The 114,150-nt window shown below is 42.4% G+C and carries 116 protein-coding genes, 2 pseudogenes and 3 riboswitches (2 of these 121 cut by a window edge); of the genes and pseudogenes, 87 read left to right on the forward strand and 31 right to left on the reverse strand.

Features of this window, described 5'->3' with window-relative positions; genetic code table 11:
- Positions 1-1,247: the 3' portion of a DUF6044 family protein gene (locus tag NYE43_RS07280; protein ID WP_024121141.1), read on the forward strand. The gene continues 445 nt to the left of window position 1, outside the view; the window shows 1,247 of its 1,692 coding nt (coding positions 446-1,692); its start codon lies beyond the left edge, outside the window; it ends in the stop codon at positions 1,245-1,247.
- 12 nt (positions 1,248-1,259) lie between these two features.
- Positions 1,260-2,273 carry a glycosyltransferase family 2 protein gene (locus NYE43_RS07285; protein ID WP_024121142.1) on the forward strand — a complete coding sequence of 338 codons (1,014 nt, stop codon included), beginning with the start codon at positions 1,260-1,262 and terminating at the stop codon, positions 2,271-2,273.
- 27 nt (positions 2,274-2,300) lie between these two features.
- On the opposite strand, the gene NYE43_RS07290 is transcribed toward NYE43_RS07285, so the two are convergent.
- The 3 genes from NYE43_RS07290 to NYE43_RS07300 form a co-directional block, all read right to left on the reverse strand.
- A complete protein-coding gene (locus NYE43_RS07290; protein ID WP_340927318.1) occupies positions 2,301-4,136 on the reverse strand; it encodes a DNA ligase D in 1,836 nt (611 codons plus the stop codon).
- 3 nt (positions 4,137-4,139) lie between these two features.
- Complete coding sequence (gene ku, locus NYE43_RS07295; protein ID WP_024121144.1) at positions 4,140-5,024, reverse strand: non-homologous end joining protein Ku; 885 nt, start codon at positions 5,022-5,024, stop codon at positions 4,140-4,142.
- A 90-nt stretch (positions 5,025-5,114) separates the two neighbouring features.
- Complete coding sequence (locus NYE43_RS07300) at positions 5,115-7,517, reverse strand: bifunctional diguanylate cyclase/phosphodiesterase (RefSeq protein ID WP_142367101.1); 2,403 nt, start codon at positions 7,515-7,517, stop codon at positions 5,115-5,117.
- A gap of 189 nt (positions 7,518-7,706) precedes the next feature.
- On the opposite strand from NYE43_RS07300, the gene NYE43_RS07305 reads away from it, so the two are divergent.
- The 4 genes from NYE43_RS07305 to NYE43_RS07320 all read left to right on the forward strand — a co-directional run bounded on the left by NYE43_RS07305 (position 7,707) and on the right by NYE43_RS07320 (position 11,578).
- Entirely contained in the window at positions 7,707-8,375 is a 669-nt protein-coding gene (locus NYE43_RS07305) for a DedA family protein (protein WP_095713448.1), read from the forward strand.
- Positions 8,376-8,631: 256 nt separating this feature from the next.
- Complete coding sequence (locus NYE43_RS07310) at positions 8,632-9,426, forward strand: TerC family protein (protein ID WP_095713447.1); 795 nt, start codon at positions 8,632-8,634, stop codon at positions 9,424-9,426.
- Positions 9,427-9,689: 263 nt separating this feature from the next.
- Complete coding sequence (gene sigI, locus NYE43_RS07315; RefSeq protein WP_044156149.1) at positions 9,690-10,445, forward strand: RNA polymerase sigma factor SigI; 756 nt, start codon at positions 9,690-9,692, stop codon at positions 10,443-10,445.
- Positions 10,442-11,578, forward strand: a complete 1,137-nt coding sequence (locus NYE43_RS07320) for an anti-sigma-I factor RsgI family protein (protein ID WP_185848017.1) — start codon at positions 10,442-10,444, stop codon at positions 11,576-11,578. Before sigI ends, NYE43_RS07320 begins: the two co-directional genes overlap by 4 nt.
- 10 nt (positions 11,579-11,588) lie before the next feature.
- Here NYE43_RS07320 and sspD read toward each other — a convergent pair whose 3' ends face one another.
- The gene (sspD, locus tag NYE43_RS07325; protein WP_010333988.1) at positions 11,589-11,783 is read right to left on the reverse strand and encodes an acid-soluble spore protein SspD; all 195 of its coding nucleotides are present in this window, start codon (positions 11,781-11,783) and stop codon (positions 11,589-11,591) included.
- A 133-nt stretch (positions 11,784-11,916) separates the two neighbouring features.
- Positions 11,917-12,618: a DUF1836 domain-containing protein gene (locus NYE43_RS07330; protein ID WP_024121150.1), complete on the reverse strand. Its 702-nt coding sequence runs from the start codon at positions 12,616-12,618 to the stop codon at positions 11,917-11,919.
- 171 nt (positions 12,619-12,789) lie between these two features.
- Here NYE43_RS07330 and htpX point away from each other — a divergent pair, with 171 nt between their 5' ends.
- The 4 genes from htpX (at position 12,790) to NYE43_RS07350 (ending at position 15,693) form a co-directional block, all read left to right on the forward strand.
- On the forward strand, positions 12,790-13,686 hold the full coding sequence (gene htpX, locus NYE43_RS07335; RefSeq protein WP_095713445.1) for a protease HtpX: 897 nt from the start codon (positions 12,790-12,792) through the stop codon (positions 13,684-13,686).
- A 173-nt stretch (positions 13,687-13,859) separates the two neighbouring features.
- A complete protein-coding gene (gene ktrD / locus NYE43_RS07340; RefSeq protein ID WP_024121152.1) occupies positions 13,860-15,209 on the forward strand; it encodes a Ktr system potassium transporter KtrD in 1,350 nt (449 codons plus the stop codon).
- 155 nt (positions 15,210-15,364) lie between these two features.
- Positions 15,365-15,520: a hypothetical protein gene (locus NYE43_RS07345; protein WP_024121153.1), complete on the forward strand. Its 156-nt coding sequence runs from the start codon at positions 15,365-15,367 to the stop codon at positions 15,518-15,520.
- Positions 15,521-15,522: 2 nt separating this feature from the next.
- Positions 15,523-15,693: a hypothetical protein gene (locus NYE43_RS07350; protein WP_024121154.1), complete on the forward strand. Its 171-nt coding sequence runs from the start codon at positions 15,523-15,525 to the stop codon at positions 15,691-15,693.
- 41 nt (positions 15,694-15,734) lie between these two features.
- Here NYE43_RS07350 and NYE43_RS07355 read toward each other — a convergent pair whose 3' ends face one another.
- Positions 15,735-16,757 carry an acyltransferase family protein gene (locus tag NYE43_RS07355; protein ID WP_341061428.1) on the reverse strand — a complete coding sequence of 341 codons (1,023 nt, stop codon included), beginning with the start codon at positions 16,755-16,757 and terminating at the stop codon, positions 15,735-15,737.
- Between the two features lie 253 nt (positions 16,758-17,010).
- On the opposite strand from NYE43_RS07355, the gene NYE43_RS07360 reads away from it, so the two are divergent.
- From NYE43_RS07360 to NYE43_RS07370, 3 genes are all read left to right on the forward strand, one after another.
- Entirely contained in the window at positions 17,011-19,227 is a 2,217-nt protein-coding gene (locus NYE43_RS07360) for a PAS domain-containing sensor histidine kinase (RefSeq protein ID WP_024121156.1), read from the forward strand.
- On the forward strand, positions 19,224-19,721 hold the full coding sequence (locus NYE43_RS07365) for a methylated-DNA--[protein]-cysteine S-methyltransferase (RefSeq protein ID WP_268543638.1): 498 nt from the start codon (positions 19,224-19,226) through the stop codon (positions 19,719-19,721). Before NYE43_RS07360 ends, NYE43_RS07365 begins: the two co-directional genes overlap by 4 nt.
- Positions 19,722-19,810: 89 nt before the next feature.
- Positions 19,811-19,936 (forward strand): hypothetical protein, encoded by a 126-nt coding sequence (locus NYE43_RS07370; RefSeq protein WP_024121158.1) that lies wholly within the window; start codon positions 19,811-19,813, stop codon positions 19,934-19,936.
- A 35-nt stretch (positions 19,937-19,971) separates the two neighbouring features.
- Here NYE43_RS07370 and mtnA read toward each other — a convergent pair whose 3' ends face one another.
- The 3 genes from mtnA to NYE43_RS07385 all read right to left on the reverse strand — a co-directional run bounded on the left by mtnA (position 19,972) and on the right by NYE43_RS07385 (position 23,356).
- Positions 19,972-21,033, reverse strand: coding sequence for an S-methyl-5-thioribose-1-phosphate isomerase (gene mtnA / locus NYE43_RS07375; RefSeq protein ID WP_103671600.1), 1,062 nt, complete (start codon positions 21,031-21,033; stop codon positions 19,972-19,974).
- Positions 21,034-21,040: 7 nt separating this feature from the next.
- A complete protein-coding gene (gene mtnK, locus NYE43_RS07380) occupies positions 21,041-22,234 on the reverse strand; it encodes an S-methyl-5-thioribose kinase (RefSeq protein WP_341061432.1) in 1,194 nt (397 codons plus the stop codon).
- 104 nt (positions 22,235-22,338) lie between these two features.
- Positions 22,339-22,493, reverse strand: a riboswitch (SAM riboswitch).
- 83 nt (positions 22,494-22,576) lie between these two features.
- Positions 22,577-23,356: a carbon-nitrogen family hydrolase gene (locus tag NYE43_RS07385; RefSeq protein WP_341061434.1), complete on the reverse strand. Its 780-nt coding sequence runs from the start codon at positions 23,354-23,356 to the stop codon at positions 22,577-22,579.
- Positions 23,357-23,449: 93 nt separating this feature from the next.
- Here NYE43_RS07385 and NYE43_RS07390 point away from each other — a divergent pair, with 93 nt between their 5' ends.
- The 5 genes from NYE43_RS07390 (at position 23,450) to NYE43_RS07410 (ending at position 27,930) form a co-directional block, all read left to right on the forward strand.
- Positions 23,450-24,646, forward strand: a complete 1,197-nt coding sequence (locus NYE43_RS07390; RefSeq protein WP_339236827.1) for a pyridoxal phosphate-dependent aminotransferase — start codon at positions 23,450-23,452, stop codon at positions 24,644-24,646.
- Positions 24,647-24,684: 38 nt separating this feature from the next.
- Positions 24,685-24,785: riboswitch (SAM riboswitch) on the forward strand.
- Between the two features lie 84 nt (positions 24,786-24,869).
- Positions 24,870-26,087: a 2,3-diketo-5-methylthiopentyl-1-phosphate enolase gene (gene mtnW / locus NYE43_RS07395; RefSeq protein WP_339236830.1), complete on the forward strand. Its 1,218-nt coding sequence runs from the start codon at positions 24,870-24,872 to the stop codon at positions 26,085-26,087.
- Positions 26,084-26,791, forward strand: a complete 708-nt coding sequence (gene mtnX / locus NYE43_RS07400; RefSeq protein ID WP_341061437.1) for a 2-hydroxy-3-keto-5-methylthiopentenyl-1-phosphate phosphatase — start codon at positions 26,084-26,086, stop codon at positions 26,789-26,791. Before mtnW ends, mtnX begins: the two co-directional genes overlap by 4 nt.
- Entirely contained in the window at positions 26,749-27,378 is a 630-nt protein-coding gene (locus tag NYE43_RS07405; protein WP_105990711.1) for a methylthioribulose 1-phosphate dehydratase, read from the forward strand. Before mtnX ends, NYE43_RS07405 begins: the two co-directional genes overlap by 43 nt.
- Positions 27,379-27,393: 15 nt before the next feature.
- Positions 27,394-27,930 (forward strand): 1,2-dihydroxy-3-keto-5-methylthiopentene dioxygenase, encoded by a 537-nt coding sequence (locus NYE43_RS07410; protein WP_341061439.1) that lies wholly within the window; start codon positions 27,394-27,396, stop codon positions 27,928-27,930.
- 40 nt (positions 27,931-27,970) lie between these two features.
- Here the strand turns inward: NYE43_RS07410 and NYE43_RS07415 are convergent, their stop codons facing one another.
- A complete protein-coding gene (locus tag NYE43_RS07415) occupies positions 27,971-28,291 on the reverse strand; it encodes a YkvA family protein (RefSeq protein WP_217827077.1) in 321 nt (106 codons plus the stop codon).
- A 202-nt stretch (positions 28,292-28,493) separates the two neighbouring features.
- Between NYE43_RS07415 and NYE43_RS07420 the strand changes: the two genes are divergently transcribed.
- Together NYE43_RS07420 and NYE43_RS07425 are read left to right on the forward strand one after the other, a co-directional pair.
- Complete coding sequence (locus tag NYE43_RS07420; protein WP_024121169.1) at positions 28,494-28,751, forward strand: aspartyl-phosphate phosphatase Spo0E family protein; 258 nt, start codon at positions 28,494-28,496, stop codon at positions 28,749-28,751.
- Between the two features lie 86 nt (positions 28,752-28,837).
- Positions 28,838-29,269, forward strand: coding sequence for a hypothetical protein (locus NYE43_RS07425; RefSeq protein WP_341061443.1), 432 nt, complete (start codon positions 28,838-28,840; stop codon positions 29,267-29,269).
- A 27-nt stretch (positions 29,270-29,296) separates the two neighbouring features.
- On the opposite strand, the gene NYE43_RS07430 is transcribed toward NYE43_RS07425, so the two are convergent.
- Positions 29,297-30,817 carry a PAS domain-containing sensor histidine kinase gene (locus tag NYE43_RS07430; RefSeq protein ID WP_185848011.1) on the reverse strand — a complete coding sequence of 507 codons (1,521 nt, stop codon included), beginning with the start codon at positions 30,815-30,817 and terminating at the stop codon, positions 29,297-29,299.
- 192 nt (positions 30,818-31,009) lie between these two features.
- On the opposite strand from NYE43_RS07430, the gene mhqR reads away from it, so the two are divergent.
- Entirely contained in the window at positions 31,010-31,447 is a 438-nt protein-coding gene (gene mhqR / locus NYE43_RS07435; protein ID WP_024121172.1) for a MarR family transcriptional regulator MhqR, read from the forward strand.
- 39 nt (positions 31,448-31,486) lie between these two features.
- Here mhqR and motB read toward each other — a convergent pair whose 3' ends face one another.
- The 3 genes from motB to clpE all read right to left on the reverse strand — a co-directional run bounded on the left by motB (position 31,487) and on the right by clpE (position 35,535).
- Positions 31,487-32,272 (reverse strand): flagellar motor protein MotB, encoded by a 786-nt coding sequence (motB, locus tag NYE43_RS07440; RefSeq protein WP_024121173.1) that lies wholly within the window; start codon positions 32,270-32,272, stop codon positions 31,487-31,489.
- Positions 32,244-33,059, reverse strand: a complete 816-nt coding sequence (gene motA, locus NYE43_RS07445) for a flagellar motor stator protein MotA (RefSeq protein WP_024121174.1) — start codon at positions 33,057-33,059, stop codon at positions 32,244-32,246. The genes motB and motA overlap by 29 nt, the downstream gene beginning before the upstream one ends.
- A 376-nt stretch (positions 33,060-33,435) precedes the next feature.
- A complete protein-coding gene (clpE, locus tag NYE43_RS07450) occupies positions 33,436-35,535 on the reverse strand; it encodes an ATP-dependent protease ATP-binding subunit ClpE (protein ID WP_341061446.1) in 2,100 nt (699 codons plus the stop codon).
- A gap of 365 nt (positions 35,536-35,900) precedes the next feature.
- Between clpE and NYE43_RS07455 the strand changes: the two genes are divergently transcribed.
- From NYE43_RS07455 to NYE43_RS07495, 9 genes are all read left to right on the forward strand, one after another.
- Positions 35,901-36,941 carry a YkvI family membrane protein gene (locus NYE43_RS07455; RefSeq protein WP_101865223.1) on the forward strand — a complete coding sequence of 347 codons (1,041 nt, stop codon included), beginning with the start codon at positions 35,901-35,903 and terminating at the stop codon, positions 36,939-36,941.
- Positions 36,942-37,153: 212 nt separating this feature from the next.
- Positions 37,154-37,198: riboswitch (PreQ1 riboswitch) on the forward strand.
- 128 nt (positions 37,199-37,326) lie between these two features.
- Complete coding sequence (gene queC, locus NYE43_RS07460; RefSeq protein ID WP_341061448.1) at positions 37,327-37,986, forward strand: 7-cyano-7-deazaguanine synthase QueC; 660 nt, start codon at positions 37,327-37,329, stop codon at positions 37,984-37,986.
- A gap of 1 nt (position 37,987) precedes the next feature.
- Entirely contained in the window at positions 37,988-38,428 is a 441-nt protein-coding gene (gene queD, locus NYE43_RS07465) for a 6-carboxytetrahydropterin synthase QueD (RefSeq protein WP_024121181.1), read from the forward strand.
- Positions 38,421-39,152 carry a 7-carboxy-7-deazaguanine synthase QueE gene (gene queE / locus NYE43_RS07470; RefSeq protein WP_024121182.1) on the forward strand — a complete coding sequence of 244 codons (732 nt, stop codon included), beginning with the start codon at positions 38,421-38,423 and terminating at the stop codon, positions 39,150-39,152. The genes queD and queE overlap by 8 nt, the downstream gene beginning before the upstream one ends.
- Before the next feature lie 17 nt (positions 39,153-39,169).
- The gene (gene queF, locus NYE43_RS07475) at positions 39,170-39,667 is read left to right on the forward strand and encodes a preQ(1) synthase (RefSeq protein ID WP_024121183.1); all 498 of its coding nucleotides are present in this window, start codon (positions 39,170-39,172) and stop codon (positions 39,665-39,667) included.
- 488 nt (positions 39,668-40,155) lie between these two features.
- The gene (locus NYE43_RS07480; protein WP_198097635.1) at positions 40,156-41,355 is read left to right on the forward strand and encodes a glycosyltransferase family protein; all 1,200 of its coding nucleotides are present in this window, start codon (positions 40,156-40,158) and stop codon (positions 41,353-41,355) included.
- Between the two features lie 11 nt (positions 41,356-41,366).
- Positions 41,367-41,582 (forward strand): LysM peptidoglycan-binding domain-containing protein, encoded by a 216-nt coding sequence (locus tag NYE43_RS07485; RefSeq protein WP_198097634.1) that lies wholly within the window; start codon positions 41,367-41,369, stop codon positions 41,580-41,582.
- Between the two features lie 95 nt (positions 41,583-41,677).
- On the forward strand, positions 41,678-42,613 hold the full coding sequence (locus tag NYE43_RS07490) for a glycosyl hydrolase family 18 protein (RefSeq protein ID WP_268543665.1): 936 nt from the start codon (positions 41,678-41,680) through the stop codon (positions 42,611-42,613).
- Positions 42,614-42,895: 282 nt separating this feature from the next.
- Positions 42,896-43,186, forward strand: a complete 291-nt coding sequence (locus NYE43_RS07495; protein WP_024121186.1) for a DUF3219 family protein — start codon at positions 42,896-42,898, stop codon at positions 43,184-43,186.
- 120 nt (positions 43,187-43,306) lie between these two features.
- On the opposite strand, the gene NYE43_RS07500 is transcribed toward NYE43_RS07495, so the two are convergent.
- Positions 43,307-43,492, reverse strand: coding sequence for a YkvS family protein (locus NYE43_RS07500; protein ID WP_003232446.1), 186 nt, complete (start codon positions 43,490-43,492; stop codon positions 43,307-43,309).
- A gap of 164 nt (positions 43,493-43,656) precedes the next feature.
- Here NYE43_RS07500 and NYE43_RS07505 point away from each other — a divergent pair, with 164 nt between their 5' ends.
- From NYE43_RS07505 to NYE43_RS07525, 5 genes are all read left to right on the forward strand, one after another.
- Positions 43,657-43,851, forward strand: a complete 195-nt coding sequence (locus NYE43_RS07505) for a hypothetical protein (protein WP_010334023.1) — start codon at positions 43,657-43,659, stop codon at positions 43,849-43,851.
- A 297-nt stretch (positions 43,852-44,148) separates the two neighbouring features.
- Positions 44,149-44,778 (forward strand): cell wall hydrolase, encoded by a 630-nt coding sequence (locus NYE43_RS07510; RefSeq protein ID WP_024121187.1) that lies wholly within the window; start codon positions 44,149-44,151, stop codon positions 44,776-44,778.
- 117 nt (positions 44,779-44,895) lie between these two features.
- The gene (gene ykvU / locus NYE43_RS07515) at positions 44,896-46,233 is read left to right on the forward strand and encodes a sporulation protein YkvU (protein ID WP_024121188.1); all 1,338 of its coding nucleotides are present in this window, start codon (positions 44,896-44,898) and stop codon (positions 46,231-46,233) included.
- 49 nt (positions 46,234-46,282) lie between these two features.
- Positions 46,283-46,783 (forward strand): endospore biogenesis thiol-disulfide oxidoreductase StoA, encoded by a 501-nt coding sequence (gene stoA / locus NYE43_RS07520; RefSeq protein ID WP_105990719.1) that lies wholly within the window; start codon positions 46,283-46,285, stop codon positions 46,781-46,783.
- A gap of 238 nt (positions 46,784-47,021) precedes the next feature.
- Positions 47,022-48,935, forward strand: coding sequence for a heavy metal translocating P-type ATPase (locus NYE43_RS07525; RefSeq protein WP_326324089.1), 1,914 nt, complete (start codon positions 47,022-47,024; stop codon positions 48,933-48,935).
- Positions 48,936-48,966: 31 nt separating this feature from the next.
- On the opposite strand, the gene NYE43_RS07530 is transcribed toward NYE43_RS07525, so the two are convergent.
- Positions 48,967-49,182 carry a hypothetical protein gene (locus tag NYE43_RS07530; RefSeq protein ID WP_024121191.1) on the reverse strand — a complete coding sequence of 72 codons (216 nt, stop codon included), beginning with the start codon at positions 49,180-49,182 and terminating at the stop codon, positions 48,967-48,969.
- Between the two features lie 163 nt (positions 49,183-49,345).
- On the opposite strand from NYE43_RS07530, the gene NYE43_RS07535 reads away from it, so the two are divergent.
- Positions 49,346-50,440: a M24 family metallopeptidase gene (locus tag NYE43_RS07535; RefSeq protein WP_101865215.1), complete on the forward strand. Its 1,095-nt coding sequence runs from the start codon at positions 49,346-49,348 to the stop codon at positions 50,438-50,440.
- Between the two features lie 53 nt (positions 50,441-50,493).
- Here the strand turns inward: NYE43_RS07535 and NYE43_RS07540 are convergent, their stop codons facing one another.
- Positions 50,494-50,619 (reverse strand): hypothetical protein, encoded by a 126-nt coding sequence (locus NYE43_RS07540; protein ID WP_010334030.1) that lies wholly within the window; start codon positions 50,617-50,619, stop codon positions 50,494-50,496.
- A gap of 106 nt (positions 50,620-50,725) precedes the next feature.
- Here NYE43_RS07540 and NYE43_RS07545 point away from each other — a divergent pair, with 106 nt between their 5' ends.
- The 7 genes from NYE43_RS07545 (at position 50,726) to splB (ending at position 58,463) form a co-directional block, all read left to right on the forward strand.
- Positions 50,726-51,691: a LacI family DNA-binding transcriptional regulator gene (locus tag NYE43_RS07545; protein ID WP_341061459.1), complete on the forward strand. Its 966-nt coding sequence runs from the start codon at positions 50,726-50,728 to the stop codon at positions 51,689-51,691.
- Between the two features lie 61 nt (positions 51,692-51,752).
- The gene (gene glcT / locus NYE43_RS07550) at positions 51,753-52,619 is read left to right on the forward strand and encodes a glucose PTS transporter transcription antiterminator GlcT (RefSeq protein ID WP_038954190.1); all 867 of its coding nucleotides are present in this window, start codon (positions 51,753-51,755) and stop codon (positions 52,617-52,619) included.
- A gap of 231 nt (positions 52,620-52,850) precedes the next feature.
- Positions 52,851-54,950 (forward strand): PTS glucose transporter subunit IIABC, encoded by a 2,100-nt coding sequence (gene ptsG / locus NYE43_RS07555; RefSeq protein ID WP_024121195.1) that lies wholly within the window; start codon positions 52,851-52,853, stop codon positions 54,948-54,950.
- Between the two features lie 98 nt (positions 54,951-55,048).
- The gene (locus tag NYE43_RS07560) at positions 55,049-55,315 is read left to right on the forward strand and encodes a phosphocarrier protein HPr (RefSeq protein WP_010334034.1); all 267 of its coding nucleotides are present in this window, start codon (positions 55,049-55,051) and stop codon (positions 55,313-55,315) included.
- A complete protein-coding gene (ptsP, locus tag NYE43_RS07565; protein ID WP_024121196.1) occupies positions 55,315-57,027 on the forward strand; it encodes a phosphoenolpyruvate--protein phosphotransferase in 1,713 nt (570 codons plus the stop codon). The genes NYE43_RS07560 and ptsP overlap by 1 nt, the downstream gene beginning before the upstream one ends.
- A gap of 90 nt (positions 57,028-57,117) precedes the next feature.
- Positions 57,118-57,357, forward strand: a complete 240-nt coding sequence (splA, locus tag NYE43_RS07570) for a splAB operon transcriptional regulator SplA (protein WP_024121197.1) — start codon at positions 57,118-57,120, stop codon at positions 57,355-57,357.
- 77 nt (positions 57,358-57,434) lie between these two features.
- Positions 57,435-58,463 carry a spore photoproduct lyase gene (gene splB, locus NYE43_RS07575; RefSeq protein WP_024121198.1) on the forward strand — a complete coding sequence of 343 codons (1,029 nt, stop codon included), beginning with the start codon at positions 57,435-57,437 and terminating at the stop codon, positions 58,461-58,463.
- Here splB and NYE43_RS07580 read toward each other — a convergent pair.
- A pseudogene (locus NYE43_RS07580) lies at positions 58,456-59,158 on the reverse strand (GNAT family N-acetyltransferase). The gene splB and the pseudogene NYE43_RS07580 sit on opposite strands and share 8 nt — an antisense overlap.
- Positions 59,159-59,315: 157 nt before the next feature.
- On the opposite strand from NYE43_RS07580, the gene NYE43_RS07585 reads away from it, so the two are divergent.
- On the forward strand, positions 59,316-61,283 hold the full coding sequence (locus NYE43_RS07585) for a methyl-accepting chemotaxis protein (RefSeq protein ID WP_341061463.1): 1,968 nt from the start codon (positions 59,316-59,318) through the stop codon (positions 61,281-61,283).
- Between the two features lie 137 nt (positions 61,284-61,420).
- Complete coding sequence (locus NYE43_RS07590; RefSeq protein ID WP_341061465.1) at positions 61,421-62,287, forward strand: NAD(P)-dependent oxidoreductase; 867 nt, start codon at positions 61,421-61,423, stop codon at positions 62,285-62,287.
- A 38-nt stretch (positions 62,288-62,325) separates the two neighbouring features.
- Here NYE43_RS07590 and NYE43_RS07595 read toward each other — a convergent pair whose 3' ends face one another.
- Positions 62,326-63,102 (reverse strand): CAP domain-containing protein, encoded by a 777-nt coding sequence (locus NYE43_RS07595; protein WP_341061467.1) that lies wholly within the window; start codon positions 63,100-63,102, stop codon positions 62,326-62,328.
- Positions 63,103-63,440: 338 nt separating this feature from the next.
- On the opposite strand from NYE43_RS07595, the gene NYE43_RS07600 reads away from it, so the two are divergent.
- On the forward strand, positions 63,441-65,561 hold the full coding sequence (locus NYE43_RS07600; RefSeq protein WP_341061469.1) for a peptidoglycan D,D-transpeptidase FtsI family protein: 2,121 nt from the start codon (positions 63,441-63,443) through the stop codon (positions 65,559-65,561).
- A 162-nt stretch (positions 65,562-65,723) separates the two neighbouring features.
- Positions 65,724-67,544 (forward strand): sporulation histidine kinase KinA, encoded by a 1,821-nt coding sequence (gene kinA, locus NYE43_RS07605; RefSeq protein ID WP_024121207.1) that lies wholly within the window; start codon positions 65,724-65,726, stop codon positions 67,542-67,544.
- 9 nt (positions 67,545-67,553) lie between these two features.
- Here the strand turns inward: kinA and NYE43_RS07610 are convergent.
- Positions 67,554-68,737 (reverse strand): annotated as a pseudogene (locus tag NYE43_RS07610) (aminotransferase A).
- A 201-nt stretch (positions 68,738-68,938) separates the two neighbouring features.
- Positions 68,939-69,100, reverse strand: a complete 162-nt coding sequence (locus NYE43_RS07615; RefSeq protein ID WP_003238943.1) for a hypothetical protein — start codon at positions 69,098-69,100, stop codon at positions 68,939-68,941.
- A 207-nt stretch (positions 69,101-69,307) separates the two neighbouring features.
- Between NYE43_RS07615 and cheV the strand changes: the two genes are divergently transcribed.
- Complete coding sequence (cheV, locus tag NYE43_RS07620; RefSeq protein WP_024121210.1) at positions 69,308-70,219, forward strand: chemotaxis protein CheV; 912 nt, start codon at positions 69,308-69,310, stop codon at positions 70,217-70,219.
- A gap of 42 nt (positions 70,220-70,261) precedes the next feature.
- Here the strand turns inward: cheV and NYE43_RS07625 are convergent, their stop codons facing one another.
- The 4 genes from NYE43_RS07625 to NYE43_RS07640 form a co-directional block, all read right to left on the reverse strand.
- Positions 70,262-70,726 carry a YkyB family protein gene (locus tag NYE43_RS07625; RefSeq protein ID WP_024121211.1) on the reverse strand — a complete coding sequence of 155 codons (465 nt, stop codon included), beginning with the start codon at positions 70,724-70,726 and terminating at the stop codon, positions 70,262-70,264.
- 125 nt (positions 70,727-70,851) lie between these two features.
- On the reverse strand, positions 70,852-72,144 hold the full coding sequence (locus tag NYE43_RS07630) for an MFS transporter (RefSeq protein ID WP_024121212.1): 1,293 nt from the start codon (positions 72,142-72,144) through the stop codon (positions 70,852-70,854).
- Between the two features lie 75 nt (positions 72,145-72,219).
- A complete protein-coding gene (locus NYE43_RS07635) occupies positions 72,220-72,714 on the reverse strand; it encodes a L,D-transpeptidase family protein (protein ID WP_081638296.1) in 495 nt (164 codons plus the stop codon).
- Between the two features lie 57 nt (positions 72,715-72,771).
- A complete protein-coding gene (locus NYE43_RS07640; protein ID WP_024121214.1) occupies positions 72,772-73,632 on the reverse strand; it encodes a metallophosphoesterase in 861 nt (286 codons plus the stop codon).
- 144 nt (positions 73,633-73,776) lie between these two features.
- On the opposite strand from NYE43_RS07640, the gene fadH reads away from it, so the two are divergent.
- The 14 genes from fadH to NYE43_RS07710 all read left to right on the forward strand — a co-directional run bounded on the left by fadH (position 73,777) and on the right by NYE43_RS07710 (position 84,248).
- On the forward strand, positions 73,777-74,541 hold the full coding sequence (gene fadH, locus NYE43_RS07645; RefSeq protein ID WP_024121215.1) for a 2,4-dienoyl-CoA reductase: 765 nt from the start codon (positions 73,777-73,779) through the stop codon (positions 74,539-74,541).
- A gap of 63 nt (positions 74,542-74,604) precedes the next feature.
- The gene (locus tag NYE43_RS07650) at positions 74,605-75,828 is read left to right on the forward strand and encodes an EAL domain-containing protein (RefSeq protein ID WP_024121218.1); all 1,224 of its coding nucleotides are present in this window, start codon (positions 74,605-74,607) and stop codon (positions 75,826-75,828) included.
- A gap of 247 nt (positions 75,829-76,075) precedes the next feature.
- On the forward strand, positions 76,076-76,984 hold the full coding sequence (locus tag NYE43_RS07655; protein WP_103671621.1) for a manganese catalase family protein: 909 nt from the start codon (positions 76,076-76,078) through the stop codon (positions 76,982-76,984).
- Positions 76,985-77,174: 190 nt separating this feature from the next.
- Entirely contained in the window at positions 77,175-77,414 is a 240-nt protein-coding gene (locus tag NYE43_RS07660) for a YkuJ family protein (protein ID WP_003218671.1), read from the forward strand.
- Positions 77,415-77,523: 109 nt separating this feature from the next.
- Complete coding sequence (locus NYE43_RS07665) at positions 77,524-78,042, forward strand: ribonuclease H-like YkuK family protein (RefSeq protein ID WP_024121220.1); 519 nt, start codon at positions 77,524-77,526, stop codon at positions 78,040-78,042.
- Positions 78,043-78,181: 139 nt separating this feature from the next.
- On the forward strand, positions 78,182-78,373 hold the full coding sequence (gene abbA, locus NYE43_RS07670; RefSeq protein WP_003218673.1) for an AbrB antirepressor AbbA: 192 nt from the start codon (positions 78,182-78,184) through the stop codon (positions 78,371-78,373).
- Between the two features lie 138 nt (positions 78,374-78,511).
- Positions 78,512-78,955: a cyclic-di-AMP-binding protein CbpB gene (gene cbpB, locus NYE43_RS07675; protein ID WP_024121221.1), complete on the forward strand. Its 444-nt coding sequence runs from the start codon at positions 78,512-78,514 to the stop codon at positions 78,953-78,955.
- A gap of 146 nt (positions 78,956-79,101) precedes the next feature.
- Positions 79,102-79,983, forward strand: coding sequence for a transcriptional regulator CcpC (ccpC, locus tag NYE43_RS07680; RefSeq protein WP_044156069.1), 882 nt, complete (start codon positions 79,102-79,104; stop codon positions 79,981-79,983).
- Between the two features lie 117 nt (positions 79,984-80,100).
- On the forward strand, positions 80,101-80,577 hold the full coding sequence (locus tag NYE43_RS07685) for a flavodoxin (protein ID WP_024121223.1): 477 nt from the start codon (positions 80,101-80,103) through the stop codon (positions 80,575-80,577).
- Positions 80,567-81,460, forward strand: coding sequence for a WD40/YVTN/BNR-like repeat-containing protein (locus NYE43_RS07690; RefSeq protein ID WP_341061481.1), 894 nt, complete (start codon positions 80,567-80,569; stop codon positions 81,458-81,460). The genes NYE43_RS07685 and NYE43_RS07690 overlap by 11 nt, the downstream gene beginning before the upstream one ends.
- A gap of 15 nt (positions 81,461-81,475) precedes the next feature.
- Positions 81,476-81,931, forward strand: coding sequence for a flavodoxin (locus tag NYE43_RS07695; RefSeq protein WP_024121225.1), 456 nt, complete (start codon positions 81,476-81,478; stop codon positions 81,929-81,931).
- Positions 81,932-82,036: 105 nt separating this feature from the next.
- Positions 82,037-82,747 carry a 2,3,4,5-tetrahydropyridine-2,6-dicarboxylate N-acetyltransferase gene (gene dapD, locus NYE43_RS07700; protein WP_024121226.1) on the forward strand — a complete coding sequence of 237 codons (711 nt, stop codon included), beginning with the start codon at positions 82,037-82,039 and terminating at the stop codon, positions 82,745-82,747.
- A gap of 70 nt (positions 82,748-82,817) precedes the next feature.
- Positions 82,818-83,942, forward strand: coding sequence for an N-acetyldiaminopimelate deacetylase (locus NYE43_RS07705; protein ID WP_341061484.1), 1,125 nt, complete (start codon positions 82,818-82,820; stop codon positions 83,940-83,942).
- Between the two features lie 60 nt (positions 83,943-84,002).
- Positions 84,003-84,248 carry a YkuS family protein gene (locus tag NYE43_RS07710; protein ID WP_010334064.1) on the forward strand — a complete coding sequence of 82 codons (246 nt, stop codon included), beginning with the start codon at positions 84,003-84,005 and terminating at the stop codon, positions 84,246-84,248.
- Positions 84,249-84,282: 34 nt separating this feature from the next.
- Here NYE43_RS07710 and NYE43_RS07715 read toward each other — a convergent pair whose 3' ends face one another.
- Positions 84,283-85,086, reverse strand: coding sequence for a mechanosensitive ion channel family protein (locus NYE43_RS07715; protein WP_024121228.1), 804 nt, complete (start codon positions 85,084-85,086; stop codon positions 84,283-84,285).
- 244 nt (positions 85,087-85,330) lie between these two features.
- On the opposite strand from NYE43_RS07715, the gene ahpA reads away from it, so the two are divergent.
- The 3 genes from ahpA (at position 85,331) to rok (ending at position 87,440) form a co-directional block, all read left to right on the forward strand.
- On the forward strand, positions 85,331-85,873 hold the full coding sequence (gene ahpA / locus NYE43_RS07720; protein ID WP_010334066.1) for a biofilm-specific peroxidase AhpA: 543 nt from the start codon (positions 85,331-85,333) through the stop codon (positions 85,871-85,873).
- 81 nt (positions 85,874-85,954) lie between these two features.
- Entirely contained in the window at positions 85,955-86,413 is a 459-nt protein-coding gene (gene ykuV, locus NYE43_RS07725; RefSeq protein WP_024121229.1) for a thiol-disulfide oxidoreductase YkuV, read from the forward strand.
- A gap of 451 nt (positions 86,414-86,864) precedes the next feature.
- On the forward strand, positions 86,865-87,440 hold the full coding sequence (rok, locus tag NYE43_RS07730; protein ID WP_024121230.1) for a transcriptional regulator Rok: 576 nt from the start codon (positions 86,865-86,867) through the stop codon (positions 87,438-87,440).
- 41 nt (positions 87,441-87,481) lie between these two features.
- On the opposite strand, the gene NYE43_RS07735 is transcribed toward rok, so the two are convergent.
- The gene (locus NYE43_RS07735; RefSeq protein ID WP_024121231.1) at positions 87,482-88,447 is read right to left on the reverse strand and encodes a hypothetical protein; all 966 of its coding nucleotides are present in this window, start codon (positions 88,445-88,447) and stop codon (positions 87,482-87,484) included.
- Positions 88,448-88,579: 132 nt separating this feature from the next.
- Between NYE43_RS07735 and NYE43_RS07740 the strand changes: the two genes are divergently transcribed.
- The 16 genes from NYE43_RS07740 to sipT all read left to right on the forward strand — a co-directional run bounded on the left by NYE43_RS07740 (position 88,580) and on the right by sipT (position 104,986).
- Complete coding sequence (locus tag NYE43_RS07740) at positions 88,580-89,179, forward strand: molybdenum cofactor guanylyltransferase (RefSeq protein ID WP_213418585.1); 600 nt, start codon at positions 88,580-88,582, stop codon at positions 89,177-89,179.
- 51 nt (positions 89,180-89,230) lie between these two features.
- A complete protein-coding gene (locus NYE43_RS07745; RefSeq protein WP_024121233.1) occupies positions 89,231-90,250 on the forward strand; it encodes a MoeB/ThiF family adenylyltransferase in 1,020 nt (339 codons plus the stop codon).
- Positions 90,251-90,267: 17 nt separating this feature from the next.
- Complete coding sequence (locus NYE43_RS07750; RefSeq protein ID WP_024121234.1) at positions 90,268-91,560, forward strand: molybdopterin molybdotransferase MoeA; 1,293 nt, start codon at positions 90,268-90,270, stop codon at positions 91,558-91,560.
- Entirely contained in the window at positions 91,521-92,042 is a 522-nt protein-coding gene (gene mobB, locus NYE43_RS07755; protein WP_106020377.1) for a molybdopterin-guanine dinucleotide biosynthesis protein B, read from the forward strand. The genes NYE43_RS07750 and mobB overlap by 40 nt, the downstream gene beginning before the upstream one ends.
- Positions 92,042-92,515 (forward strand): molybdenum cofactor biosynthesis protein MoaE, encoded by a 474-nt coding sequence (locus NYE43_RS07760; protein ID WP_024121236.1) that lies wholly within the window; start codon positions 92,042-92,044, stop codon positions 92,513-92,515. Before mobB ends, NYE43_RS07760 begins: the two co-directional genes overlap by 1 nt.
- Complete coding sequence (moaD, locus tag NYE43_RS07765; RefSeq protein ID WP_044156050.1) at positions 92,508-92,741, forward strand: molybdopterin converting factor subunit 1; 234 nt, start codon at positions 92,508-92,510, stop codon at positions 92,739-92,741. The genes NYE43_RS07760 and moaD overlap by 8 nt, the downstream gene beginning before the upstream one ends.
- A gap of 236 nt (positions 92,742-92,977) precedes the next feature.
- Entirely contained in the window at positions 92,978-94,735 is a 1,758-nt protein-coding gene (locus NYE43_RS07770; RefSeq protein WP_341061492.1) for an ABC transporter ATP-binding protein, read from the forward strand.
- 10 nt (positions 94,736-94,745) lie between these two features.
- A complete protein-coding gene (locus tag NYE43_RS07775; protein ID WP_341061494.1) occupies positions 94,746-96,560 on the forward strand; it encodes an ABC transporter ATP-binding protein in 1,815 nt (604 codons plus the stop codon).
- A gap of 121 nt (positions 96,561-96,681) precedes the next feature.
- Positions 96,682-97,377 (forward strand): toxin SDP protection protein YknW, encoded by a 696-nt coding sequence (yknW, locus tag NYE43_RS07780; RefSeq protein WP_024121240.1) that lies wholly within the window; start codon positions 96,682-96,684, stop codon positions 97,375-97,377.
- A 4-nt stretch (positions 97,378-97,381) separates the two neighbouring features.
- Positions 97,382-98,518, forward strand: a complete 1,137-nt coding sequence (locus NYE43_RS07785; protein ID WP_213418588.1) for an efflux RND transporter periplasmic adaptor subunit — start codon at positions 97,382-97,384, stop codon at positions 98,516-98,518.
- On the forward strand, positions 98,519-99,211 hold the full coding sequence (locus NYE43_RS07790; protein ID WP_024121242.1) for an ABC transporter ATP-binding protein: 693 nt from the start codon (positions 98,519-98,521) through the stop codon (positions 99,209-99,211).
- Positions 99,208-100,401, forward strand: a complete 1,194-nt coding sequence (locus tag NYE43_RS07795) for an ABC transporter permease (protein WP_268498077.1) — start codon at positions 99,208-99,210, stop codon at positions 100,399-100,401. Before NYE43_RS07790 ends, NYE43_RS07795 begins: the two co-directional genes overlap by 4 nt.
- 278 nt (positions 100,402-100,679) lie before the next feature.
- Positions 100,680-101,435, forward strand: coding sequence for a DeoR/GlpR family DNA-binding transcription regulator (locus tag NYE43_RS07800; protein WP_024121244.1), 756 nt, complete (start codon positions 100,680-100,682; stop codon positions 101,433-101,435).
- Positions 101,432-102,343, forward strand: a complete 912-nt coding sequence (gene pfkB, locus NYE43_RS07805) for a 1-phosphofructokinase (RefSeq protein ID WP_101860676.1) — start codon at positions 101,432-101,434, stop codon at positions 102,341-102,343. The genes NYE43_RS07800 and pfkB overlap by 4 nt, the downstream gene beginning before the upstream one ends.
- A gap of 14 nt (positions 102,344-102,357) precedes the next feature.
- On the forward strand, positions 102,358-104,262 hold the full coding sequence (locus NYE43_RS07810) for a PTS fructose transporter subunit IIABC (RefSeq protein ID WP_024121246.1): 1,905 nt from the start codon (positions 102,358-102,360) through the stop codon (positions 104,260-104,262).
- A gap of 142 nt (positions 104,263-104,404) precedes the next feature.
- The gene (gene sipT, locus NYE43_RS07815) at positions 104,405-104,986 is read left to right on the forward strand and encodes a signal peptidase I sipT (RefSeq protein ID WP_213418590.1); all 582 of its coding nucleotides are present in this window, start codon (positions 104,405-104,407) and stop codon (positions 104,984-104,986) included.
- A gap of 34 nt (positions 104,987-105,020) precedes the next feature.
- On the opposite strand, the gene NYE43_RS07820 is transcribed toward sipT, so the two are convergent.
- Positions 105,021-105,290, reverse strand: coding sequence for a hypothetical protein (locus NYE43_RS07820; protein WP_017696821.1), 270 nt, complete (start codon positions 105,288-105,290; stop codon positions 105,021-105,023).
- A 184-nt stretch (positions 105,291-105,474) separates the two neighbouring features.
- Here NYE43_RS07820 and NYE43_RS07825 point away from each other — a divergent pair, with 184 nt between their 5' ends.
- Both NYE43_RS07825 and NYE43_RS07830 read left to right on the forward strand, forming a co-directional pair.
- Positions 105,475-107,094, forward strand: a complete 1,620-nt coding sequence (locus tag NYE43_RS07825) for an ABC-F family ATP-binding cassette domain-containing protein (RefSeq protein ID WP_103671631.1) — start codon at positions 105,475-105,477, stop codon at positions 107,092-107,094.
- 58 nt (positions 107,095-107,152) lie between these two features.
- Positions 107,153-108,064 carry a ketopantoate reductase family protein gene (locus NYE43_RS07830; protein WP_341061501.1) on the forward strand — a complete coding sequence of 304 codons (912 nt, stop codon included), beginning with the start codon at positions 107,153-107,155 and terminating at the stop codon, positions 108,062-108,064.
- A gap of 27 nt (positions 108,065-108,091) precedes the next feature.
- Here NYE43_RS07830 and NYE43_RS07835 read toward each other — a convergent pair whose 3' ends face one another.
- From NYE43_RS07835 to mreBH, 3 genes are all read right to left on the reverse strand, one after another.
- Positions 108,092-109,324: an aminopeptidase gene (locus NYE43_RS07835; RefSeq protein ID WP_103671654.1), complete on the reverse strand. Its 1,233-nt coding sequence runs from the start codon at positions 109,322-109,324 to the stop codon at positions 108,092-108,094.
- A 113-nt stretch (positions 109,325-109,437) separates the two neighbouring features.
- Complete coding sequence (locus NYE43_RS07840; protein WP_024121251.1) at positions 109,438-109,569, reverse strand: protein YkpC; 132 nt, start codon at positions 109,567-109,569, stop codon at positions 109,438-109,440.
- A gap of 102 nt (positions 109,570-109,671) precedes the next feature.
- Positions 109,672-110,679: a cell shape-determining protein MreBH gene (gene mreBH / locus NYE43_RS07845; protein ID WP_024121252.1), complete on the reverse strand. Its 1,008-nt coding sequence runs from the start codon at positions 110,677-110,679 to the stop codon at positions 109,672-109,674.
- A gap of 281 nt (positions 110,680-110,960) precedes the next feature.
- On the opposite strand from mreBH, the gene abhA reads away from it, so the two are divergent.
- From abhA to ktrC, 4 genes are all read left to right on the forward strand, one after another.
- Positions 110,961-111,239 (forward strand): transcriptional regulator AbhA, encoded by a 279-nt coding sequence (gene abhA, locus NYE43_RS07850; protein ID WP_095714714.1) that lies wholly within the window; start codon positions 110,961-110,963, stop codon positions 111,237-111,239.
- 190 nt (positions 111,240-111,429) lie between these two features.
- Complete coding sequence (kinC, locus tag NYE43_RS07855; RefSeq protein ID WP_095714715.1) at positions 111,430-112,716, forward strand: two-component sensor histidine kinase KinC; 1,287 nt, start codon at positions 111,430-111,432, stop codon at positions 112,714-112,716.
- A 15-nt stretch (positions 112,717-112,731) separates the two neighbouring features.
- Positions 112,732-113,562, forward strand: coding sequence for a gamma-glutamylcyclotransferase (locus NYE43_RS07860; protein ID WP_198097614.1), 831 nt, complete (start codon positions 112,732-112,734; stop codon positions 113,560-113,562).
- Between the two features lie 71 nt (positions 113,563-113,633).
- Positions 113,634-114,150: the 5' portion of a Ktr system potassium transporter KtrC gene (gene ktrC, locus NYE43_RS07865; protein WP_010334094.1), read on the forward strand. Its footprint extends 149 nt past the window's final position; 517 of the gene's 666 nt are visible here — the first part of the coding sequence; the start codon lies at positions 113,634-113,636; its stop codon lies off the right edge, out of view.

The raw sequence follows: 114,150 nt of genomic DNA on the forward strand, positions 1-114,150 counted from the left end.
TGCTGAGCACGCTTGGATACCCTTTGGCGCTGTGGGCTTTTTTGAATATCCGAAAAGGGGATATCTCATGGAGAGAATGGCTGACGCTCGGTTTGCTGCCGTTGTATTCAAGCTTTGTATTAGGCTTCTTCTTTTTCTTGGCTGGGATGGCATGCTTCTGGCTGTATGATGTCATCACAAAAAGAAAATGGAATTTCATTTTCTTAGGCAGCATCGCTTTTATGACAAGTATTTATCTATTTGTCGAGTACCGGCTTGTCTATTCGATGTTGATTTCACACGCGCCGATGCACCGGATTGAATTTATTTCTTCAAGGCATGATGTTTGGCATTCTCTGCGTTTGTCCGTCAAAAACTTTGTCTACGGACATAACCATGTCATGACAGTTCATACCGTTGTGATTCTTCCAATCTTATTACTCGTCTTTTTTGCTGTGCTGTTCAAACGAAATCGGACAAGGGAAGAAAACGTTTATCTTTTTCTCTGCGTGCTGAATTATGCGCTGTCACTGTGGTATGCGTTTTGGTTCAACAAAATATGGGCTGTTCCAAAGCAGAAATTTGCATTTTTAGCTGAATTTAATTTTGCCCGTTTTCATTTTTTGCGCCCGCTGGTGATCTACATGAGTTTTGCGCTCGCTTTGTACCTCATCTGGCGGATGGGGAAAAAGTGGCGATGGCTTGTGTATGCGGCAGTTACTGCGCAGCTGATGGTCCTGGCGCCTTTTAATGAGGAGTATACGTATGGCGTTCACTACAACGCGCCGACGTTTCGTGAATTTTACGCGTCTGACCAATTTAAAGAGATTAAGGAGTATATCGGGCGCCCGCAAGATTCGTACAGGGTGGCGAGTATCGGTCTGCATCCGTCTATTGCCCAATACAACGGTTTTTACACCTTAGATACATATAACAACCTGTACCCGCTCTCATATAAATATGAATTTAGAAAAATCATTGAAAAAGAGCTAGAAAAAAACGCCCAATTGAAACGATACTTTGATGAATGGGGTAGCCGCTGCTATCTGTTCGTCGATGAGCTTGGCAAACGATATGACTTTAAAAAGAATTCGAAGAAAACAATTAATCATCTTGAATTAAATACAGATGTGTTTCAACAAATGGGCGGACAATATATTTTTTCTTCGGTTCCCATCATGAACGCTGACCAAAACCACCTGGCGCTCGTGAAAACATTTGACCATAAAGATTCCGCCTGGCGCATTTATTTATACGAAACAAAATAAGGAGGATATCGATTGAAACAGCCACAGCCAGTGTTAACCATCGTCGTTCCGTGTTTCAATGAAGAGGAAGTATTTAAAGAGACAAGCCGTCAGCTGACGGAGGTTGTAAACAGCTTAATGGAAGAAAAAATGATATCCGAAGACAGTAAAATTTTATTTGTTGATGACGGCAGCAAAGACCGCACCTGGTCTTTGATTGCCATGGAAAGTGTGAAAAACAAGAAGGTAACCGGATTAAAATTAGCCTGCAATGTAGGACATCAAAAAGCGCTTTTAGCAGGTCTGCATAAAGCAAAGCAAAAATCAGACTGCGTGATTTCGATTGATGCCGATCTGCAGGATGATATCTCTGTTATCAGAGAATTTATGCTGAGATATCACGATGGTTTTGAAATCGTGTACGGCGTGCGCCGCAGCCGGAAAACCGATACCTTTTTTAAGCGGACGACCGCTATAGGGTTTTACCGGCTCATGAATAAGCTTGGGATTAAGTTAATTTATAATCATGCCGATTTTCGCTTAATGAATAAAAGGGCGCTTGAAGAACTCGCGCGCTATCCGGAAGCCAATTTGTTTTTAAGGGGCATCGTTCCTATGATCGGCTTCAGGTCAGCCGAAGTTTTGTATGACCGCAAAGAACGTTTTGCCGGAAAAACGAAATATCCGCTGAAAAAAATGCTTTCATTCGCATTTAACGGAATCACATCCTTCAGTGTGGCCCCGATTCGCTTTTTTACGCTTTTGGGTTTTCTATTATTTTTGGTAAGCGCCATGGCGGGGATTGGCGCAGTCATTCAAAAAATGCTTGGCCACACAAATGCGGGCTGGGCGTCTCTCATCATCTCTATTTGGTTTCTGGGCGGATTGCAGCTCATGGGAATCGGGATTATCGGCGAATATATCGGAACGATTTTCTCTGAAGTGAAAAGACGGCCGAAATATGCGGTGGATATCGATTTGTATAATGAACCCTTGAGCCCGCTGCAGCGCCAGGAAAGTGAGCGTTTGGAGAAAAAATACAGTTGAAACAACAAAAAGAGCTGACCGGATAAGTCAGCTCTTTTTCTTCAGCTGATTCAAAATAGCGGCAAGAGGTTCATCCTGCGGATTGCGGTAAAATTCATAAAACGGGCATCCGTGTTTCTTGACCCGGTCAACGACGGTATCGATTGTATACATCGCCGGTGTCAAAGATGGCTGCACCTCGTGCCAATACAGCGGCGCCGCTACGGTGCCAAGCTCGTTTCCCCTGGTGGAATAGGGGCAGATAATCGTTTTTCCTTCAGCATGCTGCAAATAATCGAGATACAATTTTCCATGCCTGTTTTTGATCAGGCGTTCGGTTGTAAATAGGTCTGGAAATGCATTGGTACAATATTCGGCAATCAGCTGTGTAAATTGGCGTGTGTCCTCGTACGTAAATGCTTCTGGTGACAAGGGAATGTAAAGCTGAATCCCTTTGTTGCCGGAAAGCTTCGGATACGATGTGATGCCGAAGGATTCAAAGAGCCGTTTGAGTTCATTTGCTGCCTGAACAGCCATCAGAAAGTCATCTCGGGAGGGGGGATCTAAATCAATGACAATCTCTGCCGGCCTTCTGCTTGCAATCGTTTGAAAAGGAACATGAAACTCTAAAGCGAGCTGATTGGCAAGCCACAATAAGGTGGACAGGTCCTTACAGACAACATGTTCATGGCTACCGTCAAAAAAGGATTGGACAAAGTCCGGTGTATAATCCGGCTTATTTTTTTGGAAAAAGGATTCGCCCCTTGATCCGTGCGGATAGCGAATAACCGTGACAGCACGGTCTTTGAGAAACGGGAACAGGTAGTCGCTGATTTCAATCATATACTGGATGAATTCTTCTTTTGTTTTTTTATGCTTTTCAAATATGATTTTATCCAGGCTTGTAAACTGCAGTTTTGGATGAACCGGCTTTGAGCGGCGCACAAGCTGTGCAAAGGTGCAGTCGGTCCAGTCCATTTGAAATTGAAATTTGACAAACGAAACCTCTCGAAGCGTGCCTTGTAAAATCGTTAAGTACTGGACAGTAGCGCAGATCGATGGTTCGAGCGTATATTCACCTGATGCTGTTTTATGTCCGTGCTGTTCCATAATCGCGCGTATTGCATTTTTTTCTTCCTCGCTCATCCCATGTGATACAGAGGCGACAGGCGTCATTACACCGTTTTTTAACACAGAAACCGTCAGAAATCCATTGTGAGGATTAAATCCTGTGATACAAACATCGGCATGTTTAAAGTTTTTATATTTCAGCCAATCAGATGACCGTTTTTTTTCGAGCCATTTGCTGTTGATTTTTTTTGCTACAATTCCCTCTCCGTCATACTGTATTACCTTCTCCCAAATCGGATCGAAGTGCTGGTAGGGGGGGATATACTGAATGGTTTCCTTTGCATAAGGATTTGGCTCAGCCGGGAGCTTTGCAGCAGACATCAGCTCATGCAGCGATGTTTTTCGGTCAATATAGGAATAAGTCGATACATCTTGTCCGCTTCGTTCCAAAAGGTCAAATGCGAGAAAACAGCAAGGCCGAGAGTTTGCGGATTCCTGTATCTTCTCCGGCCTTTTCAAACGTCCCCGCACTTGAATATGTTCAAAATCTGAACGGAATGGATTCGCCAAAAACACGATTTCTCCGTCAAGAGTTAACGGAAGTTCCTTTTCTATATGCTGAAAAGCAGTTTCGGCAAAGTTAGCAATTTCAGGGAAGGTGCTGTTAAGCTCTAAGCCATTTCTGCTCGTTAATGTCACGCCTGACGTATTAATACGGAGAATACAGCGAAACCCGTCATATTTTACTTCGTAACGCCATTCCGCTCCTTTTGGAGGTGACGCAGTAAGGACGGGCTGCATGGTAAACGCCATTGGTTATGATGTGCCGGAGACTTTTTTTCTAGTGGTTTTCTGCTTTTTTTCTCCGGCTCCTTTCGGTTCTCCGCCTTCGGCTGGTGCTGCCGCTGGTTTTTCCCGATTCGGCCTTTTGGTTCGATCGATGCTGGCTTGAAGTGCGCTGACCAGGTCGATCACATCCTCACGAGGAGGCGCTTTGTCAGGAGTGACGGCTGTTTCTTTATTTTCCAGCTTATCATTGACTCTTTGCAGCAAGGCTTTTCGATACGTGTCCTCATATTGTTCCGGCTGAAATTCAGTTGTCAGCTCATCTATCAGTGTAATGGCGGTTTGCAATTCTTTATCATTTACATTTGATTGATCAGGCACTCCGGGTACGTGGGCAGCACTACGGACCTCATCGGGATAATGAATGGATTCCATTACGATGCAATTTTCATATACGCGGAGAATGGCAAGCTGCTGTTTAGACCTGATCGTCATATTGGCGATCCCGATCTTTCCGGTGGAGCGAAGCGCCTCGCGAAGAAGAGTATAGGCTTTCGTGCCGTTATCTCCGGGTCCGACAAAGTAGGAGCGGTTAAAATATATCGGGTCAATTTCCTGCAGCTGAACAAAATCGACAATTTCAACTGCTTTCTCTTCATGCTCCTGCTTTAGGCTTTTTAAATCTTCATCAGTCAGCACGACATATTTTCCTTTTACGTATTCATATCCCTTCACAATTTCGTCAGGGCTGAGCGTTTTTTCGCAGTTGGTGCACATTTTTTCATATTTAATTGGCGCATGATCTTCTTTATGAAGGCTTCGCAGTTTGATGTCTTTGTCTTCTGTGGCGGCATAAAGCTTGATGGGGATATTCACCAAACCGAAGCTGATGGATCCCTTCCACATTGTATGCATATCGATGAACCCCTTTTTTTCATTATTGTGGAGATGAGAAGGGGGATTCATGTGTAGTAACTTATGGGTATAAAAAAACAGCCGGCGCTGTTAACGCGGCGGCTGGTTCAATATCAAGTGTTCAAGCTGTTCGGGCGGTATCGGCCTGCTGAAAAAGAAGCCCTGTAAATGGTCACAGCCTTTTTCGTCAAGCAGCTGTTTTTGGCCGGAGTTTTCCACGCCTTCGGCAATGACTTGTAAAGACAGCTGATGGCCCATGGCAATAATGGCACCTGTAATTTGTTCTGATTTTGGGTGTGTCTGAATATCATCGATGAATGATTTATCGATTTTCAGCCTGTGGATCGGAAAGTCCTTTAAATAACTTAGAGAACTATGCCCCGTGCCAAAATCGTCAATGCTGATCCTGATGCCTAATTTGGTTAAAGAAGATAGAACCTTTTTGGAGTGGTCAAGATTATCCATAGTCATGCTTTCTGTTACTTCAACTTCAAGAAGGCGAGGGGGAAGCATGTATTTAGAAAGTGTATTCTTGATGAGCGGAATCAGTTCCTCCGATTGAAACTGTCTGGCGGAAATATTAATGGCGACAGAAAGATCAAATCCTTTGTCGTGCCACACTTTTGCCTGCCTGCACGCCTCATCAATAATCCACTTTCCAATATCAATAATAAGGCCGGTTTCTTCGGCAACACCGATGAATTCTCCAGGAGGACGCAGATTGCCGTCGGGAGTGACAAGGCGTATGAGCGCTTCAGCACCTGTCATTTTTTGATCTCTTGTACTGAATTGCGGCTGATAGTGCAAGACAAATCTTTTGTTATCAATCGCTTCCCTCAGCTCCATTTCTTGATTAAGCTTGACGGTTTCTTTATTGCCGATTGAGAAAGAGTAGTATCTGTATTTGCTTTTGTTTCGCTCTTTGGCCGCATACATTGCCATATCTGCTTTTTTCATCAATTCAGGGCCGTCTGTTCCGTCTTTAGGAGAAATCGCAATTCCGATGCTGACGGATGTAATAAGGGTGTGTTCCTGAATTTTAAATGGCTTTTTGAATTGCTGAATGATTTTTTTAGCCAACACATCGGCTTCGCCTGTTCCAGTATTGGCGTCAGTCATAATAATAATGAATTCGTCACCCCCAAGCCGTGCGATAAATCCATTATCCGGTATAACGGATGAAAGCCGTTTAGCCGCGAGCTGGAGCAGCTGATCGCCGACATTATGGCCTAATGCGTCATTTATCACTTTAAACCGGTTCAAATCTAAGAAAAATACCACGGTGTTATAATCCAAGGCATGCTCGCGATTCAAGACTTTTGTTAAATGGGAGATCGCATGTCTTCTGTTGGGTAAATCTGTAAGTGAGTCGTAATGAGCCATTCTATGGATTTTTTTTTCGGCCCTGTACTGTTTTGTCACATCTTTACAGATGACATATATGCTGTCCAGTTCTTGGTTCACCTCAACAGGAATAAACGTAATATTCAAATGAAACTGGCCTTTGTCCGTCATAAGATTGGTATCGCTGTTAATGGCTTGTTTTTCGCTTTTGACCTGCTTAAAAAGCGCATTGATTTTTGGCGACATATAATGATTCCAATTTTGATGGTTTAGGCCGAAGTTATTCATCATATCCTCACCAGCATGATTAGAAGAAATAATATCTCCTTTTAATGACAGGATAAAGATCGCATCAATATTATGAATGATTAAAGATTGAAACCGCTGTTCGTTATCCTTCATGCGTTCATTTTGTTTCATGAATTTTCGATCAGCATGAGAACTGAATAATAATAACGTTTGAATACAGAAGACGATTAAGGCAATCAGAATAGACCAATCGAATGTATGGACTTCCATATGATGGTCGGGAGGTGCAACATCCTCATAAAATGTAGCGGCCATCATTCCTGTATAATGCATTCCCGATATGCCAATTCCCATTATTAAGGCACTGATTATTTTATAAATCAGCAAATGGTCTGCAGGTTTTTTTATGGACAAGTCAAAGAAAATCTTTAGCGAGACGAAAGAAGCTCCAATGGCAATGACAATGGATAATGTAAAAAGCAGCGGTTCATACATCATCATTACCCGGGAAATGGAAGACATTCCGATATAATGCATAGACGAAATCGATGCACCCAGCACCACCGATCCTGTAAGCAGCCTGTAAAAGGTTAGGATATAACGGCTGACGATATATAAAGAAACAAATGATCCAGAAACAGCAGCTGCAATCGAGGCAACTAAAGGCGCCAGTTCATAATGCATCGGCATCTCCGTATGAACAGCCATCATGCCGATAAAATGCATGGACCAAATCCCAAAGCCCATAATGATAGAGCCTGCAATCAGCCATACCTTGCTTTTTAATCCTGTATGAATGGTGACTTTTCTTGAAAGTTCAAGGGAGGTGAACGATGCTGCGCAAGCAATAAGAATAGATAAACATATGAGTGTTGTATTATACGTTGCGTGTAATTCCATATGGAGATTCCCCCGTGTGTTCCAGTCTTGTTGACTCTCCTTAATATCGGCTGTCAGCTAAAGAATTTCAGTCTATATGCCTGGAGAAATTGTCAGAAAAACGCTTGAAATGAAGATTCTCTGTTTTTAGTTCTGCTGACCGTCAAAAATATGTTAAAATCATTTTGATGTTTTGAGTGAAAAACAAAAATGTGTATACATAGATCAGGGAAAAGGGAAGTGAAGATGATCGAAGAATTGGTTATGTCCTGGATAGAAGCATTTAAAAGCTTATCTTATTTCGGAATTTTTCTGGCGCTCTGTATTGAATTTATTCCGGCCGAAATTGTCCTTCCGCTTGCAGGTTATTGGGTATCGAAAGGTGACATGACGCTTGCCGGCGCTGTTCTGGCAGGATCATTAGGAGGAGTCGCCGGTCCGCTCACCCTGTATTGGATCGGGCGTTATGGAGGCAGGCCGTTTCTTGAACGTTTCGGAAAGTACTTCTTTATAAAGCCTGAGGCTCTTGACAAATCGGATGAATTTTTTAAAAAACATGGCGGTTTTGTCGCTTTCAGCGGCCGCTTCCTGCCGGGGATCCGCACACTGATTTCCATACCATGCGGCATCGCAAAAATGAATGTCTGGGTGTTTTCTCTCTACACGTTTATCGCCATGCTGCCGATCACATTTGTTTATGTATATCTCGGTGTGAAGCTCGGAGAAAATTGGAAAGACGTTGGCTCTATTCTAGACCAATATATGCTTCCGATCGGGATCGCCATTTTGATCTTGTTTGTTCTCTATTTAGTGATAAAAAAGAGGAAAAAACGAATGCAGTCTGAACATTTTTCAGTTTTTTTAAAAAATAAGCGTTGACAAATAAACTCACTCCGCATATCATTGACATATAATATGATATTTCTTGAAATCCCAAAGGGGAGTAGCGTCCGGAATGTTCCGGAAACAAAGTCGTCATTTCATGGATAGTGATATCCATCGGCTTTGTTGGCATGCCTGAATTCATGTCTAGCAAGACCTTTGCCTTATGTCGGCAAAGGTCTTTTTTGCATGTCCGGCCGGCATAAGATCGGATGAAGAGAAAGAAAACAACTTTTTTGGGAGGGTATCATTTATGGATGCAGCATTATTATTGGAGTATGGTTGGGTTCTTCTCGTCTTGATCGGGCTGGAAGGTATTTTAGCCGCCGATAACGCTTTAGTGATGGCGGTTATGGTAAAACATTTGCCGGAGGAGCAAAGAAAGAAGGCATTGTTTTATGGGCTGGCAGGCGCCTTTGTTCTGCGATTTGGCTCTTTATTCGCTATTTCTTTTTTGGTGAACGTATGGCAGGTTCAAGCCATTGGCGCGATCTACTTGCTGTATATTGCAGCAAGCCACTTGCTCAAAAGATATGTATTTAAGAAAGAAGACAATCATAAGGTGACGAAGCAAAGCGGATTTTGGCCGACTGTATTAAAGGTTGAACTGGCAGATATCGCTTTTGCTGTTGACTCCATCTTAGCGGCAGTCGCTCTGGCCGTTACGCTGCCGGGAACTTCACTTCCAAAGATCGGCGGACTTGATGGAGGACAATTCTTCGTTATTTTGGCCGGAGGCATTATCGGACTGGTGATTATGCGGTTTGCGGCATCGATGTTTGTTAAGCTTTTAAAGGAACGTCCAAGCCTAGAAACAGCAGCATTTGTTATTGTCGGATGGGTCGGGGTAAAGCTTGCTTTATATACACTCGCACATGATGACATCGCCATAGTGTCCTCGCACTTTATCCACTCAGGGACATGGAAGCTGATTTTCTGGGGTGTCTTAGCGGCGATCGCAGTTTGCGGCTGGTTTATGTCAGGCTCAAAAAAACAGGCGGAAGACGCACAAAACGAACAAAATAACAGAAGCCAAGAAAGGGCTTAATCATAAAGACTCTGCTGAAAAGCAGAGTCTTTTCATGTTTGAAGCGTTTTCACAGACGAAATAAAATAACATTTTTATAACAGCTTTGTTACAAAAACCTCTTTTAAAACCCCCAAAATTCTCTTTAAAGGCACGAAATCCTGTATAGTACGTGAGAATGGATTGTCATAATTGAGACATTGGAAATCAATATTTCTTTTTCTCCTTTGCGATTCCCTATCAAATTAGCTATCATTAATGAGTAGTTATAGGGAGGAACTGAGGTGAAACCAGTGCTTAGCCTTTTGTTTAAATTGGGAAAAAAGAAGCAAACGCTTGAAAAATCTGTTGAAAGCATACAAAAAGGCAATAAAGATCTGCAAAACGAGTTGATACAGCAATATAAGCCATTTATCGCAAAGACGGTTTCATCCGTTTGTAAACGATATATAGATGAAAAAGACGATGAGTTCAGCATCGGACTGATTGCATTTAACGAAGCTATTGAAAAGTACTCACCTGAAAAGGGAAATTCGCTGCTCGCATTCGCAGAGCTTATTATAAAAAGAAAAGTCATTGATTACATTAGAAAAGAAGCAAGAACCGCTCAAAATATTAATATGGATTTACAGGAGGGTGACGATCAGGAATCCTCACAAAGCCTGATTGAAGCCGAGCTTTCTATTGATGAATACCGCCGCCAGATAGAACAGGAACAGAGGCGGGAGGAAATTCTGTATTTTCAAAAGCAACTCAAAGACTACGGACTTTCATTTCAAGAGCTGCTTGAACATTCTCCAAAGCATGCGGACGCAAGGCAAAACGCCATAAAGGTAGCGCTCACCCTTGTCGAGCATGAAGAATTAGCTGCGATTCTTTATACGAAGAAACAGCTTCCTGTTAAACAGCTCGAACAGCTCGTTTCAGTAAGCAGAAAAACGATTGAGCGAAACAGAAAATATATCATTGCAATGTGCATTATCATTACCGGTGATTATATTTATTTAAAAGATTATCTTAAAGGGGTGCTGCACTCATGAGAAGAGGGATCATAGTAGAGAAAAATAAAAAATTCGTCACGTTGCTGACCCCTGACGGACAATTTTTAAAAGCAAAAAATGATCGCCAAACATATGAAATCGGAGAAGAAATCATGCTTCCGAGTGAGACACGCATGGGCAGAAGGGCCAGCTTTTTTGATGTTTTAAGACTGCGCCCTTTCAAAATGGGGATTTTTTCGATGACTGCTATTATGCTTTTTATTTTTATTATTCTCCCCGTTTTCTCTAATGACAAGGCCTATGCGTATATGACAATAGATATCAATCCAAGCTTCGAAATGGCGTTAAACAGCGATTACGAAGTGATCGAACTGACGCCCTTAAATGATGACGGCAAGAAGGTTATCAGTGACATCGATGATTGGGAGGAGACTGATTTTAAAAAGGTGATAGACGATATTATTACGGATTGCAGCGAGCATGGATATGTAAAGGAATCGAAAGAAATATTGATTTCCACTGTTTATGAAAATACGGATGACGATACATATAAATCAGGAGTAAAAAAACAGCTGAATGATGTAACGGAAAAATATAAAACGACATACCGCATGGAATCTCTCGAAACAGATATGAAAACGAGAGAAAAAGCAAAAAAGGAAGGCGTATCAACAGGCAGCTACATAAAATCGAATGAAAAGAATAACATGAAAGATCCAAATGAAGATTCTCAAAAATCCGGGGAAGAGGATCAAAAAAATACCGGCAACGAGGAAGAAAACACGAATCAGACAGACGATCAGGACAGCAAACAAGGAGAAAATGAACAGCTGGATGATACGGATTCACAGAAAGAAGATACAACTGACACGCAGAATGATGATAGTGAACAGAATAAAGATGTAAAGGAATCAGATGAAAACACGAAAGTTGAAAAAGATGGGGATACTGAGCAAACCCCTACACAAGTTCCTCAAGATAACGGAAATGAAGAAGAAGACAATGGTGAACAGAATAGCAAAAATCGCAAAAATTGGAATAACGGTGAAAAAGGAAAGGATCATTCCTCATCTAATCGGGATAATGCTTCTTACCACCGTAACCCAAATGGCTACAGCAGCAATAATGAATCAGCTCAAACAGAAGATTCGCCGAGTGCCCCCGGCGAATAGAGTCCTGAGTTTATTTATTTGTGCCATTTAGCTGTGATTGTGCCTGCTGAACCAGACGCTTTGTCATTTCCCCGCCTACAGAGCCGTTAGCGCGTGAAACTGTATCAGAACCAAGGTTCACACCGAATTCTTGAGCCACTTCAAGTTTAAATTGGTCTAGTGCCTGCTCCACCCCTGGAACAACGAGTTTATTTCTGCTCGCCATCTTTTTTCATCTCCTTTTTCTATTAAGAAATTCTTAATGCGTATTTAGTTTGAAATGTACGGGGTTTATTTATGCTGGCAATTGTTGTGGGGGAATAAGAAACCCCCGGCAATTTGCCGGGGGTACCTCCTGATTACAGTATGTCAGCGGTCATTTTGTTCGCGGTCGCCTGAATATGGAACGTCAAAATGGAGAGAACTGTAATGGCAATAATCTGCCTGATTTTGACCCATTGGGCGTCACTCAGCTCTTCAAAATGGTGACGAAGAAGGTCTGTTTCCTGTTCGACAATCTGCTGGAGGTTTGATTCCTTCATGGAAGGAGTATCTTGGTGATAAATGGCATGCAGCACATGCGCGCAGCTTTCATAGTACGCTAACGGGCTGATGACATCATCAGATCTGTCTGAGATGGTGTTAAAAGCAACTTTTAAGATAGCTCGTATGTGTTCAAAGTCATAAATGGATTTTAGGTCACGTACAATTAAAAGAATCACTGCCTGTTCAACTGAATACTTTTTACCCAGCTCAGGATGGCCAATAAGGTCTTTGATATCGCGTTTCACCCAATTTTGAATCGCGGTTGACTTTAACGAAGTCAGCTCGCATAAATTGCCAAGCTCAACGATTTCGTTGGTTGACAGGCCGTATTCTTTTTTCTGTTTTTTTCGTTCATATCTTGTAAGAAATTCTGGAATTTGAAGATGGCTTGCCGCTTCTTCCGCTGACATATTTGCCGATTTAACGAGGATGTCGAGCGGGCTAATGTCTCCCAGGCCTTTAAGGGAATAGAGCAGCCGTACCATCTCAATTCGAGTGAGTTTAAAAATATTCATTGTTCACCTCTTCAAGACAATTTGACGCGGATATAATCTCTATGTATAAATGCACTATTAAAGCGTCAGTAATACATTAACATCATACGTCTAAATCCTTGCATTTTCAAACAGATGTTTTATAATTTAAATATACAGGTTCATTTGATCTTAAAAATAACGGAGGTTATTATGGCGAAAAGAATTTTTCTGTTTATTTTAACGAATATTTTGGTGCTTACAACGATCGGAATTGTTTTATCTGTCATAAGCTCTGTCACTGGAGTTGGGACGTACTTTACAGCTGATGGCGGTATAGATCCTATTGCGCTTCTTGTATTCAGTTTAGTCGTCGGTTTTGTCGGTTCCTTTACGTCTCTTGCGATGTCCAGATGGATGGCAAAGACAATGATGGGCGTCAGAGTGCTGAATCCGGAGAAACATACACTTAGCCATGAAGAGCAGCAATTGGTTGACCGTGTTTATAGATTAAGCCGCTCTGCCGGCTTAACGAAGATGCCGGAGGTCGGAATTTACCGCTCATCCGAAGTGAACGCGTTTGCGACTGGCCCTTCAAAACGCCGCTCTCTTGTCGCTGTGTCGTCAGGCCTGCTTGATCAAATGGATGATGCTGCGGTTGAAGGCGTGCTTGCCCATGAGGTCGCTCATATTGCAAATGGTGATATGGTGACAATGACACTTTTACAAGGTATTGTGAATACCTTCGTCGTCTTTTTATCACGGATCGCTGCATGGATCGCGAGCCGCTTTGTTAAGGAAGATCTTGCTCCGATTGTTCATTTTATCGCAATGATTGTGTTTCAGATTGTCTTTTCAATTCTCGGAAGCCTCGTTGTTTTTGCGTATTCACGCCACCGTGAATTCCATGCTGACCGGGGAGGAGCGGATCTTGCCGGCAAGGATAAGATGATTCATGCTCTTCGAACGCTTAAGAGCTATTCTTCCCGCATCATGGAAGAAGATCAGACAGCTGTCCAAACACTAAAGATTAATGGCAAGAAGCGGTCATCGCTTTTCTCTACTCACCCTGATTTAGATGAAAGAATCAGACGATTAGAAGCTAAATAAAATAAAAACATCCTTCCTCTGAGAACCCTCAGAGGTTTTTTTTCTGTTTCACTTTGACTAAAATAATAAAAAAATATGCAAGTTAAGAAAATGTTTCGCAAAAGCCTTTAAAAATGGATCTAATATCTTTAGAATAATTACCGTACTTTAAAAGAGAGGCAGAAGGATTTCACATGAGATTAAAGCTTGGAAAATTGATACAGGCATTATCTCCGGCCCAGCTTATTGCATTATATTACTTTCTCGCAGTAACTGTGGCCCTGATATTGCTGAGCCTGCCGGCTGCCCATAAGCAGGGAGCGGATTGGACTTTTATTGACGCGCTTTTTACGGCTGTCAGTTCAGTCAGCGTCACGGGGCTGACGGTTGTGGATACAGCTGATACATTCAGCACTACAGGCATTTTTATTTTGGCATTTGTTCTGCAATTTGGCGGAATCGGGATTATGACGCTCGGAACGTTTATTTGGCTGATCATGGGAAAAAGAATCGGTCTTAAAGAACGGAAATTGATTATGGTAGACCAAAACCAATCCCAGTTTTCAGGTATTGTCAATTTAATGAAGCAGGTTCTTTTTCTTATATTGTGGATTGAATTTTTTGGAGGAATCATACTTGGCACTTATTTTTTAACCTACTATGATTCCTTTCAGGAAGCTTATTTACACGGGTTTTTTGCTAGTGTCAGCGCAACCACAAATGGCGGGTTTGATATAACAGGAAATTCCATGGTTCCATTCCGCCATGATTATTTTGTGCAGTTTATTACAATGCTTTTGATCATATTCGGAGCGATCGGCTTTCCGGTGCTTGTCGAAGTAAAGGACTTCTTGTTTTCTAAGCATCGGAGATATCCGTTTACGCTTTTTACAAAAATCACGACCATTATGTTTGGCTCACTCGTAGTGTTTGGCGCCATCGGCATCTATGCGCTGGAAGCAAGCCACTCTTTTGCAGGAAAGGCATGGCATGATATTTTGTTTCTATCCTTGTTTCAATCAACAGCTACCCGAAGCGGCGGGCTTGCAACAATTGATATCAGCCAGCTGTCGGATCCCACGTTGTTTTTTATGTGCGCGCTGATGTTTATCGGTGCGTCGCCAAGCTCAGTCGGGGGAGGCATAAGGACAACAACTTTTGCCTTGAATCTGCTTGCGCTGTTTCATTTTGCACGCGGCAATAAAGCGGTAAAAGTATTCAAACGGGAGCTGCACCCAGCAGATCTGATGAAGTCTCTTGTGGTCACAATGATGGCGATTTTGCTCGTTTTTGGAGCGACACTGATCCTTACAGTGACAGAAAAGCATTCTCTGCTGGAGCTTTTGTTTGAGGTATGTTCGGCCTTTGGAACGACTGGTCTGTCCCTTGGCATTACCGCTGATTTGAGCAACGTAGGAAAATGTGTCATTATGATCGTAATGTTTATCGGGCGGATCGGAATATTGACTTTCCTTTATCTGATCGGAAGAAAAGAAATTGAAGCAAATTACCATTATCCGAAGGAAAGAGTGATTATCGGATAATTAAACACCGCATCTGCGGTGTTTTTTTATTGCCAAAAAAAAGATGTGTGACCCGGGACCAGTTGGAGAACCTAACATAAACAGCTGCAGTTAATCAGCTGGCCTGCATTTTCAAGCGAAATAAAAATTAGAAAATACTGGCGAGGAGGATTTCTATGAAACGTAAGGCTGAGGTCGATGAAGCCATAAAAAATAACAATACACCGACTGAGAGTATGGACAGAAATGCATATAAGACTCAATATCACGACGACCCGAATTTCCGAGGGGCCAATCGCAATTCCAAACAAGGTCAGCAAGGAGGCGCGTGATCATGAAAAAGAACCAGCACAGCAAAGACATGCAGAATCATAAAAAGCCGATGAATAAGAAGGTGCTTGAGGAAGAATTCTCAAGTGAGCTTGGGGATTACAACGCCGGGAAAATCATTGAAACCCTTGAAGTAACAAAGCCGAAAAAGAAAAAAGAGAAAAAACAAAAATAAAAAACACCTCTTAGGCGGCATGCCGCCTAAGAGGTGTTATGCTATTTTAAATAGGCATTTTTGCTGCTTCCTCTGACTAGCTGCAGCAAGCCTGTCATTCTCAGTTCAATGAACGGCTGAGCAACCGTTTTGACGAAATTGCTTGAGAGAATGGAGGTAAGGGCTGCAGTTAAGAGCAGCAGGATGACTAAGTTTTGATAGTCAGTGAGTCCATCCTCAAGCCCGACCTGCCTGAGTGTTTTAATGATAAATCCGTGGAGCAGGTATACGTAAAATGTCCTTGTTCCCCACTTAGTAAAGAAATAGCGTTTTTGCGGAACAAGCGCTAAAAAGCTAAAGGTTGCCGCAAAGGCAAGTACATACCAGCCGATTCGGGAGAGGCCGCTTGCCAAGGTGACATCGCCAAATGATGAGTACGGCTTAGAGCCGAACAGCCATGAATAGTCAAAATCGATGCCCCAGCAGATGACAAATACGGCGGCGAGCACACCGAGCGCAATCTGTTTGCCTCGTTTTGATCTCAGTAAATCAAAGTGATGTTTATTCGAGTAAAATCCGACAAGGAACATCGGCAAGAATACAAATGTCCGGGACAGGCTCAGTGTGCTGCTGACAAAGTCGAGATAGCCGATCAGCACGGCGATGCCGCAGCTGACAAACAGCGCCCAATGCTTAGAAAGCTTTGAAAAAGGATAGAGCAGGATATTCCAGAAAAATAAGCTTACCAGAAACCATAACGACCATTGCGGATCAATCGGATTCACATTTGTCATGCTTTCGTCTTGAATGATGTAATAAAAGACGGAATAGATGCTTTGGAAAATCAAATATGGAATAATCAGCTTGATCGCCAGCTTTTTCACATATCCGGCGCGTTTAAAACCTTTGGCGAAATAACCGGATACAAGAATAAAGGCAGGCATGTGGAACGTGTAAATGAACTTGTAGAGGTAGAGCATAAAATTGTTATCATGAATAAAAGATCGAAGAATATGACCGAATACAACAAGGAATATCAATAAGAATTTTGCATTGTCAAAATAACTGTCTCGCGATTTACTCATAGCATCACCTTCTCTTTAAATCAGTCACTAAAAGATTATTCCCTGTTGGTATTTATTTTAAAATAAAAGATCAAAAAGGATTTGAAAAAACGTCTGATTGTTAGGACGATGTAAAGTGACGGTAAGGATCGTTGAAAATGTCTTCTTTATGTAATCACGCTGAAATTTTCTGAAATGTATAGGGCGAATGAAGGAAGTTCATGCAATATGTAGAAATATTGAGGGATAGGTTTTGAAGAAGGAGTGTTTACGCATGGAAACTCTCGATGTCGAGACAAATTCAGATCTGAAAGAGGAACTGAAGCGCCTCAAACAAGAAAATGATCGGCTGAAAAAGGAATTACATCAGCATCAAGTGATTGTAAACAATACGCTCGATGCTATTTTTATATGTGATAATGAAATGAAAATCGTGCAGGCAAATGAAGCAACAGCGAGGATGCTTCAAGTAGATGCGGAAGGTTTGAAAAAGCGTTCCGTTTTTGATTTTTTGTTTTCTATTCCAAAGGATGAGCTGGACCTTTCCGTAAAGAAGTTTTTTAAGAAAGGTTTTCTGTGGAAGGAGGTTCCGATCAGGCTGGACAGCGGAGCGACAAAATATATTGAGTTTCTTGCCAAAAGAGGGATTGGCGAGGATTTCTTTTTTGTCGTTATGAGAGACATTTCTTCAAAGAAAATTTTGGAGCGGGAATTTTCCATGAATGAACAGCTTTTTAAGGACTTGTTTGACAGAGCTGTCGACGGAATCGTCTTATTTGATAAAGACGGCGGCTTTATTGATGCCAATCTGTCCTTTTGCAAAAGCTTTGAAATCGACCAGAATGAGCTGTCACATTTGTCGCTGTATCAATTCATAGACAGCGGATCGCGAAAAGATTTCGATAATATTTGGCACACGCTTTATCGAAAGGGAAAAGCAAAAGGCGAGCTGCCTGTCAGGCTTCGTTCAGGAGATCAGAAGCTGTTTGAATTTACGATTACGTCTAATATCATCAGCGGTTTTTATATGTCGATTATGCGGGATATCACAGAGAAGAGGTCCATGGAGCTCCAGCTATTTAAAAGTGAGGAGCGCTTCAGAGAAATTTTTGAAAACGCCATGGACGCCATTATCATCTGGTCGAATGACGGAAGAATCGTTAAGGCCAATCAGTCAGCCTGTAAAATTTTTGAGCTGCCGATGAATTTGCTGTTAAAAAGAAAGCTGTGTGATTTTCTCGTAGACTCTCAGCAGAAATACAGCTTGACGAAGAGAAAATATGCAAAATACGGTGAGATCAGAGAAGAGATGCTGTTTCAAATGGGCAACGGGCAGTTCAAAGAGCTTGAATTCACTTCAAAGCGGACAATACTTGAAAACCAGCACTTAACAATTTTAAGAAATGTCAGTGACCGAAAGCGGATGGAAAAGGAGCTTCGGGAAAGCGAGCTCAAATTCAGAAAAGTGTTCAACGGCTCAATGGACGGCAACGTATTATTCGACAATCAGTACCGAATCATCGACGCCAACCCGTTAGCGAGCAATATTTTGGGCCTGCCGCATGAAGAACTGAAAAAACACAGCCTGCTTGATATTATTTCTTCCTATGAAATAGAAAATCTGGCATCGCCCGCAAGGCAGATTAATTTCGATGAAATGGACAATGAGATTCCATTTTTGCTGAGCAGCAATGATAATCGAAAACTAGAATTTTCGTTTAAACGAAATATTATTCAAAATATGAACCTGGCTATCTTTAAAGATGTCACAGAGCGAAAAGAACTGGAAGAGCGTCTTCGCAAATCTGATACTCTCCATGTCGTTGGAGAACTCGCTGCCGGTATCGCTCACGAAATCAGAAATCCAATGACAGCTCTTAAAGGCTTCATTCAGCTCCTGAAAGGGAGTGTGGAGGGAGACTATTCTCTTTACTTCAACGTCATCACCTCAGAATTAAAGCGCATCGAATCCATCATCACAGAGTTTTTAATTTTAGCCAAGCCCCAGGCTATCATGTATGAGGAAAAACATGTGACACAAATTATGAAAGACACATTAGACCTTCTTAACGCGCAAGCCAATCTCAGCAACGTACAAATGCATCTGGATTTAGTCGGAGACATTCCGCCGATATACTGTGAACCGAATCAGCTGAAACAGGTTTTTATCAATATATTAAAGAACGCCATCGAAGTCATGCCTGACGGCGGCAATATTTATGTGACGATCAAAAAAGCTGATCAAGATCATATTCTTATATCTTTGAAAGACGAAGGAGTAGGAATCACAGAGGATAAATTAAAGCGTCTAGGAGAACCATTTTATACAACAAAGGAACGGGGAACTGGACTCGGGCTTATGGTAAGCTATAAAATTATTGAAGAACATCAAGGCAAAATAATGGTGGAAAGTGAAGAAGGAAAGGGGACTGTTTTCCATCTTACACTTCCCGTCAGGCAGAATTTTGAAGAAAGAAGGTTAGACGAATGAATTACTATACGACAGCGGAAACGCCGCTCGGGGAGCTCGCGATTGTCGAGGAAGAAGGCAGCATCACCCGTCTCTTCCTCAGTAAGGAAGATTTGATGCAGTGGAAAGAATCTGTTGAGAATACGGAGCAGTTGGAGACGGCTTTTTTGGCAGAAGCGAAAAAGCAGCTTCTCGAATATTTTGCGGGAGAAAGAAAGATATTCTCACTGCCATTGAGCCAAAAGGGCACGCCTTTTCAGCAAAAAGTATGGGAGGCGCTTGCCATGATTCCGTATGGCGAATCACGAAGCTATGCTGACATTGCCGTAGCGGTCGGAAGTCCGAAAGCAGTACGCGCTGTCGGACAGGCAAATAAACGAAATGACCTGCCGATATTTGTCCCGTGCCACAGAGTGATCGGCAAAAACAGCACGTTAACAGGGTATGCCGGAAGCAAAACTGACATCAAAGCTTATTTGCTTAGCATCGAGCAAATCTCCTATAAAGAAAAATAAAACATATGGCACGTTCCCTTTTTTCGCCGCCGACATATGATTTTACTAAGTTAAAAAAGTTGGTCTGATGAAAGAGGAGGACAAAGCAATTGAAGCCGAGCCGCTCTGAGAAAATTGCCGTTTTTGCCGAGCTGCTTGTAAAACTGCATATCTTATCCAGCGCTCAAAAAGATGAAATAATCGATATGAATATGAGCAAACAAAAAAACCGCTGACTCGGCCCAATATGAGCAAAGTCTTCAGCGGTTTTTTAATGAACCTTTTCGCCTGTAAACAGCTGTTCAATTTCTTCTTCATAGGAACCGGTCATAATCCCTTTTTCAGTGATGATCCCAGAAATAAGATGGTGTGGTGTAATATCAAAAGCAGGATTAAAGACAGGCACTTCAGCCGGAGCGGTTCGGACGCCGGAAATGTTCCTGACTTCTTCGGGGTCCCGTTCCTCAATCGGGATATCAGCCCCGCTTTTTACTTTTGTGTCAAAAGTAGATAAAGGTGCTGCTACAAAAAACGGAATATCGAAGGCGTTTGCTAAAATAGCAAGTCCGTAAGTGCCAATTTTATTCGCGGTATCTCCGTTCTTTGCAATTCGGTCCGCGCCGACGATGACGGCAGAAATTTGTTTTTCTTTCATCGTATGGGCTGCCATGCTGTCCGTAATCAGAGTGACGTCAATACCGCCCTGCATCAGTTCCCAAGCAGTAAGCCGTGACCCTTGAAGAACCGGTCTGGTTTCACAAGCATAAATATGAAGCCCCAAATCCTTTTGTTTCGCCAAATAAAACGGGGCAAGCGCGGTTCCATAGCGGCTTGTCGCGATAGAACCGGCATTGCAGATTGTCATAATCTTGTCGCCTTTTTTGAAAAGCTGAAGCGCGTTTTGGCCGATCATACGGCACGTTTCTTCATCCTCGACTTGAATCTGAATCGCTTCATGGACAAGATTGGTTTTTGCTTCATTTACAGAAATGGCGTTTTGAATTGAATGGCTTAGTCTCTCGAGCGCCCATGATAAATTGATTGCTGTCGGCCTTGAACTGTTCAAATAATTTTTGATGTTATCCAATTCGCAGCGGAATTCCGCCACATTATCAGTTTCGATGTTTTTTGCCGCCAGCGCGAGCCCAAATGCTGCCGTAATGCCGATCGCCGGGGCTCCTCTAACTTTAAGTGAGACAATCGCGTCAAATACTTCTTCTTTCGTTGTCAGCTCCAAATATTCCGTAACATCAGGAAGCTTTTGCTGATTTAAAATCTTAATGGCTGTTTCTTTCCATTCAACAGAACGCGGAACAGCAAATGAATTGGTCATGGGTGAATCATTCCTTTACAAGTAACTTAAAACATTCAATAACATCCGTTATGGTTTTTAATTGTGAACGTTTTTCGATGAAGGCAGTACCGGTTTCCAGCGCCAGCCGTTTTCTTTCGATTCGCTTATTAAACGGTACGATTGTATCCAGATCTGCCACATGGGCAAGACCAACGGTGCGGCGTATCAGTTCGCAGCCGGCAAACCCAATTGTCTCTTCAAAAATATGGCTGAGTGTATCAGCGAGATAACCGTCGATTTTGGCATACACATCGAGACTGTATTTCTCCCAGGCTTCACTGAATGTTGTTTGAAACGTGTCCCACACTTGTTTTACATGTTCATATAATGGCTCTCGATCAGCACCGTCACGGCTGAGTGCATTTAACAATAAGTTGGCGATAAATTGGCCAACATCAAAACCGATTGGTCCGTAAAAAGCGAATTCAGGATCAATCACCTTTGTCTCAAGCTCGCTGGCAAAAATGCTTCCTGTATGCAGATCGCCATGAATCAGCGTTTCGGCAGATGTTAAAAATGACTTTTTCAGCTTAGCCGCTTCAACTTTGACCTTGTCATTTTTCCAAAGCTTTTCAACATATGGACGAAGCTCTTCCTCAAATTCATTTGTATCATGATCAAAGAAAGGATCTGTAAATACGAGTCTTTCGGTAATATCGCAGAGCTCAGGATTTGTAAATTGTTTAACAAGCTGTTTTTTTACCTTAGGCTCAAGTGCGTAATCAGAAGAGTAAAAAAGCGTTTTTCCTAAAAATTCGCCAATGTCTCGTGACAGATTTGGATAAACTTCACCTTCAAGAAGTCCTTTTCTGGCGATCTTTAGATGTGAAAGATCCTCCATGACCGTAACCGCCAATTCAGTATCTGAATAGTAAACTCTCGGTACGAGGTGAGGGACGTGTTCACCCTGACGGATCAGTGCGCTGCTTTCGATTCTTGCCCGATCGATTGTCAGCGGCCAGCTTTCCCCGACAACTTTTGCATAAGGAACCGCCTGTTTAATGATCAAAGCCCTGTCATTTTCTTGGTCATAAATTTGAAAGACGTAGTTTAAATTTCCGTCGCCGATCTCCTGGCATGTCAGCGTGCTTTTGCTTTGAAATAAGCCGAGTTTCACCGCCAGTGCGACAGCGGAGCTTTCATTTAACGTTTCGTATAAAGGTGTTTTTGTGACTGCCATCGTCATTACCTCCAGTTATGTAATATCTTGTTATGTGTGCCGCGAATGGCCGTAAAAAAGCCTCCTTCTCAGAGAGAAGGAGGCTTAACAATCATGTCCCGCCTCTCTTATCTCTCAGATCAAATCTGATGGAATTAGCACCGTGCCTTACGAGACCTCAGTCTCGGCGCCAAGAAGATGCGCCCCATTTCACAATGGAATTACGGTCGGTTGCTGTTGGGGTCAAAAGGCCAATCCCTCGCCCAACTCTCGATAAGAGAATATATTCACTTGTTAAACAATTCTAATTTATCAGTTGATGAACATAGTAACAGGTGTGTGATTGAATTGTCAATATATTTTTTAATATAAATCTTTTCTGATATCATCGAAAACAGGAATTTTTCCCCGCACCTCAACGCTTTCTTGAAGGTCAATTTCCGCTCTGACAATGCCTTCTTCACGGCCGCCCTCGGCCAATATGCGTCCCCAAGGGTCAATAATCATGCTGTGCCCGGCGAATTCATTATCGGGATTAGATCCTGTGCAATTGCAGGCAGCGACAAAGCATTGATTCTCAATAGCCCTCGCAATAAGCAGGCTTTTCCAATGATCAAGACGGGGCAGAGGCCATTCCGCAGAAATGAACAGCACGTTAGCGCCTTTAGTCGTATGTTTTCTGATCCATTCCGGAAAACGGATATCATAACAGATCAGTCCTGAGCTTTTGACGCCTTCAAGCTCGAAGTATCCGTCCGCGGAACCGGCTGATAAATACTCATGCTCATCCATCAGCTGAAAAAGATGGGCTTTGCTGTACTCTTTAATGATTCGTCCTTCCTTATCTGCGATGAACATTGTATTATAAACATCAGAACCCTTTCTGACAGCAACAGATCCTGCGACAATATGAACCCCGTGTTTTTTTGCGGTTTTTTGCAGCCAGCTTTGAGCAGTGAGCCCGTCTTCATCAGCAAGCTGATCAAGTTTGGCAAGGTCGTAACCAGTCGTCCATAATTCAGGGAGAACAAGAACGTCAGCATTTTTACTCTCTTTTTCAATTAAAGATTCAGCCTTTTTTATATTTTCTGAAGGTTTTCCGTATGAAATATCAAATTGAAGACAAGATATGGTCCATTTCATTTTTTAACACCCCATATTTTTCTTTACTTTTTTCATTTAACCATATATGATACTGGACTATCATTTCAAGATTTTTTTAGAAGGTGAAAACAGATGAAATTTGAACATTCTCAAGTGCTGCAGGAACTGCCTAAACAATTCTTTGCTTCTCTTGTGCAGAAAGTGAACCTAAAGCTGAAGGAAGGACATGATGTCATCAATTTGGGGCAGGGGAATCCGGATCAGCCGACGCCCGAGCATATTGTTGAGGAAATGAAGCGAGCCGTTGCTCAGCCTGAAAATCATAAATACTCCTCATTTCGAGGTTCGCACAGTCTTAAATCAGCAGCGGCTGCATTTTATAAAAGAGAATACGGCGTTCAGCTTGATCCGGAAACTGAAGTAGCCGTATTATTCGGCGGGAAAGCCGGTCTTGTCGAGCTGCCGCAATGCCTGCTAAATCCGGGGGATACGATTTTGGTTCCTGACCCTGGCTATCCAGATTATTGGTCCGGTGTCACGCTTGCGAAAGCGAATATGGAAATGATGCCGCTCACTAAGGAAAATGCGTTTCTTCCTGAATACGCAAGCATTTCCCCTGACGTAAGAGAAAAAGCGAAACTGATGTACTTGAATTATCCGAATAATCCGACTGGAGCCGTCGCTACCGCAGAATTTTTTAGAGAAACGGTGAGTTTTGCGAAAGAAAACGAAATCTGTGTGGTCCATGATTTTGCTTACGGTGCAGTGGGCTTTGACGGACACAAGCCTTTAAGCTTTTTGCAGACTGAAGGCGCTAAGGATATCGGAATAGAAATTTACACGCTGTCCAAAACATATAATATGGCGGGCTGGCGGGTCGGTTTTGCAGTTGGTAACGCCTCGGTCATAGAAGCGATCAATCTTTATCAAGACCATATGTTTGTCAGTCTTTTCAAAGCAACCCAGCAGGCTGCCGAGGCGGCACTTTTATCTGAGCAGACATGCGTAGCGGAGCAAAATGCCCGGTATGAAAGCAGGCGCAACGCTTGGATAGCGGCATGCAGGGAAATTGGCTGGGATGTAACAGCGCCTGCGGGTTCATTTTTTGCGTGGCTGCCGGTGCCTGAAGGCTATAGCTCTGAGCAATTCTCAGATTTCTTGCTTGAAAAAGCGAATGTGGCGGTTGCAGCAGGAAACGGCTTTGGTAAATATGGCGAGGGGTATGTCAGAGTGGGGCTCTTAACGAGTGAAGCTAGGCTTAAAGAAGCAGCTCATCGAATTGGCAAACTAAACCTGTTTACCCAAAAAAGCATTGACAAGATTCTTTAACGGTGGGATAATTCAAAATAATTTATAAAATCTATATTTTCTTATCAAGAGCAGGCAGAGGGACGAGCCCGATGAAGCCCGGCAACCGACTTGTAAAGCACGGTGCTAATTCTTGCAGCTGGCGGCTGAGAGATAAGATTCGGACGAGAAACGAAACCTCTTTAGACGCATTGCTGTTTGAAGAGGTTTTTTATATGGGTTAAAAAATGAAAGGAGCTCTGGCATGAGTGAATTATTAGCAACATATCTCCTGACCGAGCCGGGAGCCGACACGGAGAAAAAAGCAGAACAAATCGCAACTGGATTGACGGTGGGCTCTTGGACTGATCTGCCTCTGGTGAAGCAGGAGCAGATGCAAAAGCATAAGGGACGGGTTGTAAAGGTCGAGGAGAGAGAGGGACATCTTGCATCAGGGAAACAAGCGGTTATCACAATTGCTTATCCCGAGGTAAATTTCTCACAGGATATTCCGGCATTGCTGACAACTGTGTTTGGCAAGCTGTCGCTGGACGGAAAAATCAAGTTAATAGATCTCGAATTTTCTGAAGCGTTTAAGCGAACACTTCCGGGCCCGAAGTTTGGCGTATACGGCATCCGGAAGATGCTTGGAGAGTTTGAAAGACCGCTGTTAATGAGCATTTTTAAAGGGGTCATCGGAAGGGACCTGAGTGATATTAAAGAACAGCTCAGGCAGCAGGCGCTAGGCGGGGTTGACTTAATCAAAGACGATGAAATTTTCTTTGAGACGGGTTTAGCACCTTTTGAAACAAGAATTACAGAGGGAAAACAAATTTTGAAAGAAACATACGAGCAGACCGGCCATAAAACGCTGTATGCAGTGAATTTGACTGGTAGAACGGCTGAGCTTAAAGATAAAGCAAGACGCGCTGCTGAATTGGGAGCGGATGCGCTTTTATTGAATGTCTTCGCTTACAGTTTGGACGTCATGCAAAGCCTTGCGGAAGATCCGGACGTATCAATCCCCATTATGGCGCACCCAGCAGTCAGCGGGGCATTTACATCCTCACCGTTGTACGGGTTTTCCCATGCTCTTTTGCTTGGAAAATTAAACCGATATTGCGGCGCTGACTTCAGTCTGTTTCCTTCTCCATATGGTTCAGTTGCGCTTCCTAGAGAAGACGCGCTGGCGATTCATGAAGAATGCGTAAGAGAAGATGCCTTTAAACAGACATTTGCCGTTCCGTCCGCCGGTATTCACCCTGGTATGGTTCCGCTTCTCATGCGTGATTTTGGCATCGATCATATTATTAACGCCGGAGGAGGCATACACGGACATCCAAACGGCGCCCAAGGCGGGGGCAAAGCGTTCAGAGCTATTATTGATGCGGTTTTGGAGGCGGAGCCGATTGAAGAAAAAGCCGGTCAATGCGAAGATTTGAAGCTTGCGCTTGATAAATGGGGAAAGGCTGAAGCCGTATGACGACTCAAAAACCGTTAATTATATGTGATTTTGATGGAACCATCACGATGAACGACAACATTATAAACATTATGAAAACATTCGCTCCGCCGGAGTGGACGGCGTTAAAAGACGGCGTGCTCTCCAAAACGATGTCGATCCAAGAAGGCGTCGGACGAATGTTCGGCCTTCTGCCGAGCAGCTTAAAAGAGGAGATTACGAGATTCGTATTAGAAGACGCAAAAATCCGGGACGGCTTTCGGGAATTTGTCGCATTTGTTAACAAGCATGAACTCCCGTTTTATGTCGTAAGCGGGGGGATGGACTTTTTTGTCTATCCGCTGCTTGAAGGAATTGTTGAGAAAGATCATATTTATTGCAACCGTGCGTCATTTGAGAACGAATTCATTCATATTGATTGGCCTCATTCTTGCAAAGGCACATGCACAAATCAATGCGGGTGCTGCAAGCCGACTGTTATGAACGAGCTTTCTGAGCCTGATCAATATATCATCATGATCGGTGACTCCGTTACCGATGTAGAGGCGGCAAAGCTGTCTGATCTTTGCTTTGCAAGGGATTATTTATTAAATGAATGCAAGGAGCATCATCTGAATCATATCCCATACCATGATTTTCACGAAATAAAGAAAGCGATTGAAGACGTAACGGAGGTAAAGAAATGGCTGCAAAACAAGAGCGCTGGCTCGAGCTTGCTGAAGTAAAACGGGAATTGGCAGAAAGAGATTGGTTTCCGGCGACAAGCGGCAACCTGTCCATCAAGGTTTCTGATGAGCCATTGCAATTTCTCGTAACGGCGAGCGGAAAAGATAAACGAAAAGAAACGGATGAAGACTTCCTGTTGGTGGATCAGAACGGAGAGCCTGCCGAAAGCGGACATCATCTGAAACCGTCAGCAGAAACGCTTTTGCATACGCATCTGTACAATAAAACAAATGCCGGATGCTGTCTTCATGTTCATACGGTCAACAATAACGTCATCTCAGAGCTGTATGGAGATCAAAATCAAATCACTTTTAAAGGTCAAGAAATTATAAAAGCGCTTGGCCTGTGGGAAGAGAATGCAGAAGTGTCCATTCCAATTATAGAAAATCCGGCTCATATTCCGACTCTCGCAGCGCTTTTCGCGGATCAGGTTACTGGAGATTCAGGAGCTGTCCTTATCCGGAACCATGGCATTACTGCTTGGGGAAGAACAGCATTTGAAGCGAAAAGAGTGCTTGAAGCATATGAATTTTTATTCAGCTATCATTTGAAGCTGAAAACACTCCAGCATCAGCTGGTTAAATAAAAGGGGGAACCGCAAATGGCAACAATTCGAATTCATGATGATGCAAATACAACGATTGAAAATCAAGAGGAAGTGGCAAGCTTTCTGGACAGCCAAGAGGTGATCTATGAGCAATGGGATATCGCCAAGCTCCCTGAACAGCTTTCAGAAAAATATGTCCTGTCTGAAGAAGAAAAACAGCAAATTCTTGACACCTTCGACGCTGAAATTAAAGATATCTCAGCCCGCCGCGGCTACAAAGCCCAAGATGTTATTTCTTTGTCTGACGCAAATCCGAAACTGGATGAACTGCTTGAAAACTTTAAAAGAGAACATCACCATACAGACGATGAAGTCCGTTTTATTGTATGCGGACACGGAATTTTCGTCATTCAAGGCAAGGACGGCACATTTTTTGATGTCCGTTTAAACCCTGGAGATTTAATCTCGGTGCCTGAAAATATCCGCCATTATTTCACACTTCAAGAGGATCGAAAAGTTGTGGCGGTGCGGATCTTTGTTACATCTGAAGGCTGGGTTCCGATTTATGAAAAAGACAGCGTGAACCAATAAGAAGAAAAAGCCCCGTCCATAAAGGCGGGGCTTTTTTTGCTTATCGTAAACGCCATTCTTCGTATTGGGACATTTCTTTTTTGACCAGCGTCCAAATCAAACCGAGAACGGCAGCATCGTCAAGAATTCCTAAACCGAGCACGAAGTCCGGAATCATATCAATCGGCATGATGATATAAAAGACAGCAGCTGTCAGAAGCAACAGTGTTTTAATCTGTGAGCGGGGATAGTCACCGTTTCGCCAATCGCGAAGCATTTGACAAAAGATCGTGATATGATTGATTAATTTTTTGCGGGTTTTCCTTTTCAGAATAGCTTTTCCGCCTGCCGCACCGAGCATTATCGCTTTTTTTTTCTTCATTTAGCATTCCTCCTGCCTGCCGGTGTGTTTAAGATGATCTTCGTCTGGGTATTGTTCTTCTAATCCTATCAATATATCTATTATAAATGAAAAATTAAGTTATTTAATAAAAATATGTTTACAAATAAAGTATAATCTGTAATAATGCACAATAACCCAATCAAACTTGTTTCCTATTTCTTAGCGGCGAGGGGTGAATTGAATGGGCTGTTCTTCTGAACAAGAAAGATTGCTGGTGTCTATTGATGAAAAAAGAAAGTTAATGATAGACGCCGCTAGTAAGCAGGGATTTACAGGGCATGACACAATCAGGCACAGTCAGGAGCTGGATTCTTTAATGAACGAATACCACCAGCTCATGCAAGAAAACGAACATTCCAAAGGAATTCAAGGCCTTGTGAAGAAATTAGGCTTGTGGCCCCGAAGAGACGTCATGCCTGCATATGATGCACATAAATAGCGGCGCTATCTGATGCATATATAAAGAGAGAGCTTTTCAGAAGCGCTCTTTTTTTCTGGGAAAATTTCATACGAAAGAGGGAACTGATGAAAGAACTGGCGGTAGTCATTACTGAAATGATAAACCAATTTCATGATGCTTTTATTTCGATATGCGGGATGCTTGGCATTCAATTAACCGACAAAGAAATGCATTTTTGGGTAATTGGAATATTTGGCATCTTCTTTTTCGCTGTCACTCACGCTGTATTTACATGGCTTTCTAAATGGAGCTTGACGGCTTTGTCCTTTATCTATACCGTAACGATCATCATTGTTATCGTATTTGCAATTGAGATTCAGCAAAAAGTGACCGGACGGGGAAATATGGAGTTTTTAGATGCAACGGAAGGGTTAAAAGGCTTTTTGGTGTTCTTTTTCATCTTTTTGTTTTTGAAAATGCTTTTGCGTTTGATCCGATTCTTCTTTTCAGGAGGAGCTGTAAGCAAGGAGAATGAAAATACCCGTTCACGAAAATAAATAAGCCCTCCTGAGACTGTCAGGGGGCTAGGAAGAGGAGACGGGGAGGGTAATGGTAACCTCGGTTCCTCTTCGTACTTCACTTTCTATATGAATGGAACCTCCGTACATCAGCACGATCCGTTTACATACGACAAGCCCGAGGCCGGTTCCTTTTTCTTTAGAAGTGACAAATGGAAGAAAGATATGATCCAGCATTTCCTGTGATATCCCTTCACCGTTATCCATCACTTTTATAATGGCCTTTTTATCAACTGCTCCTAAGGAAATTGTGAGTTTGCCACCTTCCGGCATAGACTCAAGGCCATTTTTCGCAACATTCAAAATGACTTGTTTAATATGATCTTTTGTACATTTTACTTTTAGCGGTTTATCAGTTAAAAATTTTAACTCTACCTCCACATTATATAAATTTCCTTCAGAATAGATGATCGGCATAATTTCTCCGATAATATCCTGAAGCGAGTTAAGCTCCCATTTCTCAGCTGTCGGTTTTCCGAGAACTAAAAACTCACTCACAATTTGATTGATACGTTTAATCTCCTGGTCGATAATTGAAAAATACAGCTGGTCTTCTTCACCTTTATATTTCTTTTGCAGCAGCTGAATAAAACCGCTTATGCCGGTGAGCGGATTGCGGATTTCGTGAGCCGTGCTGGCAGCAAGCGTTCCGATCAGCTCTAATTTTTGCTGCTCATTTTCCGTGCGTTCCAGCTGGGTCCGCCGCTTCAGCAAATAATAAAGTACAAGAATAAAAAGAATATTCAGCAAGACTATAATACAGGAAAGAGGGAGCACAAGGCTTTTACTCAGCTCCTCTATTGTGACAGGATTCGGATATACTTTCATATTCCAGCTGATATCATCAAGATAACCGCTGACAGGTTTTTGATCTCTTGCGTGAGAAGCCTGTCCGCTTGAGAAAATCATTTTGTTATTTTCGTTCACAACCTCAATATAGACATCAGGGCTCAGCAAGTTAATCAGGTTTTGCAGATAGTCAATTTGTATAGCTGCCACAAGATAATCTGTGACATTTTTCTTTTCATCCAGCACGGGAACACAAATTGTAAAAATCGGCTGGCCTGTGATCCTGCTTGAATAGCTGTCTGTAATGACAGTCTTTTTTGTTTTTTTCGCTTTTGTAAAAAAGGATCTGTCGGCCAGATTGACTTTAGTTTTTAATTCTGTTGCGCTGGCAGTGACATCTCCTTTAGCATTGAGAAAATAAAGACCGGAAAACCTTGGTTCGGAATCAAACGTTTTTTCCAAAACAGTTTTCATTTTATTCATATCTATCGGTCTGTCGATAGCGATAGACAAGGACGTCATTCTCGCTTTTGTTTCCCCGATTAAATAATTTATTTTGTTGCGGTGAAGGTTCAGCATAACACTGGCTTCTTGCTTATGTTCTGCAGCTATTGTTTCTTTTTCTTTTTCATAGACGAAAAAGCTTATGACGAGTGCCGGAATCACTACTAGTGCAATGTAAAGCTTAATTCTCCCGCAGGCGCCTTTTAGTATTTTCAATTTGCATCGCTCCAACATACACCTGATTAGAGGTATTATATCATTGTTTCTTCTTGTTTAATAAGAAAAAATAACCAAAATAATTAAGAAAAATATGTTGTTCACATGAATAATAAAAAAGAAGAGAAATATTGGAAAGATTTTTATTGACATTTCGGTATTTGTTTATTAATGTTTCTCTGTAACGGTTTCTAAAAGGATGATTGAGACATGACAGAAAAATCACTGAAGTTATTTATCGTGCTGTCACGCGCGTATCGGTCTATTAATGATCATATGAATAAGCATATTCATAAGCATGGACTGAATCCTACTGAATTTGCTGTGCTGGAGCTGTTATATCATAAAGGTGATCAGCCGCTGCAGCAGATAGGGGATAAAATACTCTTGGCCAGCGGGAGCATCACCTACGTCGTAGATAAGCTTGAGCAAAAAGAGCTCCTTATTCGGAAAGCGTCGCCTACAGACAGACGAGTAACATTTGCACAAATTACCGAAAAAGGCATCAGTCTTTTGGATGATATTTTCCCTGATCATGCAGCTGAAATTGATGAAATGATCAGCGTATTAAGCGAAGAAGAAGTTGAAATGTGCACTGAAATGTTAAAAAGAGTAGGATTAAACGCAAAACAGTTTCATAATAAGTAAAAAAAGGAAGCCTTGTGATAGATCAGGCTTCCTTTTTTACTATTTTTCATTTGTTTCCGCTGCGCCTCTTGGCAAGATGAGAACCTCAACCCGCCTGTTTTTGCTTCGGCCTTCCGCAGTTTTGTTGGAGGCCACCGGTTTATACTCACCATAGCCTTTGGCACTAAACACTTTGGCATCGAGCTTAGGGTTCTCAATCAGAAGCCCCATGAAGTTTACGGCTCTCATCACACTTAAATGCCAGTTGGACTGAAATTCTGAATTTCTAATCGGCATATTGTCTGTATGTCCGCTGATAATGATGTTTCTCGGCGGATTAATCACAAGAAGGTTTGAAATCTCTTTTGCAAGCGGAATGTCTTCCTGGCGGATGGTCGCTTTTCCTGAATCAAAGAAGATGCTGTCTTTAATCGTGATCAGCAGGCCTTCCTTAGTCATCTTTGTTTCCAGCTGATGCTCCAGCTTTTTATTTTTAATGAACTTTTCCACCTGGCTCTGCACGTTTTTAAGTTCTTCTTGATCAGCTGCTTTTTCCTTTTCTTTCTTGTTTTCCTTTTTCTCTTCTTTTTCCTTTTCCACTTCGTCGATTCCGTCTGACTCATTTTTAGGAGGGGTGACGCTGGAATAATCCAATACGCCGGTCCCGCCTGTAAAGACTTCATTAAATGATTTTGAAAGCATTTGAAATTTAGCTGCGTCAATCGAGCTGCTCGCGTACAGCACAATAAACAATGCTAGGAGAAGGGTAAGGATATCGGCGTAAGGAACCAGCCATGATTCATCAACGTGCTCGTCCTCATGCTTCTTCTTCTTTTTTCTCGCCATTTTGCGCCTCTCCTTCTCGTTCTGCAAATTTCAAACGGTCCTTCGCAGGAAGGTACATTAAAAGTTTCTGCTCGATCACTTTCGGTGCCTGTCCTTCTAAAACGGACAGGACGCCTTCAATCATAATTTCACGGAGCTTGACTTCCTGTTTTGACTTGCGTTTTAATTTGTTTGCAAAAGGATGCCATAATACATATCCCGTAAAGATACCGAGAAGGGTGGCTACAAAGGCTGCACTGATGGCGTGACCAAGCTCATCTGTATTGTCCATATGAGAAAGTGCGGCGATCAGTCCGATAACAGCACCGAGCACCCCAAGTGTCGGCGCGTAAGTTCCCGCCTGTGTAAAAATAGCGGCTCCGGCCTGGTGTCTTTCCTCCATCGCTTCAACTTCTTCAGTCATGATATCTCTGATAAATTCTGCGCTTTGCCCGTCAACAGCCATGCTGAGACCGTTTTTCAGAAACGCGTCATCTACATTTTCAATACTTGCTTCCAAAGCCAGCAGGCCTTCACGGCGTGCAAGCTGAGCCCATTCAGAGAACATAGGAATGAGTTCTTCTATTGTCAGCTGTTTGTTTTCTTTAAATAGCACACGGAACAGCACAGGCACTTTTTTGATTTCTTTCGTTGGGAACGCAATGACTACCGCTGATATCGTTCCGGCGATGATTATTAAAATGGCAGCGGGATTTGCAAGAGCAGCGAAACTGACGCCTTTCAGAACCATTCCCACACTCAATGCAACAAAAGCAAGAATAATACCGATAATCGAAGTTTTATCCATAATTTTCACCAAATCCTTTTTTACTAGCTTGTCTATGGTTAATATCGGTATCAGTGTCTGGAACTTTAGGGACATTGTGAAATTGTTCATGAAATATTCAAGGAAGATACATAGAAGGGAGAAATAAACAAACGCAGGCTTTTCAGCATGAAAAAGGCCGCGGGTTTTAAGGTGCCGGGATTGATTGGTGCGTATCTGATTCTCTAAACGGTTTTCGTATAACAATAGAAATAAATATTCATTATAGATAAACATGCTCCATCCCTCCTTAAAGAAAGAAGGAGATGAGCGCTTCAGGGGATGGAATGACATGTTCTCGGACGAGAGAAGGTTTTCACATAAAAAGCGGCTTCCCTGAAAAGGAAGCCGCTGATTTTTATTTTGCCTGAACTTTGATGTTATCATTTTCTACTGTGACGTGAAAACTTGCAATCTCGTTATTGTCAAGCAGCAGATCAGTCATTTCGTCCTCAACCCATTCCTGGATCGTTCTTCTGAGCGGGCGCGCACCGAATGAAGGATGGTAACCCAGCTCAGCGATTTTTTCTTTCGCTTCATCTGAAACACTCAAGCTGATGCCTCGTTCTGCCAATGTTTCTTCCAATTCTCCAAGAAGAAGGCTGACGATTTTGATCAGATGCTTTTTTTCAAGGGAACGGAATTCGATGATGCTGTCAAATCGGTTGAGAAACTCAGGTTTAAAGAACATGCTGAGTGAATCAATTAATGTTTGTTCTTCAATCACGCTGTCTTCTGATTGGAAACCGACTTTCGTTTGTTTTTCACCAGTGCCTGCATTGCTTGTCATAATAATGACGGTGTCTTTAAAGCTTACGGTTCTGCCTTGGCTGTCCGTTAAGCGGCCGTCCTCCATAATTTGCAGGAACATATGCTGAACATCTGGGTGCGCTTTTTCAATCTCATCAAGCAGCACGATGCTGTATGGATTGCGGCGCACTTTTTCCGTTAATTGTCCGGCTTCCTCATGACCGACGTATCCAGGCGGTGAACCAATAATTTTCGATACGGCATGTTTCTCCATGTATTCACTCATATCGAGACGGATAATGGCATCTTTCGTACCGAATAATTCATCCGCCAGGGTTTTAGAAAGCTCTGTTTTCCCTACGCCGGTTGGTCCGACAAAGAGGAAGGAGCCGACTGGTCTGTTTTTTGATTTTAAGCCGGCGCGGCTGCGTCTGACCGCTTTTGCCACTTTTTGAACAGCCGCTTCTTGTCCGATGACGCGTTCGTGAAGCTTTGCTTCAAGCTCTTTCATTTTTGTTTGCTCATCTGCCTGCAGTTTTCCCACAGGAATGCCTGTTTTTTGTTCTACGATATCCTGAATGTGCTCAGCTTCCACTGTGACGGCGGAATGTGAAGAAGAGCTGTTCAGTTTTTTCTCCAGTGCGATTTCTTCATCACGGAGTTTTGCTGCCAATTCGTAATTCTCTTCTTCCAGCGCTTTTGTTTTTTCTGCTTCAATTGCAGTCAGCCGTTCAGCTGCATCTTCATCATTCAAATCATCAATTAACAGGTTGGCTTTAGATCCAGCTTCGTCTAATAAATCAATCGCTTTGTCCGGCAGATGTCTGTCCTGAATGTAGCGTGATGATAAAGTGACACAGGCTTTCAGTGCTTCATCGCTGAATGTCACGCCATGGTATGCTTCGTATTTGTCTTTAATTCCTTGCAGAATGCTGATCGCTTGTTCAATTGTAGGCTCCTGCACCATGACAGGCTGAAAACGTCTTTCCAGCGCAGCATCTTTTTCAATTTGGCGGTATTCTTTCAGTGTTGTCGCTCCGATAACCTGCAGCTCGCCTCTGGCAAGAGCGGGTTTGAGAATGTTACCTGCATCCATTGAGCCTTCGGCAGAGCCTGCCCCAACGAGAAGGTGAATTTCATCAATGAAAAGAATGACATTTTTGCGCTCTTTCAGCTCAGTGATCAGCTGTTTCATTCTTTCTTCAAATTGACCTCTGATGCCAGTGTTTGCAACAAGGGATGCGACATCAAGCAAGTAAAGCTCTTTGTTTTTCAATTTATTTGGAACAGCGCCTTCAGTGATTTTTAAAGCGAGCCCTTCTGCAATTGCTGTTTTCCCTACACCAGGCTCTCCAATCAGAACCGGATTGTTTTTGTTGCGGCGGTTAAGAATCTCGATCACACGCGCAACTTCTTCATCACGGCCGATGACGGGATCAATCAGACCGGCTTTTGCGCCGTTTGTAATATTTTGCGCCAGTTCATCAAGCAATCCTTTTTTCTCGCTTTGCTTAGCTGCGCTTTGTTCTTTCAGCTGGAATGCTTGTTCAAACGGAAAACCGAAAGATTGAGGACCCATGCTCATTGAAGGTTTACGGGTCAGTTCGTGATAGCAAGTTTCACATAAAACCATTTGTTTATGAACGGAATTTATTTGCATGTTAAGGCGAATCGTCGCCTCGTTTTGATGACAGTGTTGACAACGCATTTGCCAAAACCTCCTTATAAAATTTGATCATCTTTGACCAATCGGTTTAGAAAAAAAGGCCGACTTATTTGACCTTCTTTGACTATTAGTATACGCCAGATTCACTGGCTTTCAAAACCATTTGCTCAAAGCGGTCTTGTTTTTGACTAACTTTGACCAATGAAACAATATAAAAAGACGGCTGGTTTGACCTTCTTTGATGAATAGTATACTCTGACCTTTTTTGACTTTCAAGGCTTTTGCTCAAAAATATTTTTGAATTGTTTACACAGTAAAACATGTTTTGTTCGTCTTTTCAAGGAACTTGTCTCATAGGCTATAAAAAGGCTAAAAGGACAATACTGCGGTTGGTTCGGAGGGGAGAAATGGAACAATCAAAAGGGTCTGCACATCAGCTCGCTTTTGTGTATGTAGGCACAGTCGTCGGAGCGGGATTTGCAACTGGCAGGGAAATTGTTGAGTTTTTTCTGAAGTTCGGCTGGTTCGGATTGCTTGGTATTATTATAAGCGGCGGGATGTTCACGTTTTTAGGCGCAAAGCTGATGATCATTTCAAAGCGAATCAATGCCAAGTCCTATCAGGAAATGAATATATACTTGTTCGGGGCGGCTGCCGGACGGATTATCAATGTCTTTATGCTGTTCGTTCTTCTCGGTGTCACATCTGTCATGCTGTCGGGGGCAGGAGCGCTTTTTGAGGAACAGCTTGGGATGTCCGCTCAGATTGGAATGCTGATCACAATTGGATTAAGTTTGATTGTGATGACAAGAGGAGTAAAAGGCATTTTCGGTGTGAATGTGTTTGTTGTACCGCTTTTGATTATCTTTTCTATGATTGTGGTGGCCGATTCATTTATTTTCAGTGAGACGCGGAATACAGCTCAGTGGGTGTGGCCGCATCGATGGGACTGGCTATTATCAGCAGTGTCGTACGGAGCCTTGAATTTATCGCTTGCCCAGGCTGTTTTGGTGCCGCTGGCGAATGAAATGTCTTCGGAACAGGTGATAAAAAAAGGCGCTTTCATCGGCGGTACAATGCTGACAATTGTGCTTTCCGCAAGTTTTTTATCTTTGTCGATGCTCCCGGATGTATTTTTGTACGATATTCCGATGGCTCAAGTGGTTTACCTCTTCGCGCGATCTGTACATTTGATTTATTTGTTGATTATATTCGGCGAAGTGTTCACATCGGTGATCGGAAACCTTTATGGGCTGGAAAAACAAGTGAAGAGCTTTCTTCCTATAAAAAGTAAATATATTTTTGCGGCAATAATGATTACGGCTTATATCACGAGTCAAATCGGCTACGGCAAGCTCATTTCAACCATTTACCCACTGTTTGGCTATGTGAGCTTGGCTTTCATAGGCGCTTTGGTCTGTAAAAAACTCCCCCGGCGCAGTTTGTAATCACAATATTGAAACATATATAATAATGAAGCAAATGTTTATGTTAGACCCTGCGCCAGCCGAAACGGATCTTAATTAGGTATTTTCGCTGTGTAAAAGGATCAAGGCGGAAAAAATGAGACAGGCTTTTCGGCTATCTTTTTTATTGTCAATAAAAACAACATTATGGTAAGATAGCAGAAGTGAAAAATTGAAGAAAATCCGTTCGATATGCGGGAGAGGTTCTAGCTACACCCTCTATAAAAAACTAAGGACGTGCTGTATCCTTGGATACGGCCTTTTTTATGTTTTTCTAGAGCACCTTTCCAAAAAGGTGTTTTTTTATATTTAACAGTTGTAGCGATGTCTCTCGCCGAGATTTTTATAGCGGAGAAGGAGAGGAATCATGAAAAAGGAAAAAGCAATTGTCGTATTCAGCGGCGGCCAAGACAGTACCACATGTTTACTGTGGGCGTTAAAGGAATTTGAGGAAGTGGAAACTGTAACTTTTCATTATAATCAGCGTCATTCGCAGGAAGTTGAAGTGGCGAAGGAGATTGCGGATAAGCTTGGTGTGAAAAATCATTTGCTTGATATGTCACTTTTAAACCAGCTTGCGCCTAATGCCCTGACGAGAAATGATATAGAAATTGAAGCAAAAGACGGCGAGCTGCCATCAACATTTGTTCCAGGCCGTAACTTAGTATTCTTATCTTTTGCGTCTATCCTGGCGTACCAAATTGGCGCCCGCCATATTATCACGGGCGTTTGCGAAACGGATTTCAGCGGCTATCCTGACTGCCGTGATGAATTCGTTAAATCTTGCAATGTGACGGTTAACCTGGCCATGGAGAAGCCATTTGTGATTCATACACCGCTCATGTGGCTGAATAAGGCGGAAACGTGGAAGCTTGCAGATGAGCTTGGCGCGCTTGATTTTGTGAAAAACAACACGCTTACATGCTATAACGGCATCATCGCAGACGGCTGCGGCGAATGTCCGGCATGTCATCTTCGCTCCAGAGGCTATGAAGAGTATATGGCGATGAAAGGAGAGCGGGCATAAATTGTTATCTCAAATATATCCACAGGTCCAGCATCCTTATTCATTTGAATTGAATAAGGACATGCAAATTTCTGCTGCTCATTTTATTCCGCGTGAAAGTGCGGGAGCGTGCAGCAGGGTTCACGGGCATACGTATACCGTAAATATTACCGTTGCCGGTGATGAGCTTGACAATTCCGGCTTTCTCGTGAATTTCAGTGTGCTCAAAAAGCTGGTTCACGGCTCATATGACCATACGCTTTTAAATGATCATGAAGAATTTTCTAAGGACGACCGGTATTCACTGCCGACAACTGAAGTCGTGGCGAAAACGATCTATGACAAAGTGCAGGCTTATTTAAACACACTCGAGAATAAACCAAGCTGTGTGCAGGTGTTTGTCCGTGAAACACCGACCAGTTATTGTGTATACCGTCCGAAAAAGGGTGGTTTGAATGGCTAAAGGAATTCCTGTATTAGAAATTTTCGGCCCGACGATTCAAGGAGAAGGCATGGTGATCGGACAGAAGACAATGTTTGTCCGCACGGCCGGCTGTGATTACTCCTGCAGCTGGTGTGACTCCGCCTTCACGTGGGACGGATCTGCTAAAAAAGATATTCGCTGGATGACAGCCGAGGAGATTTTTTCAGAGCTTAAGGAGATTGGGGGAGACGCGTTTTCCCACGTAACAATCTCCGGCGGAAACCCGGCGCTGTTAAAACAGCTGGATGCTTTGATAGAACTGCTGAAGGAAAACAATATCCGTGCAGCTCTCGAGACACAGGGGACAGTCTATCAGGATTGGTTTACACTGATCGATGATCTGACGATTTCACCAAAACCGCCAAGCTCGAAAATGGTGACGAACTTTGATAAGCTGGATCACATTTTGACATCACTGAAAGAGAATAACAGACAGCATGCTGTCAGCTTGAAGGTTGTCATTTTTAATGATGAAGATCTCGAGTTTGCCAAAACTGTACACAAACGCTACCCGGGGATACCATTTTATCTGCAAGTCGGTAATGATGATGTGCATACGGCAGACGACAAATCACTCATTGCACATTTGCTTGGAAAATATGAAGCGCTCGTTGATCAGGTAGCTGCCGATGCGGAGCTGAATCTTGTCAGAGTGCTTCCGCAGCTGCATACCCTGTTATGGGGCAACAAACGAGGAGTTTAATAGAAAGGAAGATAAATATGACGACAAGAAAAGAATCAGAATTAGAAGGTGTAACACTGCTTGGCAACCAAGGAACAAACTATTTATTCGAATATGCGCCGGACGTGCTCGAATCCTTCCCGAATAAACATGTAAACCGTGATTACTTTGTAAAATTCAACTGCCCTGAATTTACATCTTTATGTCCGAAAACAGGGCAGCCTGACTTTGCAACAATTTACATCAGCTATATTCCTGATGAAAAAATGGTGGAGAGCAAATCACTAAAACTGTACTTGTTCAGCTTCAGAAACCATGGAGACTTCCACGAAGACTGCATGAACATCATCATGAATGACTTGATTGAATTAATGGACCCGCGCTACATTGAAGTATGGGGCAAATTCACGCCAAGAGGCGGAATTTCCATTGATCCGTACACAAACTACGGAAAACCTGGCACGAAGTATGAGGAAATGGCCGAGTACCGTATGATGAATCATGACTTGTATCCGGAGACGATTGATAATCGCTAATGAGAACCCACACTAAGTCCAATAAAAGTGTGACCTAGTGTGACTTTTATGCAGTGAAAAGTTGATATTGCAGAGGTAATTTAAGACGTACAAATGTGTACGTCTTTTTCTTTTATGCAAAAATCAATATATTAACGTAAGTTTTTTTGGCAGAAAGTCTAGCGAAATCAAAGGAAAGTATTTTGTAGATCGCTTTCTTTTCTGTGGGGCATCCGCACAAGCTATTAAATGATGATTATAATTTTTATTTCTCATTATATATGGATGGCGTATCCGGCAATACCGAAAGTATTTTTCAGCTTCTGTTATATTTTTTCGTGTCGACGAGAGAAACGATTATTTTTCGTTCTCTTAGAATGTAATTTTTCAGGAAGCTATTACGTCATCTCATATCTGAACGTTTTGTATAGACTAGTACCGTCACAAGTTATATTACAAATACATACCAATAAGTAGACATAAAAAAGTGAAAGAGAGGACGAACATGTGTGAAAATTCTTTTTCTAGAGAGTCATCCTATGTGGCTCTATGGTTTACCGAATGGGTTTAGTGAAGCAGGCCATACCGTAATGATTTCGGGCCCTGTAAGTCGGGAAAATGTTACTGAAATGATAGAAGAATTCAAACCAGATCTAATCGTATCTATGGGTTGGACACCAGAGCATTCAAGGGAAAAGCAAGCCTGGATCCGCAATGCTACTAAAAAGGTGAAGATCCCCCTCGTTTATTGGGCAACTGAAGACCCGCTGCACACTCAAAACTTTACTATCCCGTTAATTAAAAAGATGAAACCGGATTTTGTTTTCACCGTTACACCTTCTCTGTGTAAAACTTATGAAAGGATGGGGATAAAAGCGGCTCATTTAGACTTTGCATATCACGAAAGTATACATCATCAGATTAAACCATTGGACAAATATAGCTGTGATATAGCGGTGGTGGCTAATGCTTACCCTAATTTTCTTGAAGAACATCCGGAAGTGTTCCGCTCATCCTCTTTAAAAACGCTTATTCGTCCTCTCATACAAAATGGTATTCGCATTGATTTTTGGGGGAAAAATTGGGAGAAAATGAGCAAACATATAGGAAGAGAAATTCCCCGGAATTGGATTCATGGATACCTTGATTATACTGAAGCATATAAAGTTTACAGTTCAGCAAAAATCATTCTCGGTTTGCAAAACTGTGAAAGCCAGCTTACGCAGCGCACCTATGAGATTCTTGGTTCCGGAGGGGTTTTATTGACATCGGATACACCAGCAGTTCGAGGTAAATTCAAACCTGGCCGCGATCTCATCGTTTCATCTTCCCCACAAGAAACATTTGAAAAGGTTAAATACTATTTGAATCATGATAGCGAGAGAAAGAAGATTCGGATAAACGGTAAAAAGGCTGTAAAGAATGATTCCTATCGGCATAGAGCTGAGAGAATGCTTGAGGTGCTAAAAAGCAGAGGAATCTTAAGAAACCTAGAGGAAACCATTCATTATGTTGATGTTCTCAAAGAAAATTACGTGATCCATCATGTTGCTCCCGGTGAAACATTAACGAAAATCGCCATAAATTACAATATTCCCCTTAAACAAATCATGGAGCTAAATCATTTCAAATCAGATCAGATATATGCGGGACAAATCATTAAGATTAGAAAGAAACGGTCTAGAGATGTTAAAAATAAATTTTTCTAAAGGAGAGTAATATGAATGAAGGGGAAAAAACCAAAACAGAAGTGAAAAGAACGCCTCTTTATATGGAATTTCCCGTGACATATGAAGTATATTGTGTGGAATCCGGCGATACATTATGGACGATTTCAAAATCCTTTAATATTCCGGTACAACAACTTATGAATCTTAATAAGCTTTCTTCAGATAGAATTTATCCCGGACAAATGATAAAGATAAGAGAAAGGTAATTTATGAGGTTTCGGAAACGAAACAAATTGGAATGATCAATCTTCATATTTTATTTGTTAAAACTTGATATCTTTGAGAATGAAGGGGTTATGAGATGTTTCAAATGAGCTATTTCTATTCTGGATTAGGTTATGATATTATTCATCATGTTGATCAAACGAACGGAGTATTAAAAGTCGTGTCTCCTGACTTTTTCTATATCAGAAAAAATGGATCACTACTTCTCCGTTCAGCTAATCCTGATGTGATTAAAGCTCTTCATAGAAGAAAATTAAAAGTAGTTCCTTTTTTAAGCAATCATTGGAATCAGGATTTGGGTCGAGTTGCGTTAAAGAAACGAGTGGTTTTGGCTAAACAAATTTCTAATGCAATAGAAGAACTGGATCTAGACGGGGTCAATATCGATATAGAAAACCTTACAGAGAAAGATCGGCAGGCATTTACGGATTTCGTTAGATTAGTAAGAAAAGGTATTCCTAGGCACAAAGAGGTATCAGTTGCAGTGGCAGCAAATCCTTTTGGCTGGACGAAGGGCTGGCACGGATTATATGATTATGAGAATTTAGCTAAACATGCGGACTATCTAATGGTTATGGCCTATGATGAAAGCCGCCTTGCTGGGCCTACTGCAAGTGTAGGATGGGTGGAAAAGTCCATTCAATATGCTCTAGCCCAAAAAATCTCTCCCAAAAAACTGGTTTTAGGATTGCCTTTCTATGGCCGTTGCTGGATGCAAGACCAATCTAACTCACAAGCCATTTCACTTTACCTTGTTAACTCATTAGTAAAAAGGCATAACGGTACAATTATTTTTGACATAAAGAGTCAGTCTCCAAAAGCTGTTTTTACGATCAAACACGATAAGAAGGATCTATTACCTCCAGGAACATATACATTATGGTTCGAAAATGAACAGTCACTCAGAGCAAAAATAAAACTCGTTCAAAAATATAACCTTAAAGGTGTTGGCAGCTGGAGTCTTGGACAAGAAGATTCGTCAGTCTGGAATAGAGTGTTTAAAAATATATAAGCGGAGGCGGTTAATAATCGTTAATATAGTTTCTCCTGCGGAATGCAGGGGATTTTATACATAAAAAAGACGAGTGAATCCGGGGGGAATGCCACTCGTCACCTTCTAATGAAAAGACGGGATGCTGGATGGCAGCTCGTCTGTTTTATTATAAAATATCGAACGTATGTTTGTAAAGGCGTCTTTTTTAAAGAAATGGTTAAAATAATGCTCAGAACAGATTCATTGTAAACGTTAACGGCTTTATGTTAAGATGCATGAACTGATAAGGAGTGATACCGAGTGAAAACATTGCGTTTAAACGATGTCACGTTAGAAATGTCAACATATCAAGAAGAGAGCGAGCCGAAGCGGAAAATTGCCTTTACCTTACATGTTACCAGTGAGACTTATCATGATATCGCTGTGCTGTTATATGAAAAGACATTTAACGTCGCAGTTCCGGAACAAAATCTTGCCTTCCGCGGTGAAATCACAAATTATTCAACGTCATTGACCAACCTGTACGAAGCGGGAGCCGTGAGTGAATTTTATATCGAAATAACGGAAACAGACACGAACGCCGATTCATAATCGGTGTTTTTTATGTAAAAAAGCTGCCGGCCGGCAGCTTTTGAGAAAGCTAATTTGATATGTAAGGTGTTTAATTGTTCGTCTTGCAGTTTTTGCGAATGCGTGTGGATGAAGGAGGATTTAATAGGAGTCTCTGATGATCTTGTAATTTTTATGATTAACAACAGTCAGTGAATCTAGCTCAAGATCCCGATAGTTATCCATAATGGTAACATCTACGATAACAGAATTCTCATTAACTTTTTCAACAACACCGGTTAATCCGTTTTTAAATTCAATGACGTTTCCGACCTTAGCGATTTTCACAAGCTTCCTCTCCTTTAAACATAATAATTCCTTTTGAAAGTATTAAACAGTATTTTTATTGAGAAGTAAAGCGATAAGGAGTTTTATCGTCCTAAGGAATTGTCCTGGCGCAGGAAAAATGATATATTGATTTTCGTTCAAAGATTGAAAAGGGGGAGTTTTGATTGCGTCCCGAAGACATAACAGAACAGATTGAACAGCTTCGTACTGGTGAAATAAAAGAATTGAGAGTCCAAAAAGAACACTTTCTTGATTTCAGGGCCGTTTTATCGAAACAGGACGATTTTAAGCATTTCCGAGGCATTGCCCAGCAAGGCGGAGATGTGGTGTTTCAATATTTAGAACAGCCAAGAAGCTAAAAGGTTTCTCATAAGTGAGAAGCCTTTTTATCATATATGACAGAACGCCAGCCTTTTATTACAAATGATGTAACAGACGTAAATAAAATGTAAAATTACAAAAATGGATAAATATGCCTTGAAATGACAAGATTTATAGGAAATCACGCTGTTTTTTTGCCATTAATCAGTGCGTCACCCGGTATATTCCATCCTGATACCTGTTTGGGAGAGTTGGAAAATCTTTTTCCGTGAAATTCATTTGATCTCTTGTTAAGGTTATGAAGTGTTTTTTGAGCACTTTAAGGAGGAAACTGTATGACGACAAAATTTACTGCGCTAGCTGTTTTTCTTCTTTGTTTCATGCCTGCTTCGAAAATTGAACATACACAAGCTTCACTACTGAACACAAAGAAGACAAAACATGAAGAAGCTAAGCTGCTTACCCATATAAATCATGACACAGACACATCTTTCTCTTCACTGTCTGCTGATGAGGACAAGAAAAAAATAAAGCCGATCAAGCTATCAGCGAACACTGAAAAGAAAGAAAAAGAACAATCAGAGAAAGCGAATGAGAAGAAAGAAACTTATTCTGAGTCTGAAAAAGAATTGCTTTCCCGACTCGTTCACGCAGAGGCGAAGGGCGAATCCTATGAAGGCAAGGTCGCTGTTGCAAGCGTTGTGCTGAACAGGACGGATAAGAAGGGCTTTCCCGATACAATCAGAGGGGTTATTTATCAGAAAAATGCCTTTGAACCTGTCGCAAACGGAAGCATTAATCAAGAGCCAGACAAAGAATCAATTGAGGCTGTTGAAGAAGCGATGTCATCTAAGGACAGAGAAACAGAAGCCCTTTTCTTTTATAACCCGAAAACGGCGTCAGATGACTGGATTCGCTCAAGGAAAATCATTGAAAAAATCGGCAGGCATGTCTTTGCCATATAAGCATAGAAGAGACCATTCGTCTCAGCTGTGCTTTTTTTTATAGAAAGAGTAAAAATAAAATAATTTTTGAACTTGTCTCATATGATGTTGGTAGTACAAGAGACAAGGAGAGACATCATGAATCGATTTGTAAAAGGGATTATTCTTTTATCCATTGCCGCCTTTTTCGCCGAATGCCTTGAATTTGTCGTGAATATGATTTTGGCGCGCGAGCTTGGCGAGCACGGGATGGGGCTTTACATGAGTATTTTGCCTACCATCTTTTTAATTATTGTCATCGCAAGCTTGGAGCTGCCAATATCAATTTCTAAATTTATCGCTGAATCAAATCCAAAGCTCCATGAAAGCATGCTGAGGCATGCCTTCAGAATGACAGCTGTTTTCACGGCCTTTTCCACCGCCGCCGCCAGTATTGCGCTTCCTTTTATTCCGGTGTTTGATACATATCACCCGTTTATCAAAGGAATTGTCATCGGCTTGATTCCTATTGTCGCCTTTACGTCAATTGCCAGAGGCTACTTTATGGGTGTGCAAAAAATGGGGAAGATCGCAATCGCTAATGTACTGAAAAAAATCATTCAGCTGTTGTGCTTGTTCATCTTCTTTCAATGGTACTCGTTTGAGCTGGACATGGCTGTGCTGATTTCGCTGTTTGTCCTTGTCGTGAGCGATGTGATCGTGCTTGTTTACTTGTATTCACAGTTTATCCTGGCAAGACGTGCGGTATCGGTTCAGCAGCATATCCATTTACGCGGGAAAGATGTTAGAAAAAGACTGCTTGCCGTATCGATTCCGACAACCGGACTGCGCATTTTCCACGCTGTAGTCAACGCCATTGAGCCCTTTTTAGTAAAAGGAGCGCTTTTGGCAGCGGGCGTTGCAGGGACAACTGCAATCGATCAATACGGCATGCTTGCCGGAGTGGCTGTGACGATAGGGTCGTTTCCTGCTTTTATCGCCCATTCGTTAATGGTCGTCATGATTCCAAGTATTTCTGAAGCTTATTCTCTCTCACAATATGACATCGTATTAAAAAGGCTGAAGCAGTCGATCTTTATCACGTTGGGATATGGTATACCGGCTGTCTGGATCATGTTCCAGTTTGCGGAGCCCCTGACCCATCTGTTTTTTCACTCTCCTGAAGCACAGTATTATTTGCAGCTTTTGTGGCCGTACTTTCTCTTTCATTTATTTGTGATGCCCCTTCAGGCATGTTTAATCGGGATGGGCTTTGTCAAAGAAGCTTTTTATCACAACGTGTGGAGCCATCTCGTTGCGCTGAGTATGATGTATGTGCTGGGTTCAATGGAAAACCTGCAAATGCTCGGGATTATCCTTGGGATGAATACAGGCATGATTTTGCTGACGAGCCTACATTATACAACGATTTGCAAAGCGCTGCGTGTATCTGTTTTTCTGACGGGAGGAAACCGAACGCCGCGGATTGAAGGATGATAAATCTCTAGCGGGGCAAGCTATTTGAAAAGCATGAAAGGAAGATTCCATGTTGACAAAACGCTTGCCCCTCGCTATTTGCCTGATCTTATTTGCTATGATTTCATGGCTGCCTCTTTCGGCACAGGCTGCCACTAAACAGCCTGCTGTTCCTGCGGTTTTCCTCATGAAAACGATAGAAGGAGAGGATATCTCCATCCCAAATAAAGGACAGAAAACGATCCTGCATTTTTGGACTTCATGGTGTCCGCCCTGCAAAAAGGAACTTCCTCAGTTCCAATCATTTTACGAGGCTCATCGATCTGACAGTGTGAAGCTGGTAACGGTCAATTTAGTGAATTCAGAACAAAATCAGCAAGTCGTTGAAGACTTTATCAAAGCAAACCATCTGACCTTTCCGATTGTTCTCGACACAAAAGGGGATTTAATGAAGGAATATCATATTATAACGATTCCCACCTCGTTTTTGCTGAATGAAAAGGGTGAAATTGAAGAAACAAAAGTGGGGCCGATGACGGCTGAACAATTGAAAGAATGGACGAAAGAATAAGCTGAGAGCGTAGCCTTTCAGCTTTTTTGTCATATAATGAAAGGTGAACAGACATTAATGATAATTATTATCAAAAAGAAATTAAAATAATTATAATTGAAATTCTTTTTCTGCATGCTATAATTAAGAAAGACATCATGGAATAACCAACGATGAAGCTGCCTTCTGGGCGGCGATTTTGTTTTTTATAAGAGAAATGAAGATGATTTGCGTTCTCAATTAGGGAGGAGAATTCGATATGAATGAACAAGTGATGCTTAAACAAGATCAGCATCAGCCATTAAAGACAGAACAGCCAGAAAAAAGCTGGTCCCAGCATGCGGAGCTTATCGCAGCCCTTGTGTCAGGTGCTCTTATTTTAGCAGGCTGGCTCCTTTCCTCACATCAGTTGTTATCGGTAACGCTATATTTGCTGGCCTTTGTCATCGGCGGATTTGCTAAAGCGAAAGAAGGAATCGAAGAAACGCTCGAATCCAAAACGCTGAATGTTGAGCTTTTAATGATTTTCGCTGCCGTGGGTTCCGCATTGATTGGGTACTGGGCAGAGGGTGCCGTTTTAATCTTTATTTTTTCCTTAAGCGGAGCTTTAGAAACATACACGATGAATAAAAGCAGCAGGGATTTAACTTCTTTAATGAAGCTTGAGCCTGAAGAAGCAACGCTGATTGTAAACGGTGAAACCAAAAGAGTATCGGTTGCAGATATTAAGGCCGGTGATACGATTGTTATCAAACCTGGAGAACGGGTGGCAGCTGACGGGATCATTGAATCTGGTTCTACAAGTCTTGACGAGTCAGCGTTAACGGGCGAATCGATGCCCGTAGAAAAAAACACCGGCGACGCTGTGTATACGGGAACTGTTAATCGAAACGGCTCCTTGACCGTCCGTGTCACAAAAGCAAGCGAAGATTCTTTATTCCGAAAGATTATCAAATTGGTGGAATCTGCGCAAAACAGTGTGTCACCTGCGCAAGCTTTTATCGAACGATTTGAAAATGCATATGTAAAAGGCGTTCTGATCGTGGTGGGGCTGCTGTTGTTTGTGCCGCACTTTGCACTTGGCTGGAGCTGGAGTGAAACCTTTTATCGCGCGATGGTATTTATGGTGGTGGCGTCACCTTGCGCACTTGTCGCGTCCATCATGCCGGCAGCGCTGTCCTTGATTTCAAATGGCGCCCGCAACGGCATGCTAGTGAAAGGAAGTGTATTTCTTGAACAGCTGGGATCTGTGCAAATGATCGCTTTTGACAAAACGGGGACTGTAACAAAAGGCCAGCCCGCGGTTGAGACGGTCAGACTGGCGGAAGGGTATGAAGAAACGGAAGTGCTTGAAGCTGTCTATGCGATTGAGAAGCAGTCCAGCCATCCGCTCGCGCAAGCCATTGCCGGCTACGCTGAAAGCCGCGGCATCAACAAGTCCGGCTACATATCAATCGAAGAAACGTCAGGCTTTGGTGTAATGGCTGAAGTGGCGGGTGCCAAATGGAAAGTCGGAAAGGCAGGATTTATTGGGGAAGAATTGTCAGCACAATTTTTGAAACAATCTGCATCAGATATCATTCAAAACGGCCAAACCATAGTGTTTGTGAAAAAGGACGATCAAATTGCCGGCTGTATCGCTTTGAAAGATCAAATCAGACCTGAAGCAAAAGAAGTCATGGATGAACTGAGCCGTCTGGGGATTAAAACGGCCATGCTGACGGGAGATCACGAGGACACGGCTCAAGCGATAGCGAAGGAAGCGGGAATGACAACAGTTGCAGCAGAATGTCTGCCTGACCAAAAAGTAAATGAAGTGAAACGATTAAAAGAAGAATTCGGGACGATTGCAATGGTCGGAGACGGAATCAACGATGCGCCGGCACTAAAAGCGGCGGATGTCGGCATTGCAATGGGCGGCGGAACAGACGTGGCCCTTGAAACTGCTGATATGGTGCTCATGCAAAACGATTTGAAAAAACTCGTAAAAATGTGCCGTTTATCACGGAAAATGAACAGGATTGTAAAGCAGAATATCGTATTTTCTCTCGCGGTCATTTGCCTGTTAATTTGCGCAAATTTTTTACAGGTGATGGAATTGCCGTTTGGCGTTATAGGCCACGAAGGAAGTACGATCTTGGTGATTCTAAACGGTTTAAGGCTTTTAAAATAAAAAACAGCGGTCCAAATGGGCTGCTGTTTTTTTATGGATCAAGTTTTACCTTCCTTTGCTTTTTCTCTTGATCCGGCCTTTTCATCACAATGATGAGAGCCAGGATGCAGCAAAGGAAGCCGGCTGCACAGCCTATGATAGAGCTGTAATAATAAAAATCCACCAGCTTCATACCGACAAAAGGAGCGGAAATTCCCCCAACTGTTAATAGAACAACTGCCTTACGTCTGAAAAAATTCATCAGCAAACGGAACAACTCCCTGCGATTTAACTCTCCTCTCAGTATACAAGATGACCGGCAGGAAATAAAATGATGGAAAACGGAAAGTCGCCGTGAAAGGCAAACACCCGTAAAACCTGTTACAATATATAAAGAACAATGCATGGCAAAAGGCAGGGAGGAACAAGAAATGAATAGAATACAACGCGTCTCTTCATGGCTGAAGGAAGCGGGGCATACTGCCGCATTTATTCATACGAAAGAAAATGTATTTTACTTAACCGGTTTTTATACAGAGCCGCATGAACGTGTAATGGGTTTGTTTATCTTTCAAGAGGAGGAGCCATTTTTCGTTTGTCCGGGAATGGAGGCAGACCAGGCCCGAAATGCCGGATGGAATCACGAAATTATTGGCTATGCCGATCACGAAAATCCATGGGAGCTCATTGAAAAAGCACTCAAAAAACGAAATGTCAGCATACATACGCTTGCCGTAGAAAAGGATTCAATCTCGCTTTCGCGTGCCGAACAACTGAAGCATTCAGCTGGAGGGGCTCAATTTGTATCAGCAGAAGAAACACTTAACCAGTTTCGTCTGATGAAAGACGAGCATGAAATTAAATTGCTGAAAGAGGCGGCGAAGCTTGCCGATTTTGGTGTTGAAGTCGGAACAGCTGCTTTGCGTGAAGGCATCAGTGAGGTGGAAGTTCTCGCTCAGATTGAGTATGAGTTGAAGAAAAAAGGAATTCAGGGCATGTCTTTCTCGACAATGGTGCTATTCGGGAAAAAATCAGGTCAGCCTCACGGAAATCCGGGAACAGCCACATTAAAGAAAGGCGATCTTGTCTTGTTTGACCTGGGTGTTATTATGGACGGCTATTGCTCTGATATCACGCGAACCTTTGCTTACAAAACAATCAATCCGAAGCAGGAAGAAATGTACGAGACGGTGCTTCAAGCGGAAAAAGCCGCGATAGAAGCAAGCAAACCAGGCGTGAGAATCGGAGATCTGGACTTAACTGCCCGCGGAATCATTGAAAAAGCCGGATACGGAGAATATTTCCCTCACCGGCTGGGCCATGGTCTCGGCATTTCAGTGCATGAGTACCCGTCAATGAGCAAAGCCAATGACACGCTGCTACAGGAAGGAATGGTTTACACAATCGAACCGGGCATTTATGTGCCGGATGTTGGCGGCGTACGCATTGAAGATGACGTTCACGTAACAAAAGACGGGGCGGTTGCGCTTACTCAATATCCGAAGGAATTAACGATATTGCCGTAACAGGCAGAGATAAAAAAGGACTTTGTTCTCGACATCGTCCTTTTTTATCTGTTTTAAATAAAAAAATCATCAAACGTCCGAAATGGTTTCACTTCATGTTTTTGATTGAGCGGTCTTACAGCCAGGCAGCTTCCGCCCAGAACGGCCAGACATAATCCAATTAAAATGAAGAAACCCATTTATATCTTCTCCTTTCAGCAAAAAAACATCTAATCTGTCGGTACGTTCTTATCGTATTGTATGAAACGCATTCCAGATCAAGGGAAATCAGAAAGAAGGGAATTTATGGCTAATATTAAAGACATTGCAGACAAAGCCGGTGTCTCCGTTACGACGGTTTCCAGAGTCATAAACAATCATCCTTATGTAAGTGAAGAGAAAAGAAAAAGAGTGCTTGAAGCAATGGAAGTGTTGGAGTACACAAGAAATGTCCACGCTGTGCATTTATCGAAGGGGTTTTCAAACATGATCGGTGTTGTGATGCCGACGATCGGCCTTCCTTATTTTGCGGAACTGATGGCGGGAATCTCAGACGCTGCCGCAGAATCAGGTATTCACCTCTCTTTATTCCAGACAAATTATGACGTGAAGAAAGAAATCTTTGCGCTGTCCCAATTAAAACAGCTTCAGGTTGACGGTTTGATTTTTTGCTCGAAGGCGCTGTCTGATGACAAGCTCAAGGAGTGGGAAGGGCCGATATTGCTTTGTCAGAATTCAAACAAGGGTGGGTTTTCCACAATCAGCATTCCTCATCAAGCCGCATTCCGGGACGGACTCGACTATTTAATCGCCAAAGGGCACAAAAAAATAGCGATTTGCTTAGCGAGAAAAAAAGGCATGAACAGTCATTTTCGCATCAAAGCATATAAAGAAGCATTGGAAGAGATCGGAGAAACATTCAATGAAGAATGGGTGATTGAGAAAGCGATTACAATGAACGATGGAAAAGCGCTTTTTCATAAATGGAACAACTGGAGAGAAAGGCCGACGGCTATTTTTGTCGCGAATGACCAGGTATCGGCAGGGCTTTTACTCGAAGCGAAAGCTCAGAAAGTGTCTGTTCCGGATGAACTTGCGATCTTAAGCTTTGATAACCATGAAATCAGCCAATTGCTTGGGATATCAACTATCGATATTCAAGCGAAGGAAATGGGCAAGCAGGCGTTTGCCATGCTGGAAAAAAGGATTCAAGGTCAGCCGATTGAAAGCAGGGTTCTTGATTACCGTCTCATTGAAAGATCGACTGTTTAGTGAAAGGATGAAAAAAGGTTTGACGCGCATTCCGTTCGTTATGTACGATATGAGGTATTGAATGACAAAGGAGCTGAGGATCGTGAATGGGTCCTTTACAGTGAAAAAGGTACTGAATAATAACGTATTAATTGCTTCTCATCATAAATACAGTGAAGTAGTTTTGATCGGAAAAGGAATTGGTTTCGGAAAAAAACAAGATGATGTGATTGAAGATAAAGGGTACGATAAAATGTTCATTTTAAAGGACGAAAAGGAACAGAAGCAGTTTAAAAAGCTCCTCGACTATGTTGATGAAAAGCTCGTTGATATTTCAAACGATGTCATATATCATATCAGCAATCGGACAAACCGCTCACTAAATGAACATATTCATATTGCACTGACTGACCATATTGCATTTGCAATCAAAAGGCAGCAGCAGGGCTTTGATATGAAAAATCCTTTTTTAATGGAGACGCAGTCACTTTATCCGGATGAATATCAGATTGCCAAAGAAGTCATTGATATGATCAATGAAAAAGCGGGTATCTGCCTTCCGGAAGGGGAGATCGGTTTTATCGCCCTGCATATTCATTCAGCCCTGACGAATCGCCCGCTGTCCGAAGTCAATAAGCACTCTCAGCTGATGGCGCAGCTTGTAGAGGTGATTGAAGACTCGTTTCAAATGAAAGTAAATAAGGAAAGCGTCAACTATTTACGGCTTATCCGGCACATCAGATTTACGATAGAAAGAATTAAAAAAGAGGAACCGACTAAAGAACCAGAAAAATTAATGTTGTTATTGAAAAATGAATATCCGCTATGCTACAATACAGCTTGGAAATTGATTAAAATCTTGCAGCAAACATTGAAGAAACCAGTTCATGAGGCGGAAGCGGTTTATCTCACGCTTCATCTGTACCGATTAACCAATAAAATTTCATAAATTCAGTTTATCCTTTAAAAACGTGTTACTGATCCGATCAGGCATGAGTGATTGAGGGGAAAAAACGGGAAGGTCATTCTCGTTCTTTTGCGCACCCTATTTTGCTCATGCCTTTTTTGTTGTGTAAAAGGGCAAATGTAAACGGTTAAACTGGAAGACTTACGCCTGTGAATTCGTTGTCATGATTTTTAGCTGTAAGGTCAGACTAGTAAAAAGAGGAGGTCAATTCTTATGTTTAAAGCATTATTCGGCGTTCTCCAAAAAATCGGGCGTGCGCTTATGCTTCCAGTTGCGATTCTTCCTGCGGCGGGTATTTTGCTTGCGATCGGGAATGCAATGCAAAACAAGGACATGATTCAAGTCCTGCATTTCCTAAGCAATGACAATGTTCAGCTCGTAGCGGGTGTGATGGAAAGCGCTGGGCAGATTGTTTTCGATAACCTTCCGCTTCTTTTCGCAGTAGGTGTAGCCATCGGGCTTGCCAACGGAGATGGAGTTGCCGGGATAGCAGCAATTATCGGTTATCTGGTGATGAACGTATCCATGAGTGCGGTTCTTCTTGCAAACGGAACCATTCCTTCCGATTCAATCGAAAGAGCCAAGTTCTTCACGGAAAACCACCCGGCATATGTAAACATGCTCGGCATACCTACCTTGGCGACAGGGGTATTCGGCGGTATTATCGTCGGTGTGCTGGCAGCATTGTTGTTTAACAAATTTTATACAATTGAATTGCCGCAATATCTTGGTTTCTTTGCGGGTAAACGTTTCGTACCGATTATTACGTCAATTTCCGCACTGATTCTGGGTCTTATTATGTTAGTGATCTGGCCTCCGATCCAGCATGGATTGAATGCCTTTTCAACTGGATTAGTGGAAGCGAATCCAACCCTAGCTGCATTTATCTTCGGGGTCATTGAACGGTCGCTTATTCCATTTGGTCTACATCATATTTTCTACTCGCCGTTCTGGTATGAATTCTTCAGCTACAAAAGTGCAGCCGGAGAGATCATCCGCGGGGATCAGCGCATCTTTATGGCGCAGATTAAAGACGGTGTACAATTAACAGCAGGTACGTTCATGACAGGTAAATATCCATTTATGATGTTTGGTCTTCCTGCTGCGGCACTTGCGATTTATCATGAAGCAAAACCGCAAAACAAAAAGCTTGTTGCAGGTATTATGGGTTCAGCAGCACTGACATCCTTCCTGACAGGGATCACAGAGCCATTGGAATTCTCATTCCTATTCGTTGCCCCTGTCCTATTTGCGATTCACTGTTTGTTTGCAGGGCTTTCATTCATGGTCATGCAGCTGTTGAATGTTAAGATTGGTATGACATTCTCCGGCGGTTTAATTGACTACTTCCTTTTCGGCATTTTACCGAACCGGACGGCATGGTGGCTTGTCATCCCTGTTGGTTTAGGGATTGCGGTTATTTACTACTTCGGATTCCGATTTGCGATCCGCAAATTTAATCTGAAAACACCAGGCCGTGAGGATGCTTCAGCTGAAACAGCAGCATCCGGGAAAACAGGAGAAGCAGGCGACCTTCCTTACGAGATCCTGCAGGCAATGGGTGACCAGGAAAACATCAAACACCTTGATGCTTGTATCACTCGTCTGCGTGTGACAGTAAACGATCAGAAAAAGGTTGATAAAGACCGTCTGAAGCAGCTTGGCGCCTCCGGGGTTCTGGAAGTGGGCAACAACATTCAGGCGATTTTCGGACCACGTTCTGACGGATTAAAAACACAAATGCAGGACATCATCGCGGGACGCAAACCAAGACCTGAACCGAAAACATCCGCTGAGGAAGAAGTAGGGCAGCAGGTTGAGGAAGTCATTGCAGAACCGCTGCAAAATGAAATTGGCGAGGAAGTCTTTGTTTCTCCGATTGCTGGAGAAATTCACCCAATTACTGATGTTCCTGACCAAGTCTTCTCAGGAAAAATGATGGGTGACGGCTTTGCGATCCTTCCTTCTGAAGGCATCGTCGTTTCTCCGGTACGAGGAAAAATATTAAATGTTTTCCCGACAAAACATGCAATCGGCCTGCAATCTGACGGTGGAAAAGAAATTTTGATCCACTTCGGCATTGATACGGTCAGCCTCAAGGGCGAAGGGTTTACGTCTTTCGTATCAGAAGGGGACCGCGTTGAGCCTGGACAAAAGCTTCTTGAAGTTGATTTGGACGCAGTAAAACCGAATGTACCGTCTCTGATGACACCGATCGTATTTACGAACCTTGCTGAAGGAGAAACGGTCAGCATTAAGGCAAGCGGATCAGTTAACAGAGAGCAAGAAGACATTGTGAAGATTGAAAAATAAGGGTATATAGTACGCTGTGCTTGTCAGATGACAAGTACGGCTGTATGATATAATATTGTGAAGTAATATAGCTTTAAGTTAAAAGGAGAATGATAAAAATGGCACAAAAAACATTCAAAGTAACTGCAGATTCTGGAATTCACGCTCGTCCTGCAACAGTTCTTGTACAAACTGCAAGCAAATACGACGCTGACGTTAATTTGGAATATAACGGCAAAACTGTAAACCTTAAATCAATCATGGGTGTTATGTCTCTTGGAATCGCTAAAGGCGCTGAAATCACAATTTCTGCTGCTGGCGCTGACGAAAACGATGCTCTTAACGCTTTAGAAGAAACAATGAAAAGCGAAGGACTCGGCGAGTAATGCAAGAATTAAAAGGGATTGGTGCTTCAGCCGGCATCGCGATTGCAAAAGCGTACCGGCTTGAAGAGCCAGATTTAACGGTTGAAAAGAAAAACATCTCTGATTCTGAAGCGGAAGTAAGCCGTTTTGATGAAGCGATTGCACGTTCTAAAGAAGAGCTCGAAAAAATCAAAGAGCATGCTTTGAAAGAACTGGGTCAGGATAAAGCTGATATTTTTTCTGCTCACCTTTTAGTTCTCAGTGACCCTGAGCTTCTGAATCCTGTGAAAGAAAAAATCAGCTCTGATTCTGTAAACGCTGAATTCGCTTTAAAAGAAACGTCTTCTATGTTCGTTACCATGTTTGAATCTATGGATAATGAATACATGAAAGAGCGTGCGGCAGATATCCGCGACGTAACAAAACGCGTAACGGGCCACCTGCTTGGCGTTGAAATTCCAAACCCAAGCATGATTTCAGAAGAAGTTATTATTGTAGCTGAAGACTTAACACCGTCTGACACAGCTCAATTAAATCGTGAGTTCGTAAAAGGATTCACAACTGATATCGGCGGACGCACATCTCACTCTGCCATCATGGCGCGTTCTCTTGAGATTCCTGCAGTTGTCGGAACGAAAGCGGCTACAGGCACGATCCAAAACGGCGTGACTGTTATCGTTGACGGTATTAATGGCGATGTCATTATCGATCCTTCTGCGGAAACTGTAAAAGAGTATGAAGAAAAACATAACGCTTATTTAGCTCAAAAAGCTGAGTGGGCGAAGCTGGTCAATGAACCGACTGTATCAAAAGACGGTCATCATGTAGAGCTTGCAGCGAATATCGGTACTCCAGATGATGTGAAGGGTGTTCTTGAAAACGGCGGAGAAGCAGTTGGTCTTTACCGTACAGAATTCCTTTACATGGGAAGAGATCAGCTGCCTACAGAAGATGAGCAGTTTGACGCTTACAAAACGGTTCTTGAGCGTATGGAAGGAAAATCAGTTGTCGTTCGGACACTTGATATCGGCGGAGACAAAGAGCTTCCTTACCTGCAGCTTCCTAAAGAAATGAACCCGTTCTTGGGCTACAGAGCGATTCGTCTTTGCCTTGAAGAGCAAGAAATCTTCAGAACACAGCTTCGCGCGCTGCTTCGTGCAAGTACATACGGAAACTTGAAAATCATGTTCCCTATGATTGCGACAGTTAACGAATTCAAAGAAGCGAAAGCGATCCTTCTTGAAGAGAAAGAAAAGCTTGTCAAAGCGGGACAAACTGTATCTGACGACATCGAAGTCGGTATGATGGTTGAGATTCCGTCGACTGCAGTTATCGCTGATCAGTTTGCTAAAGAAGTTGACTTCTTCAGTATCGGAACAAATGATTTGATCCAATACACAATGGCAGCTGACCGTATGAATGAACGTGTAGCTTACCTGTATCAGCCATACAACCCTGCAATCCTTCGCTTAATTACACTTGTAATTGAAGCGGCACATAAAGAAGGAAAATGGGTCGGCATGTGCGGAGAAATGGCAGGAGATGAAATTGCGATTCCGATTCTTCTTGGCTTAGGCTTAGATGAGTTCTCAATGAGCGCAACTTCTATCCTTCCGGCAAGAACACAAATCAGCAAATTGTCTAAACAAGAAGCTGAGTCATTCAAAGAGAAAATCTTATCTATGAGCACGACAGAAGAAGTTGTCGCGTTCGTAAAAGAAACATTCAAGTAATTCACAAAAACCAGACGGCCTCCGGCCTGTCTGGTTTTTTTCATAATCAGGGATGCAGCGGGGCACAATAACATGGCTAGGAGGGATAGAATGTCAAACGAATTTAATGCAGGAGATACAGTCTACGTCATCTACAGAAATCCGCACGCCGCCAATGTTGCTCATATAAAGGAAGCTGAAATTGTGCAACACCCATACCATGAGGGTGAGCTTTCCCTGTTTATATTTGAAACCTATCATCCGTTTGCTGAGGATGATGCTGTTTTTGCAAGCTATGAAGAAGCAAAAACACTTTACAAAGAATTATTTGATATCGATCCGTATGAGTAACAAGGAAAACATTACAACTCATATCCTTTCCGCCTTATGAGAAAAGTAACGGTAGAAAAGGAAAAGGATGTGGCACCATGCAGAACCCATTTGTTCCGCAGCTCGTTTATATTGAACCGAGAGCAATGGAATATCCATTGGCACAGGAATTACATGATAAATTTGAAAAAATGGGCATCGAAATCAGAGAAACGACGTCCCATAACCAAGTGCGCAATATTCCTGGTAAAAACCATCTTCAGCAATACCGTAATGCAAAATCAACTTTAGTAATCGGTGTCCGAAAAACATTAAAGTTTGATTCTTCAAAACCGTCAGCTGAATATGCGATCCCGTTTGCGACAGGCTGTATGGGGCATTGCCATTACTGCTATTTACAAACCACAATGGGAACAAAACCCTATATCAGAACCTATGTAAATGTCGAAGAAATCTTGGACCAGGCGGATCAGTATATGAAAGAACGTGCACCGGAGTTTACAAGGTTTGAAGCTTCATGTACCTCGGATATTGTGGGCATCGACCATTTGACACATACGCTCAAGCACGCCATTGAACATTTTGGACAGAGTGAGCTTGGCAAGCTCAGATTTGTCACAAAGTTTCACCATGTTGATCACCTTTTGGATGCGAAACATAACGGGAAAACAAGATTCAGATTCAGCATAAATGCTGACTATGTGATTAAGAATTTTGAGCCGGGAACTTCTCCTCTCGATAAACGGATTGAAGCGGCTGTAAAAGTAGCGAAAGCAGGCTACCCGTTAGGCTTTATTGTTGCGCCGATTTACATCCATGAAGGCTGGGAGGAAGGATACAGACATCTGTTTGAAAAACTTGATGCCGCTTTGCCGCAGGATGTCAGACATGATATTACCTTTGAATTGATTCAGCATCGATTTACGAAGCCGGCGAAACGAGTCATTGAGAAGAATTATCCAAAAACAAAGCTTGAGTTAGATGAAGAAAAGCGGCGCTATAAATGGGGACGCTACGGGATCGGAAAATATATTTATCAGAAAGATGAAGAGCATGTGCTTCGGGAAACGCTTGAATCTTATATCGATACGTATTTTCCTAATGCAAAAATTGAATATTTCACGTAAACGGGCTGTCAGCTTTACAGCTCGTTTTTTCATAAAAAGGGATTTTTCCACTCCATCAAAACCCCGTGATTCAAGGATTCTTCATCGTCCAAATAATTGCTGACGATGCAGAGCGGTGAACGGCCGCAATGGAGGAGAAATGACAGTACAGGATCTTTCTTTTTTCCTTCTATAACATCCTCTACATATTGTGAAGCACTGATCTCATGTGCGTACTTATGATAAAAAGGAATACGTCCGCCGCCGAGTAACCGTTCCATTCGCTTTTCAACGGCTAATTCATACATCGTATTCATCAGCCATTTCCCTATTCCAAGCTTCCGGTAATGCGGTGAAACCGAAATATCAACTACATATAACGTATTTGCCTGCGGATCATGACATGTAATATAGCCGTTATCTGTTGTCTCCGCCCATGTATGCTCGGGAGCATCAGGATCAAATTGCACGATAAGGGAAGTCATCGAACCGACGATTTCACCATTAACCAGCGCGCATAAGGCGCCTTCCGGAAAGGTGTTGATATGGCTGTCAAGCTGTTCTTCTGACCACAGCAATTCCTGCGGAAATGGAGGGGGGAAACACTCTTTCTGCAGAGAAAGCAATCCCTCAATGTCTGTTCTTGAATAATTTCTGATCGTCAGCCGCTCAAATTTAATGCCATTATGGACATACATCTGTTTAAAAATGACAATCACTCTCCTTGTGCTGTTTATTATATCGTAATCCAAACTGCTGAAACACAATCAGTTTGAATTTTCAGTAAATATCTTGTAATTTCATTATAATTTATTTTATGTTTATTCATTTTTTGGGTGAAAAGGCCGATATAGAAAATAGGAGGGGATTGGTTTGTTTAAAAAACTTCACATGAAGATTGCTGTTTTCGTTTCTATCATGTTAATCGTCACAGTTGTTCTTTTGATGCTTTCTTCTTACCTGACGTTAAAACCGATGATTACAGAGGATGGGAAAAACACGACACAAAACGTAACAAACTCGCTTGAACAAAATATCGAACTGCAATTAAAGAGTTATGACATTTCGCTGTTAAGATTGGCAAATGGAGAGTTAACACGTGCGTTTGTGACAAATTCAAGTAAAGAAGCTGCCAGGCTGTTTAATGATGACATTAAACAAATTAAAGAAAACGATGATTATGTGGCGATGGCCTATATAGGCACCGCAAAAAAAGAAATGTTTACATATCCGAAAGCAGAATTTGCAGAAGATTATGATCCGGTTTCTAGACCATGGTATAAGCGCGCGGCTGAAACACCGGATAAAGTCGTCTGGACGGAACCCTATAAAGATGTCGTGACGGGAGAAATGATCGTCACAGCCTCAAAAGCAGTTCTTGACGGGCAGAAGGTGATAGGCGTTGCCAGTTATGATCTGAAACTTTCTTCCATCCAGACCATGGTAAATAAGCAAAAGGTGCCATACAATGGCTTTGCTTTTTTAGCTGATGCAAGCGGCAATCTTTTAGCACATCCGTCAAACCAAGGAACAAATATCTCCAAGGACCAAACATTAAAAACCATTGCATCTGACAAAAACGGGATACAAGATGCAAAGGGAAAAATGATTGTGTATCAAACGGTTGGAGAAACGGGATGGAAAGTCGGAACACAATTTGACACAAATCAATTAATGTGGATTTCAGATAAAATGAATCGGGCGAACCTTTTCATCTCACTCATCGCGCTGGCGGTGACGATTATTCTCAGCTACTTCCTCGCCAAAACAATAACCGGGCCGATCCAGCAGCTGATTGCAAAAACAAAGGCCGTCTCTGCAGGCGATTTGACAGTGCATGCAGAGTCAAAGACCAAGGATGAAGTCGGCATGTTAACAAGAGACTTTAATCAGATGGTTGAAAACATGAAGGAAATGGTGGAACAAGTCAGACATTCTTCAGGAAAAGTGTCTGACACCTCTGAACAATTAACAGCTGTCTCCGCTGAAACCAATGAAACGAGCGGACAAATTGCAAAAGCGATCGAAGAAGTGGCAGCAGGGGCAACGGAACAGGCTTCAGAAGTTGAGACCATTAACGAAAAATCGGAAAACCTGTCTGCTAAAATCAGACGAATTGCGGATCAGGCAGGCGGCATAAAAGCACGTTCAAAATCCTCAGAGGATGCAAGCTATAAAGGGCTTGACGCGCTCGGCCAGTTGCTGATGAAATCAAACGAAGCCAATACGGAAACAAAGAAAGTCGAAACGATGCTGTTGGATTTGGAAAGTCAAACGAAGAATATTGAAGAAGTGGTTACTGCGATTTCAAATATTTCGGATCAAACCAATTTACTTGCCTTAAATGCCAGTATTGAAGCAGCCAGAGCCGGTGAAAGCGGACGCGGATTTGCTGTCGTGGCTGAAGAGGTGCGGAAGCTTGCCGAGCAGTCAGCGCTTTCCACCAAACATATCAGTGAGACAGTGAAATTGATTCAGCTTGAAACAAAAGAGGCTTCCCATGCAATGGTCGAAGCAAGTAAAATGAATGATGAACAAAACAGTGCAATTCATGAGACTGGCGAAGTATTAAACACCATCACCGCGGAAATGCAGTCACTTGTGCAAGGTATTGATCAAATTTACGAAGAAATACAAAGAATGAGTGAAGAACAGCTTGCCATTTCTGAAGCGATTCAAAGCATCTCAGCTATATCACAGGAATCGGCTGCTGCAGCGGAGGAAGTCAACGCCTCAACCGATGAACAGCTGATCACGCTTGAGAAAGTCAAACACTCAACTGATACATTAAAACATGCAAGCCAAGAGCTTATGAACGCTATTGCTAAATTTACATTATAATCATCATTGGATACCCAAGACTTTTTCAAGTTTTGGGTTTTTTTATTTTTTAGACTCTACTATATGATTACTAGATATGGTAGTCTAGAAAATGATAAATTTTAACTAAATGAAATCTAACGTCTGGGGGAATTTACTTGAAAAAAACAGTCGGTTTTATCGGTCTTGGAGTAATGGGAAACAGTATGGCTTCACATATCCTTAAAGATGGACATCACGTATTGGTGTATACCCGGACAAAAGCAAAAGCGGACAGCATACTGGAAAAAGGCGCGGTGTGGAAAGACACTGTAAAAGAACTATCGAAAGAAGCGGATATCATTATTACAATGGTAGGCTATCCCAGTGATGTAGAAGAAGTGTATTTCGGCACCAGTGGAATTATTGAAAATGCTAAAAAAGGCGCGTATCTCATTGATATGACGACTTCCAAACCGTCGTTAGCCAAAAAAATTGCGGAGGCAGCCAAAGAAAAATCATTATTTGCCTTAGACGCACCTGTTTCAGGAGGTGACATCGGCGCGCAAAACGGAACACTGGCGATTATGGTCGGAGGGGAAAAAGAAGCGTTTGAAGCTTGCCTGCCCATCTTCGCTTTAATGGGAGAGAATATTCAATATCAAGGGCCGGCAGGAAGCGGACAGCACACAAAGATGTGTAATCAAATCGCGATTGCAGCAGGTATGATCGGTGTAGCCGAAGCGATGGCTTATGCCCAAAAATCAGGCCTTCAGCCGGAAAATGTCTTGAAGAGCATTACAACTGGAGCGGCAGGAAGCTGGTCATTATCAAATCTCGCCCCCCGTATGCTGAAAGGTGATTTCGAGCCAGGATTTTATGTAAAGCATTTTATCAAAGATATGGGAATTGCTTTAGAGGAAGCTGAATTAATGGGTGAAGAAATGCCAGGCTTGTCGCTTGCGAAATCATTATATGACCAACTTGCCGCACAAGGAGAAGAAAACAGCGGGACCCAAAGTATATATAAGCTTTGGGTGAAATAAAAAGAGATTGCCTGTCCAAAACAGGCAATCTCTTTTTATTATTTTCCGATGAATTGCTGTGTCCAGTAGCTGCCGGATTCAACATAACCGACACCGATGTGTGTGAAGTTAGGGTTAAGAATGTTTTTTCTGTGGCCCTCACTGTTCATCCAAGCTTTTACTACTTCTTCAGGTGTTTTTTGTCCTTTAGCAATGTTTTCACCAGCTGTTTTGTAGCTGATTCCGAAAGATTTCATCATATCAAACGGTGAGCCGTAAGTTGGGCTTTGGTGATCAAAATAGTTCTTGTCTTTCATATCCTGTGATTTTGCATGTGCAGATTTGCTTAATGTTTCATCAATTTGTAGCGGTTTTAAACCTTGTTTTTGTCTTTCTGCATTTGTCAGCTCAACAACTTTTTTCTCATATGCACTTACAGATGAAGGTGCAGCTGTTGTTGTATTATTGCTTGTTTTTTCAGGAGTAGCCGGTGCTTTAGCAGCAGTGCTTTGATCAGCGGCTTTTTCAGGAGCCTTTTGAGCTGGCTTTACTGCTTCCGGTTTTTGAACATCCTGAATCTTCATGTTGGATTGTTTCGCATGCTTTTGAAGGAGCTGCTCAAGCTCTTTTTCATTCGCCGCGTTTAGTGTTTTTATATTTGTTTTAATATGTAGCTTTTTCACTACATCCTTAAGCGTAAGGTTTTGCACTGTGTTCCCCGTTTTGACCGTTACCACAGGCTGGCAGGAGAGTTCTTTCGCTGATGCTTGCTGTACGCCTCCGAATGTGAATAATCCAACCGCAGCGGCAGCAGATAAAATAAATGCTTTTTTCATTAGTTCGTAACCTCCTAGAGTTGTTTGTTTTCTACAAAAAAATCATAACATAGCTTTTTTGTCATAAAGAATCCATCACTTTCCTTTGACAAATGATGATTGTCATTTTTGTAATCAAAACGCACTGAACCGCTGATGACAAGCGAGTCATGCGTATGTAGTGACTTTATCTCACAGTTACATAGCTTCCTATTTTTTGAATCGTTAGTTATATTTTAATGTATTTCATTATTGACAACTTTTTTTATCCCTTTTCGCTGTAACAACTATTACAAAGGTGTTACAATTAAAAACAGTATATGTAAATATATTGAATGATTTGAGAGGGGTAACCAGAAGTGACTGAAATAGGACGTGAACCAAAGAAAAAGCGAAAAGGAAGCAGAGCAATCAGAATGAATCTGTATTTCCTGGCGGTCTTTGTTCTATTTACTGCATTAATCTTTAAGCTTGGCGTTGTTCAAATTGTCGAAGGCGAACAGCATGAAGAAAACGCTGAGAAAGCTAATGCGAAAACAGCGTATTATCCAGCGCCTCGGGGAAAGATGTATGACAGAAACGAGAAAGTGGCTGTTGATAACCAGAGCGTTCCGGAAATTGTGTATGTCTCAACATCAAGCACAAAAACAAAGGACAAAATCAAAACAGCTAAACGGCTTGCCGCTTTGATCGATATTGATACCGAATTTTTAAAGGATAGAGATTTACGTGATTACTGGCTCGCTTCTCATCCAAAAAAAGCTCTCAACCTGTTAAAGGAATCTGAAAGCAATCTGAAGGGGACACAGGCTTACAAGCTTCAAGTTGAACGCGTCCCGGCTGAAGAATTGAAGGCCATCCAGCGGGATGACGAAGAAATGCAAACCGCGGCCATATACACAAGATTTTCAAGCGGGAATGCGTATGAACCTCAGATTGTAAAAGCGATGGACCCAAATGACAGCAATGGCAACGGCAAAAATGGATCATTGCTTGATGAAAAGAAAAACTCCTCGCAAAGACCGAAAAATGATTTAACATATGATGAAATTTCTATTGTGTCTGAGCATTTAGAAGAGCTGCCGGGGATAGATGTCGTAAACGATTGGACACGAAAATACCCTTATGACAAAACACTTTATTCCGTTTTTGGAGGTGTCACAACACCTGATCAAGGGCTGCTCAGCGACCGGAAAGACTTTTATGTTACGAGAGGCTATGCGAGTAATGACAGAGTCGGCAAAAGTTATTTGGAGTATCAATATGAGGACTATTTAAATTCTCATAAAGAAAAAGTGGAATACGTGGAAGACAATAAAGGAAATGTCGTCAGCCAGAAAACAATCGACAAAGGCAGCAGGGGCTATGATCTTCGGCTTTCATTTGACATGGAGCTGCAGGCAAAGATAGAAAAGATTGTGGAAGAAGAAGTGAGAAATAGCCGCGCGCGCGGAAACTATATGCTTGACCGGGCATTTGTTGTGATGATGGATCCGAATAACGGCGATATTTTGTCGATGGCAGGAAAAAAGATAGATTTAGAAACAAATAAGATTCAAGATTATGCGATCGGTGCTTTTACAACCCAATATGAAATGGGATCAGCTGTTAAGGGTGCAACCGTTCTCGCGGGCTATCAGGATGGGATTCCGCATTATAAATATTTCGTTGATACACCTCTGTATTTTGCAGGAAATAATAAGCCTAAGAAATCCTATATGAACATGGGAACCATCAATGAATTAACGGCTTTGCAAAAAAGTTCAAACGTATATATGTTTAATGTTGCTATGCATATAGCTGGAGTAACGTATAAGCCGCATGGACCGCTTCCTGCTGATCAGAAGGATCTGCTCAAAATGAGAAATTACTACAGCCAGTTTGGCTTGGGCGTAAAGACAGGCATTGATCTGCCGCAGGAATCTGCCGGTATGCAGACGACACCTGATGCCGTAGGGGGACTAATTTTAGACTTGGCCATCGGTCAATATGATACATATACACCGCTTCAGATGGCACAGTACATTTCGGCAATCGCAAATGGCGGATACCGCATACAGCCTAGAATCGTCACAAGTATCCATAAACCCAGCAGTAAAGAGGAGCTTGGAAAAACAATTGAGCAAAGAAAGCCCAACATCCTGAATAAAATCAATAATACGGATAGTGATATTCAGCAAGTAAAAACTGGAATGAAATTAGTTACAACTTCGGGGACCGCTAAAAATACTTTTACAGAAGACGTGTCTGGAAAAACGGGAACAGCGGAAACATTTTACTACGGCACAAATCAAAATTGGTGGGGAAAAAGGACATACAATCTAACATTTGTCGGCTATTACCCATCGAAAAATCCAAAAGTTGCATTTAGTGTGGTTGTACCTTCAGTAGCAAACGATCACGATCCGATCAATAAGTTAATCGCCAAAAGAGCCATACACGCTTACGCAGAGCTCGAAAAGAAAAATAGCGAAAAATAAAAAACAGGGTGCACATCTGACAGATTGTGTGCCCTTTCTTTTCCTCAAAAATTAGAGATCACTATAAGAATAGAAGGAGAATACTCATTTTCTAGCGAATCATACTAGGTAAAAGTCAATCTGTAAATGTCGAACATGATAATCATGCAAAGGAGGGATTCTGTGGAACAGGATACGCAGTATGTTAAGCCATTTCAAACGAAAACCGATATTCATGCAGTCTTGGCTTCTAATGGACGCATCATTTATATATCAGCCAACTCCAAACTGTATCTGGGTTATCTTCAGGGAGAAATGATCGGATCATTCCTCAAGACATTTCTGCATGAGGAAGACCAATTTTTAGTTGAAAGCTATTTTTATAATGAACATCATCTGATGCCGTGCACCTTTCGTTTCATTAAAAAAGATCATACGATTGTATGGGTGGAGGCTGCAGTAGAAATTGTGACGACGAGAGCTGAGCGGACGGAACGGGAAATCATTTTGAAAATGAAGATTCTCGAAGAAGAGTCCGGGCATCAGCCTCTTACCTGCGAAAAACATGAAATTGAGCCTGCGAACCCGGAATCAACTACATATATAACGGATGATTATGAGCGGCTAGTTGAAAATCTTCCAAGCCCGCTATGCATCAGTGTCAGCGGCAAAATCGTCTATGTAAACAGCGCGATGCTTTCCATGCTGGGAGCAAAAAGCAAGGATGCTGTTATTGGCAAATGGTCCTATGAATTTATTGAGGAAGAGTATCATGATATCGTGAAAAACAGAATTATACGAATGCAAAAAGGAATGGAAGTCGGAATGATTGAACAGACGTGGAAAAGGCTTGATGGCACACCTGTTCATTTAGAAGTGAAAGCGTCCCCGACCGTCTACAAAAACCAGCAGGCTGAACTGCTTCTGCTAATCGATATCTCTTCAAGGAAAAAATTCCAAACCATCCTGCAAAAAAGCCGTGAACGATATCAGCTGCTGATTCAAAATTCAATCGATACTATTGCTGTGATTCATAATGGGAAATGGGTGTTTATGAATGAGTCGGGAATTTCGCTGTTTGAAGCGGCGACCTATGAGGATTTAATCGGCAAAAATATATACGATCAGCTCCACCCTTGCGATCATGAGGACGTGAAAGAGAGAATCCAAAACATTGCCGAGCAAAAAACAGAATCGGAAATCGTTAAGCAATCATGGTTTACCTTTCAGAACAGGGTCATCTACACGGAAATGGTCTGCATTCCGACGACCTTTTTCGGTGAAGCGGCTGTCCAAGTCATTCTGCGTGATATTTCTGAGAGAAAACAAACAGAGGAACTCATGCTTAAATCAGAAAAATTATCTATCGCAGGACAGCTCGCAGCGGGAATCGCGCATGAGATCCGCAATCCGCTGACCGCGATTAAAGGGTTTTTACAGCTGATGAAACCGACGATGGAAGGAAATGAACATTATTTTGACATTGTATTCTCTGAGCTCAGCCGAATTGAATTAATACTCAGTGAACTGCTGATGCTGGCAAAGCCCCAGCAGAATGCCGTGAAAGAGCATTTGAACTTGAAAAAACTAATCGGTGAAGTCTCTGCGCTGCTGGAAACCCAGGCGAATTTAAACGGGATTTTCATCAGAACCCGTTATGAGAAAGACAGCATTTATATAAACGGGGACCAAAATCAGCTGAAGCAGGTATTCATTAATTTAATAAAAAATGCAGTAGAATCTATGCCTGACGGAGGCACTGTAGACATTATCGTAACAGAGGATAAGCATTCTGTTCATGTTACCGTCAAGGACGAAGGGGAGGGCATACCTGAAAAGGTGCTCAACCGTATTGGAGAACCATTTTTAACGACAAAAGAAAAGGGAACAGGGCTCGGGCTGATGGTAACATTTAATATCATTGAGAATCATCAAGGCGTTATCCATGTAGACAGCCAGCCGGATAAAGGCACAGCGTTTAAAATCTCATTTCCAAAAAAATAAAACAACGGCTTAAACGCCGTTGTTTATATCGTCTGCATCGATTCCCTTTTCTTTAGTACAAATAATTCTAAACGATCTAATCCTTCTCTTAATGTGTCCAGCGAGTATGCAAAAGACAGCCTTACATATCCTTCACCAAACGCTGAGAACGAGCTGCCAGGCACAAGCGCTACACCAGCGTCCTCCAAAAGAGCCATACTAAAGTCAAACGAAGACATCCCAAAGGATTTAATAGAAGGAAAAATATAAAATGCGCCAGACGGTTTTACGACATCAAGACCCATCGACACGAGGCGGTCATACACATAATCGAGCCGTTTTTTGTACTGCTCTCTCATGATCAGGGCGTCGTCAAATCCGTTAGTCACAGCTTCAAGCGCTGCCTTTTGAGAAATAGAGGACGCACATGACACATTGTATTGATGAACCTTTAAAATGTGTTTTGCTATGTCTTTCGGAGCGAATAAAAATCCGATTCTCCATCCCGTCATGCTGTGGGACTTTGACAAGCCGTTAATGACAATGGTTTGATCCCGCAAATGTGTTGCAATCGAATGGTGCGGTCTGTCATATGTTAATTCGCTGTATATTTCGTCTGACAATACGAAGACATTTCTGCCTTTTAATAGAGCCGCGATGCTTTTCAGCTCTTCTTCAGATAATGTCACACCGGTAGGGTTTGACGGATAAGGAAGCACGACACACTTGGTATTGGGAGTCAGAGCTTCTTCAATCAGCCGGGCTGTGAGTTTAAACCCGTGAGACGTCGTGTCAACAATGACAGGCTTGGCACCGCATAAATTGATAATAGGTTCATAACCCGGGTATATCGGACCTGGCATAATGACTTCATCGCCGGGAGACAGAATGGTGCGGAATGCTGCATCAATGGCTTGGCTCGCTCCTGTTGTGATCATTATTTCGCTTTCAGCTTCATAGTTGAAGTCTGCTTTTTTCTTCATATAAAGCTGAACAGCTTGTCTCAATTCCAGGTAGCCGGCATTTGGAGTGTATGACGTAACGTTGTCATCAATGGCTTTTTTTGCGGCAGCTTTCACATGATGCGGCGTGAAAAAATCAGGCTGGCCGATCGTAAGTGAAATGACATTTTCGTGTTGAGATACAAGATTTGAGAATTTGCGTATTCCTGAAATTTCAATCTCTCTGGCTTTCGGATTCAGCAAATGTTCCATAATTCATCACCTTAATATATATAATGAGTTTCTCCTATTTTACCACTAGCTGGCCATTTGTCACCTTTTTAACCGATATATTTCGATTGTATGCGCCTATTTACTAAACATACCTTCCTTCTCAGAAAAAAAGAAGACAACCAGCGATTTGATTGTCTTTATTGTATCATGTTCTATTATTGTTTATATGTGCCAATTTCATCAATAACCATAGTCAAAATGAAGGTCTTCGTGCCAAATCATGTACGGGGGATGCTCTTCTTGAAGATCAGCAGATTCTTTCTTCATATGAAGATAAGTCTCTTCACTGATATCCTCTAAAACAGTCATTTCATTTTCTTTAAATATTACTAAAGTACCCATTATTTACACCCTTCTTTGGAAAAATCCTTGACTATTTTATCACTGTCATTTGGAAAGTCAATGGTCATTAGGAAAAAAGTTTCTTTTTTTTTGGTTATCAGCATAACTGTCGCCAGAATAGGATTTTGAAGAGCCTCACCATTCATTTTTTATAATTTTCGCCGATATATACAGTACAATACTGAATGCGAATAGCGAGGGATTGAATTGTCGTTACAACAATACGAAATTTTATTGGATTCTGGTACAAATGAATTAGAAATTGTGAAGTTTGGCGTTGGTGGCAATGCTTTCGGCATTAACGTCATGAAAGTGAGAGAGATTATTCAGCCTGTCGAGGTCACATCAGTGCCTCACTCCCACCAGCATGTAGAAGGAATGATTAAACTAAGAGGAGAAATTCTCCCAGTCATCAGCCTGTTTTCCTTTTTCGGGGTGGAGCCTGAGGGATCAAAAGACGAGAAGTATATCGTAACTGAATTTAATAAGCGAAAAATTGTTTTCCATGTCGGGTCTGTTTCTCAAATTCACAGGGTTTCATGGGAAGCAATTGAAAAACCGACTTCTCTAAATCAAGGAATGGAGCGGCACCTCACAGGGATTATCAAACTGGAAGAAACGATGATCTTTTTGCCTGATTATGAAAAAATCATCTATGATATCGAATCAGACTCAGGTGTTGATACGTACAATATGCATACCGAGGGCTTTGATGAAAGAAGAACTGATAAAAAGCTTATCATTGTAGAAGACTCACCGCTTCTGATGCGCCTTTTAAAAGATGAATTAACCGAAGCTGGATACAACAATATTACAGCGTTTGAGAATGGAAAAGATGCATATGACTATATCATGAACCTTACCGAAAGCGGCAATGATTTAACAGAACAAATCGATATGATCATCAGTGATATTGAAATGCCGAAAATGGACGGACACAGGCTGACAAAGCTGCTTAAAGACAATCCGAAGAGTTCTGATGTGCCGATAATGATTTTCTCATCATTAATTACAGATGATTTGCGTCACCGGGGAGAAGTGGTCGGCGCCGATGAGCAAATCAGCAAGCCGGAAATCAGCGATCTGATTAAAAAAGTGGATACGTATGTGATCGATTAATAAAAAAAAGCCGGATGCCATAAGTGGCATCGGCTTTTTTTATTAAAAATAACTCTCGCCGAGTTTCTTAAAGACAGGCTTATGATAAGCGGGCTGCTGGCGATTCGTCACAAGCGGCTTTTCTTTCATGCCGACGTATTTTTGCAATAGGTGTTTTGCTTTTGTTAAAGACATTTGAGCTTTTGGATTTCGGTACGACTGATTAAGTGTACCTAAATGCGGAAGATGTTCGAAGTCTTCTTTAGTTGGAGGCATGTGAAAATAGTAGTCTCCGATTGAGATAAGCACGTCCGATTGCTGTTGGCTGAACCTTGGATTTTTTGAAAAATGAAGCCCTATTTTCTTTCCTTTACCTTCTTTGACAAGCTTTTGCAAAGCCCGTTTTTTCAGCAGATATAGGTATTTAGGGTTGGGGGCGGTTTTTGCATGGCGGTTCACAGTGTAAACTGCTTTTGAAAGATTTTCTACGGTTGGCTGCAGATCTTTCGAGTATGCATGGTCGTCCATTATTTCTCTCCTTTGCTCTTATCAAATTTCTTATGATTAGATTATACTTTTTTAAGGTTGAAATGCAAATATTGAATGCAAAAATGCGCTTTTTCTATGGAAAAAAAGCGCATTTTCAACTTATATTATACAGATTTTGCTTTCTTTTTCGGCTGAGCCTGAAATGTTTCCTGTACATTCACTTCCACAGCCTGCGCACTGTATTTTGGCAGTGCGACAAAATAGAAAATGAAAACAGCTAAGATGAAAACGCCCATGCCGTAATACAGATAATCGATGTTTGATACAAACTTAGGGAATAACAGCGCCACTAAGCCAAGTGTCAAAGACTGCGCAAACATCATAAAAGGATCTTGCCAGCCGCTTACACGTCCCATCAGCTTCGGATGGACAATCTTAGGCATCCATCCCCCAATGGCGATGTTTACCGGACCGATGCACATCCCCAGTATAAAAGTAGTCGCGTAGTACACCCATAAAACTTTGGTGTAGCCAAGGACAAAAATCAGCAAGCCCGCAATTAAAATCGGCACCGACATTAAAAAATGAGGCTTCACTTTTTTAGAGATTAACGTGCCGATCACACTTCCTGCCAAAAGCCCAAACCCGATTGCGATCGTAAAAACGGATGTATGCCATTCATAACGGTCGGGGGCCAGTCCATACTTCATTGTAAACATTGGCAATACTGCAAATCCTCCGTTCACAAAACCAAAAACAAAGAAACCGAAAATAAGAGAGGCCAGCAGCTTGTTTTTTAAAATGTAGACAATGCCTTCCTTAAAATCGTTTATCGAATCCTTGACGGAAGCTTGTCTCCAGTTAAATGTGCCGTTCGGCTGTCTGGCTTCTTTCGGAATCCGGCAGGTGCGGATAAGCAGGCCGGAAATAATAAAGCTGACAAAATCAAGAATAATCGCTCCATGAATTCCGATTGTGTTATACATAAAAGCACCGATTCCAACGCCAAATACCATAAAGATACTAAAAAGCATCTGATTAAGCCCAGCCGCTTTCGCATAATGCTCCTTCGGCAGGATGGCTTGTACTAAACTGTTTTCTGCAGGAAAGAAAAACTTGGTTACAGCGCTTCTGACAAACAAAATACAGAAAACAAGAGGAATATTGCCGGTAAATAAAGTGAAAAAAAGTACGACAGTCAGGGCGGCTCTGATCCAATCACAGTTTTCCGCGACTTTTTTTCTGTCAAACCGGTCCGCAACGACTCCCACAAGCAAAAACACAAATACTGTAGGAAGGGAATACATCAGTTCAGCCAAGGTTGTATAAGAAGGCTGGCTGCTGAAGCGGTCCAGCAAGAAAAAAGCAAATGCCATGTTGCCTACTGTCGTGCCCATTTGAGAAGCGAGTGCTGCGAAAAATAGACGAACAAAATTACGATTTTTAAATATATCCATAAAAACGCTCCTTACCCTAAAGGTCCCACTTTATCATATTATAAACCGCCTGTTTTTGAAACAAATAAGAAAACATTACCGGTTAATCATGACTCTTGTTCCGTTTGGCACAATTGAAGCGAGTTCTAGAACATCTTTGTTATGCATGCGGATACAGCCTTTAGACACAGCCTTGCCAATCGAAGCGGGATTATTCGTTCCGTGTATTCCATAGTGCTGCCTTGAAAGGCTCAGCCAATAAGCGCCAAATGGGCCGCCGGGATTGCGTTGGCGGTTAATAATATAGAACTCGCCAGTTGGTGTTTGTGTCAATATTTTACCGACGGCGATCGGATAAGTTTTTATTACCTGATTATTTTGGTACAAAGTAAGGGTTTTAGCCCCAATAGAGACTGCAATATGATATGGGATCGTATTTGGGTCCGGCAGACCGGGGATGACAATGCGCTGTCCGGCGATAACTCCTGATTGCAGCGAAGGGTTGGCTTGAATCAAAGCAGCGGTGCTGATTCTGAAATCGGCCGCGATGCTGGTGAGTGTATCGCCTTGTTTAATCTGGTACGTAAGCAGTTTCCTCATCCTCCCTTTTTTATTTATAAGTATTGATGAGGAACCCATTCTGCTACATTAAGTTGTGCTTTTTAATGTAAAGACTGTGATTTCAGGTTTAGCCAGAAATCGCAAAGGCAGTCTCGTCATCCCGAGGCCGCGGTTCACATAAATATGAGTGTCGCCTGTTTGGTACATTCCTTCGGTATAGACTTTTCCGTACGGAGGCGTAATAAGCGGTCCGTAGAAGGGCAGCTGGATCTGCCCGCCGTGTGTGTGTCCGGATAGCTGCAGATTGACAGGATATGTTTTTGTATTCAAGGCAGCATCAGGCTCATGGACGAGCAAAATGGAAAACAGCCTCTCGCTTAGTTTCGATAGGGTGCCTTCATAATCGGGCTTGCCGAGCATTAAATCATCGAGCGCAGCGATCTCAATTTCGCTGCCGTCTGTGAGCGCCAATTTTTGATAGGCGTTGCGGAATACCGTAAAACCTCCTGATGACATCAGGCTTTTATAAGCATCGGTTCCATAGCCGCCGTGATCATGATTGCCGTAAACACAAAACTTGCCGAAGGGTGCTTGCAGCTTTCTCAAAAAAGGAATCACTGCCTGATAATGTTGATACGTATCAGGGTTATCGATAATATCCCCGGTAAAAACAATTAAATCAGGCTTAGTTTCATTGATCGTCAGGATGACAGTTCTAAAGTCTTCAAGCGTAAAATAATCGCTTAAATGTGTATCACTGAACTGCACGATTTTAAAACCGTCAAATCCATGGGGAATGAGAGAGCTTTTAATCGTGTGTTTAGTAGTCTCAATCATATGCGGTTCCAGATAGCGGGCATAGCCATATCCCCCGCTGGCCGTTAAAACCCCGGCCGCAAAAACGCCGAGCGTTCCTTTTAAAAATTGTCTTCTGGACATCTTTTTCATTTCAAACCAACCTTTAGTAGAGTTTTTCTATTATATCACCTGTAACTTGAAAAAATCTCATCTCAGCATGTGCTGACAGCAGCTGGCATATAATGATAGAATAATATTGAATGAATACTCATTCATAACAGGAGGGATCATACAATGGAAAAAAAGGTTGTTATTATTACCGGCGGGTCAAGCGGCATGGGAAAAGCAATGGCAAAAAAACAGGCCGAATTAGGCTGGAATGTCATGATAACAGGGCGGAACCATGAAGCACTTGAAGAAACAAAAAAAGAAATTGAAACCTTTGAGGGCCAAGTTGCCTGTTTTCAAATGGATGTCCGTTCTGATTCTGGGGCAGCACAAATGGCTGCAGAAGTGTTACGTGTGTTTGGGCGTCTTGATGCACTTATTAATAATGCGGCCGGCAATTTTATTTGTCCGGCAGAAAAGCTCACGCCCAATGGATGGAAAGCGGTAATTGAGATTGTATTAAATGGTACGTTTTTTTGCAGCCAAGCCGCAGCCAAGCACTGGATTGAGCATCAGCAGAGGGGTGTTATTTTAAATATGGCCGCCACATATGCGTGGGGAGCGGGAGCGGGGGTTGTTCATTCCGCTGCGGCAAAAGCTGGCGTATTGTCGCTCACTAGAACTCTTGCCGTAGAGTGGGGCAGTCAATACGGAATCCGCACAAACGCGATTGCACCCGGTCCAATTGAACGAACAGGCGGTGCAGAGAAGCTATTTGAATCGGAAAAAGCGAAGGCCCGCACGCTGAACAGTGTGCCGCTCGGCCGTCTTGGCACACCCGAGGAAATCGCCGCTTTGGCCGCGTTTATGCTTTCTGATGAAGCGTCCTATATGAATGGGGAATGTGTCACTCTGGATGGGGGGCAATGGCTGAATCCTTATCCGTTTTAAAGCATATTAAACTTTGGATTCAATGTGGTATAATCAGACAAAGATAGAGAAGCAGGTGATAACATGTTGGATCCACTTGATATTTTAACGAACATTGATGATGTCCTCCCATATTACCAGGCGATCTTCAGTGCCGAGGAGCAGAAAATCGTCGGATATGAGGTGCTGGGACGTATATTGGCAGATTCAGAAATTCAAAGTCTCGGACCCTTTTTTTTAGATGCGGGGATACCCGAAGAATATAAATTAGAGGTTGATAACAGAATCATCCGTCAGGCTCTTGACCGCTTTTTAGAAGCGGATTCTGATCTGCTGATTTTTATGAATCAGGATGCCAATCTTTTAATGCTTGATCACGGCGAAAGCTTTCTTGAGCTTCTGAAAGAATATGAAGCGAGAGGGATCGAACTTCATCGTTTCGTGCTTGAAATTACGGAGCACAATTTTGAAGGGGACATTGAGCAGCTTTACCATATGCTTGCCTACTATCGTACATACGGAATCAAAATTGCAGTTGATAATATCGGAAAAGAAAGCAGCAATCTGGACAGAATTGCGCTGCTATCGCCAGATTTGTTAAAAATCGATTTACAGGCGCTGAAAATCTCACAGCCATCTCCGTCTTATGAGCATGTGCTGTACAGCATTTCATTATTAGCAAGAAAAATCGGTGCGGCGCTGCTTTACGAAGATATTGAGGCGAATTTTCAGCTTCAATACGCATGGAGAAACGGCGGCCGCTATTTTCAGGGCTATTATTTGGTGTCCCCGTCAGAAACGTTTTTAGAGAGAGATGTATTGAAGCGAAGACTTAAGACTGAATTTCACCAATTTATCACTCATGAGAAAAAGAAACTAGAAACCGTCTATGAGCACTCTGAACAGTTTTACAAACGGGTGCACCAAGCTGTTACATCATTGCGGAAAAACAGCCAGTCCCCGGATGATGATTTTATTAAAAAGCTGGCGGAAGAGCTGACGGATTGCAGCTTTAGAATTTATATCTGTGATGGAGAAGGCGATCAGCTGACTGGAAATGTTTTTAAACAAGACGGAGAATGGATTTATCAGCCGGAGTATACGGAGAAGAACTGGAGCTGGCGTCCTTATTTTCTGGAGAACATTATGAGAATGAGAAACCTCAGAAAAGGGTTTTTCAGTGATTTGTACAGCGATTTGGAAACAGGCGAAATGATCAGAACGTTTTCATATCCGATGGATGATCAAATATATTTATTTATAGACCTGCCGTATTCTTATTTATATGAGCAGGATGGATTGATTTAAACGGCTGAAGAGCCGTTTTTTTTATGAATTGAAAAAAATATCAAAAAACGATTGACATTGATACTGAGAATCATTATCATTTAATTATAGAGAGAAGCTACTCTCTGTTCCCCAACCCCTCTATCAGATCAAGATCCGAAAAGCTTGGCGCTACCCCCGCCAAGTTTTTTATTTGTCAACGAATAAGACAATCCATAGAAACAATAAACCTTATTAGTGGTAAACAACGGCACTAGGAGGTAAAAACATGTTCAAAAGGAGCAACAGACTGCTTATTGACCTTCCAACCCCAGAACATCCTGACCCAAATGCGGCAGCGGCGGTTCAAGAGCTGTTAGGCGGCAAATTTGGTGAAATGTCCACTCTCAATAATTATATGTTCCAGTCCTTTAACTTTCGCAGCAAGAAAAAATTAAAACCGTTTTACGATCTCGTATCAAGCATTACCGCTGAAGAATTCGGCCATGTTGAGCTTGTGTCTAATACGATATCCTTAATGCTGACAGGTTCGACATTTAAAGGTGATCCCGACGTTACACCGATGAGAGATGCAAAAAATAAACGAAATTCCCAGCATTTTATTGAAACGGCTCAAACGTCTTATCCGTTTGATTCGATGGGGAAAGCCTGGACCGGTGAAAATGTGTTTAACAGCGGAAATCTGGTGCTGGATTTGCTCCATAACTTTTTCCTGGAATGCGGCGCCCGAACTCACAAAATGAGAGTGTATGAAATGACTGATCATCCGGTGGCCAGAGAAATGATCGGTTATTTGCTCGTGCGCGGCGGCGTTCATATCGTGGCGTATGCCAAAGCGCTTGAGATTGCGACTGGCGTAAATATCGGCAAAATGCTTCCGATCCCGAACCTTGATAATAAACATTTTGATACAGCCAGAAAATTCGAAGAGCAGGGAATTCATACGAAGCTGTATACATTCAGTGATACGGATTACAAGGATATCAATAAAATCTGGAAAGGTGAGCATCCGATAGACGGCAGTGAGCTTCATGTCATTGAGGGGAGCCCTAAGGGAGCGCCCGTTCCTGATTTCAGAGAAGTGCCGGAGGAATTTGCTCCCGGGATTTCAAAAGAGGATTTTGACGAAATTGCAAAAAGGCTGTTGGATTCTGCCGGAATATCAAAAAAATCTTAATTGTGTGTATGACATTCCAAAAAAAGCCTCAAACTACGTAAAAATAGTTTTTTCACTTTTTTTCTTTTCTTAAATTCAGCTGGGAAAATGCCATCCTGTCCGACTTTATGGTATGATGCTCAATAGAACTTGTATTATAATAAATACTTGTTGATTTGAAGTTGTTTTTTGAAAGGAGTCTTTTTTTAGAATGTCACAATTAATGGGTATCATCACACGGCTGCAAAGTCTGCAAGAAACGGCGGAAGCGGCTAACGAGCCAATGCAGCGCTACTTCGAAGTAAATGGTGAGAAAATATGCAGTGTTAAATATTTCGAAAAAAATCAAACGTTTGAACTGACGGTTTTCCAAAAAGGTGAAAAGCCGAACACATATCCGTTTGATAATATCGACATGGTTTCAATCGAAATCTTTGAACTTCTGCAGTAAGACTCTTGATATAGGGGAAACAAGCTTTCGCTTTGCAGCATGTAATCGAAATAAACGGTAAGGAACATACTTGTTTCATGGTTGTAAATCCTTGAAAAGGAGTGTCGTCATGGCCGATTCTTTTCTGTTTTATAATCTTTCAGAAGCACAGATGACCTTTCAAGATGTGATGGAGCGGCTTAAAGCCTTTATTCGAAGGGATCCCCGTTCTTCATATGTGTTATCGATCGGAACCGATTCACAGGTTTATCGTGATTACACAAAGTTTATTACTGCATTACATTTGCATCGTACAGGCAAGGGAGCTTGGGGCTGCTTGAAAAACCACGCAGTCGACAGACCCATACATAGCCTTCGTGAAAAGATTTCGTTAGAAACGGCGTACAGTCAAGAAACAGCCGCCTATATTCTGGATGGACACTTGATGGATATTACCGATCTGCTCCTGCCTTTTACAGGCGAAGGGGCGGATCTTACATTTGAGGTTCACTTGGATATTGGGAAAAAAGGGCTTACAAAAGAACTGATTCAAGAAATGACAGGGCGCATAACTTCAATGGGGATTGAGGCTAAAATCAAACCGGATTCATACACAGCCTTCAGCTATGCAAATCGTTTTACAAAATAATTCCGGCTCGCAAGCCGAGGGAAATGTCGAATTATGCGGTTGACGATTGTTTTCTGATTACTTATTCTAGCGGTAGAGCTGAAAGTAAGTTTTCTTGCTTTCAGAGGTATTCAGTATAAAACAGGGGGCCTGATTACGAATGAGTCTTATCGGTGAACGATTTACAGAAGAAGAACAAAAACTTCTGCTGAATATCCTGATCAATCATGAGTATGCTATCGAGCTTTTAAGCAGTGAGATCAACGATATAGAGACAGGAACCAAAAACGTTGACGGAACCACCTACAAAAAACTTGTAACGCTATACGACCGATTTCGATTTGAAAATTAATGGCACACCTTATAATTGATACTCCTCCAAAGAGTATCTTTTTTATTGAAGGAAACTTTTCGACAAATACTGATAAAGTTTATATTATTGTAGTATAGGGAATGTATGTGTTGATGAAAATGAAAAGGGGTCGAAAACATGATAAGCTTGCAATCAGATCAGCTTCTTGAGGCAACAGTCGGACAATTTATGATTGAGGCGGACAAAGTAGCGCACGTTCAAGTTGGGAACAACCTGGAGCACGCTTTATTAGTGCTGACAAAAACAGGGTACACAGCCATCCCGGTGCTGGATGCGTCATATCGTTTACACGGCTTAATAGGTACCAATATGATCATGAACAGCATTTTTGGTCTTGAAAGAATTGAATTTGAAAAGCTTGACCAAATTACCGTTGAGGAAGTTATGCTGACTGATATTCCGCGTCTTCATATAAATGATCCGATTATCAAAGGGTTCAGCATGGTCATTGATAACGGGTTTGTTTGCGTTGAAAATGATGATCAGGTCTTTGAGGGGATTTTCACAAGAAGAGTGGTTTTGAAGGAATTGAATAAGCATATTCGCTCATTAAACAAGTAGGCTGCTCAGCCTATTTTTTATTCTATTTGCAGAGCAATAAAGAAAGCGCATACATAAATTGGGGTGAAAAGGACTTGAATCATAAACTAAGATTTTATTAGAATAGAAGATAAGAAAAACTTATTGATAATAAAAAGGAGGACGACATGCAGCTTCAAGAGCTTCATATGCTCGTAGTTTTAGCTGAGGAGTTAAATATGAGAAAGGCGGCGGAACGGCTTTTTGTATCCCAGCCGGCTTTATCTCAGCGTTTACAAACCATTGAAAAGGCGTGGGGGACAAAGATATTTTTAAGATCCCAAAAAGGATTGACAGTAACGCCGGCCGGAGAGAAAATCATTCAGTTTGCGAATGACGTTACGTTAGAGCAGGACAGAATTAGAGAAAATATCGATGAGCTCGAAGGGGAAATTCACGGCACACTGAAGCTTGCCGTCGCCTCCATCATCGGCCAGCATTGGCTTCCAAAAGTTCTAAAAACGTATGTGGAAAAGTATCCGAATGCAAAGGTCTCGCTCATTACCGGCTGGAGCAGCGAAATGCTGAAAAGCCTTTATGAGGATCAGGTTCATATTGGCATTATTAGAGGAAACCCCGAGTGGAAAGGCCGCAAAGACTATTTAATGACAGACCATCTGTATTTAGTCGACACTGAAATCTCTTGTATAGAAGATATTGCTCATACAGAACGGCCGTTTATCCAATTTAAAAGCGACAGCACTTATTTTCAGGAGATTCAGCATTGGTGGCATCAAAAATTTAAAACGTCGCCAAAACAGACTATATTGGTTGATCAGATTGAAACGTGCAAACAGATGGCGCTGCACGGGATCGGATATGCGATTTTACCGTCTGTTACCCTTCAGAACGAAGACAAAGTCAATAAAATGCCTCTGTTAGACGTTAAAGGCAACCCTATAGGGCGGGATACCTGGTTATTAGGCTATGAACCTGCTTTTGAACTGAAGCAAGTTCAAGCTTTTGTTTCAGTTGTAAAGGAGATGCTTGATCAAGAGCACCCATTTTAAGAGAAAAGACAGCACAAGGCTGTCTTTTTTTATTAATATATATTGACAATGAAAATCATTATCATTTAAAGTGATACATATGATATTGAAAATCATTATCAATTAAGAGGTGATAACATGGCAAAAGCCTTGATTACATATGCCAGCATGTCAGGAAATACCGAAGACATTGCCGGAATTATAAAAGATACGCTGCAGGAATATGGTCTAGACATTGATTGCATCGATATGGATGACGCGGAGGCATCGGCTCTGACTTCTTATGATTATGTGCTCATTGGCACCTACACATGGGGAGATGGCGATTTGCCTTACGAAGCAGAGGACTTTTTCGAAGAGGTTCAGCAGCTCCAGCTGAACGGTTTGAAAACAGCTTGCTTCGGCTCGGGGGATTACTCTTATCCAAAGTTTTGCGAAGCTGTCAATTTGTTCAGTGACATGCTGCAAGAGGCGGGAGCTGCTGTCTATCAAGAAACACTTAAAATTGAGCTTGCCCCTGAAACGGATGATGACGTGGAAAGCTGCAGAGAATTTGCAAGAGGTTTTCTTGCATGGGCAGACTTTATGAACAAGGGAAAAAGCCATGTTTCATAAAGGGGCGACAGCTGTTGCGGCATCGGCGTTTTCTGGCTATTTTGTGGCAGTAAAAAGAGAAGGCATTTTTCATTATTCTTTGGAACAAGGCTGGAAAAAGCTTTTTCGTTTAAAAGCGAAAATACACTGCATCAGTTACATCGGTCCTTACTTATTCGGTGTCGGTGAAAAGGGAACGATCATTCGTTCATCTGACGAAGGGAAAAGCTGGACGATGTCGAGCTTCCCGACAAATGCGACAGTGTGGTCGATTACCGGCAGGAATGATGGATTTGTTTGCGCCCATGGCAAGCACTGCATTTATGTATCAGAAGACTTCGGTATTTCGTGGCGGGTTGCCAAACCCTTTGCGGAATTTGAACATCCGCCTGTTATCCGTTCACTGTGTCTGCATGGCGGGAATCTTTATATTGGTACACAAATACACGAATGTTTTGGAGGGATTTGGGCTTACGATTTCAAACAAGGCGCTCTCCGAATGGTAAAAAAAGAAGACAGCCGTATGACGGCATCCATGCTTGTGTTCGATGAAAAATGGCTGATTGCTGCAATGGGCTCTGCAAAAGGAAAGCGCGGAGCCGTCACTGCACAACATATTTTAACGGCTGAAGAAGTCACGATACATTCCAGCATGATCAAAAAAGAAGAATCGTTTCTTGATATTTCAGAGGATGATGGCATTATTTATGTCACAACGGCTCAAGACGAAAATGGCTATTCGAGGATTTATCAGGCTGATCTTGAGGCCCGAGAGCTAAAATGGTTCGATACCATTAAAGGTCATGGATGGAGAGTCGCCAATCAAAAAGAAAATTTCTTTTGTGCAGGCTTGTATGAATGTAAATTTGTCCAGCCGTACGAAGTTTCAGCAATGATTCATTAGAGGAGGAATACGGAATTGGGGAAGATTTTGCTGGTTTACGCAACGATGTCAGGCAACACAGAAGCCATGGCTGATTTGATTGAAAAGGGTCTTCAGGAGGCGGAAGCGGAAGTAGATCGATTTGAAGCGATGGACATTGATGATGCCGAGCTGTTTAATGATTATGAACATATCATCTTAGGAACCTATACATGGGGAGACGGTGATCTGCCTGACGAATTTCTTGACCTTGCCGAAGAAATGGAAGCCCTTGACTTTACCGGAAAAACATGCGCCGTTTTCGGTTCCGGTGATACAGCATATGAATATTTCTGCGGTGCTGTAGATACGCTTGAAGAGAAAATAAAAGAACGAGGCGGCGAAATTGTGCTTCCTTCCGTAAAGGTTGAAATGAATCCTGAAGGGGAAGAAGAAGAAGTATTAAAGGAATTCGGCAGACAATTTGCCAGAAAAAGCGGCTGTGCTGTCTGATAGATGCAAAGGGAACTGCCGAGCGGCTGTTTCCTTTTTTTCTTGTCTTTGTATCTTTCCTTTGATACAGTAATGAGGTAGAAAATCAGGAGGAGGACTATACATATGAAAATGATGGACGCAAATGAAATTATTTCATTTATTCAAAATAGCACAAAATCTACACCTGTAAAGGTTTATGTAAAAGGTGAGCTGGAAGGAATCAATTTCGGTGAATCTGCGAAAGCTTTTCTAAACGGAAACACTGGTGTTGTTTTCGGTGAATGGAGCGAAATCAAAACAGCAATTGAAGAAAACCAAAGCAAAATCGAAGATTACGTGGTAGAAAATGACCGCCGCAACTCTGCGATTCCTATGCTTGATCTTAAAGATGTCAAAGCGCGCATCGAGCCGGGTGCGATCATCCGCGACCAAGTTGAAATCGGCGATAACGCAGTCATCATGATGGGGGCTTCTATCAATATCGGATCAGTTATCGGAGAAGGTACAATGATCGATATGAACGTTGTTCTTGGCGGACGAGCTACTGTCGGTAAAAACTGTCACATCGGTGCGGGTTCTGTGCTTGCGGGCGTTATTGAGCCGCCATCCGCTAAACCGGTTGTCATTGAAGACGACGTTGTGATTGGTGCAAATGCTGTCGTACTCGAAGGTGTAACAGTCGGTAAAGGAGCTGTTGTCGCTGCTGGAGCGATCGTAGTGAACGATGTTGAGCCATACACAGTTGTTGCGGGAACACCTGCTAAGAAAATCAAAGATATCGATGAGAAAACAAAAGGCAAAACCGAAATCAAGCAGGAATTACGCCAGCTGTAAGGAATGATTTGATCAAAAAGGCGTGGATGATATATCCACGCCTTATTCGTATAGGCAGGAGGAAATGAAAATGAAGAAAGAGGAGCTCATTGCAATTCGCAGAGATCTGCACCGTATTCCCGAGCTTGGATTTCAGGAATTCAAAACACAGCAATATTTATTAAACGTCTTGGAGCAATATCCGAAAGACAGAATTGAAATTGAAAAATGGAGAACCGGACTTTTTGTGAAAGTGAACGGAACAGCGCCGGACAAAATGCTCGGATACCGAGCGGACATTGACGCGCTTTCAATCAAAGAGCAGACAGGCCTGCCGTTCGCATCAGAGCATCACGGCAACATGCACGCCTGCGGACATGATTTGCATATGACGGTTGCGCTGGGCATCATCGACCACTTTGTTCATCACCCTGTTAAGCATGATCTGCTCTTTTTATTTCAGCCGGCAGAGGAAGGGCCAGGCGGAGCGGAACCGATGCTTGAGAGCGACGTCTTAAAAAAGTGGCAGCCTGATCTCATCACTGCGCTTCATATTGCTCCGGAGCTTCCGGTCGGCACCATCGCGACAAAAAGCGGTTTGCTTTTTGCGAATACATCAGAGCTTGTCATTGACCTAGAAGGCAAAGGGGGGCATGCCGCTTATCCGCACTTAGCTGAGGATATGGTTGTAGCGGCAAGCACACTCGTTACTCAATTGCAAACGATCATCTCCAGAAACACAGACCCGCTGGACAGCGCTGTGATTACTATCGGTACGATTACGGGCGGCTCCGCGCAAAATATTATTGCGCAAACAGCTCACCTGGAAGGCACAATCCGCACGCTTTCTGAAGAATCCATGAAGCAGGTAAAGGAACGGATCGAAGATTTAGTAAAGGGAATCGAAATCGGCTTCCGCTGTAAAGGAAAAGTGACGTATCCGTCTGTGTATCACCAAGTTTACAATACAAGCGGGCTCACAGAGGAGTTTATGTCTTTTGTTGCTGAGCAAAAATTGGCACAAGTAATCGAAGCAAAAGAAGCGATGACAGGAGAGGATTTTGGCTACATGCTGAAAAAATACCCGGGTTTCATGTTCTGGCTCGGCGCTGATTCCGCGCACGGTCTCCATCACGCGAAGCTGAATCCTGATGAAAATGCGATCGAAACAGCGGTTAACGTGATGACAGGTTATTTTTCTGTTTATGCCAATTAAGTACAATGGAAAGAATAAAATGCCATATGATGAGCACCCTATTTAACGGAGGTGTTCTTTATGACAAAAAAAATAGGAATTGAACAGTCGTTATCAGATGTAGAAGCTGCATTAAGAGAAAAAGGATATGACGTTGTCATGATGAAAAGTCCTGCAGATGCAAAAGGCTGTGACTGCTGTGTCGTAACAGGGCTAGACAACAATGTGCAAGGTATTGCCGATACAGTAACACAAGCACCGGTCATTACAGCTTCCGGGATGACTGCTGAAGAAATTTGCAGCGAAGTTGAAAGCAGAATTCAGTAAAGTGAAAACCGAAGCAAAAGCTTCGGTTCTTTTGTTATTCTGTTTCTTTAGGAAAAGCGCGGTCGAGTGCGGTTTTTATTTCTTTTCTCAGCACTCGTTCGACCCGCCACTGTTCCATATTTTCTGTTTTGGCAATGACTCTGATCACAATTTCAGAGGTTCCCAGCTCTTGAATGCCAATGACATTAGGACCCTCTTTTATTTGCGGAAGAGCAGCTGCCGTTTCGTCACATACATGTTGTAAGATGTGAATGGTTTCATCGAGGTTTCTTTCAGCCGGGACTTTAATATCAACCAGCGCCTGCATCGTGCCGCGGGAATGGTTGCTTACATTTGTGATGTTCCGGTTCGGAATGTAATGCAGTGTGCCGTCAAAGCTGCGGATTTGGGTCGTTCTTAAACCGACCTGCTCCACAATTCCGTCAAAGGTCGCAACGGTTATATAATCTCCGACATCCAATTGTTTTTCAAGCAGAATAAAAAAACCTGTCACGATGTCGCTGACAAGGCCTTGGGCGCCAAAACCGACCGCCAGACCTACGATTCCCGCACCTGCTAAAAGAGCGCTCGGGTCGTAATGAAACAAATCCAGAACCATAACGAAAAAAATAAAAATCAATATGTAAGCAAATACGTTAAGTGTCAGGCTTCGGAGCGTGTGAGCGCGTCCGATAGACAGGCTGTTTTGGGCTTCAAATTTTGCAAATAGATGTTTAATAATTCTCATGCCTACAGATCGAACGATAAAATAGAGGCAAATCATAATGACGAGCTTAATGAGTAAAACACCCGCACTGGTGACAAGACCTGTCCAATCATACTGTGTAATAAAATCCATGTTGGAGCTTCCTTTCTGAATGTGTTGCAGCATGTTAAAGTTTGTTTCCCTATACATGAACATGTTAAACTTTTTACCGTAAAATGTCGAAGGCAAAGACATGTATTCTTTGTTAAAAATTGACTGGGAAAATGCGGTTCGATATAATAGTCATTGTGAGGTTATTGACGAAATAAGGAATATTTTCCTTTATTTTCTTGTTCTTCTGGCTTTTAAAGCCAAACTATCAATTGGAGGGATACATATGGCAGAACGTATGGTAGGTAAACAAGCTCCTCGTTTTGAAATGGAAGCAGTCCTTGCAAATAAGGAATTTGGCAAAGTAAGTCTTGAAGAAAACATGAAAAACGATAAATGGACGGTTCTTTTCTTCTATCCAATGGACTTTACTTTTGTCTGTCCGACAGAAATTACAGCGATGTCTGACCGTTATGACGAATTCGAAGATCTTGATGCTGAAGTGATCGGCGTTTCAACTGATACAATCCATACTCACTTGGCGTGGATCAACACAGACCGTAAAGAAAATGGTCTTGGTCAGCTGAAATATCCGCTTGCTGCTGATACTAACCATGAAGTATCCCGTGAATATGGCGTTTTAATTGAAGAAGAAGGCGTTGCACTTCGCGGATTGTTTATTATCAATCCTGAAGGCGAGCTACAATATCAAACGGTTTTCCATAACAACATCGGCCGTGACGTTGATGAAACGCTTCGAGTACTTCAAGCACTTCAAACAGGCGGACTATGCCCGGCTAACTGGAAACCAGGTCAAAAAACACTTTAATTCTTTTTGAGAACGAAAGAAAAAGGTCTAACAATTCGTTAGGCCTTTTTGACTCTTACTGCTCACTAGGAGGGAAAAGCGATGAAATTACGTCAGCCAATGCCTGAATTGACAGGAGAAAAAGCTTGGTTCAATGGTGAAGTAACAAAAGAACAACTGATTGGAGAAAAACCGACACTTATTCATTTCTGGTCCATCAGCTGCCACCTGTGCAAAGAAGCAATGCCGCAGGTGAATGAATTCCGTGACAAATATCAAGACAAGCTGAACGTTGTAGCTGTTCATATGCCTCGTTCCGAAGATGACCTGGATCTCGACAAAATCAAAGAAGTAGCTGCTGAACATGACATTACTCAGCCTATTTTTGTTGACAGCGACCACGCCTTAACCGACGCATTTGAAAACGAGTATGTGCCTGCGTACTATGTGTTTGATAAAACAGGACAGCTTCGTCATTTTCAAGCCGGCGGCAGCGGCATGAAAATGCTTGAAAAACGTGTGAACCGCGTTTTGGCTGAAACAGAACAAGAAGCTGAATAATTGTGCGCAAATTAAAAACCTGATCCTAATCAGGTTTTTTTATTTGCGCAAAAAAGGAAAAGAGTAAGAAGCTTATTTTTCCATATTTGGGTATAAGAAAAACGCTTTTTAATGATTTATCTTCTAAAAACGAGACCTAATTTCTTATGTTTTTCTGCATATTTAGATATTTTTCATATCCCTGCACGCGAAAATTGTAGATATTACACTAAATTTCATTAAAGAAGTAATTAAAAGATATATTTTCAACTTTATTCCAAATGACTGACATAAGCTCTTGAACCCTTGTGAATAAAGAGGTCTGTTAAAAAATAAAACATTTTCAGAAAATAAGGAATTTTTCATAGAGTAAATATAATAGTAAAATGCTAAAATAATAGTTGATAAAATTACTTTTGTAATCTAATATCTTAATTAAAGATGTTAATTCTGATAGGGGGTACATTGAGGAATGTTTAATGAAAGAGAAGCTTTGCGCTTGCGATTAGAACAATTAAATGAAGCTGAAGTAAAAGTCATTCGTGAATATCAAATTGAACGCGATAAAATATACGCAAAATTAAGAGAGCTGGACAGAAATGGAAGCACTTCCGAAACGAAAAAGGAGTTCCGTTCTGAAAGAAAAACTGACTCTCTGCCAGTTCTCGCCGAGCTTGCAGCTCAGGAAATCAGAAGCTATCAGCCGCCATCACAGCAGCAGTCCGCCCAGCCTCAGCTTCAATCTATTTCCTCTCTTCCTGCCGGTATACCAGATGGAGCGACTAGAAGAAGAAGAGGAACGGCAAGACCGGGATCTAAAGCAGCTAAACTGCGTGAAGCTGCTATTAAAACATTAAAACGCCACAACGCGGCAATTAAGAGCTCCGAACTTCAAAAAGAGATTGAAAAGGAAAGCGGTCTTGAAATCCCTAATATGACAACGTTTATGCAAAGTTTAATTAAAATGTATCCGGAAGTGAAAAAACCGTATCGCGGCCAGTACATTTTAGAGGGTGACATCGAATCAGCTGAATCAGCAACAGAATAAGCACACAGAAAAACTGCTTGGGAGCTCAAGCAGTTTTTTTATTATTGGGTTTTTTTCGGTGAAGGTTTGTTTTCTTTTTCAAGATTAAGCTTATACACCCATTTTTGATAAGGTTTTTCTTCGGCGGCACGGCTCTTCAGCTCTTCAATTTTATGGTTGATAAGCTGGTCAGATGATTGGGCTCTGGTCAGCTGTTTTTGAAGCTCATTTACTTGTTTTGTGACATCTTCAAGGATGGTCTCTACATGACTTGACGGTGCGTAAACGGTTTGAGCTTCTTCTGCCGTTTTTTCTTTCTGTTTCGCACCGCCATCAATATCGGCAAAATGAGAAGCAATCCAGGCATCACTTTCATCAAGCTGCCGTTTGTACGAAATAATAGTTTCTTGAAATAGTTTTTCTTTCGTTTTTTCTATTTCAAGCAGCCTTTCTTTCGTTTCTATGATTCGGTCTTTCATATGATCTATTTCTATTTTGATATGTTTTAGCTGGTATTCTTTTTCTATCATTTGCTCTTTCAAGCGTCCGTTTTCGGCTTTTATCGTTTCAGCTTGCTGCTTCGCTTGAAACAATTCGTTCTGTTCCCGCTGGATAGAGGTATTAAGATGAATAATTTGTTTATGCAAATTTTTATTTTCTTCCTCAATTTTGATTTTTTCGATATGAAGCTTATGTTTTTCTTCGATTTCGGTTTTGCGTTTGTAGGTTTCTGCGGAAAGAAGCTCCTGCAAGGTGACGATTTTATCGAGCAGTTCGGCTCTCATTTGATGCAGTGTATGGCTCGTATAGGAGGCGTGTTGTTCTTTCATTGACATTTGCTTTAGCTCAGCGGACAGCTGCTGAAGTTTTTCTTTCATATTGGTATTTTCTTTGAGCAGTTTGTTATTTTTCTGATGGAAGTAGCTTGCCTCAAGCTCGGAAATTAGTTTACGGCACCTTGACAGCTCTGATTTTAAATAAAGGTTCTCCTGTGACACGTCATGGAAAAAAGGACCTGTTCTTTTCAATCGAACCATCTCCCTCATGATGTTAACATTACAATATGCAAATACTGAACAGCTATTCCTCTTTAATAAACAGACAAGCATTGGCGTTGGGGCCTTGCTTTTGCTATGCTTTTGGTAACTAGAGGTGAGAGCATGAAACATATAAATGTACTTTTAGCAGGAGGAGCCTCACGCCGGTTTGGGGAGCCCAAGGCGTTTGTAAAATGGAGAGGCCGCATGTTTTACGAATGGGCTAAAAAGTCGCTGGGTGAGCAAGTGGTCATCATCAGTCGTCCCGAGTTTATCGATAGATTTCAAGAGAATGGCGAAACCGAAGTGTATCAAGACGCGGAGCCGTTCCAAGGAATGGGCCCATTGGCTGGTATCTATACTGCTTTTGAAAAGACAGACGGTGACCTTTATACGATTCTATCCTGTGACACACCGCTGATACGAAAAAGGACGATGGCGGAGCTCAGGCGCATGGTAACTGCCGATACGGACGCAGTCATCCCGATATCAGGCGGACGAGTGCAGCCATTGATAGCACTGTATCATAAAAGGATCATGCCTATTCTATATGAACAGCTATCTGAGAAAAAATTAAAACTATCAGATTTCTTAGACCGTATTTCAGTTCAGTACGTACAGGCAGAGGAAATCGCGGCAGTGCCGGAAGAGTTTATGAATATTAATACACGACATGACTATAGGCGTTTGAATGAACTCAAGACATTCTCCTGCTGGGACTGACGGGGGGAAATCATGGTATGATTGACATAAAAGATAAGGAGATCAGGTTTGATGGAAGAGCGTTATTCACGGCAAATCAGATTTAAGCAAATTGGAGAAGAGGGACAGCAAAGACTGGCAGACAGCCGCGTGCTGATCGTAGGAGCAGGAGCGCTCGGAACAGCCGGAGCTGAAGGGCTATCGAGAGCGGGAGTTGGAACCGTCACCATCATTGACCGTGATTATGTAGAATGGAGCAATCTGCAAAGGCAGCAGCTTTATACAGAAAGCGATGCGGAACTCCGCATGCCAAAAGCTATGGCTGCCAAAGAACATTTATCCGCTATTAACAGCGGCATACATATTGAGGCATACGTTACAGAGGGGACGGCTGAAACGCTTGAACCGCTGATTGAAAAAGCGGATGTTGTTATCGATGCAACAGATAATTTTGAAACACGCATGCTTATCAACGATCTAGCTCAGAAAACAAAGACACCGTGGATTTATGGCGCTTGTGTAAGCAGCCAAGGGATGTTCATGACAATTATTCCGGGGGAGACACCTTGTTTGTCTTGTTTGTTTGAGCAAATTCCTGTCGGCGGAGCGACGTGCGATACAGCGGGGATTATTCCGCCTGCGGTCCATATGGTTTCAGCCTATCAGCAGGCGGAGGCGCTGAAACTGTTAACGGGAAACACAGAGGCGATACAGCGCGGCTTTGTCACGTTTGATGTCTGGAACAATTCACATATGAAAATCAACGTTAGCAATGTACGAGTCGAAGATTGTCCGTCATGCGGCGCACACGCAGTTTATCCTTATCTTCAAGACTGGAACACGCCAAAAGCTGCTGTGCTGTGCGGCCGTGATACGGTTCAAGTCAGATCAGAGTCATTAAAAAGAATACCGAAGCAGGAGCTCGCCAGTCGGCTGAAAACAATCGGCAAGGTAGAGGCCAATGCATTTTTGCTTCATATCTATTATGAAAATTTCAGAATCGTCATTTTTAATGACGGACGGGCTCTGATACACGGAACAAGTGATGTGAAAGAAGCTAATTCTGTGTTGGCAAGAGTAATCGGATTGTAACAACAGGAGGGTTCAGAATGCTGGAGAAAAGAACACCGATACCGGTAGATGAAGCTGTTCGGCGTGTCAGCCGATTTCAAAAACGAGGGGAAACAGAATGGGTGGCGCTTGAAAACAGCCTTCACCGATTTTTAGCTGAAGATGTAACGGCAGATCACCATGTGCCTGCATTTGACCGTTCGCCATATGACGGTTTTGCTGTCAGAGCATGTGATACGGCTGAAGCTTCACGCGAGCACCCTGTCCGCTTTGAGGTCATTGACCATATCGGAGCAGGAGCTGTATCTGAGAAAGAACTTGCCGCGTTTCAGGCAGTGCGGATCATGACAGGTGCGCAAATTCCAAAAGGCGCGGATGCCGTGGTCATGATTGAGCTGACTCAAGCCTTTGAAGAGAATGGTCAGCCGTTTATGTGTTTAAAACGCCGCTTCCAGCCAGGGGACAATATTTCAAAAACAGGTGAAGATGCTCAAAAAGGGAGCGTTTTAGTCAGAAAGGGCACGCGAATTACCCCGGGGGTAACAGCTCTTCTGGCAACCTTTGGATACGCTTCTGTGCCTGTCGTGAGAAAGCCTGTTGTCGGGATTATCGCTACCGGCACTGAATTGCTGAATGTCAGTGACCCGCTGGAGCCGGGGAAAATCCGTAACAGCAACGCCAGTATGGTATATGCACAAGTTATCGAAGCGGGCGCTTCACCTCTTTATTTAGGGAAAATCTCCGATGATCTTGATCAAAGCTTTGCTGCGGTCGAGAAAGCAATGGAAAAGGTTGATTTTCTAATCACAACAGGCGGCGTGTCAGTGGGTGACTTTGACTTTTTGCCTGAAATCTATGAAAGGCTCGGAGCTGATGTGCTCTTTAATAAAGTTGCTATGCGCCCGGGAAGTGTAACGACTGTGGCTCATGCAAACGATATGCTGCTGTTTGGGCTGTCAGGAAACCCGTCGGCATGCTATGTCGGTTTTGAACTGTTTGTAAAACCGATGATCCGGTCATGGCTGCTTCATGATAAACCGCATCCAATTTGCGCAGAAGCTGTTTTGACTAAGGACTTTCCGAAGCCGAATCCTTTTACCCGATTTGTACGTGCTTATGTACACCATCAGGAAGGAAAGCTGTTAGCGGCTCCCGTTGGATTAGATAAGTCAAGCTCTGTCACTTCACTTGCAGAAGCGAATGCGTTTATCATCCTGCCGGGCGGTACGAGAGGTTACGAATCAGGCAGAACGGTCCACGTGCTGCTGATCAGAGAAGAGAATGGAAGTGAGTGGCCTTGGTCCGTCCTTTCCCGATCGTCCAAGTTGTAGGATTCCAAAACAGCGGAAAAACAACGTTGATAGAGCGTATTCTTAAAAAAGCCGCACTACAGGGACTGCATGCAGGCTGCCTGAAGCATCACGGTCATGGCGGTGAACCGGAAGCATTCACTGAAGGAAAAGACACTGACCGTTACCAAGCTGCGGGAGCTGAAGTAACAGCAGTAGAAGGAGCGGGTGTTTTACAGCTTACGGCCCGCCGTAAATGGGATCTCCCGCAGCTGATCGAGTTATATCGCTTTCTCGATATGGATTGCCTGCTCATAGAAGGCTTTAAAAAAGCTCCTTATCCTAAAGTAGTAATAGTACGAGATAAGAATGATCTGGCTGAACTGCAGGCAGTAAATATAATCGCAATTATATACAGAGAAAAAGAACAAATGGCTGCACACCAAGGATTACCCGTTTTTCACGCGGATGATCCAGCAGCAGTTGATTTTGTGCTTTCACAGCTGAAAGGGGAATCTGTGTAATGGGAAGGTTTGAGATTACGAAAACACCCATCGTTACTGAAGATATCATAAAAAAAGTAGAGAAACGGGAAGCTGGAGCTATTACCACGTTTATCGGGACAGTTCGGGAGTGGACAAACGGAAAAAAAACAATCCGGCTGGAATATGAGGCTTATGAACCGATGGCTGTGCAGATGCTGGCCCAAATCGGGGCTGAAATAGAAGAGAAATGGAAAGGTGCTTCGGCTGCTATCACACATCGGATCGGTGTACTGGATATCGGCGAAGCGGCAGTTGTCATCGCTGTGTCTTCTCCCCATCGAAAAGCCGCTTATGAAGCCAATGAGTATGCAATCGAACGCATTAAACAGATTGTGCCTATTTGGAAAAAAGAAATTTGGGAAGACGGAGAGCAATGGATCGGTGACCAGCTTGAGACAACAGCTTATCCGAATGGAAAACCAGATGTAAGTGAGGGAGAGCAGCATGATTAACATTCTTTTGTTTGCGGGACTTGCTGAAAAGGCCGGCACGTCAACGCTTGAAATTGATATGGAACAAGCAACAACCGATGATATAAAAGCGGTATTAAAGGAACAATACGGACTTGAATCAATTGATACGGCTATGATTGCTGTAAATGAAAACTACGTCAAAGAAAATACCTCAGTATCTTCCGGTGACACGGTGGCTGTTATTCCACCTGTCAGCGGGGGATGAAAACCGGACGGCGATAAAGCCGTCCGGTTTTTGCGTTAAAAGTCATATCCCTCTTTTTTTGCATATCCTGCTCATCATCCTGCATACAATGATTTTCTGTAAGCGTTTATTTACATAAGTCCCACCATATAAAGTAAGAGACCATCTCCACCATTAGATTGAATTTTCGAAAAATAATAGAAATTTATTTCGGGAATCGATATAGTAAGGGTGAAAAAACTGGAAGGGTGCTGGGTATGGAGACATTTAAAAGATTAAAATCATTTTATTGGCCGTACAGAAAGGTGTTTATGTGGTCGCTTCTGGCGATGCTTTTGATGACAGCCATTACGGTCGTTTATCCGATCATTCTGCAAATTACGATCGATGAGATCGTACTGGGGAGGCAGTATCAGCTTGCAGCATGGGTCAGTCTGGGATTTATTGCGGTTATGGCTGTAAAAGGAACCGCCACTTTTTTTCATCAGTATTTAGGTGATATGTTTGGCATCAAATCTGTTTATCGGCTGAGAAATGGCCTGTATGCAAAACTGCAGAGGCTTTCTTTTTCTTACTATGACAACGCAAAAACAGGTGATTTGATGTCCAGGCTGACAGCCGATGTTGAAGGGCTCAGGTTTTTTTTATCCTACGGACTTGCTGAGTTTATTCGATTCGGCTTGCTGGTTGCAATCAGCTTATCGGTCATGTTTTACTATTCGGTTCCGCTTACGCTGGTAACAATCGCTGCTTTGCCTTTTCTGGCGGTCGCGGTATATCAGTTTGACAAAAGAGTACACCCCGCCTTCCGAGGCATCAGAAAATCGTTTGCAAAGCTCAATACAAAGGTGCAGGAAAATATCAGCGGCATCAACACAGTTAAGTCACTATCAAGAGAAGATTTTCAAATCAGCGCCTTTAATAAGGCAAATGCGGCCTACAGAACAAAATATTTACAAACGTCATCCATCTGGTCTGCTTATTTTCCGCTGATGGAGTTTATCGGCAATATTTGTATTGTGGCTCTTCTTTCATACGGCGGCTATTTGGTCATGCAAAATCAGCTGAATCCGGGTGAGCTTGTCGCTTTCTTCAGTCTTGTCAATTATATGATGTGGCCGATTATGAACTTAGGTTTTGTGATTAATATGTTTTCTCAGGCAAAAGCCTCAGGAGAGCGTCTGTTAGACATTCTTGATGAAGAGGAAGACATCAAAGACCACGTTCATGCTTTACATCAGCCAAAGTTAACCGGAGATGTCTCATTCAAAGATGTAACTCTCACATACAGAAATGAACAAACGAACGCGCTTTCCGATGTAAGCTTTGAAGCAAAAAGCGGAAAGATGATCGGATTTTTGGGTCCTACAGGATCTGGAAAAAGCTCAGTCACACAGCTCCTCACTAGATTTTACAGTCCTGCAGGCGGAATCATCACCATTGATCATAAACCTATCACAGATTATTCATTAAAAACCCTTCGCTCAAATATTGGAGTTGTACTTCAAGAATCATTCCTATTTTCATCTACTATTCGATCAAATATTTCATACGGGAAGCCGGATGCTTCGATGGACGACATTATAAATGCGGCAAAAAGAGCTCAGGCCCACGATTTTATTATGGAACTGCCTGACGGATATGACACCATGCTTGGAGAAAGGGGGCTGGGGCTTTCTGGAGGCCAGAAGCAGCGCATTGCTATTGCCAGAGCCATCTGTTTAAACCCGAGCATTTTAATATTAGATGACGCCACAAGTGCAGTAGATATGCAAACTGAGCACAGCATACAGCTTGCGTTAAAAGAAGTCATGAAAAACCGCACAACCTTTATCATCGCTCACCGCATATCTTCACTGAAACACGCAGATGAAATTCTTGTCTTCGATAAAGGTAGCATTCGTGAAAGAGGCAATCATCAAGAGCTTCTTGCCAAGAACGGCTATTACAAAAAGATATACGATTTGCAATACCGGGATGTCAATATGATAAATGAGCCGCATCAGGTCGGATAGGGAGGAACATATGAAACAAGCAAAAAAACAGGGGATTTTGGAGCGTTTCTATTATTCTTCAGATGAAATCATTGAAAAACCGTTTAACTGGGCTCAAATGTGGCGGCTGTTAAGCTATGTCAAACCGTACCGAAAAACAATTCTGCCGCTTTCTTTTCTCACCGTTTTGATTGGGACTGCTGTGAAGCTTGTCATTCCTATTCTGATCGGTGTTTATGTTCTCGATCAAGCCATTACAGCAAAGAATTCGGAATTGCTGATGCAGCTGATGATTTTGATCAGCGTTTTATACGCTGTTAATTATGCAGCCAATATGCTAAGGATCAGATGGATGAACCAGCTTGGCCAGCATGTCATTTACGATTTGCGCCAGCATTTATTTACCCATGTGCAGCGCTTGTCCCACCGATTTTTTGATCAGAGATCGGCAGGGTCTATTCTCGTCAGAATTATGAATGACATTAACTCCCTTCAGGAGCTTTTCACAAGCGGCGTGATTAACTTATTAACAGATTTATTGCTTTTGGCGGGAGTCGTCATCATTTTATTCACGCTGAGTCCTGAACTGACCATAGCCATCATGGTGACTCTGCCGATTATGTTTTTTATTTCAACAAGTCTCAGAAAAAAAATCCGCCGTTCATGGCAAACGGTGCGTCTGAAGCAATCAAAGCTGAACTCCCATTTAAACGAAAGCATACAAGGTATCCGCGTAACGCAGGCTTTCACGCAGGAACAAGAAAACATGGCGTATTTTGACGGAGTCAATCAGGAGAACTATCAATCATGGCGGGAAGCAACAAGAAAAAATGCTGTGTTCCGTCCGCTGGTAGAAATGACAAATGCGATAGGAACGGCTGTATTAATATGGTATGGTGCCACACTCATCATGAACCAAACTATTACAATAGGTGTCTTCGTATCTTTCGCCTTCTATTTAGGCATGTTTTGGGAGCCTATTTCAAGGTTAGGCCAGGTTTATAACCAATTGTTAATGGGGATGGCCTCGTCAGAGCGGATTTTCGAGTTTTTAGACGAACAGCCGAACGTCAAGGAAAAGCGGGATGCCATTCACAAGAAAAATATTAAAGGCCTTATCAGCTTTGAAGAGGTTGAATTTTCTTATGATGAAAAACGAAAAGCACTTCATGCCGTTTCCTTTTCTATTCCTGCAGGCTCGACACTTGCACTAGTCGGACACACGGGGAGCGGGAAAACAACGATTGCCAATTTAATCAGCCGATTTTATGATGCAACAGGAGGAACCATTAAAATAGACGGCACTCCGATAAAAGACCTGGCCATTGCCAGTTTACGCTCTCAAATCAGCATTGTGCTTCAAGATACGTTTATTTTCTCGGGAACGATTATGGAAAATATTCGTTTCGGAAGGCCGGATGCGTCAGACGAAGAAGTGGTAAAAGCTGCTCAAGCAGTCGGAGCGGATGAGTTTATATCTGGTTTAGCAGAAGGATACGAAACAGAAGTGGAAGAAAGGGGCAGCGTACTATCCGCCGGTCAGCGCCAGCTCATTTCCTTCGCAAGAGCGCTGCTCGCAGATCCTGCTATTATCATTCTTGACGAAGCCACGGCAAGCATTGATACAGAGACAGAGGTCAAAATCCAGCAGGCTTTAAAAACTTTGCTGAAAGGCCGTACAGCCGTCATGATTGCCCATAGATTGTCCACGATCCGCGACGCCGACCATATCATCGTTCTTGATCACGGCAGGAAAATGGAAGAGGGCAGCCACGAACAGCTGCTTGCGAAAGGAGGTATTTATGCAGGACTGGTGAAAGCGCAATACAGCATAGCTGCCGAATAAAAGCCTTCAGTTTGAAAGTCTGAAGGCCTTTTGAATGATTTGGATATTTTTTAAAAAAATATGAAACTTTTTTTAGATCCTTTCGTATTATCAGCTAGATATGTTCAAGGAGGTTTTATATATGGAAGCAAATGTAGAAAAAAACGGCGGAGTGTCAACTGAAAAGCCATCCCTTTTTGGAGTGATCACAAGTCCTGGAACTCAATTTGAGAGAATAAGAGAAAGGCCGGTTGTATGGGGCCCGCTCTTGATTGTTGCGGCAATCATCATAGTTGGTGCTGTATTGCAGGGTCTCGGAACGGATTATAGCGAGCTTCTTAAAGCGACGGATACTGAAGGTTTATCGCCTGAGCAGATTTCAACTGTCGCCACTATTACCAAGTTTGGAGCAATGGCAGGTTCGATTCTCGGCGGAATTGCAGCTTTATTTATTGCACCTCTCATTTATTGGCTCTGTGTGAAAATATCAGGAGGCGTAACGACGTATAAGAAAATGCTTTCTCTCGGTCTGTTTGTCTCCTTAATCAGCAGCTTAGGATTATTGATCAACGGAATTGTTGCTTTTACAACTGACACAAGTTCACTTTACAGCATGACGTCACTTGCGGGAATTATTCCTTCAGACATGCCTTTAGCCAATGTATTAAATACATTTGAAATCTTCAGCATTTGGAGCTATGTATTATTAGCGATCGGTCTTCACAAAACGGGAGGCATCTCCAAAAAAGCAGGGTGGATATCCGTTATTATTCTTTTCGTCCTTTTGGTCGCATTTTCGTTTGTTTCAGGGGCGATAAACTCTGTGGCAGGTGCATAAATAGATGAAAAAAGTCTGGATTGGAATTGGGATTGCAGCATTAGTCGCTCTTTTTATAGGAATTAATATTTACCGGTCTGCCGCTCCGACAAGCGGCAGCGCCGGCCAGAAGGTGGAGACGGGCAGTCTAGAAGAAAAAAAGATATCGTCAACGGTTATGGTTCCAGGCACACTTAAATTTTCAAATGAACAATATGTGTTTTATGAAGCCGATAAAGGAACTTTGAACGACATTAAAGTAAAGGAAGGCGACAAAGTTAAAAAGGGTACGCCGTTAGTCACTTATACGAATGAGCAGCTTAGTCTGGAAAAAGAACAGAATCAATTGACCTCTGAATCGAACCGGCTGCAAATCGATCAGATTCAAGAAAAGCTACAAGCGTTGGACAGTAAAGAAAAAGAACTGACAAAACAGCTTGGAAAGAAAGAAGCAGAAAAACAAGTTGACTCTGAGCGCACAGAGCTTGAAATGCAGGAAAAAACGGCTCAAATTGAATTAAAGCAAACTGAACTTCAGCGGCAGTCGCTTGCCAATCAAGTGTCAGATCTTCAAGTGAAAAGCGAGATTGAAGGCACTGTGATTTCTGTCAACCAGGAAGCGGCATCAAAAAAGTCAGATATTCAAGAGCCCGTTATACATATCGGCAATCCTAAAGATCTTGTCGTTGCAGGAAAATTGTCTGAATACGATACACTTAAAGTCAAAAAAGGCCAAAAGGTCACACTCACTTCAGATGTCATTCAGGATAAAACATGGAAAGGTACAGTTTCAGCTGTCGGACTAGTGCCGGATCAGCAGGATAACGCCGCGGCAGCCGTTGGCACAGATCAGGCGGTACAATATCCGCTTCAAGTCAAAATAAAAGGTGATCTTCCTGAAGGAAAGCCAGGTTTTAAATTCATTATGAATATAGAAACGGATAAGCGGAAAACCAATACGCTTCCTTCTAAGGCAGTTAAAAAAGAAGATGATCAATATTATGTGTATACAGTAAAGGACGGTAAAGCCAAGCGAGTCGACGTCAAAATCGGGGAAGTAACAGATGATGTAACGGAAATAAAAGAAGGAATTTCTAAGGATGATCAGGTCATTTTAAATCCTGCTGATGATTTGGCTGACGGAACGGAAGTGAAAGCATAAATGATTCAGCTTTCAAATGTGCGAAAAAGCTACCAGATCGGCAGAGAAACGTTTGATGTTCTTCATTCGATTGATTTGAACATCAATCAAGGGGAATACGTTTCGATCATGGGGCCGTCAGGATCGGGAAAATCAACGATTATGAATATTATCGGCTGTCTAGACCGTCCGACTTCCGGTATATATAAGCTGGACGGCGAAGACATCTCTTCTTATAAAGACAGAGAACTGGCCGCAGTCCGCAACAAATCCATCGGTTTTGTCTTTCAGCAATTCCAGCTTCTCCCGCGGCTGAACGCTAAAAAAAATGTCGAGCTGCCGATGATTTATTCCGGCATTGGAAAAAAAGAACGCCAAGAGAGAGCCGAAAGAGCCTTAGAAAAGGTCGGATTAGCCGATCGGATGCTTCATATGCCGAATGAGTTATCCGGCGGTCAGAAGCAGCGTGTGGCCATTGCGAGGGCAATCGTCAATGAACCAAAATTAATTTTGGCGGATGAACCGACTGGCGCGTTGGATACGAAAACAAGTGCAGCGATTATGGACCAATTTACAGCGTTAAACGACGAGGGAACAACGATTGTACTTGTCACCCACGAGCCGGAAGTTGCAGATTGCACGAACCGGGTCATTATGGTGCGAGACGGAGAAATTGTTCCTCCCGGCTCCGGACAAAGGAGCGTGGGGGAATGAGTCTGTTAGAAAACGTCAGAATGGCTTTGAGCTCTGTTCTTGCACATAAAATGCGTTCCATTTTAACGATGCTCGGAATCATAATTGGTGTTGGTTCTGTTATTGTCGTCGTTGCTGTAGGACAGGGCGGCGAGCAGATGCTTAAGCAGTCCATCAGCGGTCCGGGAAATACGGTGGAACTATACTACATGCCGAGTGACGAAGAGCTTGCAAGCAATCCGAACGCCGTAACGGAGTCAACTTTCACAGAAAACGATATTAGCGGATTAAAAGATATAGAAGGGATAAAACAAGTGGTTGCATCGACTTCTGAAAGCATGAAGGCGCGTTATCATGAGGAAGAAACCGATGTAACCATTAACGGAATTAACGACGGATATATGAATGTCAATTCCTTAGAAATAGAAAGCGGGAGAACCTTTACTGATAATGACTTTCTTGCGGGAAAAAGGGCGGGCATTATATCGCAAAAAATGGCAGAAGAGCTGTTTGATAAATCCTCTCCTCTCGGTGAAGTTGTCTGGGTAAACGGACAGCCTGTGGAAATTATCGGTGTGCTGAAGAAGGAAACAGGTTTGCTGTCTTTCGGACTAAGTGAAATGTATGTGCCGTTTAATATGATGAAATCGTCTTTCGGTACAAGTGACTTCAGTAATGTGTCATTGCAGGTCGAATCGGCTGATGATATAAAATCTATCGGAAAAGAAGCGGCACAGCTGGTGAATGACCATCATGGCACTGAGGATTCATATCAAGTAATGAACATGGAAGAGATTGCAGCAGGAATTGGAAAGATCACAACAATCATGACCACGATTATCGGCTCAATTGCAGGCATTTCGCTTGTAGTCGGCGGAATCGGTGTCATGAATATTATGCTCGTGTCAGTGACAGAACGAACGCGGGAAATTGGGATTCGGAAGTCTCTCGGAGCGACGAGAGGACAAATTCTGACCCAGTTTTTAATCGAATCAGTCGTATTAACGTCTATCGGCGGACTGATTGGGATCGGGATCGGATACGGAGGGGCCGCGCTGGTTTCTGCCATTGCCGGCTGGCCGTCATTAGTATCCTGGCAGGTCGTATGCGGAGGCGTGCTGTTCAGTATGCTTATTGGCGTTGTCTTTGGAATGCTTCCTGCAAATAAAGCTGCCAAGCTCGATCCGATTGAAGCGCTGCGTTACGAGTAACCTCATGCATATGCATGAGGTTTTTTTATGTTTGGTGCTTTTTACTATGAATATAAAAGACTTTTTACATTAAGATAAGAAGAAAAAGTCATACAATTGTCCTTATTTTTGTCGAATTTACAGTTTACAAACCCTATATACATACGTTAATATGGAGAAACGTGAAAGATTTTGATAGTTATTGAATGAATTTGAATGATTTTAGTTGCCTATTGTAAAAAAAGCGTTTACAATGAAATTGTATTCAAAATGAATACGTTTTCATTAGGAGGTGAAGCATGCTAACTCCTGAAAGATATCAGTTGATTATTGATCAAATAGAAAAGCGTGATGTGGTAAAGATTCAAGAGCTCATAAATCTTACAAATGCTTCTGAATCTACAATCAGAAGAGATTTATCGACGCTTGAAGAACGCGGTTTTTTAAAGCGTGTTCACGGGGGAGCTGCCAAGCTTTCCGATATCAGACTTGAACCTGATATGCTTGAAAAATCATCCAAAAACCTTCAAGACAAATTGAAGATTGCTGAAAAAGCCGCTTCACTTTTGGAGGAAGGGGATTGCATTTATCTCGATGCGGGCACGACGACTTTGCACATGATTGATTTTATGGATAAAAGCAAAGATATCGTTGTGGTCACGAACGGGGTTATGCACATCGACGCATTGATAAGGAAAGAAATATCTTTTTATCTGCTTGGAGGATATGTAAAGCACAGAACGGGTGCGGTTATCGGAGGCGCTTCACTGATTGCCATGGATCAGTACAGATTCGATAAGAGTTTTCTGGGGGCAAACGGTGTGCATACAGAGGCCGGCTTCACAACGCCTGACCCTGATGAAGCCCTTTTGAAAACGAAGGCTGTCAAACAGGCAAAACACGCTTACGTCTTAGCGGACCCTTCGAAATTTGGAGAAATTTCATTTTCGGCATTTGCCGGCATAGGCGACGCAACAATCATTACGACTGACGCTGAAGAGCTTACATTCGATAATTACCAAGAAAAAACTGTCGTAAAGGTAGTGAAACCATGATTTATACTGTAACACTTAATCCATCTGTCGATTATATTGTTCACGTTGAAGATTTTACTGTAGGAGGCCTGAACCGTTCCGCATACGATACAAAGTATCCAGGGGGAAAAGGCATCAACGTATCGAGACTGCTGAAAAGACATCATGTTCAGTCAAAAGCGCTCGGATTTATCGGCGGATTTACCGGAGAATATATCAAAACATTTTTGCGCGAAGAAAACCTGGAAACAGCTTTTTCTGAAGTAAAAGAAGATACCCGCATCAATGTGAAATTGAAAACTGGTGATGAAACGGAAATTAACGGTCAGGGACCAACGATTTCAGACGAAGATTTCAATGCCTTTTTAGAACAGTTTACATCTTTGCAAGAGGGGGATATTGTCGTTCTTGCTGGAAGCATTCCATCTTCACTGCCTCAAGATACCTATGAAAAAATCGCAGAGGCTTGCAAACAGCAGAACGCGCGTGTTGTGTTAGATATCTCTGGCGAAGCGCTTATGAAAGCAACAGAAATGAAACCGTTTTTGATGAAGCCAAACCATCACGAGCTTGGTGAAATGTTCGGAACGACGATTTCATCTGTTGAAGAAGCTGTTCCTTATGGGAAAAAGCTTGTAGAACAAGGCGCTGAGCATGTAATCGTATCCATGGCCGGTGACGGAGCGCTTCTGTTTACGAAGGATGCCGTTTACTTTGCAAACGTACCAAAGGGGAAATTGGTAAACTCAGTCGGAGCAGGAGATTCTGTCGTTGCAGGTTTTCTTGCCGGTGTTTCCAAGCAGCTGCCGCTTGAAGAGGCATTCCGCTTAGGAGTTACATCAGGCAGCGCTACCGCGTTTTCTGAGGAACTTGGTACAGAAGAATTTGTCCAGCAGCTTCTTCCTGAAGTTAAGGTCACACGTCTATAGAGGAGGAAACAAAAGTGAAAATAACTGAGCTTTTAACGAAGCATACGATAAAGCTTAATATTGAAAGCAAAGAAAAAGAAAACGTTATTGACGAAATGGTCACAGTTCTTGATAAGGCTGGAAAATTAAATGACAGACAAGCCTACAAAGAAGCCATTTTAAATCGTGAAAGCCAAAGTTCAACGGGTATCGGTGAAGGAATCGCTATTCCGCATGCGAAAACGGCAAGCGTTATCAACCCGGCGATTGCGTTTGGGCGTTCAAAAGACGGTGTCGATTATGAATCACTAGACGGCCAGCCGGCACACTTGGTCTTCATGATTGCAGCGACTGAAGGTGCAAACAACACTCACCTTGAAGCACTGTCAAGACTGTCTACGCTGTTAATGCGTGAAGAAATTCGCAAACAGCTGCTTGAAGCTGAATCAGAAGACGCGATTATTGACATTATCAATCAGCATGATAAAGATGATGATGAAGAGGAAGAAGAAGAAGAAACGGCACCAGCACCAGCCGGAAAAGGTAAAATCCTAGCGGTTACAGCTTGTCCGACAGGTATTGCCCATACTTTCATGGCAGCGGATGCCCTTAAAGAAAAAGCGAAAGAGCTTGGTGTTGAGATTAAGGTTGAAACAAATGGTTCAAGCGGTATTAAGCACAAGTTAACTGCTCAAGAAATTGAAGATGCACCTGCAATCATTGTCGCAGCGGACAAGCAGGTTGAAATGGAGCGCTTTAAAGGCAAACGCGTGCTTCAGGTTCCAGTAACGGCAGGTATCAGACGTCCGCAAGAGCTTATCGAAAAAGCGGTGAATCAAGACGCACCGATTTATCAAGGCAGCGGCGGCGGTTCTTCTGCTCAAAGTGATGAAAATGAACCAAAAGCCAAATCTGGCGGCATTGGAAACGCGTTTTATAAGCACCTTATGAGCGGTGTCAGCAACATGCTTCCATTCGTAGTGGGCGGCGGTATACTCGTTGCAATTTCATTCTTCTGGGGTATCCATTCTTCAGATCCGAATGATCCTAGCTACAATACGTTTGCTGCAGCATTGAACTTTATCGGCGGCGACAATGCATTAAAACTGATTGTTGCAGTTCTGGCCGGCTTTATCGCGATGAGTATTGCAGATCGTCCGGGATTTGCTCCTGGTATGGTCGGCGGGTTTATGGCCACTCAAGCGAATGCTGGATTCTTAGGCGGTTTGATTGCCGGATTCCTTGCTGGTTATGTCGTGATTTTATTGAAAAAAGTATTTGTGTTTATCCCTCAGTCACTTGATGGATTGAAGCCTGTATTGATTTATCCGCTGTTTGGTATTTTTATCACTGGCGTATTAATGCAATTTGTAATCAATACACCTGTAGCAGCATTCATGAATTTCTTAACAGACTGGCTTCAAAGCCTTGGTACTGGAAACTTGGTGTTAATGGGTATTATTTTAGGCGGTATGATGGCGATCGACATGGGCGGTCCGCTTAATAAAGCAGCCTTCACGTTCGGTATCGCGATGATTGATGCAGGCAACTATGCGCCTCATGCAGCGATCATGGCCGGCGGTATGGTTCCTCCGCTAGGTATCGCACTTGCAACAACAATTTTCAGAAACAAGTTCTCTCAGCGTGACCGTGAAGCAGGTATTACATGCTACTTCATGGGTGCGGCTTTCGTAACAGAAGGCGCAATCCCGTTTGCTGCGGCTGATCCGCTTCGCGTAATTCCAGCGGCTGTGGTCGGTGCAGCGGTTGCCGGCGGATTAACTGAATTCTTCCGTGTAACCCTTCCTGCACCTCACGGGGGCATATTCGTAGCCTTTATTACAAACCATCCGCTCCTTTACTTATTAAGTATTGTAATTGGTGCTGTGGTTATGGCGATTATCCTAGGTATCGTAAAAAAACCTGTAACTGAAAAATAAGGAAAAAAGCGTCCTGTTACTAAAGGACGCTTTTTCTCTATCTTCTCGCGGCAGCGCGGTTAAGTTATGTATTTTATAATAAATTATGATAAAGTAAAAGAAGGGAAACAACTGACATAGCAATCGTCTAGGAGGAAACACTTTGACCGAAGAAAATCAAACAAAAACTGAAAAAGCGGGGAAGAAAAAAACCAATACGTATTGGGAATGGGGAAAAGCAATTGTCATTGCTGTCCTGCTGGCACTCATTATCCGCCACTTCCTATTTGAACCGTATTTAGTCGAAGGTTCATCTATGTACCCCACTTTACATGACGGCGAAAGACTGTTTGTCAATAAAACGGTACACTATATCGGTGACCTGGAGCGGGGAGATATCGTCATTATCAATGGTGAGACTTCAAAAATCCATTACGTCAAACGATTGATCGGTAAGCCTGGAGAAACCGTGGAAATGAAGGATGACACGCTTTATATAAACCGAAAAAAAGTTGCCGAGCCTTATTTGTCTAAAAACAAAAAAGAGGCAGAAAAGCTTGGTGTCAGTCTTACAGGCGACTTTGGCCCGGTGAAAGTACCGAAAGGCAAATATTTCGTCATGGGGGATAACCGGCTAAACTCCATGGACAGCAGAAATGGCCTCGGACTGATTGCGGAAGATCGGATTGTGGGTACGTCGAAGTTTGTATTTTTCCCGTTTAATGAAATGCGCCAAACCAAATAAAAACGCCTTGCTGGCCTTTGGACAGCAGGCGTTTTTATTTGGAAAAAGAAGCGACCAATGCAATACATAATACAGTGACAAATACTGAACCGATAATGGCCAGCACACTGAAGAAAAGATGCACTTGCTTGTTCTCTTTGCCGCGTTTTTCTAATAACCGTTTAGAGAAGATATGTGAGAAGATATAAATCAGGGCGATCCCGATATATAAGCCGATATCTTTGGCGGTAAAGCCAGTTACGGCAAGGTAAAAGCCTGTAAAAAAGATCAATAAGCAATATTCAGTCAGTGTTAAAAGCCTCAATGTGTTCCTCCGAGTAAGAATGTATGATTTTCCATCTGGATGCATCCTCTTTGCCTTCAATTGTATCACAGCTTCGCCCTTTTAGTGTAGAAGTGTTTCTGCCTGCTTTTATCAGGGAAGCATTTCTCTTGTCTTCCATTCATGGTATACTTTTAATGATGATAGACATGATGGAGGATATTAAATGATTGCTGTAAATAATGTGAGCTTGCGCTTTGCGGATCGCAAGTTATTTGAAGATGTAAATATTAAATTTACCCCAGGCAACTGCTACGGGTTAATTGGTGCCAATGGTGCTGGTAAATCAACGTTTCTGAAAGTGTTATCAGGAGAAATTGAGCCTCAGACAGGCGATGTTCATATGAGTCCTGGCGAGCGTCTTGCCATCCTGAAACAGAACCACTTTGAGTACGAACAGTATGAAGTGCTAAAAGTTGTAATTATGGGACATAAGCGTTTATACGAGGTCATGCAGGAGAAAGACGCAATTTACATGAAGCCTGATTTCTCGGATGAAGACGGAATTCGTGCGGCAGAGCTCGAAGGTGAATTTGCAGAGCTGAACGGATGGGAAGCAGAAAGTGAAGCTGCGATCCTTCTAAAAGGTCTCGGCATCTCAGAAGATCTTCACACGAAGAAGATGGAAGACCTTGGCGGTTCCGAAAAAGTGAAAGTTCTCTTGGCTCAGGCATTATTCGGCAAGCCCGATGTTCTGCTTCTTGATGAGCCGACGAACCACTTGGACCTTCAGGCAATTCAGTGGCTGGAAGAGTTTCTGATTAACTTTGAAAACACTGTGATTGTTGTATCCCATGACCGTCACTTTTTAAATAAAGTGTGTACACATATTGCTGACCTTGATTTTAACAAAATCCAAATCTACGTCGGAAACTATGATTTCTGGTATGAATCAAGCCAGCTTGCTTTGAAGCTTTCTCAAGAAGCGAACAAGAAAAAAGAAGAGCAAATTAAACAGCTACAAGAGTTTGTGGCCAGATTCAGCGCAAATGCGTCTAAATCAAAACAGGCGACTTCAAGAAAGAAACTTCTTGATAAAATTTCTCTTGATGATATTAAACCGTCTTCACGCCGTTATCCTTACGTCAACTTCACACCGGAACGAGAAATCGGTAATGATGTTCTCCGGGTAGAAGGATTAACGAAAACAATTGACGGTGTAAAAGTTCTCGACAATGTCAGCTTTATTATGAATAGAGAAGATAAAATTGCTTTTACAGGACGTAATGAATTGGCTGTTACTACTTTGTTCAAAATCATTTCCGGGGAAATGGAAGCTGACAGCGGAACATTTAAATGGGGCGTGACGACATCTCAAGCGTACTTCCCTAAAGACAACAGCGAATATTTTGAAGGCAGTGATTTAAATCTTGTAGACTGGCTTCGCCAATATTCTCCTCATGACCAAAGTGAGAGCTTTTTACGTGGCTTCTTAGGACGCATGCTGTTTTCCGGTGAAGAAGTACACAAAAAAGCAAATGTTTTATCCGGGGGAGAAAAGGTTCGCTGCATGCTTTCGAAAGCAATGCTTTCTGGCGCCAATATTTTAATTTTGGATGAACCGACCAACCACTTAGACCTAGAATCTATTACAGCGCTCAATAATGGCTTAATCAGCTTTAAAGGCGCAATGCTGTTTACATCACATGACCACCAGTTTGTACAGACGATTGCCAACAGAATCATAGAGATTACGCCTAATGGCATTGTTGACAAGCAAATGAGCTATGACGAGTTCCTTGAAAATGCTGATGTGCAGAAAAAACTGGCTGAACTATACGCGTAATAAAAAAAGCAGAGAATTCTCTGCTTTTTTTTACATAGAAAAGAAAGGGGACATTAACTTGAAATTTTTAATTGTCGGAGCAGGTGGAGTAGGCGGTTATATTGGCGGACGGCTTGCAGAGAAAGGGAATGCGGTGACGTTTCTTGTCCGCCAAAAAAGAGCTGAACAGTTAAAACAAACGGGACTAGTTATTCATAGTGAAAAGGGTGACGTGTCCTTTAAGCCCGCAGTAATCACTGCAGGAGAAAAAGAACAGTTTGATGTAATCATCATCGCTTCTAAAGCATATTCACTCGATCAGGTGATTAGCGATGTCAAACCTTTTGTCCACAGCGAATCAGTCATTATTCCTTTCTTAAACGGTTATCGTCACTACGAGCAGCTGTTTACGGCATTTTCGAAAGATCAGGTGCTGGGCGGGCTGTGCTTCATAGAAAGTGCTTTAAACAATCTGGGAGAAATCAACCATACAAGTGCGTCGCATCGTTTTGTGTTCGGTGAATGGAACGGTGAGCGTACGGAACGGATAAAAGAGCTTGAGGAAGCATTTGCAGGAGTGAAGGCAGAGGTCATCATTAGCGGGCATATTGAGAAAGACATCTGGAAAAAATATCTGTTTATTGCAGCACAAGCAGGAATGACAACCTTATTTCAAAGACCGCTTGGACCAATCCTTGAAACAGAGAGCGGCCGGCACACTGCGCGAACACTCATTGGGGAAATCGGCATGATCTTGCGCAAGGAAGGAGTTCCGGCGGATCCAGAACTTGAAGAAGACAGCTTCCGCACAATGACAAGCATGTCTTATCATATGAAATCCTCCATGCTCCGTGATATGGAAAATGGCCAAACGACTGAAGGAGATCATCTGCACGGCTTTTTGCTTGATAAAGCAAAGCGTTTGTCTCTTTCAACACCAATATTAGAAACAGTTTATGCCAATCTGCAAATGTATGAAGCAAAAAAATAAGAAGGAGGCGAAAACCTCCTTCTTTATTTAAAAAGCCCAATTTCCATTTCTAAAGATAGGCTCTCTTTTTCCGTCTTCAGTAATTCCATCAATGTTCATATCCTTAGAACCAACCATAAAGTCTACGTGGGTAATGCTTTCATTTAAGCCTTCTTTGACAAGCTCTTCGCGAGACATCTGTTTTCCGCCCTCAATGTTAAAAGCATAGGCACTGCCGATCGCCAGATGATTTGACGCATTTTCATCAAATAAAGTGTTGTAAAAAAGAATATTTGACTGTGAAATAGCCGAATCGTACGGGACAAGAGCTACCTCACCAAGATAGTGAGAGCCTTCATCTGTTTCGACCAATTCTTTTAAAATGTCTTCTCCTTTTTCGGCTTTAATGTCAACAATACGGCCGTTTTTGAATGTGAGCGTGAAGTTTTCGATAATGTTCCCGCCGTAGCTTAGCGGTTTTGTGCTCGATACAAACCCGTCAACCCCGTCTTTTTGCGGCAGTGTGAATACTTCTTCTGTCGGCATATTGGCCATAAATTCATGTCCGCTTTCATTTACGCTTCCGGCACCTGCCCAAACGTGTTTTTTCGGCAGCTTGATTGTTAAATCAGTTCCTTCTGCTTGGTAATGTAAAGCGGCATAATGTTTTTGGTTCAAATGATCAACTTTTTCATGAAGGTTTTGATCATGATTGATCCACGCTTGAACCGGATTTTCTTCGTTTACGCGTGTGGCTTTAAAAATTTCTTGCCACAGGAGCTGTGTCGCTTCCTCTTCTGATTTGCCAGGGAATACTTTCTGAGCCCAACCTGCTGATGCAGCACCGACGACAGTCCAGCTCACTTTATCAGATTGAATGTATTGTCTGTATGTATGTAACGCTTTGCCTGCAGCTTTTTGGAAGGCGGCAATCCGTTTGGAATCTACACCTTGCAGTAAATCTGGGTTTGAGGATACGACTGAAATAAAAGCAGCTCCTTTCTTGGCAAGCTCTTCTCTGCCTTTCGCTTCCCATTCAGGATACTCTTCAAAGGCTTCAAACGGCGCCAGTTCATATTTTAATTTGGCCACTTCGTCATCCTGCCAGTTCACTGTTACATTTTTTGCGCCTTTTTCATATGCATGTTTTACAATCAGACGGACGAAATCGCGTACCTCCGTCGAAGCATTTACCACCACATACTGGCCTTTTTGGACATTAACGCCGACCTCAACCGCCAGCTGGGCATATGTATTTAGTTTCTCTGAAAATGTATCCATCAATCTTTCCTCCTCGTGCTTTTTTCTCATCATATCAAATAATCTCCTATAAAGAAAAGGAAGGAGTGCAAAGAGAAAAACCCAAAACAAAATGGTTTTGGGCTTTTCAACACTTATGGATGATTCATTTTTACAGTACCTTCAGGCGCATGAGGCATGTTTGCCAGTGAAATGCTCATGCCTCCAAGAATGATTCCGCTCAAAATGGCTGCAATCGCTACCCGTCTTCCTAAATCTCTAAGCATCTGTTTCCTCCTTATCGTTTCTCCATTTCCCACAATATGAAGCGAGAGAGGAAAAAAGAAGCAGGAATTTCAATTACTTTCTGAGATTTTGCGAGAAAAGGATTATTTAACCGCTTTTTGGAGCTTATCAATCACCTCTAAAGAACGGCCGGTGCCGATTGCCACGGATTCAAGCGGGTTTGGCGCCACGTGTACAGGTACAACGATTTCTTCTGACAGCCATTCTTTGATCCCGTTAAGAAGCGCCCCGCCTCCTGTTAAAATTACGCCGCGATCGACAATGTCTCCGCTTAATTCAGGAGGACAGTCCTCAAGTGTGGCTCTAATCGCTTCAAGAATATGAAGGAGAGATTCACGCATCGCGTTTTGAATTTCATTTGATTGAAGCATAATGGTTTTCGGTAGCCCCGTCACAAGGTCACGTCCGCGAATTTCCATTGCATCCGGCACATGCTCAATCAATGCATGGCCAATTTCCATTTTAACCTGCTCAGCTGTGCGTTCACCGATCAGCAAATTGTACTTTTTCCGCACAAAAGCAACGATATCCTCATCAAGCTGGTCTCCGCCGATTCTGATTGAATGGCAGGAGACAACGCCTCCAAAGGAAATAATCGCGACTTCCGTCGTCCCGCCGCCGATATCTACCACCACGTTAGCAACCGGCTCGTCAACCGGCAAATCCGCTCCGATTGCAGCTGCCACCGGTTCTTCAATTAAATGGACGTTTTTCGCTCCGCAATTTTTCACCGCGTCACTGATGGCGCGGCGTTCCACTGCAGTTGAGCCTGATGGTGTGCACACAACGACATTCGGCTTTCTGAACGACATGCCGATGCTCTTTCCGGCTTTTTTCATGATGTGCTTTAACAAATCAGTTGTCATGTCGTAGTCAGCGATAACGCCGTCCTTCATCGGTCTGACAGCGACAATTTTTCCCGGTGTTTTACCGATCATATTTTTCGCGTCAGTCCCGATCGCAAGCACTGCTTTAGTCGTTGTATCTACTGCGACAACAGAAGGTTCATTTAAGATGATTCCTTTATTTTTGCTGTAAACAAGTATATTAGCTGTTCCTAAGTCAATTCCAATTTCAGTTGATTGAAACATGTTTTCACCCAATCTTTATCCTGATTTTATATGATTCTACATTTAAAGTTTCTAAGAAAAGAAGTGATTTTTGGGGGTGTGCGTCGGGAAAGAAATGTTTTTGTAAAAAACTGCGGAAGGGTGTAACAGAAGTAATACATTTTTCGGTTTTATGGAAAAAATATCTTGCGATTCTTCAAGAAAGCGGGAAACTTTTTCTAAGTTTCGTACGTCTACGATATATTGAGGTACAACCTTGAATATTACATGAAAAAAGAAACATTTAAGGAAGAAGGGTTTTTATGAAATCAATAGGTGTTGTAAGAAAAGTAGATGAATTAGGCCGTATTGTTATGCCGATAGAGTTAAGACGGGCACTGGATATTGCTATTAAAGACAGCATTGAGTTTTTTGTCGAGGGCGATAAAATTATTTTGAAAAAGTACAAACCTCATGGCGTTTGTTTAATGACTGGGGAAATCACTTCAGAAAATAAAGAGTACGGCAACGGTAAAATTACGTTAAGCCCTGAAGGCGCACAGCTGCTTCTCGAAGAAATTCAAGCCGCTTTAAAAGAATAATATATGTTGAAAAAGGCGGAATGGTGTAATCTCCGCCTTTTTTTGCGTGCCGATTTCTGATTACCGCCGCCTAAGATATGACATCATGAACAAAAGGTAATGAATGATTTGGGATACTTTACATATTTTACTCAATTATTTGTCGAAGAATGGTACAATAAACAGAGAAACACAAGCGGCAGGTGGTCATATGAGAAAATATCAAGCACGTATCATTTCCATTATTTTGGCAATGATTTTTATTATGTTTTGGGATTATTTATTTTATTTTATAGGCAAAAACCCGATTAATTGGCCTGTTGACATTGTGTATACAGCAGTAACGATTTTCAGTGTCTGGATGCTGGCGTATTATGTCGATGAGAAAAAACAGCTGGTCAAGAAAATGAAAGATAATGAATGGAAGTATAAACAGCTTTCTGATGAGAAGAACCGCATCATGGATAATTTACAGGAGATCGTTTTTCAAACCAATGCAAAAGGCGAAATTACATACTTAAATCAAGCGTGGGCAGCCATCACAGGTTTTTCGATCAGTGAATGCATGGGGACAATGTATAATGATTACTTCATAAAAGAAAAGCATGTAGCTGATCACATTAATACTCAAATCAAAAACAAAGCGTCCTCGGGGATGTTTACGGCAAAATATGTGACAAAGAACGGGACGATTTTTTGGGGCGAGGTTCACTATAAACTTTACTATGACCGAGATGAGCAATTTACCGGAAGCCTGGGCACAATGTCAGACATCACTGAGCGAAAAGAGGCTGAAGATGAGCTTCTGGAAATCAATGAACGGCTTGCGAGGGAGTCGCAGAAACTGTCAATCACGAGTGAACTGGCTGCCGGCATTGCACATGAAGTCAGAAATCCTTTAACGTCCGTCAGCGGATTCCTTCAAATTATGAAAACATCATATCCGGATAGAAAAGATTATTTTGATATCATCTTTTCAGAGATTAAAAGAATTGATCTGGTGCTCGGCGAGCTGCTGCTGCTGGCAAAGCCGCAGGAAATTACATTTAAAACGCACCCAATCAATGAAATTTTGAAACAAGTCACGACATTGCTTGATACGAATGCCATATTGTCCAATATTGCTATTGAAAAGAATTTTGGTGAGACGGAAGCCTGTATGATTAAAGGGGACGAAAACCAGCTGAAGCAGGTTTTTATCAATATTATCAAAAATGGAATTGAAGCAATGCCAAAAGGCGGTGTCGTAACGATTTCCACTGCTAAAACAGCTTCACACGTCGTAATAAGCGTAAAAGATGAAGGGAACGGCATGTCACAGGAAAAGCTTGAGCAAATCGGAAAACCTTTTTATTCAACAAAGGAGAAAGGCACAGGGCTGGGGCTCGCCATTTGTTTGAGAATATTAAAGGAACATAACGGGGAATTGAAGATTGAAAGTGAAGCTGGAAAAGGCAGCATCTTTCAAGTTGTTTTGCCTTTGAAATCTGACAGCTGAGAGGGGAAAAACAAGATGAACTCGCTTCTGTTTGTATATGGGACCTTAAGGAAGCATGAAAAAAATCATCATTTGTTATCACAGTCGGCTTGTATCAGTGAGCAGGCGCGGACAAAGGGAAGTCTTTTTAATAAGGCAGCCGAGGAACCTGCGGCCGTGTTTGGGGCTGATGGCTATATTTGCGGTGAGATATATGAAGCAGATGAATCGTGTATACATAAGCTTGATCTTTTGTATCAAGGTTACCACAAGAAATCTGTACATGTCGAAACTGATGCTGGAATCAAGGAAGCACTTGTATATTATATGAAAAAAGATGATTATGCTGACTTTGTGAAAATAGGCAGCGGTGACTGGAAAGAACATCAGATGATCAGCAAATCTAAAGATCCCGTGTACTATTTTGCCTACGGATCTTGTATGGACAATGCCCGTTTTCAAAAAGCAGGGGTGGATCATTATTTTCAAGATCCAGTGGGAGGAGCTGTTTTAAAAGGGTATACAACCCGCTTTACGTTAAAAAGGCCAGACGGCTCAAGAGCGGATATCACTGAAGACGGAGGCACGACAGAAGGGGTTCTGTATCGTCTTCCTTTTTCAGCTGTCACCTATTTGTATAAAAGGGAAGGGGTTGAATCTCTTACCTATCGGCCGGCATTTGTAGACGTTGAAGCAGGGGGAAAGCTCTATACCGATTGTTTAACCTTTCTCGTCCTCCGAAAAGAAGCAGAAACAGCACCTCCTCAGCATTATCAAATCGAGATTGAACGGGGAGCGGAGCTTTATTTGACCCCGGGCTTTACTGAACGGCTTAAGCAGCATATGAATTCGCTGCCAAAAGGTTGATGAAATTAACACTGCTTCAAAAGAATATGTTAAAATTTGATCAATATGATGTTAGGTAAAGGAGCACCACTATGAAAAAAGAATTTGCCGTAATTGGTCTCGGCCGTTTTGGTGGAAGTATATGCAAAGCATTGAGCGAAGAGGGCGTCGAGGTCATGGCGATGGATATTGATGAAGATAAAGTCAACGAGTATGCCAAGATTGCATCACATGCCGTCATCGGAGACTCGACCGACGAATCTGTTCTGAAAAATTTAGGTTTGAGGAATTTTGACCACGTCATTGTTGCGATCGGTGAAAATATTCAGGCGAGTATATTAACAACTCTGATCCTCAAAGAACTGGGTGTCAATACGATTACAGTTAAGGCTCAGAACGATTATCATGAAAAAGTGCTGTCCAAAATCGGCGCGGATCACATTGTCCACCCGGAACGTGATATGGCAAAAAGAATTGCGCATAATATCGTTTCCAACAATGTACTTGATTATTTGGAGCTGTCAGAAGAGCATAGTCTCGTCGAGATCGTGGCCAACAGCCGTCTTGCCGGAAACACTCTTCTCGATTTAGATATACGGGCGAAATACG

It is taken from the genome of Bacillus sp. FSL R5-0434, from assembly GCF_038004745.1.
Taxonomy (GTDB): Bacteria; Bacillota; Bacilli; order Bacillales; family Bacillaceae; genus Bacillus; species Bacillus halotolerans.

What these genes read in the sequence shown, in the direction of transcription:
- NYE43_RS07290 (WP_340927318.1), bottom strand. Translation starts at nt 4,136, where the DNA reads ATGGCGTTTACCATGCAGCCCGTCCTTACTGCGTCACCTCCAAAAGGA.
- ku (WP_024121144.1), bottom strand. Translation starts at nt 5,024, where the DNA reads ATGCATACAATGTGGAAGGGATCCATCAGCTTCGGTTTGGTGAATATC.
- NYE43_RS07300 (WP_142367101.1), bottom strand. Translation starts at nt 7,517, where the DNA reads ATGGAATTACACGCAACGTATAATACAACACTCATATGTTTATCTATT.
- NYE43_RS07305 (WP_095713448.1), top strand. Translation starts at nt 7,707, where the DNA reads ATGTGTATACATAGATCAGGGAAAAGGGAAGTGAAGATGATCGAAGAA.
- NYE43_RS07310 (WP_095713447.1), top strand. Translation starts at nt 8,632, where the DNA reads ATGGATGCAGCATTATTATTGGAGTATGGTTGGGTTCTTCTCGTCTTG.
- NYE43_RS07320 (WP_185848017.1), top strand. Translation starts at nt 10,442, where the DNA reads ATGAGAAGAGGGATCATAGTAGAGAAAAATAAAAAATTCGTCACGTTG.
- sspD (WP_010333988.1), bottom strand. Translation starts at nt 11,783, where the DNA reads ATGGCGAGCAGAAATAAACTCGTTGTTCCAGGGGTGGAGCAGGCACTA.
- NYE43_RS07330 (WP_024121150.1), bottom strand. Translation starts at nt 12,618, where the DNA reads ATGAATATTTTTAAACTCACTCGAATTGAGATGGTACGGCTGCTCTAT.
- htpX (WP_095713445.1), top strand. Translation starts at nt 12,790, where the DNA reads ATGGCGAAAAGAATTTTTCTGTTTATTTTAACGAATATTTTGGTGCTT.
- ktrD (WP_024121152.1), top strand. Translation starts at nt 13,860, where the DNA reads ATGAGATTAAAGCTTGGAAAATTGATACAGGCATTATCTCCGGCCCAG.
- NYE43_RS07345 (WP_024121153.1), top strand. Translation starts at nt 15,365, where the DNA reads ATGAAACGTAAGGCTGAGGTCGATGAAGCCATAAAAAATAACAATACA.
- NYE43_RS07350 (WP_024121154.1), top strand. Translation starts at nt 15,523, where the DNA reads ATGAAAAAGAACCAGCACAGCAAAGACATGCAGAATCATAAAAAGCCG.
- NYE43_RS07355 (WP_341061428.1), bottom strand. Translation starts at nt 16,757, where the DNA reads ATGAGTAAATCGCGAGACAGTTATTTTGACAATGCAAAATTCTTATTG.
- NYE43_RS07360 (WP_024121156.1), top strand. Translation starts at nt 17,011, where the DNA reads ATGGAAACTCTCGATGTCGAGACAAATTCAGATCTGAAAGAGGAACTG.
- NYE43_RS07365 (WP_268543638.1), top strand. Translation starts at nt 19,224, where the DNA reads ATGAATTACTATACGACAGCGGAAACGCCGCTCGGGGAGCTCGCGATT.
- mtnA (WP_103671600.1), bottom strand. Translation starts at nt 21,033, where the DNA reads ATGACCAATTCATTTGCTGTTCCGCGTTCTGTTGAATGGAAAGAAACA.
- mtnK (WP_341061432.1), bottom strand. Translation starts at nt 22,234, where the DNA reads ATGGCAGTCACAAAAACACCTTTATACGAAACGTTAAATGAAAGCTCC.
- NYE43_RS07385 (WP_341061434.1), bottom strand. Translation starts at nt 23,356, where the DNA reads ATGAAATGGACCATATCTTGTCTTCAATTTGATATTTCATACGGAAAA.
- NYE43_RS07390 (WP_339236827.1), top strand. Translation starts at nt 23,450, where the DNA reads ATGAAATTTGAACATTCTCAAGTGCTGCAGGAACTGCCTAAACAATTC.
- mtnW (WP_339236830.1), top strand. Translation starts at nt 24,870, where the DNA reads ATGAGTGAATTATTAGCAACATATCTCCTGACCGAGCCGGGAGCCGAC.
- mtnX (WP_341061437.1), top strand. Translation starts at nt 26,084, where the DNA reads ATGACGACTCAAAAACCGTTAATTATATGTGATTTTGATGGAACCATC.
- NYE43_RS07405 (WP_105990711.1), top strand. Translation starts at nt 26,749, where the DNA reads ATGGCTGCAAAACAAGAGCGCTGGCTCGAGCTTGCTGAAGTAAAACGG.
- NYE43_RS07410 (WP_341061439.1), top strand. Translation starts at nt 27,394, where the DNA reads ATGGCAACAATTCGAATTCATGATGATGCAAATACAACGATTGAAAAT.
- NYE43_RS07415 (WP_217827077.1), bottom strand. Translation starts at nt 28,291, where the DNA reads ATGAAGAAAAAAAAAGCGATAATGCTCGGTGCGGCAGGCGGAAAAGCT.
- NYE43_RS07420 (WP_024121169.1), top strand. Translation starts at nt 28,494, where the DNA reads ATGGGCTGTTCTTCTGAACAAGAAAGATTGCTGGTGTCTATTGATGAA.
- NYE43_RS07425 (WP_341061443.1), top strand. Translation starts at nt 28,838, where the DNA reads ATGAAAGAACTGGCGGTAGTCATTACTGAAATGATAAACCAATTTCAT.
- NYE43_RS07430 (WP_185848011.1), bottom strand. Translation starts at nt 30,817, where the DNA reads ATGTTGGAGCGATGCAAATTGAAAATACTAAAAGGCGCCTGCGGGAGA.
- mhqR (WP_024121172.1), top strand. Translation starts at nt 31,010, where the DNA reads ATGACAGAAAAATCACTGAAGTTATTTATCGTGCTGTCACGCGCGTAT.
- motB (WP_024121173.1), bottom strand. Translation starts at nt 32,272, where the DNA reads ATGGCGAGAAAAAAGAAGAAGAAGCATGAGGACGAGCACGTTGATGAA.
- motA (WP_024121174.1), bottom strand. Translation starts at nt 33,059, where the DNA reads ATGGATAAAACTTCGATTATCGGTATTATTCTTGCTTTTGTTGCATTG.
- clpE (WP_341061446.1), bottom strand. Translation starts at nt 35,535, where the DNA reads ATGCGTTGTCAACACTGTCATCAAAACGAGGCGACGATTCGCCTTAAC.
- NYE43_RS07455 (WP_101865223.1), top strand. Translation starts at nt 35,901, where the DNA reads ATGGAACAATCAAAAGGGTCTGCACATCAGCTCGCTTTTGTGTATGTA.
- queC (WP_341061448.1), top strand. Translation starts at nt 37,327, where the DNA reads ATGAAAAAGGAAAAAGCAATTGTCGTATTCAGCGGCGGCCAAGACAGT.
- queE (WP_024121182.1), top strand. Translation starts at nt 38,421, where the DNA reads ATGGCTAAAGGAATTCCTGTATTAGAAATTTTCGGCCCGACGATTCAA.
- queF (WP_024121183.1), top strand. Translation starts at nt 39,170, where the DNA reads ATGACGACAAGAAAAGAATCAGAATTAGAAGGTGTAACACTGCTTGGC.
- NYE43_RS07485 (WP_198097634.1), top strand. Translation starts at nt 41,367, where the DNA reads ATGAATGAAGGGGAAAAAACCAAAACAGAAGTGAAAAGAACGCCTCTT.
- NYE43_RS07490 (WP_268543665.1), top strand. Translation starts at nt 41,678, where the DNA reads ATGTTTCAAATGAGCTATTTCTATTCTGGATTAGGTTATGATATTATT.
- NYE43_RS07510 (WP_024121187.1), top strand. Translation starts at nt 44,149, where the DNA reads ATGACGACAAAATTTACTGCGCTAGCTGTTTTTCTTCTTTGTTTCATG.
- ykvU (WP_024121188.1), top strand. Translation starts at nt 44,896, where the DNA reads ATGAATCGATTTGTAAAAGGGATTATTCTTTTATCCATTGCCGCCTTT.
- stoA (WP_105990719.1), top strand. Translation starts at nt 46,283, where the DNA reads ATGTTGACAAAACGCTTGCCCCTCGCTATTTGCCTGATCTTATTTGCT.
- NYE43_RS07525 (WP_326324089.1), top strand. Translation starts at nt 47,022, where the DNA reads ATGAATGAACAAGTGATGCTTAAACAAGATCAGCATCAGCCATTAAAG.
- NYE43_RS07535 (WP_101865215.1), top strand. Translation starts at nt 49,346, where the DNA reads ATGAATAGAATACAACGCGTCTCTTCATGGCTGAAGGAAGCGGGGCAT.
- NYE43_RS07540 (WP_010334030.1), bottom strand. Translation starts at nt 50,619, where the DNA reads ATGGGTTTCTTCATTTTAATTGGATTATGTCTGGCCGTTCTGGGCGGA.
- NYE43_RS07545 (WP_341061459.1), top strand. Translation starts at nt 50,726, where the DNA reads ATGGCTAATATTAAAGACATTGCAGACAAAGCCGGTGTCTCCGTTACG.
- glcT (WP_038954190.1), top strand. Translation starts at nt 51,753, where the DNA reads ATGACAAAGGAGCTGAGGATCGTGAATGGGTCCTTTACAGTGAAAAAG.
- ptsG (WP_024121195.1), top strand. Translation starts at nt 52,851, where the DNA reads ATGTTTAAAGCATTATTCGGCGTTCTCCAAAAAATCGGGCGTGCGCTT.
- NYE43_RS07560 (WP_010334034.1), top strand. Translation starts at nt 55,049, where the DNA reads ATGGCACAAAAAACATTCAAAGTAACTGCAGATTCTGGAATTCACGCT.
- ptsP (WP_024121196.1), top strand. Translation starts at nt 55,315, where the DNA reads ATGCAAGAATTAAAAGGGATTGGTGCTTCAGCCGGCATCGCGATTGCA.
- splA (WP_024121197.1), top strand. Translation starts at nt 57,118, where the DNA reads ATGTCAAACGAATTTAATGCAGGAGATACAGTCTACGTCATCTACAGA.
- splB (WP_024121198.1), top strand. Translation starts at nt 57,435, where the DNA reads ATGCAGAACCCATTTGTTCCGCAGCTCGTTTATATTGAACCGAGAGCA.
- NYE43_RS07595 (WP_341061467.1), bottom strand. Translation starts at nt 63,102, where the DNA reads ATGAAAAAAGCATTTATTTTATCTGCTGCCGCTGCGGTTGGATTATTC.
- NYE43_RS07615 (WP_003238943.1), bottom strand. Translation starts at nt 69,100, where the DNA reads ATGGGTACTTTAGTAATATTTAAAGAAAATGAAATGACTGTTTTAGAG.
- NYE43_RS07625 (WP_024121211.1), bottom strand. Translation starts at nt 70,726, where the DNA reads ATGGACGACCATGCATACTCGAAAGATCTGCAGCCAACCGTAGAAAAT.
- NYE43_RS07630 (WP_024121212.1), bottom strand. Translation starts at nt 72,144, where the DNA reads ATGGATATATTTAAAAATCGTAATTTTGTTCGTCTATTTTTCGCAGCA.
- NYE43_RS07640 (WP_024121214.1), bottom strand. Translation starts at nt 73,632, where the DNA reads ATGAAAAAGATGTCCAGAAGACAATTTTTAAAAGGAACGCTCGGCGTT.
- fadH (WP_024121215.1), top strand. Translation starts at nt 73,777, where the DNA reads ATGGAAAAAAAGGTTGTTATTATTACCGGCGGGTCAAGCGGCATGGGA.
- NYE43_RS07650 (WP_024121218.1), top strand. Translation starts at nt 74,605, where the DNA reads ATGTTGGATCCACTTGATATTTTAACGAACATTGATGATGTCCTCCCA.
- NYE43_RS07655 (WP_103671621.1), top strand. Translation starts at nt 76,076, where the DNA reads ATGTTCAAAAGGAGCAACAGACTGCTTATTGACCTTCCAACCCCAGAA.
- NYE43_RS07660 (WP_003218671.1), top strand. Translation starts at nt 77,175, where the DNA reads ATGTCACAATTAATGGGTATCATCACACGGCTGCAAAGTCTGCAAGAA.
- NYE43_RS07665 (WP_024121220.1), top strand. Translation starts at nt 77,524, where the DNA reads ATGGCCGATTCTTTTCTGTTTTATAATCTTTCAGAAGCACAGATGACC.
- abbA (WP_003218673.1), top strand. Translation starts at nt 78,182, where the DNA reads ATGAGTCTTATCGGTGAACGATTTACAGAAGAAGAACAAAAACTTCTG.
- cbpB (WP_024121221.1), top strand. Translation starts at nt 78,512, where the DNA reads ATGATAAGCTTGCAATCAGATCAGCTTCTTGAGGCAACAGTCGGACAA.
- ccpC (WP_044156069.1), top strand. Translation starts at nt 79,102, where the DNA reads ATGCAGCTTCAAGAGCTTCATATGCTCGTAGTTTTAGCTGAGGAGTTA.
- NYE43_RS07685 (WP_024121223.1), top strand. Translation starts at nt 80,101, where the DNA reads ATGGCAAAAGCCTTGATTACATATGCCAGCATGTCAGGAAATACCGAA.
- NYE43_RS07690 (WP_341061481.1), top strand. Translation starts at nt 80,567, where the DNA reads ATGTTTCATAAAGGGGCGACAGCTGTTGCGGCATCGGCGTTTTCTGGC.
- dapD (WP_024121226.1), top strand. Translation starts at nt 82,037, where the DNA reads ATGAAAATGATGGACGCAAATGAAATTATTTCATTTATTCAAAATAGC.
- NYE43_RS07705 (WP_341061484.1), top strand. Translation starts at nt 82,818, where the DNA reads ATGAAGAAAGAGGAGCTCATTGCAATTCGCAGAGATCTGCACCGTATT.
- NYE43_RS07710 (WP_010334064.1), top strand. Translation starts at nt 84,003, where the DNA reads ATGACAAAAAAAATAGGAATTGAACAGTCGTTATCAGATGTAGAAGCT.
- NYE43_RS07715 (WP_024121228.1), bottom strand. Translation starts at nt 85,086, where the DNA reads ATGGATTTTATTACACAGTATGATTGGACAGGTCTTGTCACCAGTGCG.
- ahpA (WP_010334066.1), top strand. Translation starts at nt 85,331, where the DNA reads ATGGCAGAACGTATGGTAGGTAAACAAGCTCCTCGTTTTGAAATGGAA.
- ykuV (WP_024121229.1), top strand. Translation starts at nt 85,955, where the DNA reads ATGAAATTACGTCAGCCAATGCCTGAATTGACAGGAGAAAAAGCTTGG.
- rok (WP_024121230.1), top strand. Translation starts at nt 86,865, where the DNA reads ATGTTTAATGAAAGAGAAGCTTTGCGCTTGCGATTAGAACAATTAAAT.
- NYE43_RS07740 (WP_213418585.1), top strand. Translation starts at nt 88,580, where the DNA reads ATGAAACATATAAATGTACTTTTAGCAGGAGGAGCCTCACGCCGGTTT.
- NYE43_RS07745 (WP_024121233.1), top strand. Translation starts at nt 89,231, where the DNA reads ATGGAAGAGCGTTATTCACGGCAAATCAGATTTAAGCAAATTGGAGAA.
- NYE43_RS07750 (WP_024121234.1), top strand. Translation starts at nt 90,268, where the DNA reads ATGCTGGAGAAAAGAACACCGATACCGGTAGATGAAGCTGTTCGGCGT.
- NYE43_RS07760 (WP_024121236.1), top strand. Translation starts at nt 92,042, where the DNA reads ATGGGAAGGTTTGAGATTACGAAAACACCCATCGTTACTGAAGATATC.
- moaD (WP_044156050.1), top strand. Translation starts at nt 92,508, where the DNA reads ATGATTAACATTCTTTTGTTTGCGGGACTTGCTGAAAAGGCCGGCACG.
- NYE43_RS07770 (WP_341061492.1), top strand. Translation starts at nt 92,978, where the DNA reads ATGGAGACATTTAAAAGATTAAAATCATTTTATTGGCCGTACAGAAAG.
- NYE43_RS07775 (WP_341061494.1), top strand. Translation starts at nt 94,746, where the DNA reads ATGAAACAAGCAAAAAAACAGGGGATTTTGGAGCGTTTCTATTATTCT.
- yknW (WP_024121240.1), top strand. Translation starts at nt 96,682, where the DNA reads ATGGAAGCAAATGTAGAAAAAAACGGCGGAGTGTCAACTGAAAAGCCA.
- NYE43_RS07785 (WP_213418588.1), top strand. Translation starts at nt 97,382, where the DNA reads ATGAAAAAAGTCTGGATTGGAATTGGGATTGCAGCATTAGTCGCTCTT.
- NYE43_RS07790 (WP_024121242.1), top strand. Translation starts at nt 98,519, where the DNA reads ATGATTCAGCTTTCAAATGTGCGAAAAAGCTACCAGATCGGCAGAGAA.
- NYE43_RS07795 (WP_268498077.1), top strand. Translation starts at nt 99,208, where the DNA reads ATGAGTCTGTTAGAAAACGTCAGAATGGCTTTGAGCTCTGTTCTTGCA.
- NYE43_RS07800 (WP_024121244.1), top strand. Translation starts at nt 100,680, where the DNA reads ATGCTAACTCCTGAAAGATATCAGTTGATTATTGATCAAATAGAAAAG.
- pfkB (WP_101860676.1), top strand. Translation starts at nt 101,432, where the DNA reads ATGATTTATACTGTAACACTTAATCCATCTGTCGATTATATTGTTCAC.
- NYE43_RS07825 (WP_103671631.1), top strand. Translation starts at nt 105,475, where the DNA reads ATGATTGCTGTAAATAATGTGAGCTTGCGCTTTGCGGATCGCAAGTTA.
- NYE43_RS07835 (WP_103671654.1), bottom strand. Translation starts at nt 109,324, where the DNA reads ATGGATACATTTTCAGAGAAACTAAATACATATGCCCAGCTGGCGGTT.
- NYE43_RS07840 (WP_024121251.1), bottom strand. Translation starts at nt 109,569, where the DNA reads ATGCTTAGAGATTTAGGAAGACGGGTAGCGATTGCAGCCATTTTGAGC.
- mreBH (WP_024121252.1), bottom strand. Translation starts at nt 110,679, where the DNA reads ATGTTTCAATCAACTGAAATTGGAATTGACTTAGGAACAGCTAATATA.
- abhA (WP_095714714.1), top strand. Translation starts at nt 110,961, where the DNA reads ATGAAATCAATAGGTGTTGTAAGAAAAGTAGATGAATTAGGCCGTATT.
- kinC (WP_095714715.1), top strand. Translation starts at nt 111,430, where the DNA reads ATGAGAAAATATCAAGCACGTATCATTTCCATTATTTTGGCAATGATT.
- NYE43_RS07860 (WP_198097614.1), top strand. Translation starts at nt 112,732, where the DNA reads ATGAACTCGCTTCTGTTTGTATATGGGACCTTAAGGAAGCATGAAAAA.